Source organism: Providencia sp. PROV175, from assembly GCF_032707045.1.
GTDB classification, from domain to species: domain Bacteria; phylum Pseudomonadota; class Gammaproteobacteria; order Enterobacterales; family Enterobacteriaceae; genus Providencia; species Providencia hangzhouensis.
Map to the genome: position 1 here is coordinate 173014 of NZ_CP120533.1, position 115343 is coordinate 288356.

105 protein-coding genes and 4 pseudogenes (2 of these 109 only partly in view) are annotated in these 115343 nt (G+C 40.7%); 50 read left to right on the forward strand and 59 right to left on the reverse strand.

Translation table 11 applies throughout. The features are described from left to right. Positions 1 to 406, forward strand: partial view of an adenylosuccinate lyase family protein gene (locus P3L44_RS00750; RefSeq protein ID WP_136134151.1) — the 3' portion only. 965 nt of this gene lie to the left of the window's left edge; 406 of the gene's 1371 nt are visible here — the last part of the coding sequence; its start codon lies beyond the left edge, outside the window; its stop codon occupies positions 404 to 406. 71 nt (positions 407 to 477) lie between these two features. On the opposite strand, the gene ytfE is transcribed toward P3L44_RS00750, so the two are convergent. Then, positions 478 to 1140, reverse strand: a complete 663-nt coding sequence (gene ytfE, locus P3L44_RS00755) for an iron-sulfur cluster repair protein YtfE (RefSeq protein ID WP_004263084.1) — start codon at positions 1138 to 1140, stop codon at positions 478 to 480. Positions 1141 to 1202: 62 nt separating this feature from the next. After that, positions 1203 to 2396 (reverse strand): annotated as a pseudogene (norV, locus tag P3L44_RS00760) (anaerobic nitric oxide reductase flavorubredoxin); the annotation flags it as partial. A 181-nt stretch (positions 2397 to 2577) separates the two neighbouring features. Here norV and norR point away from each other — a divergent pair. Then, complete coding sequence (gene norR / locus P3L44_RS00765) at positions 2578 to 4092, forward strand: nitric oxide reductase transcriptional regulator NorR (protein WP_215954348.1); 1515 nt, start codon at positions 2578 to 2580, stop codon at positions 4090 to 4092. Positions 4093 to 4142: 50 nt separating this feature from the next. On the opposite strand, the gene P3L44_RS00770 is transcribed toward norR, so the two are convergent. Then, positions 4143 to 5963, reverse strand: a complete 1821-nt coding sequence (locus P3L44_RS00770) for an FUSC family protein (protein ID WP_215954349.1) — start codon at positions 5961 to 5963, stop codon at positions 4143 to 4145. A 108-nt stretch (positions 5964 to 6071) separates the two neighbouring features. Here P3L44_RS00770 and P3L44_RS00775 point away from each other — a divergent pair, with 108 nt between their 5' ends. After that, positions 6072 to 6533, forward strand: a complete 462-nt coding sequence (locus P3L44_RS00775; protein WP_140171922.1) for a MarR family winged helix-turn-helix transcriptional regulator — start codon at positions 6072 to 6074, stop codon at positions 6531 to 6533. A 117-nt stretch (positions 6534 to 6650) separates the two neighbouring features. Here the strand turns inward: P3L44_RS00775 and P3L44_RS00780 are convergent, their stop codons facing one another. The 9 genes from P3L44_RS00780 to P3L44_RS00820 form a co-directional block, all read right to left on the reverse strand. Continuing rightward, positions 6651 to 7097, reverse strand: a complete 447-nt coding sequence (locus tag P3L44_RS00780; RefSeq protein ID WP_004263072.1) for a YbaY family lipoprotein — start codon at positions 7095 to 7097, stop codon at positions 6651 to 6653. A gap of 26 nt (positions 7098 to 7123) precedes the next feature. Continuing rightward, positions 7124 to 7552 carry a transcriptional regulator gene (locus tag P3L44_RS00785; protein WP_215954416.1) on the reverse strand — a complete coding sequence of 143 codons (429 nt, stop codon included), beginning with the start codon at positions 7550 to 7552 and terminating at the stop codon, positions 7124 to 7126. Between the two features lie 316 nt (positions 7553 to 7868). Then, complete coding sequence (locus P3L44_RS00790) at positions 7869 to 8348, reverse strand: hypothetical protein (protein ID WP_140171923.1); 480 nt, start codon at positions 8346 to 8348, stop codon at positions 7869 to 7871. Continuing rightward, positions 8338 to 8988: a hypothetical protein gene (locus P3L44_RS00795; RefSeq protein ID WP_140171924.1), complete on the reverse strand. Its 651-nt coding sequence runs from the start codon at positions 8986 to 8988 to the stop codon at positions 8338 to 8340. The genes P3L44_RS00790 and P3L44_RS00795 overlap by 11 nt, the downstream gene beginning before the upstream one ends. Beyond that, complete coding sequence (locus P3L44_RS00800; protein WP_110592728.1) at positions 8960 to 9517, reverse strand: hypothetical protein; 558 nt, start codon at positions 9515 to 9517, stop codon at positions 8960 to 8962. Before P3L44_RS00800 ends, P3L44_RS00795 begins: the two co-directional genes overlap by 29 nt. Then, positions 9501 to 10250, reverse strand: a complete 750-nt coding sequence (gene sctJ / locus P3L44_RS00805; protein WP_215954351.1) for a type III secretion system inner membrane ring lipoprotein SctJ — start codon at positions 10248 to 10250, stop codon at positions 9501 to 9503. The genes P3L44_RS00800 and sctJ overlap by 17 nt, the downstream gene beginning before the upstream one ends. 3 nt (positions 10251 to 10253) lie before the next feature. After that, positions 10254 to 10550 (reverse strand): type III secretion system inner rod subunit SctI, encoded by a 297-nt coding sequence (gene sctI, locus P3L44_RS00810; protein WP_215954352.1) that lies wholly within the window; start codon positions 10548 to 10550, stop codon positions 10254 to 10256. Positions 10551 to 10603: 53 nt separating this feature from the next. After that, the gene (locus P3L44_RS00815) at positions 10604 to 10930 is read right to left on the reverse strand and encodes an EscF/YscF/HrpA family type III secretion system needle major subunit (RefSeq protein WP_215954353.1); all 327 of its coding nucleotides are present in this window, start codon (positions 10928 to 10930) and stop codon (positions 10604 to 10606) included. A 46-nt stretch (positions 10931 to 10976) separates the two neighbouring features. Beyond that, positions 10977 to 12185: a PrgH/EprH family type III secretion apparatus protein gene (locus tag P3L44_RS00820; protein ID WP_272661804.1), complete on the reverse strand. Its 1209-nt coding sequence runs from the start codon at positions 12183 to 12185 to the stop codon at positions 10977 to 10979. 227 nt (positions 12186 to 12412) lie between these two features. Here P3L44_RS00820 and P3L44_RS00825 point away from each other — a divergent pair, with 227 nt between their 5' ends. From P3L44_RS00825 to P3L44_RS00930, 22 genes and pseudogenes are all read left to right on the forward strand, one after another. Continuing rightward, positions 12413 to 13192 (forward strand): helix-turn-helix domain-containing protein, encoded by a 780-nt coding sequence (locus P3L44_RS00825; RefSeq protein ID WP_140171930.1) that lies wholly within the window; start codon positions 12413 to 12415, stop codon positions 13190 to 13192. Then, positions 13182 to 14885, forward strand: a complete 1704-nt coding sequence (sctC, locus tag P3L44_RS00830) for a type III secretion system outer membrane ring subunit SctC (protein WP_272661805.1) — start codon at positions 13182 to 13184, stop codon at positions 14883 to 14885. The genes P3L44_RS00825 and sctC overlap by 11 nt, the downstream gene beginning before the upstream one ends. Further along, positions 14876 to 15970, forward strand: a complete 1095-nt coding sequence (gene sctW, locus P3L44_RS00835) for a type III secretion system gatekeeper subunit SctW (RefSeq protein WP_272661806.1) — start codon at positions 14876 to 14878, stop codon at positions 15968 to 15970. Before sctC ends, sctW begins: the two co-directional genes overlap by 10 nt. Positions 15971 to 15990: 20 nt before the next feature. Then, positions 15991 to 18057 carry an EscV/YscV/HrcV family type III secretion system export apparatus protein gene (locus P3L44_RS00840; protein ID WP_272661807.1) on the forward strand — a complete coding sequence of 689 codons (2067 nt, stop codon included), beginning with the start codon at positions 15991 to 15993 and terminating at the stop codon, positions 18055 to 18057. A 97-nt stretch (positions 18058 to 18154) separates the two neighbouring features. Then, positions 18155 to 18559 (forward strand): type III secretion system protein, encoded by a 405-nt coding sequence (locus P3L44_RS00845; RefSeq protein WP_140171934.1) that lies wholly within the window; start codon positions 18155 to 18157, stop codon positions 18557 to 18559. Between the two features lie 6 nt (positions 18560 to 18565). Next, the gene (gene sctN / locus P3L44_RS00850) at positions 18566 to 19858 is read left to right on the forward strand and encodes a type III secretion system ATPase SctN (protein WP_272661808.1); all 1293 of its coding nucleotides are present in this window, start codon (positions 18566 to 18568) and stop codon (positions 19856 to 19858) included. Further along, on the forward strand, positions 19852 to 20313 hold the full coding sequence (locus P3L44_RS00855) for a hypothetical protein (protein ID WP_227528873.1): 462 nt from the start codon (positions 19852 to 19854) through the stop codon (positions 20311 to 20313). The genes sctN and P3L44_RS00855 overlap by 7 nt, the downstream gene beginning before the upstream one ends. Then, positions 20285 to 22024 carry a hypothetical protein gene (locus P3L44_RS00860; protein ID WP_272661809.1) on the forward strand — a complete coding sequence of 580 codons (1740 nt, stop codon included), beginning with the start codon at positions 20285 to 20287 and terminating at the stop codon, positions 22022 to 22024. Before P3L44_RS00855 ends, P3L44_RS00860 begins: the two co-directional genes overlap by 29 nt. A gap of 2 nt (positions 22025 to 22026) precedes the next feature. After that, complete coding sequence (locus P3L44_RS00865; protein ID WP_136134132.1) at positions 22027 to 22959, forward strand: FliM/FliN family flagellar motor switch protein; 933 nt, start codon at positions 22027 to 22029, stop codon at positions 22957 to 22959. A gap of 10 nt (positions 22960 to 22969) precedes the next feature. Further along, entirely contained in the window at positions 22970 to 23626 is a 657-nt protein-coding gene (locus P3L44_RS00870) for an EscR/YscR/HrcR family type III secretion system export apparatus protein (protein ID WP_180359511.1), read from the forward strand. A 13-nt stretch (positions 23627 to 23639) separates the two neighbouring features. Continuing rightward, positions 23640 to 23912 (forward strand): type III secretion system export apparatus subunit SctS, encoded by a 273-nt coding sequence (gene sctS / locus P3L44_RS00875; RefSeq protein WP_004262998.1) that lies wholly within the window; start codon positions 23640 to 23642, stop codon positions 23910 to 23912. Further along, positions 23909 to 24703, forward strand: a complete 795-nt coding sequence (sctT, locus tag P3L44_RS00880; RefSeq protein WP_140171939.1) for a type III secretion system export apparatus subunit SctT — start codon at positions 23909 to 23911, stop codon at positions 24701 to 24703. The genes sctS and sctT overlap by 4 nt, the downstream gene beginning before the upstream one ends. A gap of 20 nt (positions 24704 to 24723) precedes the next feature. Next, positions 24724 to 25829: pseudogene (locus tag P3L44_RS00885) on the forward strand (EscU/YscU/HrcU family type III secretion system export apparatus switch protein). Positions 25830 to 25949: 120 nt separating this feature from the next. After that, positions 25950 to 26462 carry a type III secretion system translocator chaperone SicA gene (gene sicA, locus P3L44_RS00890; RefSeq protein ID WP_272515802.1) on the forward strand — a complete coding sequence of 171 codons (513 nt, stop codon included), beginning with the start codon at positions 25950 to 25952 and terminating at the stop codon, positions 26460 to 26462. Between the two features lie 10 nt (positions 26463 to 26472). Beyond that, entirely contained in the window at positions 26473 to 28386 is a 1914-nt protein-coding gene (gene sctE / locus P3L44_RS00895) for a type III secretion system translocon subunit SctE (RefSeq protein WP_215954360.1), read from the forward strand. Between the two features lie 19 nt (positions 28387 to 28405). Next, positions 28406 to 29746: a type III secretion target, IpaC/SipC family protein gene (locus P3L44_RS00900; protein WP_215954361.1), complete on the forward strand. Its 1341-nt coding sequence runs from the start codon at positions 28406 to 28408 to the stop codon at positions 29744 to 29746. 6 nt (positions 29747 to 29752) lie between these two features. After that, the gene (locus tag P3L44_RS00905) at positions 29753 to 30904 is read left to right on the forward strand and encodes a hypothetical protein (protein WP_272661810.1); all 1152 of its coding nucleotides are present in this window, start codon (positions 29753 to 29755) and stop codon (positions 30902 to 30904) included. Positions 30905 to 30976: 72 nt separating this feature from the next. Further along, positions 30977 to 32602, forward strand: a complete 1626-nt coding sequence (locus P3L44_RS00910; protein WP_272661811.1) for a hypothetical protein — start codon at positions 30977 to 30979, stop codon at positions 32600 to 32602. Between the two features lie 100 nt (positions 32603 to 32702). Beyond that, on the forward strand, positions 32703 to 32954 hold the full coding sequence (locus P3L44_RS00915) for an acyl carrier protein (protein WP_140171946.1): 252 nt from the start codon (positions 32703 to 32705) through the stop codon (positions 32952 to 32954). 231 nt (positions 32955 to 33185) lie between these two features. After that, positions 33186 to 34575: pseudogene (locus P3L44_RS00920) on the forward strand (MFS transporter). Between the two features lie 76 nt (positions 34576 to 34651). Next, complete coding sequence (locus tag P3L44_RS00925; protein WP_215954363.1) at positions 34652 to 35653, forward strand: LacI family DNA-binding transcriptional regulator; 1002 nt, start codon at positions 34652 to 34654, stop codon at positions 35651 to 35653. A 24-nt stretch (positions 35654 to 35677) separates the two neighbouring features. Beyond that, positions 35678 to 36652: a nucleoside hydrolase gene (locus P3L44_RS00930; RefSeq protein WP_140171948.1), complete on the forward strand. Its 975-nt coding sequence runs from the start codon at positions 35678 to 35680 to the stop codon at positions 36650 to 36652. Positions 36653 to 36703: 51 nt separating this feature from the next. Here P3L44_RS00930 and P3L44_RS00935 read toward each other — a convergent pair whose 3' ends face one another. From P3L44_RS00935 to P3L44_RS00965, 7 genes are all read right to left on the reverse strand, one after another. Next, positions 36704 to 38092: an amidohydrolase family protein gene (locus P3L44_RS00935; RefSeq protein WP_272661813.1), complete on the reverse strand. Its 1389-nt coding sequence runs from the start codon at positions 38090 to 38092 to the stop codon at positions 36704 to 36706. 141 nt (positions 38093 to 38233) lie between these two features. Further along, positions 38234 to 39184 carry a carbamate kinase family protein gene (locus tag P3L44_RS00940; RefSeq protein WP_272661814.1) on the reverse strand — a complete coding sequence of 317 codons (951 nt, stop codon included), beginning with the start codon at positions 39182 to 39184 and terminating at the stop codon, positions 38234 to 38236. A 76-nt stretch (positions 39185 to 39260) separates the two neighbouring features. Further along, a complete protein-coding gene (locus tag P3L44_RS00945; protein ID WP_004262962.1) occupies positions 39261 to 40823 on the reverse strand; it encodes a hypothetical protein in 1563 nt (520 codons plus the stop codon). Between the two features lie 244 nt (positions 40824 to 41067). Next, positions 41068 to 42483, reverse strand: a complete 1416-nt coding sequence (locus P3L44_RS00950; RefSeq protein WP_272661815.1) for a DUF1116 domain-containing protein — start codon at positions 42481 to 42483, stop codon at positions 41068 to 41070. Further along, positions 42483 to 44033, reverse strand: a complete 1551-nt coding sequence (gene fdrA / locus P3L44_RS00955; RefSeq protein ID WP_140171953.1) for an acyl-CoA synthetase FdrA — start codon at positions 44031 to 44033, stop codon at positions 42483 to 42485. Before fdrA ends, P3L44_RS00950 begins: the two co-directional genes overlap by 1 nt. Beyond that, positions 44023 to 44946 (reverse strand): DUF2877 domain-containing protein, encoded by a 924-nt coding sequence (locus P3L44_RS00960; RefSeq protein ID WP_272661817.1) that lies wholly within the window; start codon positions 44944 to 44946, stop codon positions 44023 to 44025. The genes fdrA and P3L44_RS00960 overlap by 11 nt, the downstream gene beginning before the upstream one ends. Before the next feature lie 35 nt (positions 44947 to 44981). Next, positions 44982 to 45587, reverse strand: a complete 606-nt coding sequence (locus P3L44_RS00965; protein ID WP_272661894.1) for an ankyrin repeat domain-containing protein — start codon at positions 45585 to 45587, stop codon at positions 44982 to 44984. A 594-nt stretch (positions 45588 to 46181) separates the two neighbouring features. On the opposite strand from P3L44_RS00965, the gene P3L44_RS00970 reads away from it, so the two are divergent. After that, entirely contained in the window at positions 46182 to 47114 is a 933-nt protein-coding gene (locus P3L44_RS00970; protein WP_004262950.1) for a LysR substrate-binding domain-containing protein, read from the forward strand. Between the two features lie 2 nt (positions 47115 to 47116). Here P3L44_RS00970 and P3L44_RS00975 read toward each other — a convergent pair whose 3' ends face one another. After that, positions 47117 to 47974, reverse strand: a complete 858-nt coding sequence (locus P3L44_RS00975) for an alpha/beta hydrolase (protein ID WP_227528874.1) — start codon at positions 47972 to 47974, stop codon at positions 47117 to 47119. Positions 47975 to 48075: 101 nt separating this feature from the next. Beyond that, positions 48076 to 49527: pseudogene (locus P3L44_RS00980) on the reverse strand (TonB-dependent receptor domain-containing protein); the annotation flags it as partial. Between P3L44_RS00980 and P3L44_RS00985 the strand changes: the two are divergent. The 3 genes from P3L44_RS00985 to P3L44_RS00995 all read left to right on the forward strand — a co-directional run bounded on the left by P3L44_RS00985 (position 49528) and on the right by P3L44_RS00995 (position 55522). Then, entirely contained in the window at positions 49528 to 52320 is a 2793-nt protein-coding gene (locus P3L44_RS00985) for an efflux RND transporter permease subunit (RefSeq protein WP_272661819.1), read from the forward strand. Positions 52321 to 52809: 489 nt separating this feature from the next. Beyond that, positions 52810 to 53982, forward strand: coding sequence for a multidrug efflux MFS transporter periplasmic adaptor subunit EmrA (emrA, locus tag P3L44_RS00990; RefSeq protein WP_004262941.1), 1173 nt, complete (start codon positions 52810 to 52812; stop codon positions 53980 to 53982). Positions 53983 to 53998: 16 nt separating this feature from the next. After that, positions 53999 to 55522 carry a DHA2 family efflux MFS transporter permease subunit gene (locus P3L44_RS00995; RefSeq protein WP_112307990.1) on the forward strand — a complete coding sequence of 508 codons (1524 nt, stop codon included), beginning with the start codon at positions 53999 to 54001 and terminating at the stop codon, positions 55520 to 55522. Positions 55523 to 55559: 37 nt separating this feature from the next. Here P3L44_RS00995 and paaY read toward each other — a convergent pair whose 3' ends face one another. From paaY to paaA, 13 genes are all read right to left on the reverse strand, one after another. Then, a complete protein-coding gene (gene paaY / locus P3L44_RS01000) occupies positions 55560 to 56153 on the reverse strand; it encodes a phenylacetic acid degradation protein PaaY (protein ID WP_004262936.1) in 594 nt (197 codons plus the stop codon). A gap of 21 nt (positions 56154 to 56174) precedes the next feature. Further along, entirely contained in the window at positions 56175 to 57113 is a 939-nt protein-coding gene (paaX, locus tag P3L44_RS01005) for a phenylacetic acid degradation operon negative regulatory protein PaaX (RefSeq protein ID WP_004262932.1), read from the reverse strand. Between the two features lie 151 nt (positions 57114 to 57264). Beyond that, entirely contained in the window at positions 57265 to 58575 is a 1311-nt protein-coding gene (paaK, locus tag P3L44_RS01010; protein ID WP_094960845.1) for a phenylacetate--CoA ligase PaaK, read from the reverse strand. A 118-nt stretch (positions 58576 to 58693) separates the two neighbouring features. After that, positions 58694 to 59896, reverse strand: a complete 1203-nt coding sequence (gene pcaF, locus P3L44_RS01015) for a 3-oxoadipyl-CoA thiolase (protein ID WP_140171958.1) — start codon at positions 59894 to 59896, stop codon at positions 58694 to 58696. After that, positions 59893 to 60333: a hydroxyphenylacetyl-CoA thioesterase PaaI gene (paaI, locus tag P3L44_RS01020; RefSeq protein ID WP_272661820.1), complete on the reverse strand. Its 441-nt coding sequence runs from the start codon at positions 60331 to 60333 to the stop codon at positions 59893 to 59895. The genes pcaF and paaI overlap by 4 nt, the downstream gene beginning before the upstream one ends. Beyond that, positions 60330 to 61880, reverse strand: a complete 1551-nt coding sequence (locus tag P3L44_RS01025; RefSeq protein WP_272661821.1) for a 3-hydroxyacyl-CoA dehydrogenase — start codon at positions 61878 to 61880, stop codon at positions 60330 to 60332. Before P3L44_RS01025 ends, paaI begins: the two co-directional genes overlap by 4 nt. A gap of 2 nt (positions 61881 to 61882) precedes the next feature. Next, positions 61883 to 62677 carry a 2-(1,2-epoxy-1,2-dihydrophenyl)acetyl-CoA isomerase PaaG gene (paaG, locus tag P3L44_RS01030; RefSeq protein ID WP_272661822.1) on the reverse strand — a complete coding sequence of 265 codons (795 nt, stop codon included), beginning with the start codon at positions 62675 to 62677 and terminating at the stop codon, positions 61883 to 61885. A gap of 2 nt (positions 62678 to 62679) precedes the next feature. Beyond that, positions 62680 to 63453, reverse strand: coding sequence for a 2,3-dehydroadipyl-CoA hydratase PaaF (gene paaF / locus P3L44_RS01035; RefSeq protein ID WP_140171962.1), 774 nt, complete (start codon positions 63451 to 63453; stop codon positions 62680 to 62682). Positions 63454 to 63461: 8 nt separating this feature from the next. After that, complete coding sequence (paaE, locus tag P3L44_RS01040; RefSeq protein ID WP_272661823.1) at positions 63462 to 64520, reverse strand: 1,2-phenylacetyl-CoA epoxidase subunit PaaE; 1059 nt, start codon at positions 64518 to 64520, stop codon at positions 63462 to 63464. Positions 64521 to 64530: 10 nt separating this feature from the next. Further along, on the reverse strand, positions 64531 to 65040 hold the full coding sequence (gene paaD / locus P3L44_RS01045) for a 1,2-phenylacetyl-CoA epoxidase subunit PaaD (RefSeq protein WP_272661824.1): 510 nt from the start codon (positions 65038 to 65040) through the stop codon (positions 64531 to 64533). 4 nt (positions 65041 to 65044) lie between these two features. Then, positions 65045 to 65803 (reverse strand): 1,2-phenylacetyl-CoA epoxidase subunit PaaC, encoded by a 759-nt coding sequence (gene paaC / locus P3L44_RS01050; RefSeq protein ID WP_140171965.1) that lies wholly within the window; start codon positions 65801 to 65803, stop codon positions 65045 to 65047. A 10-nt stretch (positions 65804 to 65813) separates the two neighbouring features. Then, positions 65814 to 66101: a 1,2-phenylacetyl-CoA epoxidase subunit PaaB gene (paaB, locus tag P3L44_RS01055; protein WP_004262911.1), complete on the reverse strand. Its 288-nt coding sequence runs from the start codon at positions 66099 to 66101 to the stop codon at positions 65814 to 65816. 31 nt (positions 66102 to 66132) lie between these two features. After that, positions 66133 to 67071 (reverse strand): 1,2-phenylacetyl-CoA epoxidase subunit PaaA, encoded by a 939-nt coding sequence (gene paaA / locus P3L44_RS01060; protein ID WP_094960837.1) that lies wholly within the window; start codon positions 67069 to 67071, stop codon positions 66133 to 66135. Positions 67072 to 67394: 323 nt separating this feature from the next. Here paaA and paaZ point away from each other — a divergent pair, with 323 nt between their 5' ends. After that, entirely contained in the window at positions 67395 to 69458 is a 2064-nt protein-coding gene (paaZ, locus tag P3L44_RS01065) for a phenylacetic acid degradation bifunctional protein PaaZ (protein ID WP_272661825.1), read from the forward strand. Between the two features lie 148 nt (positions 69459 to 69606). Here the strand turns inward: paaZ and P3L44_RS01070 are convergent, their stop codons facing one another. The 3 genes from P3L44_RS01070 to proP form a co-directional block, all read right to left on the reverse strand. Then, a complete protein-coding gene (locus P3L44_RS01070) occupies positions 69607 to 69918 on the reverse strand; it encodes a monooxygenase (protein WP_140171967.1) in 312 nt (103 codons plus the stop codon). 79 nt (positions 69919 to 69997) lie between these two features. Further along, complete coding sequence (phrB, locus tag P3L44_RS01075; protein WP_140171968.1) at positions 69998 to 71440, reverse strand: deoxyribodipyrimidine photo-lyase; 1443 nt, start codon at positions 71438 to 71440, stop codon at positions 69998 to 70000. Positions 71441 to 71508: 68 nt separating this feature from the next. Beyond that, positions 71509 to 73011, reverse strand: a complete 1503-nt coding sequence (gene proP / locus P3L44_RS01080) for a glycine betaine/L-proline transporter ProP (protein WP_140171969.1) — start codon at positions 73009 to 73011, stop codon at positions 71509 to 71511. Between the two features lie 822 nt (positions 73012 to 73833). On the opposite strand from proP, the gene poxB reads away from it, so the two are divergent. Further along, the gene (poxB, locus tag P3L44_RS01085; protein ID WP_140171970.1) at positions 73834 to 75558 is read left to right on the forward strand and encodes a ubiquinone-dependent pyruvate dehydrogenase; all 1725 of its coding nucleotides are present in this window, start codon (positions 73834 to 73836) and stop codon (positions 75556 to 75558) included. A gap of 57 nt (positions 75559 to 75615) precedes the next feature. Here the strand turns inward: poxB and P3L44_RS01090 are convergent, their stop codons facing one another. After that, positions 75616 to 76515, reverse strand: a complete 900-nt coding sequence (locus tag P3L44_RS01090) for a DNA-3-methyladenine glycosylase family protein (RefSeq protein ID WP_109912384.1) — start codon at positions 76513 to 76515, stop codon at positions 75616 to 75618. A 151-nt stretch (positions 76516 to 76666) separates the two neighbouring features. Here P3L44_RS01090 and P3L44_RS01095 point away from each other — a divergent pair, with 151 nt between their 5' ends. Genes P3L44_RS01095 through P3L44_RS01105 form a run of 3 tightly spaced genes read left to right on the forward strand, consistent with a single transcriptional unit; the run spans position 76667 to position 78114 of the window. Further along, entirely contained in the window at positions 76667 to 77179 is a 513-nt protein-coding gene (locus tag P3L44_RS01095; protein ID WP_140171971.1) for a DUF2569 domain-containing protein, read from the forward strand. A 39-nt stretch (positions 77180 to 77218) separates the two neighbouring features. Next, positions 77219 to 77578: a DUF488 domain-containing protein gene (locus P3L44_RS01100; protein ID WP_272661896.1), complete on the forward strand. Its 360-nt coding sequence runs from the start codon at positions 77219 to 77221 to the stop codon at positions 77576 to 77578. An 11-nt stretch (positions 77579 to 77589) separates the two neighbouring features. Then, on the forward strand, positions 77590 to 78114 hold the full coding sequence (locus P3L44_RS01105; RefSeq protein WP_272661826.1) for a DUF2569 family protein: 525 nt from the start codon (positions 77590 to 77592) through the stop codon (positions 78112 to 78114). Positions 78115 to 78156: 42 nt separating this feature from the next. Here P3L44_RS01105 and P3L44_RS01110 read toward each other — a convergent pair whose 3' ends face one another. The 7 genes from P3L44_RS01110 to P3L44_RS01140 all read right to left on the reverse strand — a co-directional run bounded on the left by P3L44_RS01110 (position 78157) and on the right by P3L44_RS01140 (position 84317). Continuing rightward, entirely contained in the window at positions 78157 to 78795 is a 639-nt protein-coding gene (locus P3L44_RS01110) for an ATP-binding cassette domain-containing protein (RefSeq protein ID WP_410480043.1), read from the reverse strand. 336 nt (positions 78796 to 79131) lie between these two features. After that, positions 79132 to 80637 carry a glycerol-3-phosphate dehydrogenase gene (glpD, locus tag P3L44_RS01115; protein ID WP_272661827.1) on the reverse strand — a complete coding sequence of 502 codons (1506 nt, stop codon included), beginning with the start codon at positions 80635 to 80637 and terminating at the stop codon, positions 79132 to 79134. A 293-nt stretch (positions 80638 to 80930) separates the two neighbouring features. Further along, entirely contained in the window at positions 80931 to 81689 is a 759-nt protein-coding gene (locus tag P3L44_RS01120) for a DeoR/GlpR family transcriptional regulator (RefSeq protein WP_272661828.1), read from the reverse strand. 28 nt (positions 81690 to 81717) lie between these two features. Further along, positions 81718 to 82563 carry a rhomboid family intramembrane serine protease GlpG gene (gene glpG, locus P3L44_RS01125; protein ID WP_272661829.1) on the reverse strand — a complete coding sequence of 282 codons (846 nt, stop codon included), beginning with the start codon at positions 82561 to 82563 and terminating at the stop codon, positions 81718 to 81720. Positions 82564 to 82579: 16 nt separating this feature from the next. Beyond that, entirely contained in the window at positions 82580 to 82903 is a 324-nt protein-coding gene (gene glpE, locus P3L44_RS01130) for a thiosulfate sulfurtransferase GlpE (protein ID WP_004262879.1), read from the reverse strand. A gap of 88 nt (positions 82904 to 82991) precedes the next feature. Next, complete coding sequence (gene nfuA, locus P3L44_RS01135) at positions 82992 to 83570, reverse strand: Fe-S biogenesis protein NfuA (RefSeq protein ID WP_004266130.1); 579 nt, start codon at positions 83568 to 83570, stop codon at positions 82992 to 82994. A 63-nt stretch (positions 83571 to 83633) separates the two neighbouring features. Further along, positions 83634 to 84317, reverse strand: a complete 684-nt coding sequence (locus P3L44_RS01140) for a DNA utilization protein GntX (RefSeq protein ID WP_272661830.1) — start codon at positions 84315 to 84317, stop codon at positions 83634 to 83636. A 54-nt stretch (positions 84318 to 84371) separates the two neighbouring features. Between P3L44_RS01140 and bioH the strand changes: the two genes are divergently transcribed. Beyond that, the gene (gene bioH / locus P3L44_RS01145; protein ID WP_272661831.1) at positions 84372 to 85151 is read left to right on the forward strand and encodes a pimeloyl-ACP methyl ester esterase BioH; all 780 of its coding nucleotides are present in this window, start codon (positions 84372 to 84374) and stop codon (positions 85149 to 85151) included. Between the two features lie 48 nt (positions 85152 to 85199). Here the strand turns inward: bioH and P3L44_RS01150 are convergent, their stop codons facing one another. The 4 genes from P3L44_RS01150 to P3L44_RS01165 all read right to left on the reverse strand — a co-directional run bounded on the left by P3L44_RS01150 (position 85200) and on the right by P3L44_RS01165 (position 90693). Further along, the gene (locus P3L44_RS01150; protein WP_140171975.1) at positions 85200 to 85433 is read right to left on the reverse strand and encodes a FeoC-like transcriptional regulator; all 234 of its coding nucleotides are present in this window, start codon (positions 85431 to 85433) and stop codon (positions 85200 to 85202) included. A gap of 11 nt (positions 85434 to 85444) precedes the next feature. Continuing rightward, positions 85445 to 87763 (reverse strand): Fe(2+) transporter permease subunit FeoB, encoded by a 2319-nt coding sequence (gene feoB / locus P3L44_RS01155; protein ID WP_109912390.1) that lies wholly within the window; start codon positions 87761 to 87763, stop codon positions 85445 to 85447. A 29-nt stretch (positions 87764 to 87792) separates the two neighbouring features. Further along, the gene (gene feoA / locus P3L44_RS01160) at positions 87793 to 88023 is read right to left on the reverse strand and encodes a ferrous iron transporter A (RefSeq protein WP_004262866.1); all 231 of its coding nucleotides are present in this window, start codon (positions 88021 to 88023) and stop codon (positions 87793 to 87795) included. 339 nt (positions 88024 to 88362) lie between these two features. Continuing rightward, positions 88363 to 90693 carry a Tex family protein gene (locus P3L44_RS01165; RefSeq protein ID WP_272661832.1) on the reverse strand — a complete coding sequence of 777 codons (2331 nt, stop codon included), beginning with the start codon at positions 90691 to 90693 and terminating at the stop codon, positions 88363 to 88365. A 168-nt stretch (positions 90694 to 90861) separates the two neighbouring features. On the opposite strand from P3L44_RS01165, the gene greB reads away from it, so the two are divergent. The 14 genes from greB (at position 90862) to hemN (ending at position 105523) form a co-directional block, all read left to right on the forward strand. Then, positions 90862 to 91347 carry a transcription elongation factor GreB gene (greB, locus tag P3L44_RS01170; protein WP_004262861.1) on the forward strand — a complete coding sequence of 162 codons (486 nt, stop codon included), beginning with the start codon at positions 90862 to 90864 and terminating at the stop codon, positions 91345 to 91347. A 116-nt stretch (positions 91348 to 91463) separates the two neighbouring features. Then, positions 91464 to 92183: a two-component system response regulator OmpR gene (ompR, locus tag P3L44_RS01175; RefSeq protein ID WP_004266122.1), complete on the forward strand. Its 720-nt coding sequence runs from the start codon at positions 91464 to 91466 to the stop codon at positions 92181 to 92183. Next, the gene (envZ, locus tag P3L44_RS01180) at positions 92180 to 93511 is read left to right on the forward strand and encodes a two-component system sensor histidine kinase EnvZ (RefSeq protein ID WP_036958604.1); all 1332 of its coding nucleotides are present in this window, start codon (positions 92180 to 92182) and stop codon (positions 93509 to 93511) included. The genes ompR and envZ overlap by 4 nt, the downstream gene beginning before the upstream one ends. A gap of 410 nt (positions 93512 to 93921) precedes the next feature. Further along, positions 93922 to 94965: a phosphate ABC transporter substrate-binding protein PstS gene (pstS, locus tag P3L44_RS01185; RefSeq protein WP_272661833.1), complete on the forward strand. Its 1044-nt coding sequence runs from the start codon at positions 93922 to 93924 to the stop codon at positions 94963 to 94965. 130 nt (positions 94966 to 95095) lie between these two features. Further along, on the forward strand, positions 95096 to 96052 hold the full coding sequence (gene pstC, locus P3L44_RS01190; protein WP_004262847.1) for a phosphate ABC transporter permease PstC: 957 nt from the start codon (positions 95096 to 95098) through the stop codon (positions 96050 to 96052). Position 96053: 1 nt separating this feature from the next. After that, a complete protein-coding gene (gene pstA, locus P3L44_RS01195; RefSeq protein WP_004266119.1) occupies positions 96054 to 96935 on the forward strand; it encodes a phosphate ABC transporter permease PstA in 882 nt (293 codons plus the stop codon). A gap of 38 nt (positions 96936 to 96973) precedes the next feature. Then, positions 96974 to 97750: a phosphate ABC transporter ATP-binding protein PstB gene (gene pstB, locus P3L44_RS01200; protein WP_004262838.1), complete on the forward strand. Its 777-nt coding sequence runs from the start codon at positions 96974 to 96976 to the stop codon at positions 97748 to 97750. A 13-nt stretch (positions 97751 to 97763) separates the two neighbouring features. Beyond that, on the forward strand, positions 97764 to 98477 hold the full coding sequence (phoU, locus tag P3L44_RS01205) for a phosphate signaling complex protein PhoU (RefSeq protein WP_036958602.1): 714 nt from the start codon (positions 97764 to 97766) through the stop codon (positions 98475 to 98477). A gap of 480 nt (positions 98478 to 98957) precedes the next feature. Beyond that, a complete protein-coding gene (locus P3L44_RS01210) occupies positions 98958 to 99797 on the forward strand; it encodes an ABC transporter substrate-binding protein (RefSeq protein WP_272661834.1) in 840 nt (279 codons plus the stop codon). A gap of 110 nt (positions 99798 to 99907) precedes the next feature. Next, the gene (locus tag P3L44_RS01215) at positions 99908 to 100660 is read left to right on the forward strand and encodes an amino acid ABC transporter permease (protein ID WP_272661835.1); all 753 of its coding nucleotides are present in this window, start codon (positions 99908 to 99910) and stop codon (positions 100658 to 100660) included. 1 nt (position 100661) lies between these two features. Continuing rightward, a complete protein-coding gene (locus P3L44_RS01220) occupies positions 100662 to 101414 on the forward strand; it encodes an amino acid ABC transporter permease (RefSeq protein ID WP_272661836.1) in 753 nt (250 codons plus the stop codon). 186 nt (positions 101415 to 101600) lie between these two features. After that, a complete protein-coding gene (locus tag P3L44_RS01225; protein ID WP_272661837.1) occupies positions 101601 to 102935 on the forward strand; it encodes an NCS2 family permease in 1335 nt (444 codons plus the stop codon). 366 nt (positions 102936 to 103301) lie between these two features. Continuing rightward, entirely contained in the window at positions 103302 to 103817 is a 516-nt protein-coding gene (gene yihI / locus P3L44_RS01230) for a Der GTPase-activating protein YihI (RefSeq protein ID WP_140171981.1), read from the forward strand. A 332-nt stretch (positions 103818 to 104149) separates the two neighbouring features. Then, positions 104150 to 105523, forward strand: coding sequence for an oxygen-independent coproporphyrinogen III oxidase (gene hemN / locus P3L44_RS01235; protein ID WP_153673257.1), 1374 nt, complete (start codon positions 104150 to 104152; stop codon positions 105521 to 105523). Between the two features lie 213 nt (positions 105524 to 105736). On the opposite strand, the gene ampC is transcribed toward hemN, so the two are convergent. Then, on the reverse strand, positions 105737 to 106879 hold the full coding sequence (gene ampC / locus P3L44_RS01240; RefSeq protein WP_226616995.1) for a class C beta-lactamase: 1143 nt from the start codon (positions 106877 to 106879) through the stop codon (positions 105737 to 105739). 182 nt (positions 106880 to 107061) lie between these two features. Here ampC and P3L44_RS01245 point away from each other — a divergent pair, with 182 nt between their 5' ends. Then, complete coding sequence (locus P3L44_RS01245; protein ID WP_110592684.1) at positions 107062 to 107943, forward strand: LysR family transcriptional regulator; 882 nt, start codon at positions 107062 to 107064, stop codon at positions 107941 to 107943. 84 nt (positions 107944 to 108027) lie between these two features. On the opposite strand, the gene P3L44_RS01250 is transcribed toward P3L44_RS01245, so the two are convergent. From P3L44_RS01250 to P3L44_RS01290, 9 genes are all read right to left on the reverse strand, one after another. Next, positions 108028 to 108315 carry a helix-turn-helix domain-containing protein gene (locus P3L44_RS01250; RefSeq protein ID WP_140171983.1) on the reverse strand — a complete coding sequence of 96 codons (288 nt, stop codon included), beginning with the start codon at positions 108313 to 108315 and terminating at the stop codon, positions 108028 to 108030. Between the two features lie 98 nt (positions 108316 to 108413). Next, positions 108414 to 108635 (reverse strand): helix-turn-helix domain-containing protein, encoded by a 222-nt coding sequence (locus P3L44_RS01255; RefSeq protein ID WP_004266109.1) that lies wholly within the window; start codon positions 108633 to 108635, stop codon positions 108414 to 108416. Positions 108636 to 108824: 189 nt separating this feature from the next. Further along, the gene (locus P3L44_RS01260) at positions 108825 to 109802 is read right to left on the reverse strand and encodes a fimbrial protein (RefSeq protein ID WP_272661839.1); all 978 of its coding nucleotides are present in this window, start codon (positions 109800 to 109802) and stop codon (positions 108825 to 108827) included. 49 nt (positions 109803 to 109851) lie between these two features. Continuing rightward, positions 109852 to 110079: a helix-turn-helix domain-containing protein gene (locus tag P3L44_RS01265; protein WP_140171986.1), complete on the reverse strand. Its 228-nt coding sequence runs from the start codon at positions 110077 to 110079 to the stop codon at positions 109852 to 109854. Between the two features lie 52 nt (positions 110080 to 110131). Next, on the reverse strand, positions 110132 to 110629 hold the full coding sequence (locus P3L44_RS01270; RefSeq protein ID WP_272661840.1) for a fimbrial protein: 498 nt from the start codon (positions 110627 to 110629) through the stop codon (positions 110132 to 110134). A 13-nt stretch (positions 110630 to 110642) separates the two neighbouring features. Continuing rightward, positions 110643 to 111158, reverse strand: coding sequence for a fimbrial protein (locus P3L44_RS01275; protein WP_272661842.1), 516 nt, complete (start codon positions 111156 to 111158; stop codon positions 110643 to 110645). A 9-nt stretch (positions 111159 to 111167) separates the two neighbouring features. Next, positions 111168 to 112148, reverse strand: coding sequence for a fimbrial protein (locus tag P3L44_RS01280; RefSeq protein WP_272661843.1), 981 nt, complete (start codon positions 112146 to 112148; stop codon positions 111168 to 111170). 13 nt (positions 112149 to 112161) lie between these two features. Continuing rightward, the gene (locus P3L44_RS01285) at positions 112162 to 114672 is read right to left on the reverse strand and encodes a fimbria/pilus outer membrane usher protein (RefSeq protein WP_272661844.1); all 2511 of its coding nucleotides are present in this window, start codon (positions 114670 to 114672) and stop codon (positions 112162 to 112164) included. Between the two features lie 26 nt (positions 114673 to 114698). Next, on the reverse strand, positions 114699 to 115343 hold the 3' portion of the coding sequence (locus tag P3L44_RS01290; RefSeq protein WP_115166388.1) for a molecular chaperone. It continues 24 nt past the right edge of the window; only the last 645 of its 669 coding nucleotides appear in the window; its start codon lies beyond the right edge, outside the window; its stop codon occupies positions 114699 to 114701.

The window sequence follows — 115343 nt, forward strand, 5'->3', positions numbered from 1 at the left end:
TGATGGGTTAATTGAAGAAGCTTTGGAATTAACCACGGAAATTTTACTAAGAACTGAAGAGCTTTCTAGGACGATTGTGCCACATGAAGAGAGAATGCTTCATAATGTTTTGAGAAACAAAGGGCTGGATAATACTGAGTATGTCATGATGAAGATGGCGGAAAAATTAGGCAAAGATAAAGCTCACTCCCTTCTGTATGAAGAAGCAATTAAAACTGCGGCGGATGGGGAAGATTTTTATACTAATTTGACCAAAAATAGTGTGATATCAGCAGCATTCAGTAATGAAGAAATTAAAGCAATGCTTGACCCGAGATCTTATATCGGGTTATCCGTTGAAATTGCAGAAAAAGAAGCAAAACGTGGATTAGTCGTTTCGCAAGAAATTAAGCAACAGTACAAATAGGTATTTTTAGTATTTACTAAAAATTATTTTAAATAAGGGGCTGTCTATTATATAGATAGCCCCTTACTTATTTATTCGCCAGCGAGTGCTCTTGGGAATAATAAGTTATTTTCTAGGTTAATGTGATTCATTAAATCATCAATCAGTTCATTGATACCATTATACAACACACGCCAGGTAGTACAGGCTTCTGGCGGTGGTGTGACATTATTGGTAATATCTTTAATTGCTTCTAAGATATCACTAGCATCATCATGTTCTTGTTCCATGACACTAATTGGACCTGCTGCGTTTCTGCCCATTCCGTTTTTTATCATAGGGAATAAAACGCGTTCTTCTTTCATCATATGGCTCGCTAGTTCTTCCAGTAATGCTTCTAAGTATTTTGATAAACCTTTTGGCACGCTTGGCTTATTTATATGAACGCGTTCAACTTTTTGTGCCTGTAGTATTAGTTCAGGTAATTGTTCTCTGTGCCTATCATGATAGCGAACAATGATAAAATCGATAATCTCACTGAGTGGGGCTTTGCGCCAATCCTGTTCTAACGTTTCTGTGGCTAATTTAGCTAATTGGCTTTCTAATAGGTCAATATCTAACTTTAATTTTTCTGCGCTGCGACTCAGCGTCTGTTTGCCACCACAACAGTAATCCATATTATATTGGCGAAATAAAGAAGAAGCTCTAGGAATGGATAATGCGAGCTGTCCGAGTGTTTTATCTCTAAATTGCATATGAGGTATCCTTTAAAAAATCATAAAATTCTGATGCTACTTTGTTATTTAATTTATGCAGGTAATGCCCATTGGCGAGCAATATTACGCCCATACTCACGGCAGTCATCTAATGTTTTTGTGTCTGGTTTCCATTTTGCTTTTAAAGATAATGCGGTATCAAAACCGGCATCCATCAAACGTGTTTGAACACGGTCAACGGCGCCGCCATTCCAACCAAAACTACCGAAAGCAGCGGCTTTTTTATTTAAAAAACGTAAGCCTGTAATTTCTTCAAGCATACCTGCTATTTTAGGCATCATGACATTATTCATGGTTGAGGTACCGACCAGTGCCGCTTTGGAGCGAAAAACATGAGTAATAATGTCGTTTTTATCACTGCGTGCAACGTTAAATATTTTAACCGCGACATTAGGGTCGGCTTCATTGATGCCTTGAGCGATTGCATCCGCCATTAAACGAGTATTATTTGACATGGTATCGTAGAAAATAGTGATACGATCTTCTTGATAATCTGCTGCCCATTTCAAATACAATTCAATGATTTGATTTGGATTATCACGCCATACTACTCCGTGAGATGTCGCTATCATATCGACAGGTAGATTAAAGCCTAAAATTTCATTTATTTTTGGCGTCACTAAGCGGCTAAATGGGGTAAGAATATTGGCGTAGTAACGCTGGCACTGTTCGAATAATTCATTTTGGTCGACTTCATCATTAAATAATCGCTCATCACAATAGTGCTGCCCGAAAGCATCATTACTAAAAAGTACGGCATCTTCAGTAAAATAAGTCATCATGCTGTCAGGCCAATGTAGCATTGGAGTCTCAATGAAAATCAATTGTTTATTGTTACCTATATCGAGCGTGTCACCTGTTTTAACGATTTTGAAATTCCATTCAGGATGATGGTGATGACCATTTATTGAATCAATGGCATTGGCTGTGCAATAGATCGGGGTATTAGGAATAAAGCTCATTAATTCGGTTAATGCACCTGCGTGATCTTCTTCTGCATGGTTAATGACGATGTAGTCAATATCATTTAAATCAATTTGCGAGCGCAAATTTTGAACAAACTCACGGCTAAATTTATGATCGACAGTATCAATAAGAACATTTTTTTCTTCGCGGATTAAATAGCTATTATAACTACTTCCCTTTAATGTTTTGTATTCGGTTCCATGAAAATCACGTACTTCCCAATCACGCTGACCTACCCAATGGATGTTATTTTTTACATGAATCGCCATATTAATTTTGTCCTGTAGCTTTTAGAGTATAAGAAGACATAATCAATATTCATGCCAATATTTAACATTTTGATTTTTAACTAAATTAAAATAATTTGTTTTAGTTTATAGTCAAAATGACTATGCTAAGTGTTGTCATTATGACTATAATTGTTGTCAAATTGACAATGGGGAATGAATCATGGATTTTTCTGTCGAGGCACTGGCAAAGATTGCAATCGAATTACAAAGTGGTATGGAGCATTCAGATCGATTTCAGCGTTTGATTACCACGTTAAGGCAATCATTAAGGTGTGATGCATGTGCGTTATTACGTTATGAATCAGGCCAATTTATTCCTTTAGCAATCGATGGGTTAATGGCTGATGTTTTAGGTCGTCGATTCTTTTTGTCAGGGCACCCTCGGCTAGAAGCAATTGCAAGAGCCGGTGATGTAGTGCGTTTTCCTGCTGATAGCCAGCTCCCTGACCCATATGATGGGTTAATTCCTCATCATCAACACCTAAAAGTTCATGCTTGTGTCGGCTTACCCTTGTATGCGGGGCAAAATCTTATTGGTGCATTAACATTAGATGGTATGGAACCTGATCAATTCGATGCATTTAGCAATGAGTCACTGAGGTTAATTGCCGCGTTAGCTGCGGGAGCACTAAATAATGCATTACTTATTGAACAGCTTGAAAAGCAAAATATATTACCGAATAAACCCATACTATTTAAACCTTCTGGAGAAACCGAGATTATTGGTTTATCTCTTCGTATGCAACAATTAAAAAAGGAAATTGATATTGTTGCCGCGTCTGAATTAAATGTTCTGGTCGGCGGAGAAACGGGAACAGGAAAAGAGCTAGTCGTTAAATCTATCCATGAAAAATCCCTTCGAGCAGATCACCCTCTTATTTATTTAAACTGTGCTGCACTGCCTGAGAGTGTGGCGGAAAGTGAATTATTCGGTCATGTTAAAGGTGCCTTTACTGGGGCAATTAGCCACCGTAGTGGTAAATTCGAAATGGCGGATAATGGTACCTTATTTTTAGATGAAATAGGGGAGCTTTCATTAGCGTTACAGGCTAAATTACTGCGAGTATTGCAATATGGCGATATTCAACGTGTTGGTGATGACCGTAGTTTACGCGTTAATGTTCGTATATTGGCGGCAACTAACCGTGATCTACGCGAAGAAGTGTTAGAAGGTCGGTTTAGGGCCGATTTATTTCATCGTTTAAGTGTATTTCCGCTATTTGTTCCCCCATTAAAGGAACGTGGCGAAGATATTATTTTATTAGCGGGGTTCTTCTGTGAACAATATCGTCAGCGTTTTGGCTTATCCAGTGTGGTACTGAGTCCTTCATTACAACGGTATTTACTCAATTATTCATGGCCAGGTAATGTACGTGAATTGGAACATGCGATTCATCGTGCCGTTGTTCTTGCTCGAGCTTCAAGTGATACTGATGAAATTATCTTACAGCCTCAATATTTTACCTTTGATAATAATAAGTATGAGTTTACAGAAACATCACAGAAAGTCTTACCACTAACTAAAAATTTACGTGAGATAACGGATGATTTTCAGCGTAAAGTCATTTCACAAGTATTAGAACAAAGCCATTATAATTGGTCTGCATGTGCCAGAGAATTGTCTGTCGATATCGCTAATTTACATCGATTAGCTAAACGACTAGGTCTGAAATAAAGTATTAATGCCTGTTTTAGTCGGGGTACTTATAAGAACTTATTTTATTATTAGCAATATTCTTTTTCCATATAGTGTTTTACATATTTCTTAAGCTGTTCAAGTTCTTTATTATCATTTTCGTTACGCTGTAAATGCTGAAATAGTGTGGAAATTTTCTTTAAGTCAAAGCGATTTTGTTGAATGCGTTTTTCAAGCGCAATAAGGGCTCTTTTCTTTGATGCGTGGTGCGCAAATTGCTTATGCAAAATAAGTAGATACAACCAAATACTTTGTCGAGTTATAAAAAAATCAAATATAGGCGGGTGAGGAAGATTTGCTTTTTTTGCTAGCAATAATCCACTAAATAAACGGTGCATGTATTGGGATGTGGAAGGCTTATTGCCCTGAATTAGAGCCGTTACTCCTTGTTTAAATTGCTGCTCAGAGAGATAGATTAATTGCTGGTAACGCTTGGTCGGGTTGGTTGGATAAATCCATGCGAAAGCAGCCATTGCAACTAATGGGCCTGAAACTATCGCAATGGCATTACCGATACTTTGAGGGAGTGAAAGAGAAAAAGGATAGCTCGGTTGGAGCAAAATTAAAGAAACCATAATGTAATCAAAAGCAATTAAAATTAGGCGGTTATGGGAAAAAATGATAACGCCACTAATAATCACTGGAATAATGAAAAAGGTCATCTGCCATGATGAAGAGGCAAAAGGCCATAAGTACCATGTGCAGATTAACGCTGTAATAGCGCCAAACAATTGCCCAGTAAAAATATTTTTCATAAACCTAGCGGGGTAATCGAGGGATGCGAATAGAGCCAACATCACTGAAAGACCGAGAGTAAGATAAGCCAGTACTTGCCACTGTGTCCACAACCATAACAAACCAACTGCAGCGATAGTCATAAAAGAACGAGCAAAGGCGTGCCACGCTGAAATTTTATCTTGATGAAGCTTCTGTTTATCCACTTTTTCAAAGTGTTTCGCTGATTTACCAAAAATAGCATAGTAAAGTGGGATCAATAGTGTTTTCAGTACTCCAGCGGGGCATAATGATAAAATATGTTTCCATTGAGTCTCAGTTGGCTCTAGTGCAGGAAAATAAAAAGGTGCAATAGATTGATATTTATCTAAGTGTAATAATATTTGGCTTTGAAACATGAGTTTTTGACGCGCTTTAGCAACTTGTTTGCGGTGATAACGCCAGCCAATACGATGAGTCTCTAAAATTTCGTCATAGCTAGCCATGGTTTGCCAAAGATAGTCGATATCGTGTTGCTTAATTGGGTGCTTTTTCTCAAGTGAGTCATGTAGCATTTGGAAGAATAGTGTATCAATTTGATTTTTAAGGGTAATGATATTATCTTGTTCACGCTTAGGGGTAAAAAGGAAATTGAATACTACAGCTGAAAGCACGCCAACCAAAATGGTCCATAGCCGATCCCAAGCGACTATAAATAAGCTATCAGTAATATGAACGCTCAACATACTCACCATCACGGCGGAGTAACCTGCTAAAAATGTGCCATAAGCGACAAAGCCCTTTTGTAATTGGCCGATACCACTGCAAATGCCTAACCAACTCGCTAGCCCAATAATGAAAAGTAACGGGTGAATAAGGTGAAGCTGAATTAAGACGACACCGGCAAGCACACCACAAACTGTTCCAGCAAAACGCCACCAACTTTTTTCCAGTAAATTTTCGCGCCAAGGTTGCGCTGAAGCCCAGACGGTCATGGCTGCCCATTGGGGGTGAACTAACTCTAAATATTGAGCAATAAAGAGCGCAGCAATTGATGCACAAGCGGTAATGGCGGCAAAACGAAAGCGTGCTGGGTTGAATCCCAATGAATTCAGTAAAGTTATTATTTTTGACATAGAATATGAGTAAATTTGGGGTGTTAAAAAGGTATTTAGTTGATAATATCAACTAAATGCCGTGTGATTATCAACTAATTGGTTGATAAAATCAACTAAAGAGGGATTATGCGTACAGAACAGGCTCGAGTATTTGGAGTGATTAGCCGAGCAGCTCACCATTATATGAAATGGATGGGAGAGCCTTATGGTCTCAATGCAATTGAGTGTTTGATGATTTTACATATTCATCAATATGATGCATCAACCCTAGAGCAGATTACGAAAGCGATGGTTGTGGATAAATCAGTGACGACTCGAGGTGTGAGCAAATTTTTAGCTAAGGGCTGGGTTGCCAAAACGAATAGCTTCGTCGATAAACGGGTTTACCATGTTTCGTTGACAGCGCTCGGCAAAACGATTGTGAATGAGTTAAATTTTAAACTAGATAAATGGAATGATTATTTAGCGGCGGATTTGCCAGAACAAGAGGCTGATCAGCTATTTAGTGCACTAGAAAGCTTAGCGAAACGAGCTATTGAAAGCTCGGCGGCAGATTTTCCGAGTTTATTAGAAAAACCAAATGGGTGAGGCTCAATAACCAACCTAGCAATGTTATGTATTTAGGGCTGGTTTGAGAGCGGGTTATGTCATTCTTCATTAAGAGGAGGAGAATTCTTTAAATTTATTTTGGCGAAATGAACGTTGTTATTGCGAAATAGCGGTCATAGGAAGTAATACTACTTCAGACATATTCTCAGGTATTGGGCTTAGTTTATTACTCATCATGATTAGTTCTCCATCTTTTTCAATTCTTGCACTCATTCCTAAGGTATACCGTTTGGATTGAAATTCTTCAGGAAGAGCGACTGTAAATGCGATACTACGTCCTGCACTTTTTGTTTTTAAACTGTAATCCAGATTAGACTTTGCGTTGTTTTCATTTTGTTGTATTGAGGTCAATGACAGTGTAATTGTGGAATTTTCGGGAATATCATAAGAGTGGGAATAAATATTACCATTAATATTATAAGCGGGAGTATGAGTAAAATAACTCATTAAAGTACTATTACAAGCAGATAGCATGAAGGTTATAAAAAGTATAAATAATAAAAAAAAGTATTTCTTTGAAAAATTTGGGTTAATATTTAGCATTAAATTTTCTCTTTGATGAAATCTGGTTATATTGATGAACGAATAAACATTCTCTGCAGAAAATATCGTATATAGGTGTAAAGGCTTTTTTTTGTGTCATATTTTGAGAGTGTTGGCATTTCTGATTTCTCTCCTGTATATAAAATACCAATTCGAGGTAAGGTCATAATTAAATTTTCATCGAGATCGACTTTTTTAAAGGATTGTCGTAATTGCCTGACTAGCTTGTAATAACTACTTTCAGTTACGATAGTGCCTCTTTTTTCCCAAATTTCATACATAACTTCTCTTTTACTATTTGTTTTTATTAATAATAATTTAAGCAGACATGATTCATTTTCGGAAAGGTTAACGACATTTTTTTCATGGGAAAGTGTACGTTTTAGTGGGTCATACACGACGTCTCCAGATAAGAGGATCATTGATTCTTTTTCATTATAGTCAATGTTATCCATAAGGTTTTGTACTGTTGATAAATCGGTCATAATTTATATCTGTCCTGATCATTTATGAATATATTTCAATACAAAAAACGAGGGTAAATAAGATATTTAAAATATAAAACCGCTTTTTGATATTGAGCCAATGTGTTTTGATGAAGTGAATTTAAACGATATTCAGAGGTTGTATATATCAATTTTTATTTATATTTTTTATATTTTTTATATTTTGCTAAATAAATAGGCTTAGGATATTAAAAAAATACACTAAACCTATAAATATTAGTCGAGGGATTATAGATACAAGATGAGAGAGATAGAAAAATTAATGTTAGATTACTAGTTCCTCATCCTCATCGCCGTTACCCTCCAAATCAATATTAGTCATATTATGACGAAGTTGGTTGTTAAGAGGGGGGCTCATTAAACTGATCGACATATAATGGTTGAGTGAGCGATTAAATTTTTTATTTAGTGATACTAGCTCTGGGTCATTTGATGATTGTAATGCTTGGCTAACTCCGGCGATAAAGTTTTGTTTTTCATCTTTACCCAATGCGATCATAGTTTTAAATACATGAGAAAAGAATATTTTGTCATCTCCCTTTGATTTAAGCTCATCAATAAAGTTGTTAACTTTATTTTTTTCTATAGGGGATAAATCTATTTTTTCTCTGTATTGATACTTATTTGTGGTCTCCATATTTTTCTCCTGCCATATTGAGGTCATTTTACTTTGAATATTTTCTGTATGAATTTGAGAACCATTATATTGAGGATTGATAACCTTAGTTTGTAGATTAGTCTGCATATTTGTGTTCTTCCGGTATTGAATTTATTGTTGTTATCAAGTTTTGATAGGCATTTTTATACATTTTTAAAATTTGGCATTGTGTCGGAACAGAAAATACATGAGGAAAAATATTTTTAGAGGCAATGACAGGGGAAAAGTAGGTAATTTTATTATCGACCTCTAAGGCAATTGTATTATCAGCCATGGTTGAAAACTTCATATCAGAACCACCTATCGTAATACGAGTTTGCATTTTTTCAGGTAAGTGTAATGTTGTATTGGTTGTTTTTGCACATTGCCTCTCAAAATAGGTTGCAACCGTCTCTTGTAGATGGTTATCACCAAAAATGTCATTCAATATTTTCATCAGCTGTTCTTTGCTTTGACTGATATTTTCTTGGTATTGAATTTCACTGGTTTCTACCGCATGAATAAAATCAGTTAATAATTGTTTAATTCCATCGTTATAGCCTTGTTGATAAGCGGTTTGGTAGATAACTTCTTGCTGTTGTTTTGCTTGTTTGTATAGCTCACTCGCCTTTTTTTGAGCTTGTTGAGTGATAATTGTGTGGTATCTATCGGCACTCAATGCTTGGTATTTGATCAAAACTTTTTCAGACATCGTCTGTTTAACATTTGGGGGTGTTTTCTCTGACATATCGACATGTTTCTTCAATAGTATTCCAAGGTAGCATCGTTTTTACGGATGACGGTATAAGTTGCTGAGTTTCAAGACTGAACATATATTTTGCCCGAAGGGTGTAAGTGGTGCCAAAGGGAGCTAAACACATTAATAACTGTTGTGCTCCAAGGGCAGTTAGTACCTGTGGTGACGTCGTGGGTTGATTTTCCGACTGCCAAAGTGAGCGGCTTAAGCGTGTATGTAATACACGGTATTTGGAAAGTTCAACCCACCAAGGGAGTGGTTCGGCGTGTAGTAGAACCCCTAAGCCTAACGCTACCTCCGGTAGTAAAGCCCAGTGTTCAGATAATACTTTTGGCAATAAGGGAGTTTTCTCATTGGGTAAAGGCAATGAGTATTGATGAATCAATTGCTGATTGTGTTTACGTTGCAGTAAAGGTGGAAAGTCGTTATATCCGACCCCATTAAATTCACTATGGAAATAGCAACCTGGCGCGAGTAAAATATTTCCTTGTTCAATTAGTAGGTTAGTCAGCGTTGCCATCAACAGGTTTCTCCATCAGATGAGTTGCTGGTTTTTTGTTACTTAGCTGGCGCCATAGTAATAGTAAAATAGCAAATAGAATGATAATCGCAGCGATAATTGAGCTGATTATAATTGGATTAAATGTATATTCTGGTTCAGATTTAATTTGGTATTGTAATGGTGGCCGGTTGACGACGACGACTGAGACATTATCGTAATTTGCTTCAGCAAAACTGTTCGTTAGAAACAGTTTAATTTTATGCATCATCATCTGAGGATCTTCACTTCCGGAATAAGTAACTAAGCTAGACACATTTTGTATTTGCTTGGTCGGATTATTGCCATTTAATGGGTAGCTGACATGCACTCGAGCATTAATAATGTCGGGGATGGTGAGCAGTGATTGTTCAAGCCGTTGTTCGATTAAAGAAAGTAAACGGGTACGTTCTGCTTGTGGTGATGCCACCAAAGAATCTCCAGGGAATGCTTGAATAATTTCTATTGGCTCTTTTGATGGTAAGTTATATTGGCGCAATAAATCTACCGCGATAACAAAATCATTAGGTTGAACACGAATGGAATCTCCGTTTTTATTATCTTGTTTACGCGTAGCCTCAACACCGTGCTCTTGTAGTATGGCTAATACTTCATTACTTTGCCTTTGGCTTAGATGGCTGAGTAATAATTGATTATCACAGCCCACTAAGAAGCTAATAAATCCAATCAAGATAAATTTCTTTAAAATATTCATGGTTTATTGGGCTTTTAATACAGTATCAATCGCAGAAACACTCTTATGTGTCAATGTGCTAATCATATTCATTGTCAGGCTGTAATTGCCGACACGATTTTGAAATTGCAGTAGTTGGGTTGGGTTACTTGGGTCAATATTATTGACATTCTCAGTTAAGGCTTTTCGTTCTTGACTGACGGCTGCTGTGTATTCAGCAAATAGCTTTTTGACCTTGTCTTCAATCGGAATAGATGATGGGAGAACTGATGTGGTCTCTGTTGGGGCAGTGAGTAGTAAATGTGGTGTAATAGCTAACATAAATAATTATCCTAAATAAAATAGAGCATTATAATTAATAATGCTCTTTAAAATTAAACATTACGAATAATGGCTTGGTCAGTATCTTTGATAGATTTCATAAAGTTGCTTTGTAATTGGCGTGCCATATTATAATTACCGCTCATGGCGGTGATTTTTGCCAATACAAGTGGGTTATCGACTTCTAAATTTGATGAGGAAAGAATTGTATGTAACTCATCACCAAATTGTTTAGCTTTAGCACTAATACTCGCGGAGGTACGATAGATCATACCCAGATCATTTTTATCTACTCCCTCGGTTTCTAAACCAGAGCTGCCCCAACGACCATCAGTACCTAAGCCAGGAATAACAACTGGAGTTGCATTTTGATTTGCCATTTTTTTCCTCTTTATTTTAAACTATATATATTAAATATCTGTTAAGTTAAAAACTAATTGAATTAAAAAACCAATGATTATTACTTAATAGAATATAACCATTTGTATTGGTGACAAATGATTTTCCTTCGAGCTTGTTATTTGCAAGTGAAATAGAAAATTGAATGTGATTTTCTCCCCATTGCTTATAAAATGAATTTGTAAAATTAATCAGTGATGCCGTCTGGTCGTCATTTAAGCTATCTTTTATGATAAATATGACTTTATTATCTTTAGTGATTTTACGCCATTGAACATTGCTTTCTGTCAATCCTAACTCTGCTTTTTGTAATAATTCACTAAAGCTAATTTTTTTAATCTCACTGTTAATATAACATCTGAAGTAGCTGGCTAATATTTTATCTACCTTTCCCTCTACATCAATTAAATTATTGTTATCTATCACTGTTATTTTTGGATTACATGGAGTACTAAGGTCTACCTTTAATGTTCCTGAAAGCACGTCAATAATCTTATTTTCAATTTCCTTTTCGAGTTTATTTGTTATTTTAATTGAAAATTTTTCATTATATTTAGCTTTGACTAGCCGTTGCATACTCCAGTCGGCATCTCTTTGGGTTTTAACTAAAATGAGACTTTCGTTATTTGCACTTTGAGTTACAGTAATAGGATAGTGGTTACTTTGAAGTATATGCTCTAGTGTTTTTATTTTTTTCTCAGCACTTTGTTCTGGAATATATTGGAAAATAACGTAAGCAATAAATATTGAAAATAAAGTAAAGAAAAAGACTAGCATAGTTTGTTTATTAAATAGGCTGGGTTTTTCCTTGGTTGATTTTTTTACTTTAGACTTAATGGTAGGTGGTGGATTCTCCTCTTCCAAGTTAAATATATCCTCAGGCATTTGGGAGCTTTGCCAATCGGTATCTTGCATTTTTATTACAATAGGAAAAATATCAGCCAAAAGTAATTGCTGAAGAACAATAGGGATTTCGGTACTTAATCCACTATCATTTAGTCGAATTGCCAAACCACTTTCAGTAGATTGGCTTGCTGTAATAATTGAAAACTTGCAGGCAATGCCATCACTAGGGATCTGGTAAGTTGTAAATCCATCATCATTGATATCAGTTTTGTAATCTAGGCTGTTACCAATGATAATAAGATTGTTATCTGTATTAACCATTAATTCTTGGCCGGTCATAGGGCCACTAGCAATTTTTATTATACATGTTTGGCTATTTGCATTACTCATAAAAATAATCTCATGGAATTAGTTTCATTTTAGTTATGTATTTATTGGGTCTCATTATTGGCAGCAAGTAAAACAAGAAATATTTTTTTTGTCAGTTGAATTGTTCTTATTCATTTTTACTTTTAATTTGGAATGGAAAGTGTGAAGGATTCCAGAGTATTCCCTTGAGACTTTTTCATTTATCGCTCATTGTGTATACACAAAGTTACTTTAATAAGGCCTATATAATGTCAAACAAAGATATTGTTACATTATTAGAAAGTAGAGGCTGTCGATTTTCTTTACAGGATAAATTGGTCTTGGCTATACCTAATAAGAATGCGACGCCTTTTTTTTATAAATCTCTATATTCAAATTTGAATATTTCAATTGAAAATCAATCTATATTTATCTGCCAAGAGAATGAATGGGTGCCGATAGATAAATCAGATTGGCATTTATATTCAATGGATTTATCAGAATTAGTTGAAATTTTAGCAGTTATTGACACTGCGACAGGGCAAGCATTTCTCGCTAAAAAAGAGAAACCAAAAGTTGATGAAAATAGTCAAGAAGAATTTATTGAATTACCTGAAGAGTTTCTACCAACCGTTTCGATTAAAAATGTAGTGATTGATTTAATTATTAGAAATCATCCTATATTTGATAGCTGGTGTGAAATATTAAGGCGATATGAAGCCTACGGTATGATGCGATTTATTCTTACTTCCGCTCAAGATGATAAGAATGCCAACATTAATCAGTTATGTGCGCGTTATGGTATATCAGCTTCTTATTTTAGGCAGCTTTATCGAGAAAACTTTAATAAAACAGCAAAGCGAAAAATTATGAGCGTTCGTATGGCTAATGCCATTCTGCAACTAATTGAAAGTGACGATTCAATATTAGATGTCGGGTTGGAAGCAGGTTATTGCTCAGCCTCTCATTTTACGAATGATATTAAAAAAGAGTTAGGCCTAACACCATCAGAAATTAGGCACATTGGAGCGACATTATATGAGCAGTAAAAAAAATCGAGTGTTAGGGGTGACACTATTTTTACTGAGTATGAATTTCTATTCGGCACAAGCAGAATTTATTGTTGCGGAACCCGTTACGCAGTCAAAAAACCACGATACATTTGTCGCAAATAATATTGCGGTAGGTAAGGTGTTTGATGCGGTTGCTGAGCGCCTAAATAAACCGATTATTCTTAGTAAATTAGCCGCGCAAAAAAAGGTAACCGGTAATTTTAATTTGGCCAATGCAGATGAAATGTTTAAAGCATTAGCCCGACGAATTGCGCTAGTGTGGTATGACGATGGTGCAAGTATTTATGTTTATGATAACAGTGAAATGCGTAGCGCAATTATTCCAACGAATAATGTCAGTAGCAATCAACTGCTGAATTATATTCAACGAAATGGCATTTATGACTCACGCTTTCCTGTGCGTTCACAAGAGGGAGAAAGGCTATTATTTGTCTCTGGGCCACCTCTCTATATTGAATTAATTAAAGCAGCTTCTTTATATCTTGCAGAACAAATTAGAAAAGAGGAATTATCCAGCGGTGAAGTTGCGGTTATTCCGTTAAAGCACGCCTCAGTAACCGATAGAAGCTATTCATTACGCGGGCAAAATATTACGATCCCTGGCCTGCTGAATGTCATTAATAATTTATTCAAAAATGGCGCTGAAATGGATGAAATACTCACTATCCAGCCTCCATCGGTAGCAATTAATTCAACAGGTGACTCAATAGATGAATTAATGGATGCGCCAATTGGTGACTCATTGCCTACAGCGAATAACCTTCAGCAGGTAACAAAAAAGTCCTCTAACCGTTCTTTTTCTTTGGTGGCACATCCTGATAGTAATAGCTTGATTGTTAAAGGAAGCCAAGAGCAAATCCGTTATGTTCGCCAGCTAGTGAATACATTGGATATGCGTCGTCGCCAAGTGGAGTTGTCATTATGGATTATCGATATTACCCGTTCTGAGTTAGATAATTTAGGAGTGAATTGGGAGGTTGGCACATTTAATACGGGAAAGGGGTCAGTATCATTTAATCGAAGTACATTATCGAATAGTCAGCAATTCCTATTGCAGATTGATGCATTGAATAAGAAAGGGAACGGGCACATTGTTTCTCGTCCAGTGCTATTAACCCAAGAAAACATTCCTGCTTTATTTGATAACAACACCAGTTTTTACGCCAAATTACAAGGCGAGCGCATTGCAACTCTCGAACAAGTCACTTATGGCACCATGGTGAGTGTGATGCCACGTATTTCCGCGGGTAATAACGTTGAAATGGAAGTCAGTATTGAAGATGGTGCAGAAAATCGCGATAGCATGGGGAAAACATCCAGTGTAGAAGGCCTACCAGCCGTTAACCGAACCAGTATTAACACCGTTGCGCGTATTGCAAAAGACAGCAGTTTACTTATTGGTGGTTATACGCGTGAACAATATGTTGAAAATGAAAGCAAAATTCCTTTTTTAGGCGATCTTCCTTATGTGGGTGGGTTATTTAGCCACTCATCTACTAATCAACAAAAGATGGTGCGTTTATTTTTAATCCAACCGCGTTTATTAGATGAAAATGAAGGGTGGGATGGGCGACAATTTTCCGAAAAAACACGGATCACCAACCATGATAGTCAGTTGCACGGTACGGTTCAATTTCTTCAACAATACATGAGTGAATCATGGCAATAACACCACTGAGCTTTAATACACTCTTTTCCGTTAATACTCAAAATAAAAGCCGTGTACCTGTAAGTAGTGACGACTCTGATGAAGTGGCTCGTGGCGCAGGTGTTATTGATAGCTCTAGTGAATATGCATCGATGTCGATGTTGGCGGCAAGTCATGTACGCCGAGGAAGTTCTAAAAAGGGTGATGAAGAAGAATGGATGCAATTTTCTGAACGCATCTTAGATAAAGATGCGGATGATAAAGTGCTACATATAGAAGGATTACTAAACAAGCAGTTAATGACTCCGAAACAGTTACGAGCATTTTTATTACAATTTTTTACTGACCCTAGCGACTTATTAATGCTTCTTGCAGCATTAATTAATCGGAAAAAATTAAAAAAAGAGCAAATTGACAATCTTGAAGCTTTGGTGGAATTGCTGCAAGCAGAAGACACTAAACGGAGTGCTCAAGCGGGGATTAATGTTGCACTCATTGCAAAGGCATTTGCAAAAAAATTACATTCTAGTGCTGGAAACTTGCGTACATTGTATCGTGAATTTATCTGCTATGACGGGCCGGTTGTCTATTTATATGAACAATGGGTTGAGGCAATGGAAATCCAAGAACGTGAAAATATAATGCGTTATCTTGGTCGGGCGCTTGCTTGTGATTTACAAACGTTACCACTAGGTGACTTAAATATCAGTGCATTTGGCCGTTTTTTTAGCCGTGTAGGCCGGCTACGAGAATTGCAATCATTAGATTATGTATTTTGCCAGCAATTCTTTCAGTCTGGCTTTTTTCGACTTAATGAAAACTCAAATAAATCAAAAATTGCAAAAGAACTGAGTCAACTATTTACCCATGGTATTCGTAGCCAAGTTGGGTTTGAGACAGCAGTTATAACTTTTATTTCTGAAGAATTAAAAATTATGACTTCGGATATGCATGGCAGATTTTTACAGCTCTTATTGCTGGCTTTTACAGTTATTCCTACCGGGGTATTTAAGTCAGCCGAAATAAGAGAACAATGTATTGAACAACTAAAAATACTCATGGACCAAATAAAGGTACAAGAGCAAATACTACACCGTAAGCCATAGTGTGATAGGAAAATTATTCCATGAAAAATATAACCGGATTTTTGCTACAGATCCGTAATCGTCCAGAGCTAATGGTATTAATTATCATGGTGATGGTTATTGCTATGTTGATTATTCCATTACCCACAATATTAGTCGATTTATTGATCGGCTTAAATATTATGATCTCAGTACTCATTTTTATGAGCTCTTTTTATATCACTCGGGTGCTGAATTTTCAGTCATTTCCATCTATCTTGCTAATTAGTACGTTATTTCGGCTTGCTTTATCAATTAGTACCAGCCGCCTAATTTTATTAGAAGCAGATGCAGGGGATATTATCGCGACGTTTGGTGAATTTGTTATTCAAGATAACCTTGTCGTTGGTATGGTGGTATTTGCGATAGTCACTATTGTACAGTTTATTGTGATCACTAAAGGTTCTGAACGTATTGCTGAAGTGGCTGCACGCTTTTCTCTTGATGCGATGCCAGGTAAACAAATGAGTATCGATGCTGATTTACGTGCGGGTGTGATTGATGAAGCTGCAGTTAAAAAGAAACGTGGTGACCTTGAAAAAGAGAGCCAGTTATTTGGTTCTTTTGATGGTGCGATGAAATTCATTAAAGGGGATGCGATCGCGGGTATTATCATCATTTTTGTTAATTTAATTGGTGGGATATCTGTTGGTACTGCTCAGCAAGGAATGGATGTTTCAACTGCATTAAATACGTTTTCTTTATTAACTATTGGTGATGGTTTAGTTGCCCAAATACCAGCGCTACTCATTTCTATCAGTGCTGGTTTTATTGTCACTCGAGTAGGTGGTAATGATAAGAATTTAGGTGAAAATATTGTTTCGGAGTTATTTGCTAATGACTTTACGATTTTAATTACGGCATTTATTGTACTTTCGATGGGGTTTCTACCTGGTTTTCCAACTATTGTATTTTTACTGTTATCAGGGCTACTTATTGGATTATTTGCTATCAGATATTTCAAAAAGGAAAAGAATAAGCAAAAAACGGTTAAGGATGAAGCTGAAATCATTAATTCAGATGTGATGGAAGGCGAAACTCAAAGAGAAAATGGTGATATTGAAGATGAATACATTCCAGAAACATTGCCGATTATTCTATCTGTTAATCAAAAATATAAAAAACATTTAGAGAATAACAAATTTTTATCCAGAATGAAAAAAGATATTTTTATTCGTTATGGATACAGGATACCTGATATTGCTATTAACTACTCACCTATTATCCCTGAAAATAAAATAGTGGTATTAATTAATGAAATTAAAGCAGGGGAATATGATATCTATTTTAATGGGTATCGCTTACTGACTATGAATGACGAACCTGAATATCTTGGTATGACATTAACAAAGTTTACGGATGAATATGGTTCAGTAAGTACGTGGTTTGAACAACAGGATTTATCTAATATTGAGCAACTAGGTTTAATGGCTCGCGATGATGTGACAGAAGCAATTGATTGTGTCAGTACCTTATTACTGCGATTCATTAATGAATTTTTCGGTATTCAAGAAACAAAAAATTTACTTGATGACCTTGAAAGTAAATACCCTGAGTTATTAAAGGAGTGTTATCGACATACTACAGTACAAAAAGTGACCGAAGTTTTTCAACGTTTATTAATGGAAAAAATTTCAGTTCGTAATATGAAATTGATTATTGAAACTTTAGTGCAGTGGATACCAAAAGAGAAAGACAGTTTAATGTTAGTTGAGCATGTTAGGACCTCAATGGCACGCTATATCTCTTCGCGTTTTGCTGTCAATGGGCGCTTGAATGTCTTGATGATCAATTCAGAGATAGAGGACACAATACGCCAAGGGATCAGGCAATCATCTGGTGGAGTATATTTACATCTGGAGCCTGAAAAAACCAATGAGTTGATACAGGCAGCAGAACTTGCTTTAGAAAATAGTTACCTATCAGTTAGAGATGTAAATGTTTTAGTGCCTATTGATGTTCGTCGTTTTGTCAAAAAAATCTTGGAAGGCCGTTTCCCTGAACTTGAAGTTCTTTCTTTTAATGAGGTTTCAGAAATGGTCAAGGTCAATGTGGTTAAAACCATATAATCAAAAAATTGCCTTTATTAACAAATAAAGCGACTGAATTCAATATAACTAAATATGTTGAATAATTAAAATATGTTCAAAATATAAGGATTACTCGATGAAATATAGATTTATAGAAATACTTAATGAATTTTTAAAGACTATGGGACGTAGCGACCTAGTTAACTCTCAGCTAGATTGTCACTCTAATATTCAATTGGAAATGAATGAGTTTTCTGCGATTAATATCGATTTATCAACGGATGATATTATTATTTGGTGTCAATTAGCAGAGTGCAATTACAGTCATTTAGATTTAATTAGTGCACCTTTATTAAAAACATTATTAGAATACCCACCGAATAATTTTTATCCAGGGCAACCAGCATTGAATCTTGTGGATGATACTTATGTTCTTTCCGCCGTTTTAAAAGAATCAGCTTTAAATGATATGCAACTATTTGCAGATAGTTTTGAAGAATTCTTTGAGCGTGCAAATGAGCTTAGTGCTCAATTATCGTAATCCATTATGAAGTTATTCGATTTCTGCGCGCATCCTGCGCGCATTCATGGATGCCTAATTGAAGCACCTTTACACGGTGTTTTTATTGGTGAAATTTGTTTTATTGAACGTTCTCTTACACAGCCCGACATAATTGCGAAAGCGCAGGTTGTTGGATTTAAAGAAGGACTCACGGTATTGAGTTTAATAGGTCGCACACAAGGTTTAACCCGAGAAGTGGTTATTCGCCCAAGTGGCTACCCGTTTGTATTTGAAGTCGGTGAGCACTTAGCGGGTAAAATTTTTAATGCGGCAGGAGAACAGGTTGGTGAGTTGAGTGAAAACTTTGCTGAGCCAACTTTGCTCAATACAAAATTATTACGTATTGATAGCCCTCCAGTGAGCGTGACACAAAGGCGTCCTGTTTCTGAGCCGATGGTAACTGGGGTACGTGCGATTGATAGCTTACTGACATGTGGCTTAGGGCAGCGTATTGGTATTTTTGCCGCCGCAGGTAGTGGTAAAACTTCATTAATGAACATGATCATAAGCCACGCTCATGCGGATATTCATGTCGTTGCACTAATTGGTGAGCGAGGCCGAGAGGTTATTGAATTTATTGAGGAGTTGAAAGAGTCGCCTCATGCGGCACAGACGATATTAATTTATGCAACTTCAGACAGTCCACCGATTGAGCGGTGTAATGCCGCGTTGCTTGCAACTACGATTGCTGAATATTTTCGTGACTGTGGTCGTAATGTACTGCTGTACGTTGATTCTATGACTCGATATGCACGAGCGTTGCGAGATGTGGCTTTAGCCACAGGAGAATTACCGGCTAGGCGCGGTTATCCTGCTTCTGTTTTTGAACAGCTTCCAATGTTGCTAGAACGTCCAGGGCAACTTAAACATGGCTCCATTACCGCTTTTTATACGGTGTTATTAGAAAGCGAAGAGGAAGCAGACCCAATTGGTGATGAAATCCGCTCAATTCTGGATGGCCATATTTATTTAAGTCATAAATTAGCGGGACGTGGGCATTATCCAGCGATTGATATCTTACACAGTATTAGCCGCGTCTTCCAAAAGGTGACGACTCCAGTGCATCGCCAGTGTGCAATTGATTTGCGCGATATGCTTTCAAGGCTTGAACAAATTCAGCTTTACTTAGAGCTCGGTGAATATCAACGCGGTGAAAGTCATGAAAATGACCGAGCTTTAGATAAAAAAGAACAAATTGAAGCTTTCTTAAAACAAGCCATGGATGAGCCGATGAGTTTCGACAATATGTTAAGCATTCTTAACGAATTGACATGTTAATGATTTCTAATTTATTGGCATTAACGGAGCGACGCTTTGATCGGACATTACAAGAACAATCGCAATTAAGTTCAATCATAAAACAACAAAAACAGCAATGTATGGATATTCGCCAGCGTATTTCAGTTCTGGCAACACAAACCGCATCTTATGAAAAGTCAGAAGAATTAAGCAGAAATGCTTTTTGGGAAAGACAGCGCTTAAAAGCGGCAGTCCTTGCGGAAATAGCTCAATTTGAATTTCAAATAGAAACCTTAATAGTTGAAATATCAAAAAATAAAACACGGCAGTCTGAAGTTGCTAAACGAGTATTTGTATTACGTAATAAGTGCGAGAAATTCCGAAATTATCTCAAGCAGCAACGTATAGAAAGAAGATTAAAATCAGAGCTGCAGCAACAAAATGAAATTGAGGAGTTATTCGTACATGTTAGTAATAAAAGCGAATTCAAATGAAAAAGTAGCTCATGCAGTTATCGAGGGGGAGGCAATATCATCAGAATATAACACCGCTGAATTTAGCCAGAAATATATAACAAAAAAAATGGTGAAAATAGTAAACGATGAAAAAATGCTGAACCTATTCGGTTATAAAAAGCAAAGTCAGCCAAAGGATATATCTGCTTTTCTACCTACCGCTCCTTCTTTTATGCAACAAATATCGCAATTGAGCGACTTAGCGAAGGGGTTTATTACATGGAAAGAAAATGTATATATTGGTGAAGGTACCCAAATAGCCGGGGAAAATAAAGAATTAAAGGCCAAAGCGATTGAACCACTAATAAATAATTATATATTTACGGAAAGTTGTATACCTGTTGTTCATCATTTTCAGGATAACTTACCAAAGACTCATCAGGTTAATATTACGAATAAATTGATGGTGGATAATCAGCCAGATATGAATCTATTGGCTGATTTGACGACTACTGGGAAAGTCGAAACCGTCCCTGAATTAGTCGAGGATAATCACGAAAATATTAATCTTATTACTAGTCTACCTGTTGTTGACCTAGTCGATATATTAAATAAACCAGTTGTTGATAATAACCTGTCGGTGGCATCGAATATTCCAGTTGAACAAAATATTGCTGACGAAGATGAGATTCCTTTGTTTAACACTATGATGGTTGGCTATCCACTACCGAATATCCCACAGCGAGCAAGGGGGAAAGCTAACGATAATTTAGTCCCATACGGGGAAAATAAACCTCAATTAAGTGAGAAGAATCAGCTCAAGATGGGAAGTCCACTGGCAAATTTAGCGCTTAGGAGTACTTTAGAACCGACATCAAAAGAGTTAAAACCAGAGGTTAAAACGGGGAAACAGTACATTAGATCTTTAGTCAAAGCAGAGCTTGAGCCCGCTATCCAACGGAAAATAGTTGGAGAACAATCCAAGCCAGTTAATATTCGACAAATTGATTCACTCGATACCATTTTGTTAAATACATATCCCCGAAAAAATAACCTAGCAAAAGATGACTCACTAAGAAATTCCCCTTCTCTTTTGGGAATGCAGTTAGCTACCCATCATTTGCATGACCAACAGGGCACTAATCAAGGTATTAAAGAAAATACCCATCATCATGTTGTTGAGCAGCTTGAACTTGCTTTTACAAAAAATGAGCCACCTACACAGCCAGCTACCTCACTGAAAACTTCTTATCTATATGATAATAAAAGCATTTCATTATCTGAAAATGAGACGAATAATTTCCCTGATAAAGTACAAGAGATGACAATTTCTGCACAAATCTCACCTGCAGAAGATATGAGCCCACCTAGCAATATGATAGCAACGACTACTAATGAGGTTATGCGGCCGTCTGTGCCTCTACAAGCTACACAGCAAAAGCCAGAGATGCACAAAATGCCAGAGCTAGTGGAAAACAACCCACTTTTAGGTGAAAACCAACAGCTGAAAACTGCGGAACGTAGTTTCACTTATACTTTTAGCCAGTGGCAAAGTAGCCCATCAGTGACTTTTGAATTGGCCTCTAAAGGAGAGTTTGTTGCCTCAACAGCGAGCCCAGAAGTTCAATTGGCATTAAATGAGAATAAACATTTATTGAATCATGAAACGAGTGTGCATATTCGACGTGAAGGTGAGCGCCAACAGCATCGAAACCGACAGCAGCATGACCAGCAGCAAGAAGAAGATTAATTATGTTGAAGATTCGACGGATCAGCTCTCAAGAAAAACAACTGAAAATTTGGCAGCAATGTTATTCAGTTAATACACAAATAAAGCCAGCTAACCGCAGTATTGGTTATTTTCAGTTATCACTAGTGAGTGAAACACAGAAAATAAATGCATTAGTTGTTGTTGAAAGTTGGTGTCATTATCGTTGGCCTAAACTGGTTCATTATGCATGGAGTTCATTATCAAACAATCAGCTATGTGAATTGTTTGCTTCTGAATATATTGGAATTACATTTTTCTCCCAGAATTTCCGTTGTGAATCTGTAGAGATAGTTGATGATATGCGTATTAATTACCAGCCATGGCTAATTGTTAAAGAAGCTAGCCTCGGGGAAGTATTATTAGCAGAACCAATAGAAAGCCTCGAAAAAAAGCAGGGAACTAATCAGATATTCGACCATTTAAAACTGCGAGCGGATTGGATATTAGGGTATAGCTATATTAGTGCCAAACTTTTGCAAACTATAGAATTACGTGATGTGCTGAGTATCCAACAATTACAGTTAAATATGTCTGTGGCAGGACAGGTATTAGCTCGATTTCAAAAGCAAGATGAAGGACTACTTATGATTGAAGAATTAGTGGCGCCAGAGAGTGAAGAGGAATTCGTATTTCCTGAAGAAGATGAAATGCAAGAAATTGTACGCCCCTTTAATGTAAAAGAAATGAATATTAAATTAACCTTTGTTTTAGGTCATAGTGATATTACGGTCGATGAGCTTTCAAAAATGGAGCCCGGTTATATTTATTCTATTGGTGAAAATAAAGAACGTGAAGTTAAAGTCTATGCTAATAAGCAACTTATTGCAGAAGGGGAGCTTATTTATATTGGCAATAGTGATGAGTTAGGTTTGGAAATCACACATGTTGTCAGTTTGGGTGATAAAAGAGTTTAATATGCCAACGATACCTGATGGGATCCCATTATTAGCTATTATCGCATTCTCGACATTATTGCCATTCATTATTGCTGCGGGCACCTGCTATTTAAAAATATCAATTGTATTAATTATGGTACGTAACGCGATGGGCGTTCAACAAGTTCCTTCTACCATGGTATTAAATGGTATTGCATTGCTGCTTTCTATTTTCGTTATGATGCCAGTTTTACAGGATGTGAATAATCATATGCGACAAGAACAGGTTGATTTTAGTAATGTCGAATCAATCGATAATTTTGTTGAGAATGGGCTAGGGGGATATAAATCGTATTTGAAAAAATATTCAGATCCACAGTTAGTGACGTTCTTTGAATCAATACAACAAGGTCGAAGTGAAGAAGAAGTGACCGCTGATGAAGGCGAAGCTACATTATTTTCTTTATTACCTGCTTATGCATTAAGTGAAATAAAATCAGCTTTTGAAATTGGTTTTTATATCTATTTACCTTTTGTTGTAGTTGATTTAGTTATTTCCAGCATTTTATTGGCACTGGGTATGATGATGATGAGCCCAGTAACAATTTCGATTCCAGTTAAATTAATTCTATTTGTTGCAATTGATGGCTGGTCACTGATCTCTAAGGGGTTAGTGATGCAATACATTGAATTAGCACAGCATTAAAGCGAATGATACTATGGATCAAATCGTTTATTTAAGTAATAAAACGATGCTATTAATCGTTATATTATCTGCAATACCAGTAATAGTGGCTACTGCGGTAGGATTATTGGTAGGGTTACTACAAACTGTCACGCAACTTCAAGAGCAAACATTACCTTTTGGTATTAAATTATTAGCTGTTTTTGGCTCACTTTTTATGATCTCTGGTTGGTTATCCGATAAGGTAATGAATTTCGCATTAGAAACCTTAAGCGCTGCTATCCCTGCTATCGGGCTGTTTGGATGAATCAGGAAATACTATCGCTGATGTCCTCGCTCTATTTTATCTTTCAAGAAGGATTGATAAAAATAGCGTTAGCTTGGTTGAGAATTGCACCAGTAATGTTTTTATTACCTTTTTTAAGTAACAAGTTACTTAATGGCGCGATCATTAAAAACTGTGTGGTGGCTTATATTGCATTAGGTTTATGGCCTTTTTTTTCTTCCTATAAAATACAATGGGAGGAAATTAGCTTTGTTGATGTATTTATTTATGAAATCTCGATTGGGCTCGTATTAGCATTGATATTAGCGTTGCCCTTTATGATAGCCAATGTGATTGGCGAATTAATTGATGCGCAGCGTGGTGAGACGATTAGTAGCATTATTGACCCTGCGAGCGGAACTGAAGCTTCCGAACTCGCAGTATTATTAAGCCATATTATATGTATGGTTTTTTTAGCACAAAATGGTATGTATCAACTTGCTAATCTATTTGCACAGAGTTATCAGTTATTACCTTTTGCCCATGGATTTACTTCATTTAATAGCCTTCCCTTAGGGGAATGGTTAAATAAAATGGTTGTCAATGGGGTTGTTTTAACTGCACCAATATTAGTGACATTATTTATAACAGAGGTTGCTTTAGGGCTATATTCCCGATTTTGCCCTCAATTAAATGCATTTTCATTATCTTTAGCAATAAAGTCGATCATCGCGTTCTGTGTATTTTTACTTTATTTCCATAATGAAGTCCCAGAGATATTAGTTAACATGATTTCGAGTTCACCATTACGAGATATATTCCTTTTTTCTTGATTTTATAGATATAAATAAATATGGCTGAAAAAACAGAAAAACCTACCGATAAAAAAATTAGAGATTCAGCTAAAAAAGGGCAAAGTTTTAAGAGTAAAGATAGTGTTGCGGCAATCGTATTAGTCGTAAGTGCATTTGTTATTGAAGGCCTATCTAGTTTATATGAACTGGGCGGGTTAATGCGTAAAATATTGTTATCTCCGACAGATATAAGAACTGATGCTCTAATTTGGCAATTCTTTACGATATTTTTAAGTATTGTTTTACCTGTTCTATTTGCTTGTTTTTTATCTGGCATGGTTGTTTCTTTATTACAAAGTCGATTTAGATTAGCAAGTGAAGCAATAAAACTTGATTTTACTAAGTTAAACCCAATTGCGGGGTTTAAAAAATATTTTCATTGAACTCATTGAAAGAGTTAGTTAAGGCTATTTTGTATTTAATTGTTTTTATTGTATCAACAGTAGTCTTTTTTGTGGTTTGGCGCAAAGATATTTTTATGCTCTACCGAACAATGATTAATGGGTTGATTAGCCAATGGGTCAGCTTGTGCGTAACATTTATTGTCGTTTTTCTTGCGGTCGCTCTTATTATTATATTGATTGACGCAATAGCTGAATTCTTTTTGTATATTAAAAACCTAAAAATGGAAAAGCAAGAGGTCAAAAAGGAATATAAAGATAATGAAGGTGATCCTCATATTAAGAGTGCACGTCGAGGACTTTATCAGGAATTACTGTCGGAAGAAGTGAAGTCAAATGTTCGTAATTCAACATTTGTAATGGCAAACCCAACGCATATAGCACTACTTATTTATTATGACTCGGATATTGCGGCATTACCTTTTTTGTTCTCTAAAAATAAAGGTTCGCAAGCGAAAGCAATTGTCAAATATGCTGAACAACAAGGTGTTCCAGTTATTAGAGATATAGCCCTAGCGAGGCAAATATGGAGGTCATATAAAACGGATAGTTTTATTGATGAAAAAGGATTAGAAGATGTTATGCAAATAATATCATGGTTAGTTCGCATCGAATTAGTCAAAATGGGAATTGATGTTGATAAAGCATTAGAAAAAATAGCAGAGAAAGAGGCATATTTGAAAAATAATAGCGAATTTAATTAATAATTTATTTATTACTTAAATCGTTTTTTTAAAGAAAGAACTAAATCGGTTAATTATGATGCAAGCATAAAGTATATGTTATGCATTGCATATCAATAATAAGGTAAATATATGAATAATATGGAAACAGAGAGTTTTCAACAATCTGATATGGAAGAGTTACTTGAAAATATTACAACTGCACTAATGGATGGGGCAACTTATAAAGATATTCATGGTATTCCACAGGGTACAATGGATGGGATCTATTCTTATGCATACGAGTTTTATCAACAAGGTAAATTAAAAGAAGCAGAAACTTTTTTTCGGTTTCTAAGTATTTATGATTTCTATAATACAGATTATGTGATGGGACTGGCTGCTGTCTATCAATTAACGAAGCGATATGACAAAGCAACAGAACTATATGCTCTTGCATTTGTATTAGCGAAAAATGATTACCGTCCACTTTTCCATGCAGGTCAATGTAATTTAATGTTGAAAAAAAGTAGTGCCGCAATTCACTGTTTTGAAAGTGTAGTTAAAAGCAGTGCTGATGTTGAATTACGAAATAAATCTCAAGCTTATTTAACTGTATTGGAAAAAAACTTAAAGCAGACAGAATCAGAACATAAAGAAAATGATATAGAGTAGAGGAAATTATATGGCTCAACCTATCGATTTAAGTAGTGAACGAATAAAGAATATTCATACGTTTTTGCAAGGTAATAATCCAATTGGTTTAGGTGATGAATACATCAAGTCGGTATTAGCTTTAGAAACGGTGTGTGAAGATTTAACGTCATCCGAGCAGATGAAGCGCAGTCGTATTGAAAATGCGCCACAACTGCCCGCACCTAAAACTCTTCTATCAGTCATGTCTAAGGCAGCTGCAGCGAAAGAGGAAAAAATACAGCTACAGCAAGAGAGCTTTAACGCGACCTCAATACTCGTTGAGAGCCTTTCAACATTACGCCAATTATTACATGAAGGAAATATTAGCGAGCTGGCTAATCGTCTTAACATGTTGAGTATAGAATCAAATTCACTTCGAGAAAAAGGAGATAATTTATTAAGCTCTTTTGCAAATAATACAGATAAAGCTAATGCGCTTAATAACGAAGTGAATGTTTTAAAGCAAGAGCGTGCTGAAAGTAAAGAACGTTTGGTGGATCTTCAGTCTCAGCAAGGTGGAAACCAAACGGAAATTAACCAGCAAATAGCGGCAGAAAATAAAAAAATTACCAGCTTGGGAACCAAAATTGATGACTTGCTTGAGTCAGCGGGTAATTATGCGAAAAATGCGAGTGAAGATGCCAAAAAACTCAGCCAATTTGTAGAAACAGCGCCCCGCCGCATCGAAATTGATGGTGAAAAATGGGAAAACACTCTGGCGCTACTCACCATGTTAACTGCACAGCTTAAAAAATCGATGAATGAAGATTCGATTCGTAATATGAAAGAGCAAGAAGCGGTGATGGCAACAATAAATGAAGCGACGCGAAAAGACTCAGAGAAAAAAGCCAAAGAAGCGGAAGAAGCACAGCGTAAAGCTGAAGAAGCCAATAAAGCAGCCTCTTGTGCAAGTAAGGTTTTTAGCTACGTAATGCTTGCAGTCTCTCTTGTTGCCACAGTTGCGACTTTTGGTGCAGCTACACCATTAACCTTAGCGGTTGCTGCTATCGGTATTGCCATTTCTATAGCTGATATCGTTTTAGAAGAAACGGGGCAAAGTAGCTTGATGCAAATGTTGGCGACAAAAATCTCCAGTGCAGTAACAGATATGTTGATGACATTTGGTGTTCCAGAAGAACAAGCGAAACAAATTGGTAGCATTGTTGGAATGGTTGTCGCTGCAATTGCTTTTTTGGTGCTTTCATTAGCGTCTATGTCATCTTTTGTGAAAAACATCGCTAATGTTGCCTCTAATGCCGTAAAAACGCTGGCTAAAAACGTCGGAACTTTATTGAAAAGTGTTATTAAGTCGATGCCAAAAAGCTTGACTAATGCCTTAGGAAATATTGCGAGTGGTGCTGGGAAGGTAGGGAAATCAGCTGATGACGTGGTAATGCTTTCTAAGTTTAGCAAGTTAGCCGACGGCATAGATGACCTACAACAAGCCGTAAAAACGACCACTAAGGTGGCGCAAAAAGCCGATGATGTGAAAGACATTGTGAAAGCGGCAGATAAAGTCGCTGACCAAGCGGACAGTATGAGTAATATCACGGAAATTTCGGATAAGGCAGTCAACACGGTTAAGACTCAAAATGTTGTAGCAGCACGTCTCGAAGTTGGAATGAAGGGAACAGGAGCGATGTTGGCTGTTGCGAATACGGCAACAACGGGAGGGCTAAATTTGTATGGAGCGAGCCAAATTCGAGATATGAAAGAAATGCTCGCAGGCATGATGCTCAACAATGAAACTATTCAGGCTCTGGATGAATTATTAAAAGTTCTATTGAAATCCATGTCCCAGAATTATGAAAAAATTGAAGAAATGTTCAACGGAATCTTGGCGTCATTAAACCAATCAGGCCATACGAAAGCTAAAATGCTGAAAGCCGCTCGCTTTGCATAATTAATATAGGAGTTATCAAATGGGTCATCAACCTTTAAGTGGATTAGGATCATCAGTTTTATTTCAGAGGGTTATTAACTCTGATGGCGTTGCACCGGCTATTTCACCTGCCGTAAACAGTAGCAAAAATATGGCTGAATCTCATTCGCCACAAAATGTACAGCTAAATGATGTACATACAATAGCATCAAGGCCTGAGGTAATGACGGGTAAACCTGTATTAAATGCACCTCGATTTTCAACAGATAATGACCAGATGTTAGCGGAAATTTTAGCGTTAACGCACTCAGATAATTTAACCGTATTGGATGATTTACATGCTTTTCGAATTCTAACACCAGAGAAGACTCAGTTGGCAATCAGTAAGGTATTAACTGAGGAAAAAAATCATATTGAGCGGTTAATGGAAGATGCTCAGCTACCTGATGATGCTGATTTAAAACAGTTGTCTCAGGCCATTCAACTATTGGTTGCGAGTAGTTTCTTCAAGGGTTCGTCTGAGGAAAATATTGAAGGAAATGGCGTAAAAAAAGGCCAAGAATCAATTGATAACGTAAAAAACAAGGCTTTCGTTGGTATTGTTAGTAACGATTTGATGGTGGAACTCTCAAAAATTATTCGCAAAGTGATGGCGGAAATTAATATTTCAGATCGTCGTATTAGTGCCGAGTTTCTGCAATTAAATGCCAAAATGGTACAAGCTTCGGCAGACTCGACAATTCGTGAAGGAAAAGAAACATTTAAAGGGGCGCTGATGGGCTTCTTTACTTCCCTTGCGATTACGGCTGCCGGTAGCGCTTTTCAAGCAAGAGGACTGCGCCAACAACAAAAATCGATTAACAACAACTTGATACCAGGAAATCAAAATGTTAGTGGTGCTAGTAAGTTATCTGGCGTAAATGGAAAAGTAGAGAATGTCTCAACGAAACCGTTGCGTTTAGAGGGGAAAGAGGGGTCAACCGTAACGCTGAATAATCAAGCCACACAAAACCAAAAAAACATTGTAAACCAAAGGGTTGATGAGGCATCTAAACGTACGAAAGATCTCGGTTTGTCACAACACGAAAAGCATGAGCAAATCATGAATAAAACCCGTGTGCAAATGGGAGTCTCTGAGCAATTTTCTCGGATGTCAGATAATGCAGGTCAGTTAGCAACGACGTCAAATCAGGTCAATGTGAAATCAGCAGAGGCAGAAAAAATGATTGAGCAATCAATCGCGGATGTTGCCCGAACAATTTCCTCAGATAAAGACAAGCAAGTTGAGAATAGCCTAAATACTGCGAAAGAAATGCAACAGAGTTTACGGACAATCATGGACAATGCCTTAAAAACGAGGCAGGTCATGGTGGGGGGGTAAAGAATTATGGGCTATGAAAATAATATATCAGCCACAGATTGGTCTTGTGAGTCATTTCATTCGGTGTTGGCATCGGTTCAGACAACGCAAGAGCCGCTTCTAGAGGTGGAAACGGTATTTGATAAGTCACATCAGCTCTACCATAAGGCCCTTGATGTATTTGACCAAATGCAATACTCGGTACCAGAAGAAGTGCATAAGCAACAACAGAAAGATATTCTCCCTGCAAGTATTGAAGGTAGAAAGGAAACTCTATTAATTGAAAACAAATGTGCGAATGATGATTATGAGGAGGTTAAGGCATTAAGAGCCACGAGAAAAACGGAGAATATCGCAAATGGCCGTTCGCATATTAGAGGGTTATCTGGGACGATTGATAACATTTATACAAATTACCAAAAAAAGTATGGTGAATTAGTTAAAGCATCAACCCAATATATGCATGATATGAATACCATGGTAAGTAAGTTATCTCGTCATATGGAAGCTGGGTCTGATGGTAAGATCAAATTAGCCAAAGAATATGTATTGGGTGATATGGATAGCATTGTGTCGAAATACTCTGGTACCAGTATGAAGATTGAGGTTCTTGGTGAAACAGAAGAGGTAAAAAAATTACAAAAACAAATAAAGGAGATGGGAAACCTGTTTGTGATTGGAATGACAGGTAAATTAAGTGAGTATAATGAGCTACATGCTAAAGTAGCAAATATAAAAAAATCACTTAATTTAAAAGGTTATGGTGAATATTATGGTGGCTGGAGTCCTAATCTCGATAATGCCAAACCGTTAATGGAGGTCAAAGGCACGACGCAAGAATACGAATTCTGGGAAAAAAAATTGACAGACCAAGGGTTCGTGACAAAACGGGTTAATGGAAAGCTGTGTATTTACCCTGATTTAAAACCGGTCAAAGAGATATTTTACGCCATTAATCACTCATCTGGCGAATGGAATGATGGTAGTGATATTTCAGCTCAAGAATTCCAAAGTTTACAATCAGCGGTTGAAAACCAGAAAAACGCGATTAATAGCTCTGTGTCTCGTTTATTAGAAACCTTTAGACAAGATAATAGTCACTTTGAAACTTTAACTCAGTTACTTATCCAATTATATAAAGACTTACAACAATATAATAATGGTTATGTCAATATGTAATAGATGAATATCGGTTTTCTTCGTAGGATAAATAGTTTTAGAAATATTATTATATATTAATAAGGTGAAGGGATGGGTGGAATTAGCACGACATCAGCGGTAAATAATGCATTACCAGTATTCAAAAAAAATGATCGGCCAATATCATTTTCAAATGATATAAATTCAGTTAATAACGTAGGCTTGGAAGTTCATTTTCCTTTAAAAGAACAGGCCATTGATAAAACATTTAATCTGTCAGGTAATGGTGAGGATTTACACTCGAACAACCAAAAGTTACAGGCGAATATAATTGAATCGCTATTAATTGAAAATAAATCTAGTATCAGTTTGGAAATGATAACCAAAACCCTGAATTTGGGGCATGCTGGTAGTCTTCAAGGGCAAAAATTGCAGTATCAGCCTGAAAACGCACTCATTGTTTTAACGCTATTGACTCCGGATGAAATTAAAGAATCAAAGGTATTAGACTGCGCTGCAGAATTAATTAAGCAAGTTAATAAAAGTAATAGTGATAAAGATCTTAAGCAAGTGCTTAAATCATCGCAAAAAGCGCTTGAAGCGGAGCTTTTTGATAATATCTTGAGCGATCAAAATATTGATGAACTTAACCAACGCTTTATTGATAAATATGTTCATCCTGCAATTAAAGAAAAATTAAGACCCTTTTTATCTGAAAAAACCATCGAAGAGTTACCGATAGATAAATTATTCGATGCATCTCTTCAGAAAAAAATAAATGGGTTAATTACGGAAGCGAAAAATCAACTGGTAAAACATAAAACTGATAAATCAGTTGATAGGCTTTTGCAGCTCCATAATATATTTTCGGCAAGTGAACAATACATCGAAATTATGGGGTCATTAAGTATTTCTATTAATACAGACGGCAAAGCTGAAAATGTGGTCACTTCTAGCTCAAAAAAAGATAACAAACTAGAGGATACGGTGGATAGTGGCACAGACCCTATTATATTGCCTACGAGTTCAGAGGCAGGGCTTTCTAGGCTAATTGGGAATAACGTCACTATTCACAATGATTACTCTATGCCAAAAGAGTTGAGTACTGTGAGTAATGAAGAAGAAAAAGCGAGGCAGCAGGAGAATAAATCAGTAGATAACCGAACGCCCGAATCAGTACAAAAAAATAGTATCGAAGAGGGTGAAAATAAAGCTCGCATGCCTCGGTTTAAAAGCACGTTAGATATTCCTCAAGTTAGTAACGAGCTGCCAGCAGTATTAACCGGGGATGTGTCGGGAAGTGGGCTTTCTTCAGTTGATGAATTGCGCCAAAGCATTCTGGATAGCTCACGGGATCCATCTGCACAAGCCAGTCGTAAACTATTAGCACCTGCTGAGTCTAAGTTTAATCCCGATATAAACGCTTTACTCCCTAAATCAATGGTGTCAGCGAGACGCTTCGAAGCAGTTGAAGTCACTGACAAGATGACGGGTAAAACAAAGAAGATCTGGCAAGACAAAGCTCCTCCAGCAGATAAGGTCATACTCACGTGGGAAGGGGCATTAACCCCGAATTTAACCGAAAAAATACGTTATGGGGATGGCCAAATAGCATCAAGTACGAAAAAAATGGGGATCCCTGATAATACCAATACGTTCAGTAATCGTTTTGAACCGACAAAAATTGTTGATGAAGTAACAGGGAAAACGAAGGTAAAGTGGCAATTATCTGATTAGAAAACAAAGTAATCAGCCACAGAGCGTTAATCCGTAATCATAATTAAACAGATAAAGAGCGCTAGTATGATAATGCTATCTGTTCTGAAAAAGGTTAAAGATGACAGCACAGAGTTTAATTCAGCAACAATGGGTAGAAGATAAAATTAAGGAAATCCGGACTTATTCAGGAATAACAGAACCTTTTACCATGGACTCAGCGCTAATAAGAGATTTGCATATTGATTCTTTGGAAATGTTGGAGTTGATAGCAGCCATTGAGCAGTATACCGGGCAACCCATTAGCGATGAAGTCTGGATGAAATGGTATAATTTACAGGATATTGTCGAGTATCTATTGAGTGTCAAATAAAAGCAGAAAGCCACGGTCTTTATTCGAACGTGGCTTTTGTTGATTTATTTCCTATCGTGTCATTTCAGTCATCTAAAATTCATATTTTTGTCATCAAGTGATAACGCTCACAAAATAGCATACCCTCGTTTGCTTAATTCTACGCGCGTAGACTATCCTTTAAGTAAATAAAAAACGCCAGTTAGATTTTTTGATTAATAGGCTTTGCGCCAACACCAAGGGTTTATAACTATGGCTACACAATTAAATATCGAGGCGAATCAACAAGCCGCGCAAGAGCGGTTAAGTACGCCAGAAGGAAAAAAAGATTTCCGGCGGGCGATTTTTTCTTGTTGGTTAGGTACAACCATGGAATATGCAGACTTTGCTCTCTATGGTTTAGCGGCAGGTATTATTTTCGGTGATGTTTTCTTCCCTGATGCAACGCCTATTATGGCGCTGTTATCCAGTTTTGCAGCCTATTCAGTCGGGTTTATTGCACGTCCGATTGGCGCGTTATTTTTTGGTTGGCTAGGTGATAAACATGGCCGAAAAATGGTTATGGTCATCACGATTGCATTGATGGGGCGGGCTATCGACTACATTAATTGGTGCGATACCCAGCCATGCACAAATTGGTGTTTGGGCGCCTGTTTGTTTGGTGATCCTAAGGTTTTCTCAAGGCTTAGGGGCGGGAGCTGAGCTATCCGGTGGTACTGTGATGTTGGGAGAATATGCGCCAGTAAAACGCCGTGGTTTAGTTTCTTCGATTATTGCATTAGGCTCCAACAGTGGAACATTACTGGCCTCAATGATTTGGTTGATAGTGTTACAAATGGACAAAGAAAGTTTGATGTCATGGGGATGGCGGATTCCTTTCCTTGGCAGTATTTTGATCGCATTGGCGGCATTATTTATTCGTCAACATATGCGTGAGACGCCAGTTTTTGAGCGGCAAAAAGAACAGCTTGCTGAAGAACGCCGCCTCGCATTGGAATCTGATGCTGTCGCTCACCCTGTAGATAACCGTTCATTTTGGCAAAAAACGCGTGCGTTTTGGACCATGGTCGGGTTGCGTATTGGTGAAAATGGGCCATCTTATCTTGCTCAAGGCTTTATTATCGGTTATGTCACCAAAATATTGTTGGTTGATAAATCTGTGCCAACAACGGCGGTTTTGATAGCGTCAATTCTTGGTTTTGCCATCATTCCATTTGCCGGGTGGTTATCAGATAAATTTGGGCGTCGGATTGTTTATCGCTGGTTCTGTTTTTTACTGATGTTGTATGCCGTGCCCGCTTTCATGTTATTAGACTCCCGAGAGCCAATGATTGTTATTCCAACCATTGTTATCGGGATGGGGTTAGCATCACTAGGGATTTTTGGCGTACAAGCAGCTTGGGGGGTGGAGTTATTTGGTGTACGTAATCGTTATACTAAAATGGCTTTCGCTAAAGAGCTTGGTTCTATTTTATCTGGTGGCACTGCGCCGCTGGTGGCATCTGCATTACTATCATGGACAGGGCATTGGTGGCCGATAGCCGTTTATTTTATTGCGATGGCATGTATTGGTTTAGTAACCACATTCTTTGCACCGGAAACGCGAGGCCGTGACCTAAATCTGCCAGAAGATGCGATATAAGTAAGCATGGCTGTATATAAAAGTCAGAGTGGCTGCTATTCTTTGGCAAAGTCATGTTAGAAAAAGGAATTGCTGGGTGTCAGATACAAATGACCGTAAAGTGACGCGGGTAGATGTTGCCAGCGAAGCCGGAACCTCGGTTGCGGTAGTCAGTTATGTGATTAACAATGGCCCTCGTCCTGTTGCAGAGGCAACGCGGCAAAAGGTGTTAGCCGCAATCAAAAAAACGGGGTATCGCCCCAATGGTATTGCTAAAGCTCTTGCATCTGGCAGTACACAAACTTATGGGTTAGTGATCCCCGATATTTCTAACCCATTTTTAGCTTCTATTGCCCATGCCTTGCAGCGTGAAGCATTCAAACATGGACATGTCTTGTTGTTGGGGGATGCGGGGGATTCTCGGGTTCGTGAAAAAGAGCTGATTAATAACCTTTTGCTCAGGCAAGTTGAAGGGCTTATTTATACCAGTGTTGACCGGCATCCCTATGTTGATTTAATTCAGTCATCGGGCACGCCTTGTGTGATGCTTGATAGGATTGAAGCCACAGAAGGGATCAGTACCATTCAAGTGAATGAGAAGCTCGCAGCCTATAAAATTACTCGTCATCTCATTAAGCATGGCTATCAAAATATTGGCATTATTTGCGGCCCAAATGAGATGCTCAATACCCAAGACCGCTTGAATGGTTGGAAAGCTGCGCTGACAGAAGCTGAGTTATCCATACAACAAAAATGGATTTTATCGGGGGAATACACCCGTGATTGGGGTTACCAAGCTATCTATCAGATGCGGGAAGAGGGATTCCCCGAAGCTATTTTTGCCACGAATGAATTGCAAGCTTTTGGCTGTTTAAAAGCCTTAGCAGAATTAAAATTACGCGTACCAGAAGACATTGCACTGGTATGTTTTAACGGTACCGTGCAATCAGAATATACTGTTCCAACTCTCACAACTGTTCGCCAGCCTGTTGATAAAATAGCGCAAAAAGCGATACACATCTTACAAAATTGGCCGCAAAAAGAAGCCATTTGTGAAGTGGAATTTGAATTACAAATCGGGCACTCATGTGGGTGCTGATTATTTATTGTTTCAGGGAAATTTATGCGTGTGATTATAGATTGCGACCCCGGTAATGGGGTCGTTGGTGCTAATGTTGATGATGGCCTAGCACTTGCGCTGGCTATCGCTGCACCTGAAATCAAATTGGAAATGATCACCACAGTTTCGGGTAATACACCTAGCGAAATTGGCTTTGACGTTGCTAGTCATTTAGTTCATTCACTGGGTGAAAATATTCCTGTTTATCGTGGTGCGTCGTCAGCGTTGGTTGAAACTAGCGCACCATGGCGTGAACTACTCGATAACGGCGCTGAACGAGCGCAACTTACGCACCTATGGGATGGCCTTCCATCCATACCTAGCTTACCGAAGTCTATCCCAGAAGCCGCGTTACGTATTGGCGAGTTAGTTTGCCAGAACCCAAAACAAGTCACGATTATTGCCATTGGCCCATTAACCAATATCGCAATAGCAATGCAGTTGTTTCCTGACATGGCTAAAAACGTGGCAGAGATAGTAATCATGGGGGCGGTTTTTAACGTGCCGGGGTACTTGAAAGACACTAATTTTGGCATCGACCCTGAAGCGGCCTACGCGGTGCTTAATAGTGGAGCAAATCTGACTTTAGTGCCAATGGATGTCACCGTACAAACGCAAATGGTGCATGAGGATCTTGATAAGCTTGCTCAAATTGGTACACCACTGAGCCGTTTTCTTGTAGCAACAATGCGACCGTGGATGGACTATTCACGTGCGACACGCCATTTAGCAGGGTGTTGGATACATGATGTGTTAACCGTAGCATGGTTATTGGATAAGAGCCTGGTGACTTATGATAAAAAGCACGTAGGTATTGAGCTTCAGGGAGTGCTGCGCGGTAAAAGCTTTTGCTATGACGCACTGCGCTTACGGGTTGGGGTTCCTGAACCAAAAACAAAGCCAATTACTGTGCTGCAATCCGTAGATAACTCAGGTTTATTAGATTTAATCTTTAATACGCTTAAACTGAAAAAATAGTGTGGCATGAAAGAATAGCACCTAAAGGCGCTATTCTTATGTTAATTATCACTATGAAGCGGATTTTGGCATTATTCCGTGGGCTAAATGGCCTTTATGGAAAGTCGCGAATCTTGGGGAAATCCGTGCGACTGCCTCAGCAGAACAAGATGCATCAAGCAGCACAAAGCTGGCGTCATCCCCTTTAGCTGGCCACATTTGTTGGCCTTTTTCATCTAACGGCAGAATATTACCTGTTGCGATGGCCAGTGAACGGGACAGCGATAGCTCATCAGGGCGAGTATAAAGCTGCGCGTATAAATTGGCTTTTTCTAGCATATCGCCTAGGCCAAAGGGCGACCAATGGTCAATCACACTATCCGTTCCGGTCATCACAAACACCCCATTTTTATTTAGTATTTTCAGTGGCATATGCAGTGTGCCAATCGGGACGGTAGAGGCAATGGTGATTTGCTGCTCAGCCAACTGTTTTGCCGTTTTTTCCGCTTGTTCAGGGGTGAGTGTTGCCAGTGCAAAGGCATGGCTGATGGTCACTTTACCGCGTAAGCTGCGGTTTTCATCCACCGTTTTAATCATATAATTGATAGCAGCAATGCCTGCGGGACTGGTTTCATGTAGATGAATATCCACGCCTTTGTTGTAGTCCAGCGCAATTTGGAACATCGAATCGAGAGACTTTTCCATCGCGCTATCCACATTGGTTGGGTCTAAACCGCCAACGTAATGAGCACCTGCTTGCATGGCTTCACGCATTAACCCTTCTGACTTGGAATGTAGTAAACCATGTTGTGGAAAGGCGACGATTTCGCAAGTTAGGTCTTGTTGGTGTTCTCCAAGTACTTTTTGTAAGGCTTCTAAATTTTTCAGACCGGAAACGGGTTCGATATTACAATGGCTACGAGCAATGGTCGATCCTTGGGATTGGATCAACGCGATCAATGCATTTGCTCTTTCTTCAGTGAAAGGTTGTAATTCAGGTAGCAATTTTTGCTCTAACGCGATCATGTCCATAATCGTTTTACCTTCACGTGACTGTGGCGCTTGCCATGGCCCACCATAGAAGGTTTTATCGAGGTGGATATGCATGTCGCGAAAGGCCGGTAACATGAGTTTGCCTTGCGCACTATAGGCATTTAATATGCCATCTGCATGTTGTTTATTGGGTAAAACGGCCGCAATTTTACCATCACGGATTTCTACAGTATGTAAGGCGGTTTGGGTGCCGACGACCGTCGAATTATGGTAATTAAAACCCGTTTCGAGTAATACATCATCGAGGTAATAATGTTTATCCGTGATACTGGATTGGCCTGCTGTTTGGCTAGCTTGGCTTTGGGCGGAGGCAAAGCCCGATACCGCGCCGAATAAAGTGCAAGCGGCTGCGACTTTAGCGCTGGTGGAAAGGAACTCTCTTCTGCCTGATGATTTTTCTGCTTTCATAGAAACTCCTAGTGATATCCATTTACTGTCGAATTTCCTGTTTTTAAGCGACACTTACCCACTCAGATCGTCATCAAACGATCTGAGGAATATTGCGGTTTGCGACTAACAAAAAATTCGCATGATCCAGATTATAGAAACTTACCCTTGAACAATATGGGTTCCCGTTTCACCGCGTAAGGCTTCTGGTAGCTTTTCAGGGGTGGTGATGATCACACGTTTACCGCCATTGGCAATAAACGATAGGCTGGCTTCAATCTTCGGTAACATGCTACCCGCTGGGAAATGGCCTTCTTCCATGTAGCGTTGCATGTCGCTAGTGCTGGTTTCGCCAAGTGCTTTTTGTTCAGGTTTGCCGAAGTGAATACACACTTTTTCGACACCTGTGGTGATAATTAAAATATCGGCATTGAGCTCTTTTGCCAGTAAAGTTGTTGAGAGGTCTTTATCAATCACCGCGTCAACACTTTTGTAGCCACCATTGTCGTTATCAATGACTGGAATGCCGCCACCACCTGCGGCAACCACCACATAATTGTGTTCTGTTAAGGTGCGGATCGCTTGTGATTCAACGACACGTTTTGGTTCTGGAGATGCGACTACACGGCGGTAACCGCGGCCAGAGTCTTCAACAAAATGCCAGTTTGGGTTTTCTTGTTGTAAGTGCTGAGCCTGTTGCTCAGTGAAAAATGCCCCAATCGGTTTGGTTGGCGCGCTAAAGTTTGGGTCATTTTTATCGACTTCAACTTGTGTCACTACTGTAATTGCTTGGCGGTTATGGCGTTTTGCTAAGACGTTAGTCAAAGCTTGTTGAACTAAATAGCCAATTCCGCCTTGAGTATCTGCCACACAGTTAGCTAGCGGTGTTAAAGGTAAACCTTCGGTTTCGTGTGCAATTTCTGCACGGCGCAAATCTAATCCAACTTGAGGTCCATTTCCATGGGTCAAAACAATGTTGTAATTACCTTCAAGCATGCCATTAATATGATGTGCGACTTCTTGAACGGCTTTTTCTTGAGCTTCGATAGACTGGCTGTTGTTATCTTTGATAATACTGTTGCCCCCGATGGCAACAACCACGAGTTCTTTCATTGTTAATATTTCCTGAGACAGAGATTTAGCTGATAGTAGGTGTACAGCGCACACCTACTATAAAAGGTTGGCTTAGTTACACTGACTTACTGAGTTTCTCAGATTTTTCAGCTTGTTGTTCTTCCACCGATTTCCGGCTATCTAAAAAGTGTTTGAGTACAAATAAAGCTGCCATCATGAGGTATGCGTAAACAAACATCAAGGTTGAACCAGTAGCAATTCCGACCGCTGGGGAGTGAATAATTCCGAAGAATACTAATATTGCTCCCGCGGCAGCAGCAATGGCTCCACGCAGTGGTTGGTTGAGGATAGCAAAGATAGCAATACAGCCCCATAACATACTGGCTAACGGCGCACCGTTACCTAAATGAACTAGACCTTGGTAATAAACACCTTTGTGTAGCAAGGTTTCAACACCAATTGCACTCGCAGAGGTGCCCGCCGCGCCCATGACACTATTAACCATCGTCAATGCCCAGTTAGCAATCCACGGGAATAGACAGATAAAGATAACGGGAACTTCAATTTTTGGCGTTTCTCGCACAACTTGGTTGGCGGTGACAACACCGATAAACACCAGTATTGGCACGATAGCGGTCATTGGAATGATAGCTAACATAAAGGCACCGATACCGAATAATGGGACGATAAACATAGTGATACCGGATGCTAGGGTATAACCTACGCTAGCGCCCATGGCTTTCCAACCCGCATGGCCGACATAAACAGTGACAGGGAATGGGTTACCCATAAAACAGCCAACTGTAGACGATAAACCGTTAGCTAACATAACCTTACGAGTATTATATTCATCACCTGCAGCATGCGCACTTTCAATATTTTCAAGGTCGAAGATATAGTTTGCTAAGCCAAGTGGTACCGCAGACGCTAAGTAAGGCAGAGCGTGTGGCAGGCCTTGGAAGAAGCTATCAATATGTATGCCCGGCGGGTTGAAACCAAATGACGCCATTGAGTCTTTGATTGCTTCCGCACTTTGCAAGCCAGAAACCCATGCCAATACCGTACCGGCAATTAGCAGCAATAAGCCAGTTGGGATGCGAGCAAAAATCGGTTTTTTACCAAACCAGTTAATGAAAATTAATAACAGCACAATGAATGAAACCGTTGGTGCTTCAAACGCTTGCAGCATCGGGTTCATCGCTAGTAACAGTAATCCTAAACCTGACAAACAGGATAACAGTACGGTGCGAGGGATCATCTTACGGATGGTTTCACCTAAGAAAGAACCACCGACGAGGATCATTGATTCGACAAAACACCAAACCAGCGCAATTTGGATCGCAAATTCAGCATTCTGTGTTGTTTGGTAGACAGGCATGATGACTAAGAACGTCACCGTAAAGATAGAAGGCGCACTGGGCCCTGATGGTAAAGCGGTGACATCATTGCGTCCAGTTTGCTTTATCATTTGCTGGCCAAAGTAAGCATAGCTCACGCTGGCAAGTAAAACAGCGAAACCAAAGGCTGGTGCGATACGGCCGTAAACAATTTCTGATGGGATGCCGACAACGAAAATCAAGAGACCCATCATGGTGAGTAGGTTAGTTAGGTTATTGGTCATTAAGCCGAAGTAGGCGGCCAAATCCCCACGTTTCCATTTGATATTTAGTATATTCATAAAATACTCCCATACCCGTCATACTTTGAACCGCAGCGTTGTTGGCTGCGTTCATTCACCCTAGTCACATACTTGTGTATGCTCCTAGGGACTCATTTACTTGCCGCCTAGCTGCAATTCAAATTATTTAGGGTATACCCCTACATTTTGAGTTACAGCACTGTTTTTCAAATAAAATTAATCAGGGTTCACGTTTTATTTTTATTGCCCAACCGGAGTTGGGCGTCTTTTTTATGATTGAAAACTAAGCATATTTCTGTGCGTAGGCCAACATGGCTTTTTCAAAGCAATCAAACGGCGGGTGAACAATACCTGCCCCAATCATACCGATGCCCGCATCTTTATGGGCAATGGCTGTGTTGATAACAGGTAAAATACCACTGGCTGAAACCTTCGTAATATCAATAGCTGTAGGGATACCCATAAAGCCCAGTAATGGAATAGTCACGTTCGGGTTCTCACCTAAGGTGATTTCACGCATTTGGCGAGAGAAATCGACCGCTTCTTCTACCGTACCGCCAACGAGTGCCACAATAGCTGGCGCTGTTGCCATAGCAAAACCGCCAATACCGTAGGTTTCTGTGATTGCAGAGTCACCGATATCTAAACCAGAGTCTTCTGGTTTGTAACCTGCAAACATCGGACCGATAACTTGCTGAGAAGGCCCTGTGAACCATTGACCTGGTAGTCCACTAATGCGTAAACCAAATTCATAGCCATTACGCGCCATGGTCGTGACAACAGTGCTGTATTCGATACCGTGAGCCGCATCCATTGATGCTTTACACATCGCCATCCACGTTGGGCCGGAGAAGTAATCGCTGCTTGCAACAAAATCAAAGACTTCTTTTTGTTGTGCGACAGAGAAATCAGTTTGAATGATCCCAGTCGTGAGCGCTTGGATAAGTAAGGTTGTTCCTGCATTGTTACGGTTATGGCACTCATCGCCCATATGTAGTGCTTGCGCAAGCATCAAACGTAGGTCGATTTCACCGATGATTTTCATTGCGTCACGCAGCATTGGGCCTAATACATCACGCATCCAATTTAAACGGTCTATTACACTTTGGTCGTTGGCACCCATGCGCAGAATTTTTGCCATTTGCTCACTGAGGTTAGTAAACGCGCGGTTACCATAGGTTTTATTTTCAACGATATGCATAAACATCGATGCAGAAGTGACACCTGCCATCGAACCTACACAATCGTGTTCATGGCAAGGGGAGAAAATGATTTCCCCCGAGGCCGCAACGCGTTCTGCATCAGCTAAGTCTTTCGCTAATCCTTCGAAAACCAGCGCTCCCGTCACCGCACCTTTCATCGCGCCACACATATCTTTCCAAGCAACCGGTGGACCTGCGTGTAGGATAGTATTTTTAGTCATGCCCGGAACCACATTAATCGCTTGGTCGTAACCGATTAACACAGGTTGAGATTGAATAATGCGCTCAAACGCTTGGGCATTGGCGGCTGCAATTTTTTCTTGTAGTGCGGCATTACCTTCAATTTGGTCGAGGGCGCGGATAACCGCAACGTTGCCTTGTCCGGGAGGAGTCCAGTTTAAATGCGTAACTGGAACATGTTGTTTTTTTAGGTCATCACTGAACATTTCGATGCCAACATTGATGACATTTAATGGCTGCTTAAATAATGAAGTCATTATGCTTTCTCCCCTTTCCATACAAACTCACGCCCTAATAAACCGGTATTGGTGCTGCTACTTGCCCAGATGACTCCAGCATCTGTTAGCATTTTGACTTGCGCATCCATCGATGGGGTGTCTTGGTCAGTGCCCAGCACATAGCCTAAAATTTCTAATTCACGCCCATCTTGTTTAGCAATATTCTTCGCTTCTTTAATTGCGTCGATCATCACGCCTACTGGGTCTTCGTGAGAACCAAAGCCCAAAACGAAGTCCATCATAATGACGCCAACTTCAGGGTCGCGAGCCTCTTGTAATAAGCGTTCAATGCGGTTGGTAGGGTCGATCATTGGGTGCGGTTTACCGTTGGTAAAGTCGTCATCACCAAAGTCGAGGAAAGTGTGTGCAATACTTTTGTTGAGGTCTTTTAAGCGATAATCAGGGTTTGGCTGAATATTGCTGTAAACATCATCGTATTTCTCCAATGCGGCAAACATGGCTTCATCGCATAGCGTTCCACCACAGAATAAGCCACGAATATATTTCTGCTCAGGTTTCAGTTTTGCTCTGACTTCGTCAATAAGTGGTAAATTAAGCGGGTGTAAATCTAAATCTTCTTTGCGAATACCGGTTAATAGAACGGCTTTCAGTGCGGCTTCTTTGGTGCCCTGAGCAAAGGTTAGACCCGGTTTGTCTTCTGGTAGTGGTTGGCTACCTAAGAAACACACAACAACCGGTTTGTGGCATTTTTCCGCTTGTTCTAACACTTTTTTCGCAACGTTAGGAGCTGGTGGCTTAGAGATCAATGCGATAACTTGGGTTTCATCATCGGCATCAAGCATTTTCAGGGCATCAATCATCATGATACCGCCAATTTTCTCGCTTAAATCGCGACCACCGGTACCAATTAATTGGGAAACGCCTGCGCCAAATTCGTGAATACGGACGCTGAGTTCTTGGCTACCCGTACCGGATGCACCGATGATGCCAATGCTGCCACGGCGAACGCTATTACCAAAGCACAGCGCGGTTCCGTTGATAATGGCAGTTCCGCAGTCAGGGCCCATCATCAGCAAACCTTTCTTGCTAGCCAATTGTTTAAGGGCAAGTTCATCTTCAATGGAAACGTTATCGGAAAACAGCATGACGTTGAGGTCATTTTCTAACGCAATGCGCGCTTCACGAGCAGCAAACTGACCATTGACTGAAATGACGGCGAGGTTGGCATCTGGGATATGCGTCTTCGCTGAATTAATGGTGGCGTATTTGGCTTCATGTTGCCCACCACCCTGATTTTTCTTATTAAATAAGTCTTCGATAGCAATTAATGTGGCATCGTTTGCTTCATCGCTTGGGCCTTTAATGACAATCATTAAATCGCCATTTTTGGCCTCTTCTAATTCAGGTGTTAGTAAACCTAAATTACGTAAAACACCTTTATTCATCTCTGTTGCCATCGCGACAAACGCTTGTTCAACATTGTCGAGCTGATTGGCTTTCGTCGAAATAGACATCAGTGATACGGAATCAAAATAAGTATTCTTTTTTATGACAACTTTAGTCGACATAGTTTTCTCCGAAATAATGGGTGATATACAGGGCATCTCGCAAGCCAAATAGCATGTCGCTGCCAGAACTCGACCCGATATTTAAAATCTCTAAAATTTGTGGATAAATATATGTTTCTTTCGCATCAACTAATGATTGAATTAATTGCTGCATATTTTCTCGATATTCTTGGTTTAACGCTTTTTCCAATGTGATGGCACTAATTGGTGTCGTCTGGCTGAGGCTTTGGGTTATTCCTTGATAAAACTCAGGGTAAAAAGTGGCAGCCGGATGACCGGTTAATAATAAAAATGCCATTAACCCAACTAAGTAATCATCTCCTGATGGTGTTAGCCCGATACCTAATCCAACAAGCTGGCGGATCACATCGATAACATTTTCTTTGTTTTTCTTAATTATTGATTCAATCAATTCAGAACGTAATTGAACCAATTGCGCTGTCATAGTGAGATAAAAAAAATTATCTCCCTGATATTTAAATAGAGAATTTTTATTTTCAGTTAAGATTAGATCCAAATTACTTATTTGTTCTTCGATATATAATAAATAATTTATTTTTTTCAGTTTGTTATCTCTAAAGTTGATAACAGGTTGCCGCCATTCTTTACATAAAGAAAATGATATTAAATAATGACTACCAATCAATATTTCTTTATTTGATAAATTAATGTTCTCTCCTTCTTTAATATCGAAAAGAGAAAAGTCTTTATTGATTAGTCGGCAACTATTTGGTGCATTATCTAACTGAGAACAAAGCAAAGTATAAAGTTCATTATCAATAGAAAAGTTAATGGCTTTATTAAAAACTTGTTCTACTGTTCCTTGGGGTTGTGGCTGATGAAACAAATTGAGAAAATGTGTATCAGCCGTTAGCCCGTATAATCTTTGCCGATGAGATATGGATGCGTTCACATGCCTCCTTATCCTATTTAAAGTCTATGATTTCGCTAGGCTCCAGCTGCAATCAGTAACTCAGCAATCTCGTTATAGCCTTTTTCACGAGCTAGCTCTAATGGTTTTTTACCATATTTATCAGTCATATGTGGGTTTGCACCATGGTCTAATAGCAATTTAACGATTTGCTGTTGTTTTTCGCCACCGTCATTGAGCACGATAGCTTCTAATAGTGGTGTCCAGCCCACGAAGTTTGTGTGGTTAACATTAATCTCGGTTTTTTCAAGTAATTCGCGAACAATTTCCACGTGGCCTTTTTCACTTGCAGGTGTAATGCCCACGCCACCAAAACGGGTCAATAAATCTAAATTTGGTTTTGCAGGTAAAACAATGCGTAACAATGTGAGGTCATCATTAAGGCAGCTTAATAAAAAAGGGTTAAAACAGGTTTGGTCTTGTTTATTAATATCCGCCCCTGCATTAATTAGAAAAGAAACACATTCATAATGTTTATTCAGGCTTGCATTAACAATTGCCGTGCGGCCTTGGCGGTTGGTGGTATTAATATCCACACCTTTTTCAAGACAACTTTTTAATATTTCTAATTGTCCTTTTTCAGCTGCAGTTAAAAAGTCGTGAGCGAGAGTACTAGCGGTCATCATTTTCCCCTTAGGTTGGTTTTTATTACCAACATAGATAAAGACAATTTGAAGATTATTTATGATGTTTAAAGCATAGCAATTGTCATTAATAAAAAGAATCCATTTAAATTTAATTCATCAATGAGGCGTTTAATTGTTGAATTCAATTCAATAATCCGGCTTTTTTGTGCGTGTGAGCATCCTTTTTTATCGTTTTTTGATGGTTTGTGACTGTTTTATGAACAAAATTGTATGATTTATTTTGTTAATTAAAATCGAAAATCATGATTTGCTCAGTTCTGTGATAGACATCAAATTGAAAGTTTTTAATTTGTTAAATTTGTAATTTTATTGATCTCGACTGTGTCGAATGTTAATGCTTGGTTTGGCTATTAAATTCAATAATATTAAGTATTTCGAATATTAATAGTTACTTTAAAGGTGTGGTTTTTACTTGGCGAAAATGCATATCAAATTTAATCTATTCCAGTTGTTAATAATTCTGTTAAGCTATAAAAATGTGCTCGAAAAATAATCTGATTTTTACGTTATTGAATTTTATTCACATAAAAATATGATTTGTCTAAATTTTAAACATTTTTGGCGGTGGGTATGAACTCAATTTTTACGGAAGAAAACTTACTGACTTACACAACAGCGGCGAAGTTTGCGAGTTTTAGTAAAGCAGCGGAAGAATTAGGCGTGACCACCTCCGCGGTGAGTTATACCATCAAACGTATCGAAACCTATTTAGATGTGGCGTTATTTATTCGTAATACCCGTAATATTGAACTCACCGAAGCCGGTTATTATTTTTATCGCAAAGCAACCGACTTGCTTAATAATTTCCATTCCATTCAAAAAAGTATTTATTCTATTGAGCAAGGTATTGAAGCGCGGGTACGTATTTGTATTAATCAGTTATTATATACGCCCTATCATACCGCTAGGTTATTGCAAATATTAAAAAAACAGTTTGCTACCTGCCACATTACAGTGACAACAGAAGTGTACAATGGGGTTTGGGATGCCATTATTAATAACCATGCGGATATTGCGATTGGCGCTCCAGGCACTTTGATGGATGGCGGTGGAATTGACTACACTGAAATTGGTGCGATTCACTGGCAATTTGCTATAGCGGCAACTCACCCTTTGGCGTTGATGCCAGAGCCCATCGCTGAGAGCCAGTTGCGTCTTTATCCAAATATTATGGTAGAGGATACCGCGCATACCATTAATAAGCGGGTGGGCTGGCTACTACATGGGCAAGAGGCAATTCAAGTTCCTGATTTTAATACTAAATGCCAGTGTCAGATACTCGGTGAAGGGATTGGCTTTTTACCCGATTATATGATCAAAGACCATGTTAAACATGGTTTGTTGGTAACAAAACAAATTCAGAACCCACGACAAGATTCCCATATGCTATTAGCCACACAACATTCGGCTACTGGGCTTGTGACGCAGTGGATCCGTAAAGAATTTGGTGAAAAGGGGGTTTTAGCAGACCTCTACAGCGACCTCCTAAAACCCATAAATTAGTATTATTGGCTAGCGACATCAAGGGCTTTATCGATGGCATCAGGGATCACTGAACCGTGGTTTTTGCCATCGAATAAGGTAAATTCACAGTGCCTTTGGTGGTTTGCAATTTCAGTGCAAACTTGGCGTGTGCTAATCCAACTTTTGCGCGCTTGGTAATTTTGTACTTGTTCGGCGCTCAATTTGGATAAATCAGGGCTCTCTTCTAAACCGCCTAAAGTCACAAATAAGGGGGAAGCCGTTTGTTTCGCCGTCAGTTTCGCTAAATCCACCATACTTCCTTTACCCCACCATAATGACGGGCTGGCAGAAACATAAAACTGAAAATCATCCGGTTGTTGTTGGTATGCCATCAAGGTAAATAATCCACCAAATGAATGGCCAAATAGGGTTTGCTTGCTTTTATCAATAGGAAACTGTTGTTCTGCCCATGGGCGAATAGTGTCAGTTAAAAACTGGTATAGCGCAGGGGAGCCGCCCCCTTGTTTAAAATCGTCACCTGCAACAGGTGGGGTATAGTCGTAAGTTCGCCATGCTTTTGGAAAGGCTTCATCGATTGGATAACCAATTCCAATAATAATCGGTAGTTTATCTACGTGGAGCTTTTCAACAGCGCGATTAACGGCTTTAGGATATAAGCCATTGCCATCAAGCATATACAGGACAGGGCGTTGTGCGGTGACATTATAGGGTACTGCACTGTAAATGCGCAGCGCACGGTCACCGTAGGCCATATCCGTTTGTTGGATATCGTAAAATTGGCTGACTTGCTCGTCCATACTCGGGATAGTCTGGCTAGGGCGTGCGAATGCACTGCTTGCCATACATAATAATAAGCTGGAAATTAATAATTTATTCAATACTCGTCATCCTTCAAGCTGCAGGGGTGTTGACTACGCTCAGCAACCCGAATTACATACTTTTGAGGGTATACCTGAAACAGGCACACCCTCAGAGCTAATTAGAAACTAACGTTAACGTTCGCCCAATAGCGGCGTCCGTCTTCAATATCCCAGTTGCCACCACCTTGTGCATCAATTTTATCGCCTTTTTCATTACCAATATTTAATACCGCAAAGTTGAGTTTGGTATTTTTCAATAATTGATAGGTCGCACCGACATCCATAGTGGTATAGCCATTACGGTAACGAGGGACTGATGTACCATTACGCTGTGCTGCCCAAACTTGTTTTCCCACATATTGCGCACGGGTATACAAGTTGAGGTCTTCGCTAAACTGCCAATCTAATTTCGCATTGGCTAAGTGTTTTGGTGTCTTATCCAAAGGATAGCCCTTTAAAGATTGTCCACTAGTTAGCTTTTCATCATCACTTTTACGTTCTGAGTCGGTATAGGTATAGTTCAAACTCAGCTTCCAATCTTCTATAATTGGAATACCTGTTGCGACTTCAACCCCTTTAATGTTTGCTTTACCGACATTGTCATAGGTATACAATTTTAGGCCTGTAAGAGGGTCAGTTCCACCAGTGTAATAACTGGTTAATTTATTTTTAAAATCAGTATTAAAGAAGGTTAAGCTTGCATCAAAGCCTGATTCATGGTTATAGGCAATGCTGATTTCTTCACTAACACTTTTTTCGGGTTTCAGGTCAGGGTTACCATGAATGATACCTAAGCCTTTTTCAGTAGACGTTCCATAACTCGGGCTAATTTCGCGTAATGTTGGCGCGCGGAATGCAGATGAAACGCCCCCTTTAATGGTAATCTCATCGGTGAGGTAATAGACGGCATAACCTCTTGGGTTCCAGTGGTCGCCATAAAATTCATGGTGATCTAAACGTAACCCACCCGTCAATATCAGATTCTCTGTTGCCGTGAACTCATTTTCTAAGAAGAAAGCGTGTTGTTCCGCGGTCATTTTCGCATTTTCAGTTGTTGATGAGCCTGTTGCAGAGGTGTCTTTTAGTTTCGCATACTGGAATTGACCACCAACGGTTAGGATATTGTCTGGTAAAAACGCAACCACTTTTCCATCAACGACTGTATTGGTAATTTCGGGTACTCGTGCGTCATAACGGTATTCTGTAATTTTAGTCGCAGGGTCTGTTATGTCTGTTTTAGTTCTTTTTTTCGTATTCTCTTGATAAACACTCAACTCAGTATTGAATGAATCCCAGTCCCCTTTATAGGTTAAAGCAAAATGGTTACGGTCATTATGGATTTCAGAGTGTTTATTTGCTCTTGGCTTACCATTAAACTCACTGGTTGGTGCAAGGGAGTAACCCGGTTTTTCTTCCCTTTCCTGCGTGGTTCTACCCGCTTCTAATAAGAAAGTCTGGTTATCCATTGGGGTAAACGTCAGTTTTGCGGTTAGGCTCTTATTATCTTTCTTGTGATGGCCATCAGCGATTTTATCTTCTTGGCGGTAATCCCCACCACCATTGAGTTCGATTTGAGTATTGATGCGCATGTAGCGACCAATGATGTCAGAGAGCAAATAGGGCAAATTCGTGGAGAACTACCACAAACCATTGATGAACCTCTTATCAACCGTATAGATGTTGAGGGCGGAGCTATTTTGCGCTATTCCGTTTCATCAGAAACGGAGTCCATTGCAGATTTATCATGGTTTGTCGATGATACCGTCAGCAAGCAGCTGATTACCGTTCCCGGCGTGCAAAAAGTGAGCCGACTGGGGGACACGGAGCGGGTGATCCGCATTGAGCCAGATGCCAACAAACTGGCGGCCATGCAGATATCCATTGCCAGTATCAATGAGTTGCTCAAAAATAATCATCAAAATTCTGCTGGGGGAAATGCGAAATACAACGCATTGCAACACACCATTCGTGTGTTAGGGGAAAAGCAGGCAGTAGATGATATTAAAAACCTCATGCTACCCATTGATAACCAAAAATCTGTCAGGTTGGGTGAAATCGCTAATATTTATGATGGCCATAAAAATGTGAAATCTATTTCGCAACTTGATGGTAAAGAGGTTGTCGGGTTTGCGGTGTACCGTACGAAAGGCTCGAGTGACACCAAAGTGGCACAAGGGGTCGCAGAGGTACTGGAAAAACTGCAAAAAAACAACCCCAATGTGGAAATAAGCCTGATTTCATCAACCGTTAAATATACAGAATCGAGTTTTACCATAACCATCCAAACCTTGTTGGAAGGGGCTTTTTTAACCGTTATTATCGTGTTTTTCTTTTTGAAAAGCTGGCGAGCCACTTTGGTGGCAGCAGTGGCATTGCCTCTGTCGATATTACCGACCTTTTTTATTTTGATGTTATTTGATTACAGCTTAAATAGCATCACATTACTGGCTCTGACGTTGGTGATCGGTATTTTAGTGGATGATGCGATTGTTGAAATTGAAAATATCCAAAAATATATTGAACGCGGTGAACGGCCGTATCTTGCTGCATTGAAAGCCTCTGATGCAATAGGTTTTGCGATTGTTGCCATTACGCTAACTATTGTCGCAGTATTTTTACCCGTTAGCTTTATTGGCGGCTTTGTGGGGCAATATTTTGTACCATTCGGTATTACCGTTTCTGCCGCCGTGTTGTCTTCCTTGTTGGTGGCAAGGTTAGTCACGCCATTAATGGCTGCCTATGTATTATTGCCACAAAAAGGTGTCCATGAAAGCGTCGAAACACCAACTTGGATAGCGCGTTATACCCATTTTTTATCGATGACACTGAAACACCGTAAGTTGGTATCGACGTTAGCGGGGGGGTTTTTGATAGGCTCAGTGGCATTTACGAGTTTTTTACCCGTCGGTTTTATGCCTGATGGGGACATCAGTGTTAGTCAAATCAATATTGAGTTACCACCGGGAACACCTGTTGAACAAACACAGCAAAAAATTAATGAAATCGCCAAGCAGCTAAAAGATAGGCCTGAAATCTTATCGACCTATACGATTGCAGGGATCGCTGATGACTCTGAAGGTATTGCTCAGCACAAAGGGCAGATGGTTTTAACCTTAACAGAACCAAGCGAGCGTGAACTTTCCCAAAAGGAGTTTGAGCTGGCTATCTCTGAATGGTTAAGCCAAAAAATCGATGCACGTTATACCTTCAGTAACAGCAATGGCGGCAAGGAATTTTCCTTAATGTTTACGGGCAGTGACCCCGAGCAACTGGAAAAATCGATGCAAAAGTTACGTGATGCCATTGCTAAAGTGGACGGATTTAAAAATGTGCAGGTGATGAAGCCTCTATTGCGTAAAGAACTGATTGTTAAACCTAATGTTGTTGATATTGGCCGTGCGAATGTCAATGTGGAAGAAATTGCCAATACCTTGCGTATCGCCACCATGGGGGAGGCAAACTCACGTAGCGCTAAGTTTAATTTGCCTGATAGGCAATTAGCGGTACAAGTGATTTTACCGGAGTCCCAGCAAAATAATATTGATGCGCTGAATAATTTGTATGTAAGAAGTCAAAATGGGCAAAGTGTCCCGATTAAATCTGTCGCTAATATTGACTCCAGTGATGGGCCTTCTCAAATTGAGCGAATTAACCGCCAAAGACAGATGTCGATAGAAGCCAATTTGGAAGGGATCACACTAGGGGAAGCATTAGATATTGTGGCGCTACTTCCTGAGTATCAACAACTGCCACACAGTATTTCCCAAGTGGAATACGGTGATATGGAATATATGATTGATATGTTTGAACGCTTTGGTACCACGATGGTATTCAGTGTGTTACTGGTTTTTGCCATTTTAATTGTGTTGTTTAAAGATTTCATTCAACCGATTACCATACTGGTTGCTTTACCCTTTTCGATTGGTGGTGCAATTATAGCCTTAGTGTTATACGGTGCGATGATCGATTTACCTGTCATTATTGGTATTTTAATGCTGATGGGGATTGTGACGAAAAACTCGATTTTGCTGGTGGAATTCATTCTTGAAAAACAACGTTCGGGTATGGCGCGAGAAAAAGCAATTATTGAGGCAGGACAAGAACGTATTCGGCCCATTATTATGACGACCTTTGCCATGATTGCAGGGATGATCCCATTAGTGCTAACCAGCGGGGCAGACGCCGGGTTTCGAGCCCCTATGGCTATTGCTGTGATTGGCGGCTTACTAAGTTCTACTATCCTTAGCTTGTTATTCGTCCCTGTGATTTATAGCTTGATGGATGATTTAAAACATAAATTATTACCTCAGCTCGCTAAATTAACTTCAGTGACACAAGAAGACCGCAATATTAAGCATTGGTAAAGAGATAACAGCTGGCCGAAAGGCCAGCAGAGATTGTTGACAAAGCAGGATAAAAGCGTGATTTTGCCACTTTGTGTTAAGCCCATATTTAATTGATTAATCGAGAGCTAACTTTACTCGCATGGCTTCAAATTAAAATTGAGAATTACAAATTAATGAATCATAAATATGGACTAATAAATAGAAGTATTTAATCAAAAAAAGAATATCAATAATTGAGTGACGGAATTTTTATCATAATAAATATCATTTGAACTATTTCATTAATTTTTATCGTTAATCTAATTAAGAATGAATTTCATTGTTTTGATAATAAGCATTAATCTAATGTTGAACTCTAATTCTCTTTAATTACTTGTTTCATATCAATGAATTAATGGTTTTTTGTTGGGATTAATTTGATTGTAAATTATTAGCTATTGCTTTATTACATATAGTTCGTAAATATATAGGAAGAATTAATATTGATTTCAGAACTTGAGGGTTATTATGAGTCAAGATACCCATTCAGAAACACATAATCAAAAAACGACGAATGAAAAACGCAGAACAATATGGATGGTGATAGCCACAATAATTATCATTCTATTATTTGTAGCCTACGGTGCTTATTGGTTTTTAGTTTTACGCTTTCAAGAATATACCGATGATGCCTATGTATCTGGCTTGCAAATCCCGATAGTTGCGCAAACAACGGGTAATGTTACTCAAGTTAACTTTGAAAACACCGACTTGGTAAAGGCGGGTGATGTACTCGTTGTATTAGATAAAACTAACGCCCGCTTAGCATTCGAACAAGCCAAACATGATTTAGCAACAACCGTGCGCAAAACCAAAGAGCTCTATATCAATGGTGATGAATATCAAGCACAAATTCAAAAAAACCGGGTGACACTTGCGCAAGCTCAAAAAGATTATCAACGTCGTGTGGCTTTAGGCCGCAGTGGTACCATTTCGAAGGAAGACTTACAGCACTCCCAAGAAGCGGTGCAACTTGCTCAGGCAGCTCTGGATATTTCTATTCAACAATATAATGCCAACCGTGCGTTGTTGCGTAATACGGAGCTTAAAAAACAACCAGCAATTCAGCAAGCGGCTGATAGTGTACGCAGTGCGTGGATAAACTTACAACGTACTGAAATTAAAAGCCCGATGACGGGGTATGTTTCACGGCGGAATGTTCAAGTCGGTTCTCAAGTCAGCCCACAAAGCTCTTTAATGGCCATTGTGCCTGTCCAGCCTGTTTGGGTAGATGCAAACTTCAAAGAAACCCAACTGGAAAAAGTCCGTATTGGGCAACCCGTGACGATTAACAGTGATTTTTACGGAGATGATATCGTTTATAACGGTACCGTTGTCGGGCTTGATATGGGAACCGGCAGTGCTTTCTCATTATTACCCGCCCAAAACGCGACAGGGAACTGGATTAAAGTCGTACAGCGCTTGCCTGTACGCGTTGAATTAGACCCTGAGCAGGTGGCGAAGCACCCATTACGCATTGGGTTATCCATGAATGTCACCATCGATATTAAAGACCAGAATGGCCCTGTTTTAGCGGAAGTTCAGCGTACAGCACCTGCATTTGAAAGTGATGTGTTGGTCTTAAACTTAAGTGATGTCGACCACATCATCGACACTATTATCAGCGATAACGCAGACTAGCTTGAAAGGAGCCGTTGTGGCAGATATTCAACCACTTAAGGGTGCAAAACTGGTATGGGCAACCATTGCGTTGTCCCTTGCGACCTTCATGCAGGTGCTTGATTCCACGATTGCTAACGTGGCTATCCCGACGATTGCGGGAAACCTCGGGGTTTCCATGTCACAAGGAACATGGGTAATTACCTCGTTTGGCGTATCGAATGCAATTTCAATTGCGATTTCAGGTTACTTAGCGAAGCGCTTCGGTGAAATCCGTGTTTTCTTATGGGCAACAGCGCTTTTCACCTTATTTTCATTGCTTTGTGGCTTTTCCGATAGCCTGGGTATGCTAATTTTATACCGCGTATTGCAAGGCGCCGTTGCAGGGCCGGTGATCCCGCTTTCACAAAGCCTTATCATGCGCTGCTATCCGCCAAAAATGCAAAATATGGCGTTAGCATTTTGGTCGATGACGATTATTTTAGCCCCAGTATTCGGTCCTATTTTTGGTGGTTATATTAGTGATAACTTCCATTGGGGCTGGATATTCTTTATGAATGTGCCTTTAGGCATTTTCGTCATTATTGTCGGCTCTATTATCCTAAAAGGGATGGAGTCGACGGTTGTGAAAGTGCCATTCAATGTGATTGGTTTGGCACTACTTTCTGTGGGAGTTGGTTGCTTACAAGTTCTGCTCGACAAAGGTAAGGAACTGGGATGGTTGGCGTCTAATGAAATTGTTATCTTAGCCGTTGTTTCAGCGATTGCGTTGGTATTCCTCGTTATTTGGGAACTCACAGATAAAAACCCAATTGTCGAATTATCGTTATTTAAATCGCGCAATTTTACCATCGGAACGATTTCTGTCAGCTTGGCATATATGGCCTATTTCGGTGCTATTGTCTTGTTGCCGCAACTTTTACAGGAAGTTTATGGCTATACGGCAACATGGGCAGGGCTCGCATTGGCACCCATTGGCTTATTGCCTGTGTTGTTCTCGGCTCCAGTGGCAAAACTATCCGATTTTCTCGATATTCGCTGGATAGTGACCTTTAGCTTTGTATTCTATGCAATTTGCTTCTTCTGGCGTGCATATACTTTTGAACCGAGTATGGGCTTTTCTGCTGTGGTTTGGCCACAATTGGTACAAGGGATGGCTGTGGCTTGTTTCTTTATGCCACTGACTACATTGACACTTTCAGGTTTACCGCCGGAAAAACTCGCTTCCGCGTCGAGTTTAGCTAACTTCTTCCGTACCTTAGCGGGTTCAATAGGGACTTCCATTACCACAACTCTGTGGAGTGATAGAGAAGCCGTGCATCATAGCCAATTAACGGAATTTATTACCGATTACAATCCTGAATCTTTAGGGATGTATCAAGAAATGGCCGCTCATGGGCTGAGTACCGAACAGACTTCCGGTTTCATTGCCCAGCAAATTACTAGCCAAGGGTTAATTATTGCTGCAAATGAGATTTTCTGGTTATGCGGTTGGGTATTTATTGCGCTGATTATTACCGTTTGGTTTGCTAAGCCACCATTTGGCAGTAATGCGAAATAATTAATGGATGGGGCTACGTATTTTAGCCCCATCTAGCTTATAACTGGGATTTAGGGATAACATTCTCGAAACTTAGAGTGGGTCGGTTCGTTTCGATTTCTTTGAGTGGTTCGACTTCTTTAAAGGTGTTTAAGCAGCGTGTGACTAAGTTTTGATAATCTTTAGTTCCGCTGGTTTTCCACGCAATTTCTTTGTCTGATAAAGCGCGCAAGACTTTGGCTGGAGTGCCGACAATTAAACTATTTTCTGGAAAGATAGCTTCAGCTTTGACGAATGCGCATGCGCCCACTATGGAATTTTCGCCAATTACGGCTCCATCCATAATTACACTATTCATCCCGACTAGCGCATTACGTTTGATATGGCAGCCATGCAAAATTGCCCCATGACCAATGTGCCCATTTTCCTCGACGATCGTTTCATATTGCGGGAAACCGTGCATGACACAATTATCTTGCACATTGGCACCATCTTTAATGATCAAGCGACCAAAGTCCCCACGTAAGCTGGCGTTTGGGCCAATATAGACATTTTTGCCAATAATAACATCACCAATCACCACAGCAGTAGGGTGCACAAAACTTTCAGGGCTTACGACGGGCGTAATACCATCGATTTGATAAAAAGGCATACAGGCTCCTGTAATGTGTATTTAGGCGGCTATATCTCTGAGTACTCCACCAAAGCGGCGATAATAAGCGCTGGATGGCTGAGGTAGTTCGCCAACCGTCGTTTCGCACTGTTCAGAAACATATTGGGTTGCCGCTTGATCAATGCGTTGATAAATATTGGTGCAAAGATGGCGAGCAATATGGCCTTCCCATTGTGTAGGAAGGAGTTCATCAGGTAATAACGGGTCTTTAAGCGTGACACGGCGGTAGAAGTGGATCAGTAACAAACGTAGCTGAAAGCAGTGTTCAGGGGAAATTTGTGCGTCAGTATTTTCTTTAAGAAGTAATGCAAGTGGCCTAAATAAGGAAATGAACTGATGATAATGCTCTGAAATTTCTTGCAAAGACCAAGCGTGTGAAACCAGTTCTTTGAGGTTTTTTTCTGAGCGGCTATAGGGGTAATCGGCATGAAAATAAATGGCATTTTCCGTAGCATTGAGTTCATTAAGTAGTGTTGGTACATCACTTTGCGCACAGCTTGGTGCCGCCATGAGTGACGTGTTAAATTGCCCGAAACCGAGCCAACTCAGTTCCTTTTTTAGCCTAATTTTTTCGTCTTTATCAGCCGCTTCGAGGAGTAGTAAGTCCCACTTTCCATCCCAATCAGGCTGCCCTGCGAGGTAAATTTTATTTTCTGCACGGCGAAATCGACTTTGTCCGCGCTCAGAAATGCGGTAATAGCTGCGACGGCCGATTTTTTCTACATCGAGCCAACCTTCTTTTTGTAAACGGAAAACGGAGGTTCGAACAAAGCGGTCAGTAAAGCCCATCGGTTCTAACAGCTTAGTTAAGCTTCCTAGCCACACTTCACCACCACGATGGTGCAAAGCATCACCATAGAGTGAGCTAATGAGAGACGTACCACTAATGGGCTGGCTTGCTATTGCATGTTGTATGAATTGGCTAAGTTTATTTTCCATTTATATTTCATCTATAAAATTTATGTATCAGAAGGCTTACTGAATAGTAGACATAAATTTAAAGGTTGTCTTCCATTACCTGTTTTGAACACTTTCTCAGAGATTAAGGCATATCAGAGTAGTTCATCTCAATATGCCTTAATAATTTGAATTAAATCGCAATTCTAGTATCAATTACCCGTTCGGCTTTGCCTTGAGAACGTGGGATATCGCCGCAATTTACAATACTAATACGGGTGCTAATACCCACCATCGATTTGATTCGGTGCTTTAAATGGTGGCAGATATTACAGCGTTCATCATAAGTGAGTTGTTCAGGGTGCTTGAGCTCAACACGGACAGATAAGTTGTCCATATTGCCTTGGCGACCAATCTCTAATTGATAGTGGGGAGAAAGCTCCTTAAATTGCATAATTTGTTCTTCAATCTGAGAAGGGAACACATTCACGCCACGAATAATCATCATGTCATCTGAACGACCGGTGATTTTACCAATTCGACGCATATTACGATTTACCCCCTGCATAAGGTGGGTGAGGTCGCGAGTTCGGTAACGAATCACAGGCATAGCTTCTTTTGTCAGGGTAGTAAACACTAACTCACCATGTTCACCCGCTCCCAAGGTTTTTAAGGTATTGGGGGAAATAATTTCGGGATAAAAATGGTCTTCCCAGATAGTTGGGCCACTCTCTCCTGAGTCTGCACACTCCATAGCGACACCAGGCCCCATGACTTCAGATAAACCGTAAATGTCCAATGCCTTAATACCAAGGCGGGTTTCAATTTCTGTTCTGAGGGATTCTGTCCAAGGTTCAGCGCCAAAGACACCCAATCTAAGTGAGCACTTACTAGCGTCTCCACCCATGATTTTTTCAAGCTCATCAATAATACTCAGGCAGTAAGATGGCGTCACCATGATCACATCGGGTTTGAAATCAGCGATCAGTTGCGCTTGTTTTTCAGTTTGCCCACCAGACATAGGGATCACTGCAGCCCCTAGGCGTTCCGCGCCATAATGAGCGCCTAGGCCTCCGGTGAATAAACCATAGCCGTAAGCAACATGGACTTTATCGCCTCGGACAGTGCCCGCAGAACGTAAACTACGTGCGATCAGGTCAGCCCAGTTATCGATATCTCGTTGGGTGTAACCCACCACTGTTGGGCGCCCAGTCGTTCCCGAAGAGGCGTGAATGCGGATGATTTGGTCCATTGGCACGGCAAAGGTGCTAAATGGGTAGTTTTCACGTAAATCTTGTTTAGTCGTGTAAGGGAATTTTTCGATATCACTCAGTTGTTTGAAATCATCAGGGTGTACCCCTGCGTCATCGAATTTTTTTCGATACATGGGGACGTTTTCATAGGCGTGAGTGAGTGTCCACTTCATTCTAGAGTACTGTAAAGACTCGATCTCATCCCGCGATGCAAATTCAATTGGGTCGATGCTATCTTGTATATTGCTCATAATTGCCTGTCCTCATAATTATTATGTTCACCAGTTCACGTGAATAAATGACGTTTCTGGTATTTGCCTGAGCAGGTGTCGGGTTTTCAGGCTGTTTTTATTTGTATTAAGACGTTGTTCAGACTCGTTCAATAATCATTGCTATGCCTTGCCCAACACCAATACACATAGTGCAGAGCGCATAACGACCTTGTTTCCGATGAAGTTCATTAATCGCAGCAATAGCCAGTCTTGCACCACTCATACCTAGAGGGTGTCCTAAGGAAATAGCACCGCCATTGGGGTTAACATGCGGGGCATCATCAGGTAAACCAAGCCCCCTTAAAACGGCGAGTGCTTGTGCGGCAAAGGCTTCGTTTAGTTCAATAACATCCATTTGTTCGATGGTGAGCCCTGCCATTTTTAATACTTTTTGCGAGGCAGGAAGTGGGCCGATCCCCATCAATCTGGGTTCGACTCCACAAGTGGCTGTAGCGATGATACGAGCCCGTGGTGTTAGCCCTTGCTGCTTGGCAATAGTGCCGGATGCGATAATCAGTGCGGCTGCTCCATCATTAACACCGGAAGCATTACCTGCCGTTACAGTCCCGTTATCGCGAAACGGGGTTTTTAGTTTTTGTAATTGCTCAAATGTCGTTTCTGCTCTTGGATGCTCATCTTCACTAACGACGTATGTATTTTTACGTTGTTTAACCGTGACAGGGATGATTTCTTGCGCAAAAATACCGTTAACTTTTGCAGTTTCAGTGCGCTGTTGGCTACGTAATGCAAAAGCATCTTGGTCTTCACGGCTAATTTGGTAGGCTTCAGCCACATTCTCAGCTGTTTCTGGCATAGAATCTGTAGAAAATTGTTGTTCCATTAACGGGTTGATAAAGCGCCAACCAATAGTGGTATCAAATACTTGCGCTTGGCGTGAGAATGCAGATTCTTGTTTGCCCATGACAAACGGCGCTCGGCTCATGGATTCGACGCCTCCGGCAATCATGAGCCCAGATTCCCCTGCTTTGATGCTTCTTGCCGCTAATGCGATAGCATCCAAACCGGAACCACATAGACGGTTAATGGTGGTACCAGAAACTGAAACAGGGAGCCCGGATAACAGCCCCGCCATGCGAGCCACATTACGGTTGTCTTCTCCTGCTTGGTTTGCGCAACCTAAAATGATGTCGTCAGTTAATGACCAATCGAGTTGTGGGTGCCTTTCCATTAAGGCTTTTAATGGTACTGTGGCAAGGTCGTCAGGACGTAATGGTGATAAAGCGCCACCGTAGCGGCCAATTGGGGTGCGGACACCATCACAAATAAATGCATCTATCATGATTGTTCTCCTGTTAAACGATGGCCTAACCGATGAGAACGACCGTGGAATAGAGCGAGTGTTTTGCCATCTTGGTTAGTTATCTTGACTTCATATAAGCCATTACGTTTGCCTTGGTGTTTCATCGTGGCAGTGGCAGTCAGTAAGTCACCTTCAAAACCGGGGCGAATAAAATCAATGGAACACATTGAGGCAACAGCGGCATGCCCTTGGCTATTACAGGCGTAGGCAAATGCAGTGTCGGCAAGGCTAAATAATTGTCCGCCGTGGCAGGTTTTATGGCCATTAAGCATTTGTGCTGTGATAGGCATCTTCAATTGCGCAAAGCCTTCTTCGACTTTTTCAATGGACATACCCATAGCTTTTGCACATGCATCATCACGGTACATAATGTGAGCTGATTGCTGGGCCAGCGTATCGTTTGGCAGTGAAATCATGGTTGCTCCTTGAAAGATAAAGATTGATAACCGGCTGCTAATTGCCTTAAAAGTGGGTTTGGCCGATAACGGCTGTCACCATAAAACTCTGCTAAATTTTCAAGTACGGACAGCACGCGTTGCCAGCCAAGTTGCATCCCCCAAGCGAGTGGGCCTTTGGGGTAATTCACACCAAAACACATGGCATTATCGGTATCTAACGCAGTTGCTATTCCCTTATTGACGATATCTAATGCCTCATTGCACAACATCGCGACCGTTCTCATGGTTAACAGCGCAGGGTAGTCTGGTAATACAATCACGTGTTTGCCTAATGATTGAAAAAATGCGATTGCTTGTTGGTTTTGCTGCGTATTATTTTGTGCTGCACAGCTTATCGTGATGGCTTTTGCTGTAAGGTAATTTGCTGACAAATCAAAATGTACGACCGCTTGTTTTTGTATTTGCGCATGTGATGACGCCAATTCACCATTCGTTAACATAATAATAACGTCATTAACAATAAGTGTTGGGAATTGTTCGGAATGTTGTGTTAATCCTTCGAGAGAGATCCCATTTTCAGTTAAAAGCTGCGCAAACTCAGGAAATATCTGCCAATCGCCATGAGCTTTTATGTTTAGAGGCTGGTCAAGGTGAATTTTTTCTGCGACTAAAGGTAAAGGCTGGGGTTTATTATCATCATAATGATAAAATCCTTGCTTCGATTTACGGCCTAAATGACCCGCTTGGACTAATTCCAATTGCATTAATGAGGTTTGAAAGCGTGGGTCATACCCAAAGGCCTGAAATACCGATTCAGTCACCGCATAGTTCACATCATGACCAATTAAATCTGTTAGTTGTAATGGCCCCATAGCGAAACCACCGGCGTCACGTATGGCGCTGTCTAATGTGGCAGGGGACGCAATTTGTTCTTCAAGGGCACGCATTGTTTCTGCGTAGAAAGGCCGAGCCACACGGTTGACAATAAAACCAGGGGTGGAACGGCAAATCACTGGCACTTTTCCAAATGATAGCGTCAATTCTTTTAGCTGTTTTATCACCGTATCTGATGTTTCTAGCCCGCGGATCACTTCAACCAATTTCATCACGGGAGCGGGATTAAAAAAGTGTAATCCTGCAAGACGTTCTGGATGAGTTAATTGTCTACCGATTGCGGTAATTGATAACGATGAAGTATTACTAGCAAAAATGGTTTTTTCGTTACAAATGCCTTCAAGTTCACTGAAAATGGTTTGCTTTACCTCAAGTTTTTCAGCAACAGCTTCTATTACCAATTGTGCTTCTGAGAGCTCAGGTAAACTTTGCGCAACGCTAATGCAGTTAAGCAATTCTTTCGTTGCTACAGCTTGGGCTTTTCCTTGCTCCACGCGCTTATTGAGCCGTTGAGTCATTTCGGTAAGGGAGCGACGTAAAACCTCTTGGTTAACATCAAACAATAAGACACGTAAACCCGCGCTCGCGGCAACTTGCGCAATACCAATACCCATAGTGCCTGCGCCAATAACGGCGACGGTATTGATGGCTAAATTCAAAGGTAATGTCATGATTATCTTCCTTTAAACTGTGGTTCACGTTTATTTAAAAAAGCACTAACTCCTTCGCGATAATCTTCACTTCTCCCGCCAAGGCGCTGTAAGTCGCGCTCAAGGTTGAGTTGCTCATCAAGAGTGTTAGTTGCCGAGGCATAAATGGCTTTTTTGATAAGCCCTAAGCCATAAGTGGGTTGGGTCGCAAGGTGTTGCGCAAGCTGTTGAGTGGTATTAGTGAGTTCTTCATTTTCAGTGACTTGCCAAATCATTCCCCACTGTAATGCTTGCTCCGCACTTATTTTATCGCCTAATAATGCCATCCCCATTGCCCGTGCATGGCCTGCTAATTGAGGTAAAAACCAACTCCCCCCTGAGTCAGGAACCAAGCCAAGGCGGCAAAAAGATTGAATAAAACTGGCATTTTTTGCGGCAATGACAATATCACCAGCGAGTGCAATGGCGGCTCCTGCACCCGCTGCAACACCATTGACCGCGCAAATGATTGGTTTTGGTAATGCGGTTAGGCGACGGATCAAGGGGTTATAATAAGTTTCAACAGAGAAACCGAGATCAGGAGCTTCACTACCCACGCTCACATTGCGATCATTCAGATCTTGTCCGGCACAAAATCCACGGCCTGCGCCAGTGATCACTAAACAGCGTACGGTTTCATCGCGTTCTGCTATTTTGATTGCTTCACTGAGCTGACGATGCATTTCATCGTTAAAACTATTCAGCCTATCGGGGCGGTTGAGAGTGACGGTGAGAACCCCATTTTCTAAAGTAGTGAGGATCATTGCTTCATTGGTCATGATTATTGTCCTGTAAACTGGGGTTTTCGTTTTTCGAAGAATGCCTCGATCCCTTCACGTCGATCGTTGGTACCCGCTAAAGTCACAAAATATTGGCGCTCAAGCTGTAACCCCTCAGTAAGGTGGTTTTCTTGAGAATGCACCAGTGATGCTTTCGCGGCTTGTACCGCTAAAGGCGCATGCATCGCGATGCGCTCTGCCAGTTTTTGGGCGCGTTCTACCACCAATTCATCCACACAAATCTCACTGATTAACCCTGCTTGCAACGCGTGTTTTGCACTGATTGGTTCACCCGTTAGTACCATTTGCATGGCAAGGGATTTGCCCACCGCGCGGATTAAACGCTGCGTTCCTCCCGCACCTGGCATTAAACCCAGAGTAATTTCGGGTAAGCCGAAGCGAGCGGACTCACCGGCAATGATGATGTCGCTGGCGAGTAATAATTCAAAACCTGCCCCTAGTGCATAACCATTTGCAGCAGTAATAATAGGTTTTGATATCATGGATAACCTGCGCCAAACTTGTGGGCGTTTATCGGTGATCGCATTCGCAACGGTTTGTTGCTGTAGTTCTTTAAGGTCGGCACCGGCTGCGAAAAAACGTGGATTTCCGGTGATTACAATCGCACCGACCTCATCATTTATTTGTGCTTGTTCGAGGTGCTGAACGAGCAACTCTAAGCAGGCGGTGCTCAGGGCATTACGCACTTCAGGTCGGTTTAACGTGAGTGTCAAAACGCGGTTATGTTGTTGTGACAAAATCCAGTGGTTTTCCATTACAGCTCCTACACGTCAAAGTCTAAAACAACACCATCGCCTTTTGGCCACGCTTGGCAGCTAAGAATGTACCCCGCAGCGATTTGGTCGGGCTCGAGGCTGTAATTGACCCCCATTTCCACTTCACCAGAGCGCAATTTACATTTGCAGGTTGCGCAAACGCCCCCTTTACAGGCGTAGGGCAAATCCGCACCTTGGCGCAGTGCGGCATCCAAAATACTGTCGTCTTGGCTATCCATGGCGATATCCATCGTTCTGCCATCAAGGTGAATACTGACTTGACGTGTTTCGCTAGTTATAGCTGTTGCGGGTTTGAATTTAGCGCCTGAAGTATTGAAACGCTCGGTGTGAACATATTCCTTTGGCATGCCATAGCCGACTAAAGTGTCATGCACCTCATCCATCATGCTGTCGGGCCCACAAATAAACGCTCGGTTAAATTGTTTAAAATTTAATAAGGTGTTATTTAAGGCGCTGAGCTGTTGTTGGCTAATCCTGCCGCTGAGTAGTTCGCTATCTTGCTGTTCTTGGCTGAATAGGTAGAGAACTTGGAAACGTGTTGCAAAACGGTTTTTTAGGTCTGCAATGCTTTCTTTAAACATCACTGAGCGGCTATTTCGATTACCATAAATCAACACAAAACTGCTTTTGGGTTCAGTTTGTAATGTGGCTTTAATAATGGAGAGCAATGGTGTGATCCCAGAGCCAGCAGCGACGGCAAGGTAGTGTGCGTGGTTATCTGCATCTGGCTGGTAGCCAAATTGCCCTTGCGGAACCATCACATCAAGGCTATCGCCAACTTGTAGCTCTTGGTTAACGAAATTAGAGAAACGCCCCTCGTAAATGGCTTTCACCCCAATTTTTAGCGTGTTTTCATCCGGTGAGCTGCAAATGGAATAACAGCGACGTAGGTTTTCACCATTAATAGAGGCTTTTAATGTGAGGTGTTGCCCCGGGCGGTAATGATATTGCTCTCGTAATGCATCGGGTACGTTAAAAGTAATGGCGACAGCATCAGGGGTGTCACGCTCAATGGCAGCAATACTTAAACGATGAAATACAGTCATATAGGTGCCCCTAAATACATTTAAAGTAATCAAACGGTTCTAAGCATTCAGTGCATCGATACAATGCCTTGCATGCAGTGGAACCAAATTCACTAATTTTTTCGGTCTGCTCGCTGTCACAACGTGGGCAATGAACCGCACCTTTGTGTTCTGGGTGCTCGCAGGACGTACCTTGTGGTGGTGCGATACCGAATTCACGCAAGCGTCTTTTTGCATCTTGGTTCATCCAATCTGTTGTCCACGCTGGGGTTAACAGAATTTCGATATCGATATTTGGAAAACCCGCATTACCGAGAACAGTTTTAATTTCATTGAGTAAAAATTCAGTTGCTGGGCAACCTGAATAGGTAGGTGTAAAAATAACTTTCCAACCCTGAGCCGCAGGTAGCACATTGCGGATCATGCCAAGATCAGTAATAGAGAGTGCGGGTAGTTCAGGATCGGGTATTTGGTGGAGCTGTTGCCAGATCTGGTGAACCTGGGGCGATTGAAGTTCGCAATGTTGCAGTCTCTGTTCCATAGCATCACCACTGGCAGTTCGGGTAAGCGCGTTGCACAAACTGCAATTGTGTTAATAACAAGCCCAAATGTTCAGTATGGCTGCCTTGCTTGCCGCCTAAGCGATACGCTTTTTTCTCCGGCACAGTGAGGGTCGCTTCAGTGAATGTTTCGTTAATGGTGTTTAACCATGCGGCTTGTAAAGAACGTGGGTCAATGGCGATGCCTAATTCGCTAAGTGCGATTTCAACGTCATCAGCATGGAAAAGTTCGCCAGTAAAACGCCATAACTCATTGACTGAACGTTGGATTCGTTGATGACTTTCTTCACTGCCATCCCCTAAACGGATCATCCAACCACGGCTAAAACGCAAGTGATAAACGGCTTCTTTGAGGGATTTCTCAGCAATGGCAGACAGTTGTTCATCACGGCTATGAATTAGCGCTTCATATAATGGAACATGATAAGCATCCATAAAAAATTGGCGCACTAAAGTGTCATCAAAGCCATTGTTGGGTTGCTCAACCAGTAATAAATTGCTGAATTCTCGTTCATCGCGCAAAAAAGCAAGGGTGTCTTCATCGCACTCAGTTCCTTTTAATTGCGCGGCATAGTTCAAAAAGTTACGCGCTTGCCCTAGCAAATCTAAGCCGATATTGGATAACGCAAGGTCAATTTCGAGCTCAGGGGCATGGCCGCACCATTCGCACAGGCGCTGCGCTAAAATTAAGGGGGTATCGCCAAGTCGTAATGTGTAATGGTGGAGCTGTTCTTGTTGGTTCATGGCAAGCTCCTTACATGTTTTTGATACCATCAGGGATGGTATAGAAGGTTGGGTGACGATAGACTTTGGTATCCGCAGGGTCGAAGAAGGTGCTTTTATCTTCGGGCTGTGAGGCAATTAAATGTGCGGCCTTCACCACCCAAATTGAGCAGCCTTCGCTACGCCTTGTATATGCATCGCGGGCATTCTCCAGTGCCATTTGGTCATCAGCCGCATGTAAACTGCCGACATGACGATGCGCAAGCCCTTGCTTACTACGGACAAAAACTTCATATAAAGGCCAATCTTGATTGCTCATGGTGTTTTCCTTTTTGTAAAATGGTCAGTGATTAAGCCGCCGTTTTAACGGATTTTTGTTTGCGGCTATGTGCCATTGCACCTTCACGTACCCATGCGCCGTCTTCCCACCCTTTGCGCTTAGCGCTAAGGCGCTCGTGATTACAAATGCCATTGCCTTTAATAACTTGATAAAACTCTTCCCAGTCGATTTCACCAAAGCGGTAATGACCAAGTTCTTCATCCCAAACTAGATCAGGGTCAGGGATCGTCATACCTAACGCTTCCACTTGCGGAACGGTGTTATCAACAAACTTTTGCCGTAGCTCATCATTACTGAAGCGTTTGATTTTCCAAGCCATGCTTTGAGCGCTGTGCGGGGAGTCCGAATCATTGGGGCCGAACATCGTGAGAACGGGCCACCAAAAGCGGTTTATCGCATCTTGCAGCATCGCTTTTTGCTCATCGGTGCCTTCTGCAAGTGCCATAACAGCTTCATAACCTTGGCGTTGGTGAAAACTTTCTTCTTTACAGATTTTCACCATTGCTCGTGCATAAGGGCCATAAGAGGCACGGCACAATGCAACTTGGTTCACAATTGCCGCTCCATCGACAAGCCATCCAATCACTCCTACGTCTGCCCAACTTAATGTCGGGTAGTTAAAAATGGAGGAATATTTCATTTTTTCATCAAGTAGCTTTTGGTAGATATCTTGACGAGAGCAACCAAGGGTTTCGGCAGCGCTATAGAGGTATAAACCATGGCCTGCTTCATCTTGAATTTTGGCCAGTAAAATCGCTTTACGGCGGAGTGTCGGTGCTCGTGTCAGCCAATTCGCTTCTGGTAGCATGCCGACGACTTCTGAATGGGCATGCTGACCAATTTGGCGGATAAGGTTTTGCCGATACGCATCGGGCATCCAGTCCTTGGGCTCGATGGAAATATCTGCTTCGATTTTGGCTTCGAAGTTAGCCTGATTATGCTCGCTCATTGATCTTTCCATTAAGTGATTCGTTAATGTAATTTTTTATTAAAATAATGAATCATGTTTATTTAACATAAATGCTAGTAATTGTTAACATAAAGATCAATATTCATTAACCTTGTTTTGCGATGCACTTCACAATCAATAAATTAAATTCAAATAAAAACAATGAATTGGTGTTGATTATTTTTGTGTGGTTTTTATGGGAGTGGGTATTTAAGACAAAGTTGTTCTTAATTTGTTAAATTTAAATTGGCGTCTATGCTTATTTTTATGATACATATTTGTTATCTGATTTTAATTGATGTTTTTTATTTCTGGAGAGGAATATGCAGCATTTAACAAGTTATATTATGGGGAAATGGGTGCAAGGTGAGGGCGAAGGGCGAAAAATTCATCATGCACTAACGAATGAAACCTTATATACGGTGACGACTGAAGGGTTGCCGTTAGCTGAAAGTTTGCAATATGGTCGCCAAGTGGGGGGCGAAATATTGTCAGCGATGACATTCCAGCAACGCGGGCAAATGCTTAAGGCCCTAGCAAAATATCTACTGGAACATAAAGCGCAGTTATATGCGATTTCGGCACAAACTGGCGCAACCAAAGCGGATAGCTGGGTGGATATTGAAGGGGGAATTGCCACATTGTTTTCTTATTCGGGGCTCGCTAACCGTGAGCTACCAGATGACACGATTTGGCCTGAAGATGAAATGATCCCATTATCGAAACAAGGGCAATTTATTGGGCATCACATTTTAACATCTCGCCGTGGCGTTGCCTTGCACATTAATGCATTTAACTTCCCGTGCTGGGGTATGTTAGAAAAATTGGCACCAACGTGGCTTGCTGGCATGCCTGCTATTATCAAACCAGCAACCGCCTCAGCACAGTTAACACAGGCGATGGTGAAGTTAATGGTGGATAGCGGCCTGGTACCTGATGGCGCAATTCAACTGGTTTGCGGTGGTGTTGGCGATATGTTTGAACACCTCGATTTTGAAGATGTGGTGACTTTTACAGGGTCGGCTAGTACAGGGCAAAAACTAAAATCGCATCCACGTATCATTGCCAAATCAGTGCCTTTTACAATGGAAGCGGATTCACTGAATTGTGCAATTTTAGGTGATGACGTCCAGCCAGAACAGCCTGAATTTGCTTTATTCATTAAAGAAGTCGTTCGTGAAATGACAGCGAAAGCGGGACAGAAGTGTACCGCGATTCGTCGCATTATTGTGCCGAAAAACCAGCTCGAAAATGTGAAGCAGGCGTTATTGAAACGTTTATCTGCCACAACAGTGGGCGACCCTGCGGTTGAAGGGGTCAGAATGGGGGCACTGATTAACTTAGAACAGCGCCAAGACGTACAAGAGAAAGTAAATTATTTATGTGATCATGGCTGTGATGTCTTATGTGGTGGGCAATTCGAGAAGCTGGATGTGATTGGTGCAGATAGCCAACATGGGGCTTTTTATCCACCAACGTTGTTGTATTGTGCTGAGCCTTTTAAATCTACAGCAGTACATGAAATCGAGGCTTTTGGTCCAGTCGCCACGTTAATGAGCTATGAGAATATCGAACAGGCGGTGCAGTTGGCGATTTTAGGTGGAGGTAGTCTTGCGGGGACTTTAGTCACTGCTGATGCACAAGTCGCGCAAACGGTCATTCGTGCGAGTGCGCGGGCACATGGGCGGATGCTAATTTTAAACGAAGCATCCGCCGCGGAGTCTACAGGCCACGGTTCTCCGCTTCCGTTACTAGTACACGGCGGCCCAGGTCGTGCAGGTGGTGGTGAGGAGCTCGGTGGGTTGAGAGCTGTCAAACACTATATGCAGCGTACTGCCATCCAAGGTAGCCCTTCGATGCTAACAGCCATTACCAAGCAATGGATTCGCGGGGCAGACACTATCGCTGATGTGGTTCATCCATTCCGTAAGCATTTTGAAGACTTAGCGATTGGCGACACATTACTGACTGCAAGGCGTACCGTTACAGAGGCCGATATTGCTAATTTTGCTTGTCTCAGCGGTGATAATTTTTATGTTCACGTCGATAAAATTGGCGCAGCACAGTCGTTATTTGGTGAACGAATTGCGCACGGCTATTTTGTCGTTTCAGCAGCCGCAGGGTTATTTGTTGATGCAGGTGTTGGGCCCGTAATCGCCAATTATGGCATGGAAAGTTTGCGTTTTATTGAACCGGTGAAAATCGGAGACACCATACAAGTTCGCCTAACGTGCAAGAAAAAGATCAAAAAAACACAAAAACTTGCTGAAGATAAACCTAACGGTGTTGTTGAATGGGATGTGCAAGTGTTTAATCAGGATGATACCGTTGTGGCGTTGTACAGTATTTTAACGCTGGTGGAGCGTCGTGTAGGTGATTTTCATTAGCCATTATACGGTGTGAATTAATTATTGAGCTAATAGGTGATTTTTCAATCATTTCCTGTTGTGATGAGGTAAAAAGTCATTTTGCTTTACAAGCCAATGGCTTATTTACCTCAGATGTGGTTATGTGAATTTCAACGTCAGTAAGCGGTTAGTTGGCAATAAACTGCGCTTGGTTTAATTGGCTAAGCGCCTTATTGACTGCAAAAATTTCACCACGTACTTCAGGGATACCGAAAGATTTCAGGCGTGCGCTGTGTTTTTGTAGATATGCTTTGGCATAGGCTTCAGAGGTAAACAGATAAACGCCCCCGGCTTTTTGAGTTTGTTGGTTTTCTGTCCAAATTTTCCACACAAAACCAGGTTCTTGGTTGATTGAATTGGCTAATTCATCCATTGCCACGGTCATTTCTGCGCCCCATGGCCCCTGATACGGAAAATCAACTTGTAAAATAACGCTCATATCTGCTCCTTATGATTGAAGCGCTATAGTAATTATTAAAGCAAATAATAACTTTGCTATTTATCGTATTTTAAACGATTTATTGCTTCAAACTATTACGCTTACCCGCTTCAAATGCCGCTAGAGTGGCGAGACGGGCTTGTTTATGGTCAACAATCGGCTCTGGATAATTAATCGGTGTGCTGCTGAGCACCGCCCATTCATGGGGTGTATGAATATACTTATCGGGAACTTGCTGTAATTCGGGTAACCAATGGCGAATAAAAGTCCCTTGCGCATCAAACTTTTTCCCTTGAGTGGTTGGGTTAAAGATACGAAACCAAGGGGAGGCGTCAACGCCAGTAGAGGCTGACCACTGCCAACCGCCGTTATTTGCGGCTAAACTGCCATCAAGGAGTTGGCTCATAAAGTATTTTTCACCTTTGCGCCAATCAATCAGTAAGTCTTTGACTAAAAAGCTAGCCACAATCATACGTAGACGGTTATGCATCCAACCTGTTGTATTCAGTTGGCGCATAGCGGCATCCACTATTGGGTAACCCGTTTGTCCCGTTTTCCATGCTGCAAAATCGGTTGAAGAATCATTCCAGTGAATGTGTTGTGTCCATTGAATAAATGGCTGATGGCGACATAGGCGTGGGAACGCCACTAAAAGATGCGAATAAAATTCACGCCAAATTAACTCATTTAACCAAGTGAATGCCCCGCTATCTGGGTAATCCAACACTTGGGGATTTTCTGCTTGTAATCGGTTGAAGCATTGGCGAGGGGACAGCACCCCCATCGCGAGGTAAGGTGATAATTGGCTGGTACCAACAATAGAAGGAATATCTCTATCGTTTTTATAACCGGCGACTTTCTGGGAACAAAACTGCCTGAGTCGCGTTAAAGCAGATTTTTCACCAGCAGGAAATTGTGGTGAGTCTTCAATGGGTTGATGCGGAAATAACGGTAAAGTCTTATCAATGTTGATGGCGACCGCTCGTTTTTCTGGGGCACGCAGTGAACGACAATCTGTCACGGTAAGTTGGGTGATGAAAGCTCGGCGAAAAGGGGTATAGACTTGATACATCTCCCCTTTTTGATTCGTGACGGAACCCGGGGGAAGTAATAAGTAATCGTCAAAAGCATGGATATGCAACCCATGAGGTTGATTGATTAACCATTCATCCCGTTGTTTTTCGTTCCACTCGTATTGCCGATTAAAAAACAAGGCATCAGCCTGCTGCGTCTTTGCGTAATCGAGTACCCATTGTGCCGCATCAGCAAAATTCGCCTCAGTTTGACAAACCAGTGGAATACCAAGCTCAGCAAGTGAATTCTGTAGTTCAACAAGATTCTGGTGAATGAATGAAATTTGCCGCTCAGCCATATCATGTTGTTGCCATTGCTCAGAGGTGGCAGTAAATAGGGCGATAACTTGCGCATCTGGGTCTGCGCAGGCGGAGGAAAGTGCTTTGTTATCAGTGACCCGTAGGTCATTGCGAAACCAGATAAGATGACAAACTTGTTTGGCTGCCATCGCCTCCCTCCTCGGTTAACATTTTCGTTGAAGTCAAAACAAAGGGCCGGTAAACGGCCCTATTATATTTAATCTAATTTAGGATGCTGATTGATTAAGGATTGGCGTTTTTTCTCAAGTTCAGCAATTTGTTCGTCAATATCTTCAACTTTTTGTTCAATATTGTCAAAGTGCTCGCTAAGAATTTCTTTTGCCTCGGCTTTATCTGATGCAGCAGGTGTTGCCCCGCGTAATGGTTTATTCGCCGTTTCTGGCATTCTGATACCCGTATATAAACCAATTAAAGCAATCACGATTAAGTAATACGCTGGCATGTATAAGTCAGTAGTTGATTCGACCAACCATGCCGCAACAGTCGGTGTCGCACCGGCAATTAATACTGAAATATTAAAGGCAATAGCTAACGCACTGTAACGAATATGAGTTGGGAAAATCGCGGGTAAAATAGACGCCATAACCCCTGTAAAACAGTTCAACAGCACCGCTAAAATCAATAAACCCAGGAAAATTAAGCCAACAGAACCACTGTTGATTAACATAAACGCAGGGTATGCCAATAAAATCAGCCCTACGCTACCGGTAATGACAAATGGGCGACGACCAATTTTATCACTGGTTAAACCGATAATCGGTTGAACAAATAACATACCAATCATAATTGCAATAATAATTAGCACACCATGGTCAGTAGAATAATTCAGGTTGTGTGATAAGTAACTTGGCATGTAGGTCAGCAACATATAGTAAGTCACATTGGTTGCGATAACCAAGCCAACACAAATCATCAAGCTTTTCCAATACTTAGTCGCCACTTCACGTACTGAGATTTTTGGTGGATTTTGAATATTGGCTTTATCTTGTTTTTCTAACGATTCAACATGTTGTTGGAACGCAGGAGTTTCTTCCAGTGAATGACGTAGATATAACCCGATGATCCCTAACGGTAACGCTAAGAAGAACGGAATTCTCCAGCCCCAATCATGGAAGTTAGCTTCCCCAACGATACTGGAAATTAGTACTACGACACCCGCACCTAAGACAAAACCGGCGATAGAGCCAAAGTCTAACCAACTTCCCATAAAGCCACGTTTACGGTCTGGTGAGTATTCAGCAACAAAGATTGCTGCACCAGAATATTCACCACCTACCGAGAAACCTTGAGCTAACTTAGCAATTAATAACAGAATGGGGGCCCAGATACCGATGCTCTCATAGGATGGAATCAAACCAATACAGAAGGTACTGACTGCCATGATGATAATTGTCATCGAAAGGACTTTTTGACGGCCGTATTTGTCACCTAAGATACCAAAAACGACCCCCCCTAATGGCCTAACTAAGAAAGGCACGGAGAAAGTGGCTAATGCGGCAATCATCTGTACGCTCGGTGATGCGTCCGGAAAGAAAACCTGACCGAGAACATAGGCTAAGAAACCATATACCCCAAAATCAAACCATTCCATCGCATTACCCAGCGAAGCCGCGGTAATTGCTTTTTTGAGTTTACCGTCATCAATAATAGTAATATCACTAATATTTAACGGTTTTTCTTTTTTCTTCTTGAATCTCATGAAACCATCCTCTTATTTTAATTTCAATAACCGAAACAACAGCATTTAAGATGTGGGTTTTCATACATCGGTAAAATATCAAACCTTATTATTTAGAATAGACGTTGTTTACGTAATAGATAAGTTTTTAGTGTTTTTATGTCGCGCTGAAATACCAGGCTAAAATAGGTACGTCGTGGGTAGAATAATGAGAGTGTTTGTGTTGTAAATACAGCAAAAAAGCCACCTTGAGTTAAAAAATACAGTACTAACACTACATTAATATCGAACAAATGTAAAATATAGGTGTTTTATACTAATACATATGCTTTGATAGGATTTTGTGTTAGTAATATAACGATTGAACTGAATAATTGAAAAAATAGATACTCAGTAAAGGAGTAGGTAAAAATAAATTGTTTAAAATCAATTTAATACATTTTTATAGGTGAGTTTTAGCCTGTCATAAATATATAAGGTTAGCAATTTAATATGGTCGAAATAATGGTATTGTTGCGATGAAGAATATATGAAGATAACCCCATCCTTTTACGATGCTCTTGTTTTGCTTAAGCTATTAATAACTCGTCTATTTATTTATCTTGTTGCTATCCTCTTCTTTTGATAATAACGGTGGATTATGCTGTTCTATTTTATATTTAATTTGATGAGTAGGAATGAGGAATTTACTTAGTTACAATCAATCTATTGTCGATATTGGGTTTGATATAAGCGAGTATGACAAAATTCTACTTTGAATGTTGTTATGCATCTAAAAATACCCTTCATATTTTGTACTGCAAGATATCAAGGGTATCACATCCGACTTAAAAGAGTGCCATTATGAAAAAACAGAGTGTTGCATCCTATATTGCAAAAGTACTTGATAATGCAGGTGTTAAACGTATTTGGGGCGTTACAGGAGACTCGTTAAATGGCTTAACCGACAGCTTACGTCGTCAAGGCGCTATTGAGTGGCTAGGAACTCGTCATGAGGAAGTGGCTGCCTTTGCTGCGGGTTCAGAAGCTCAGCTAACCGGTAATTTAGCCGTATGTGCAGGCTCTTGCGGGCCAGGAAATATGCATCTTATTAATGGGTTGTATGATTGCCACCGTAATCGCGTACCCGTATTGGCGATTGCTGCTCATATCCCATCCAGCGAAATTGGTAGTAATTATTTCCAAGAAACTCACCCAACTGAATTATTCCGTGAATGCAGCCATTACTGTGAAATGGTCTCTAATCCAGAGCAAATTCCACAAGTTCTTGGTATCGCTATGCGTAAAGCGATTCTGAATAAAGGGGTATCAGTCGTTGTGATACCGGGTGATATTGCACTAAAAGATGCGCCAGAGTCAGCGAAAGAGACATGGTATCAGCCGCAAGCGCCACTGATTATGCCTCAGCGAAGTGAAATCGAAAAACTCGCCGAACTGCTGAATCAGTCTAAGAATATCACGCTATTCTGTGGTAATGGCTGCGCAGGTGCCCATGATGAAGTGGTTAAGCTAGCAGAAACCCTAAAAGCGCCGGTAGTACACGCGTTACGTGGTAAAGAACATATTGAATGGGATAACCCATACAGCGTCGGAATGACAGGTTTAATCGGTTTTTCATCAGGTTACCACGCAATGATGAACGCAGATACAGTTGTTTTGTTAGGGACACAATTTCCATACCGCCCTTTCTACCCAAGTGAAGCTAAAATCATTCAGGTTGATATTAATGCAGGCAGCCTGGGCTCCCACTGCCATATTGATATGGGGCTGATTGGTGATATTAAAGCGACATTGGATGCATTACAGCCACATTTACAGGCTAAGCAGGATACAAAACACCTTGATGGCGCTTTAAAACATTATGAAGAGGCTCGAAAAGGGTTAGATGATCTCGCTAAACCGGGTCATGAAGGGTTAATACATCCTCAGTATCTTGCAACAAAAATTAGTGAATTAGCTGCGGATGATGCGATTTTCACTTGTGACGTTGGAACCCCGACAGTATGGGCTGCACGCTACTTGAAAATGAACGGTAAACGCCGTTTAATTGGCTCTTTTAACCACGGGTCAATGGCGAATGCGATGCCACAAGCTATTGGTGCGCAGGCCGTTGATAAAAAACGCCAAGTGGTTGCCATGTGCGGTGATGGTGGTTTCAGTATGTTAATGGGAGATTTTATCTCTCTTTCCCAAATGCAATTACCAGTAAAAATCATCATTCATAACAATGGCGTACTTGGTTTTGTGGCCATGGAAATGAAAGTGGCAGGTTTCTTGACAGCGGGAACGGATTTACAGAACCCTAACTTTGCAGCGATTGCGAATGCCGCGGGTATCAAAGGCATCCGGGTTGAAAAAAGTGAAGATCTAGACGGTGCATTAAAAGAAGCTTTTGCCCATGATGGGCCAGTGGTGGTTGATGTCTTGACTGCTAAACAAGAGCTGTCTATGCCGCCAGAAATCGCAGCACAAGAAGCAAAAGGCTTTAGCCTATATATGTTAAAAGCGATTATGAGTGGTCGCGGTGATGAAGTCGTTCAATTAGTGAAAACAAACTGGCTACGTTAAGTCATTATTGTGAATAGCGGGAAAGCCCAATTCAGATGGATTGGGTTTTTTTATTTATCAATATCCTGCGGCTGACTGACTACGCCACAAATGGGCGGCAACCAGTGCGCGCCATGGGGAGAATTGCTCCAACCATTTTTCCGTTTCTTTGGCGGTAGGCTGTTCTGATTTCGCGAGCAATGTTTGTAGATTACGTCTTACCGCTACATCCCCATGTAATGAGCCATCTAAGTAATTGAATCCTCGTAGTAAAGCATAGCTTACAGTCCAAGGGCCAATACCTTTGATTTGTAATAATTGCTCAGTTATTTGATTCGCATTGGAGTGAGTAACCTGCTGTGATAAATCAATTTGTTGATTTTCGATGGCTTCACAAAGGGCTCTGAGGGCGATAATTTTACCGTTTGAAAAGCCCGTTTGTCGCAGGGTCTCGTCATCAACTAACTTGATTTGTGGAGTGTCGGGGAAACACCAAATACCTGAAGTGTGCTGAATTCCTACCGCTTGGATAAAGCGCCGACGAATGGCGATAGCCGCATGAACACTAATTTGTTGGCCTATAATAGCCCAAACTAACGCTTCAAATGCGCTGGCAGATTGATAAATCCTTAATCCTCTTTGCTTTCCAATGAGCTGACCAAGTACTGGAGTTTCAAGGTAGTGTTTTTCGAACTCATCAATATTCTGTTTTAAGCCGAGTACATGCTGTGCCAGCGTTAATAGGTCTGGTTCATTGATAATGATAGATGGGGAGTCAATTGCTAATGAAATCGTTGCGTGTTGCTTTTGAAGCTCCAATGTCATTTTTGTTGCATGTTGTTGCCATATTATGCCCTTGTGTAATGTGTTTTCTTCCACTATTTCCGCGACATTGTGTTGATCTCTCAGATGAAAGGCAAAAAAATCACCATAAAGGTAATTGGTAGGGAGAGTTAGCTGTGCGGTAAATATTTGCATAATGATGGCCTTGTCAGATTTTTCTTTATTCACAATATTATTGTGAATTAGCGCATTTAGTTACTCATTTTTTACAGAGCAGATATGTTATCTTGTACAGAGCTATTTATTTTGTACTGATATTATTTGTCTGTTTAATAAGGAAGTGTAAATGAAAACTGAAGGTCACAGTTCATCTCATGGCACTTCGGTACCATCACCACAACCAAGGCGGGAATTAACAGGCATTGGTGGATGGCTTATTTTTCCTATGTTAGGGATAATATTGTCCTTGATTATTTTGCCTTTTTCTATTTATGAGCAAAATACTCAAGTGATTGAATATTGGGTTGAATTAACAGACCCACAATCAAGTTCATTTATTCCATTATTTAAAGAGCTCATCTACTTTGAGGTTTTAGGTAACGTTATTTTATACGCGACCTTGCTTTTTCTAAGTTATGTCTTTTTTACAAAGAAAAAACTCACAATTAAAATTTATATTTTTTTCCAGATCTTTTCTTTAGTTTTGACGGTTACGGATATCATACTCGCAAGTATTTTATTGGATTTAGAAGTTGAATCCTCGGATATCAAAGATATTTTTCGGGCACTAATTGCTTGTGCAATTTGGATACCGTATTTTTTAGTTTCAAGGCGAGTTAAAAATACCTTTGTAAATTAACAAATAAAATTTTGTGATTTTTTATTGGGTAGGTAAATGATGATTAAATGCAAACGAGTTTATGACCCTGTTGACGATAACGATGGCTACCGTGTGCTTATTGATAGACTGTGGCCAAGAGGAATAAAAAAAACAGATTTACAACACGACTCTTGGAATAAAGACGTTGCACCTTCTAATGAACTGCGTAAATGGTTTCATCAGAACACAGATCAGTTTGCACAGTTTATCGAACGATATCAGCAGGAACTTAATAACACAACGGCTTGGCAGGCGTTGGTTTCTCAGGCAAAACAAGGTGATTTAACACTGTTAGACAGTGCTAAAAATACAGAACATAATCAAGCAATTGTACTCAAAGCATTTCTTGAAGATAAAATGCAAAGTAAAAGTAAATAAAGGTTATCGGAATGGATATTCAGCAATCAACCACACAAACAGAGCCAGCAATAATATCATCGGTGGCTCAACCAGCGGTTAAAAAGCCGTTACAGGGGATTAGTGGCTGGTTAATTTTACCAATTATCGGACTGTTTTATATGTTGTACAAAACGGTCACGATGCTATTGCAAGAAATCTCGCAAGTACAAACTGCATGGCCATTGGCAACTGAAGCGGATTCTGATTTTTATATTTCAGGCTTTGCGACAGGTTTTTACCTCTTGCAACTCGGTTATGGTGTTTTAATTGCTCTATTCTTTTGGACGTTTATCGCTGCGGTTAAATGGAAAAAACAGGCGAAGTGGCTGTTTATCGCCACCATGGTACTGTTTACTTTAATGGTATTAGTTGCTCGTTTTGTGTTCCCATATATATTTGGTTTGGAAATTAACTACTCAAATATTATTACGGCTATAAATGGCAGTTTCTATTGTGTGTTATGGATCCCCTACTTTTTAGCTTCTCATCGCGTTAAAAATACGTTTATCCATTAAAGCTGATGGCCACACCTAATTTGGCAGTGGCCTAGTAGACAGTTATTTATCAGAAAGATTTAGCGTATGGGTTATATTGCAGTTTGCAATAAAGGCGTCATCGTGAGAAACCAGTAAGAGTGTTCCTTGGTAGTCCTGCAATAGCGCTTCAAGTAGTTGTTTTGAATCCAAGTCTAAATGGTTATCCGGTTCATCGAGTAGCAAAAAGTGATCTTGATGAAGAAATGCACGACAAAGCGCGAGGCGGGTACGTTCACCACCACTTAAATGGGAGATAGGTGCTTCCATTGAGATAGCGAGCCCCGCAGAGTCCAATAGACTTTGCCATTGGGAAGGTAAATGCCATTTATCTTCTGTGAGCTCAAAATCTGCCAAAGAACCATTTCCTGCCTCAATGCGTAAGAATGCATGATAAAGCTCATTGATGCCTAAGGCATCGATAAGAGTGTCTCCTGTGAGTCGGGTTAATTGACCGACATAGATAAAGGGGAGATCCCAATGTACATTCCCTTTCGTAGGGGCTAATTGGCCAGCAAGAATACGCATCAAAACGGATTTTCCTTTGCCATTATAACCAATTAAGGCATTTTTTTGGCATGATAGCGTCCCGTTTAGCGGTGGAAAAAGGGCGGTTTGGTTAAATTCAATATTGAGCTGTGAAAAGTGACAAGCAATCGTCATATGCACCTCCAAAATAATGAGGACAGACAACGTCGTTGACTTATCAAGAAGTGTCGATGAAAGCGTTTGCCTGCCAGGAACAGAAAAATGAATACCAAAAGGGTATTGGAAAATATTTTCTGGCAGTGCTTAGTTCATCGTGAGGCGTACCTGTGAAGTTGGGTGAGAGGTAAATTCGCATACATTATAAACAGGCGTAATTGATTTGTACAACTTATCGTGATTGGGTCTTTTCTGAAATTCTTGGCAACGATTTAAAATAAAAAAAGCCAGTCAAACAGTGATGACTGGCTTTTTCCATTAACAACGAGATTTTATAACAACGAGATTTTACGATTATACAGAGGTATTTTCTGACAACCCATTTTTTGCTAACCATTGAGCAATGCGCTGCTTTTCTTCTTCATTCAGCCACATACCCAATTTAGTGCGACGCCAAATAGCATCATCCAACTCTGTTACCCACTCATGTTTGACTAAGTAACGTAATTCCGCTTCGTAGACATTCGCAGAGAATGCTTCACCAAGGTCGCTGAGTGAATTCGCGCCTTCAAGGATCAGTTTACTGTTGCTACCGTAAGTTCTGGCAAAACGTAGCGCTAAGCCTTCAGGAAGCCATTGATAATGTTGACGTAATACACGTGCATAACCATCACGGTCACAACCTTCGATATCACCACCTGGTAACTGACCATTTTTAGTCCATGGGCTACCTGCATTTGGATAGTAAGTCGCTAACTTATTCACAGCAGCTTCCGCTAATTTACGGTAAGTGGTTAATTTACCGCCAAATACAGATAACAATGGCGCTTGGCCTTGTTCATCGTGAATATCCAATGTGTAATCACGAGTAATGGCTTGTGGTGAGTCTGATTCATCGTCGCACAGTGGGCGAACACCTGAATAGTCCCAAACAATATCACTCACGGTTAACTGTTTTTTGAAGTGGTCGTTATACACTTTCAGTAAATAGTTAACTTCGTTTTCATCAATTTTGACGTCTTTCGGGTCGCCTTTGTATTCTACATCAGTGGTGCCGATAATAGAAAATTCATCCATCCACGGGATAACAAATACAATACGGTTATCTTCATTTTGTAAGATGTACGCTTGTGGTTCATCATGAGCACGCGGAACGACAATATGGCTCCCTTTGATTAGGCGAATACCATAAGGTGATTTTAATTTCAGCCCATCATCAAAGAACTCTTTTACCCAAGGTCCTGTGGCGTTAACTAGCCCTTTTGCTTTCCATGTATGGGTTTCGCCTGTACGTAAGTCCTGAGCCTCAACAACCCATAAGCCGTTTTCACGGTAAGCGCGAGTCACTTTTGTGCGAGTACGAACCTCACCACTCTTACGTACCACTTCTTGAGCGTTTAACACAACTAAACGCGCATCATCAACCCAACAATCGGAATATTCAAAACCTTTTGTTAGTTCAGGTTTTAGTACAGAGTTTTGGTTGAATTTCAGCCCCTTACTACTTGGTAAGCTGACACGTTTGCCTAAATGGTCATATAAGAATAGGCCAATACGGATCATCCAAGCTGGACGTAAATGAGGCTGATGAGGTAAGCGGAAGCGCATTGGGAAGGCGATATGCGGTGCTAATCGTAATAGCACTTCACGTTCTGCCAAAGCTTCGCTGACTAATCTAAATTCATAATGCTCTAAATAACGTAAGCCACCATGAATGAGTTTAGAACTCGCAGATGAAGTCGCACTTGCCAAGTCTTGAGCTTCGAGCAGTAATACCGATAATCCACGACCTGCAGCATCTGCTGCAATTCCAGCGCCGTTGATCCCGCCGCCGATGACAATCAAGTCTTTAGTTTCCATGCATCCCCCTGAGATGTTCGAAACACTTTCAATAATGTTCGTTTTCGCTCATTTGATTGTAGTCAAAATAGATAGTGATGCCAACTATTATTAATGAAAAAAATAACAACTGCGTGATATTGGTAACAATTTTTTTTCAATACCCACATATAAAGTATTGTTATTTACAAGAGGGAAAAGAGGGTTTCGCGCGAAAAAGAAAAAAATACCTGTAAGGTGGGGGATTATGGTGGGGAAGGGGACTAATGAACATGATGGTAGCTGGGACTACCATCATGAAGGTAACTATTTGATTAACAAAGCTCTAATTGAACATTATGTTGCTCAATCACTTTGATAATGCTGTCTGGTGGCTGTTTATCAGTAAATAAATAGTCAATTAGATTCATATTACCCAAATTAACCATCGCGTTACGACCAAATTTAGAATGGTCGGTGACGAGCATGACACAGCGTGAGTTTTCAATAATCGCGCGTTTGGTACGAACTTCATGGTAATCGAACTCAAGTAATGAGCCATCCATATCAATACCACTGATACCCAAAATACCGTAATCTAACCTAAATTGAGAAATAAAATCGAGGGTCGCTTCACCGACAATACCGCCATCTCTTGAGCGAACTTCACCTCCCGCTAAAATTAGGCGGAAGTCTTCTTTTGGCATCAGCAAGGTGGCGACGTTAAGATTATTGGTCACCACACGTAGGTTTTTATGGTTAACCAGCGCATGAGCAACCGCTTCAGGGGTTGTACCAATATCAATAAATAGTGTCGCACCATCAGGGATCTGGCTCGCAACATGTTGTGCGATACGCGCTTTTTCATCTGACCACATGATTTTACGGTCATTATAAGCTGCATTCACAGAACTTGAAGGCAGTGCTGCGCCACCGTGGTGCCGCTGAATTTTATTTTGTTCAGCGAGGTCATTGAGGTCTCGACGGATCGTTTGAGGGCTTACCTCAAAGTGTTCGACGAGTTCTTCAGTACTGACATATCCCTGAAGACGCACAAGCTCAACTATTGCATCATGTCTCTGGGTTTGTTTCACAGCGTTAGCCTCTAATTATTAAAATGTTTTATCTGGAGCTCTGGTGTTTAAAACTGTGCCTATTATCCCATACTCCCATCAATAAGCCGATAATTAACCCTGAAGTATGTGCGGCATTGGCAATATGCATACCTAAAACATCGAAGTAACCGAAAAAAAGCCAGATAATCGAGAATATCATTAACCCTCGAGGAACACTGATGCCACTTTCGGGACGACGTTCACCCGTTAACCACACATAGCTGACAAGGGCATAGACGACACCAGATAAGCCGCCAAAGTTGTTTTCACTAAACAGCGACTGCCCCCAGTTACTAAACAGCGCTGAGACCAGTAAGATAGTAAATAATTTACCCGTTCCGAGCTTTCGTTCTACTTGCCCAGCTAAAAACCACCAGAGCGCAAGGTTGAAACCAATATGTGATAGCGAAAAGTGCACCAATGCAGGACTAAACCAACGCCAAAGTTCCGTTTGTTGGTTGCCAATAGGCCATGCCAAATAACGTAGAACCTCTCGTGCATCAGTCATTTCTACCCAAAGATATACAACAATCGACAACAAAATAACAGCGATAGTTAAAGGGCCAGATTGTTCTTTAAGGTAACCCCAAGTTAGGTAATTGCGATATTGAAACTGGGTATCTGCGCTTCCCGTGTGCCAACTGGCTTCTAGGTAGCGAGGGTGATTTGGGTCTTGTAGAAAAATATCTAATTCTTTTTGGACTTGAGGTTGAAGTTGCTCATCTTCTAGCCAAAGCTCAAAGACAGCTTGTTCCTGTGATGGCTTTATTTTTAAGTGAATATTTTTGCTAGCCATATAGTCAACAAAGGCTTGCGCCATTCTGGGATTAGCAAAGGAGGTGATGTGGATCATGAATGCGTTTTCTCATCTAGAGAGCCGTAACGGCTTGTGGATATTCCCTTAACCATGCTTCAAATCCACCATTGATGCTATATACAGATTCAAAGCCAATGTTGATCAGATATTGTGCAGCACCTTGGCTACTGTGCCCATGGTAGCACATCACCATAACAGGTTGTTCGTAATCCGTTTGTTCTAAAAATTGGCTCAGTGACTCATTGGTGAGGTGATAGGCTCCACTAGCATGGCCTGCACGGAAACTTTGTGGGTCTCGTACATCTACCAGTATGGCCGTGCCGTCTAACCAATGTTGATAGGCTTGTTCTGGTGTTAGTGTTTCAAAATGGTCCATAAAATACCGAATACAGTAGGTAACAACCCATTAAAGGTTAAATGATAGGCACTCGTAAAAACAGAGTGCCAAATATTCGTGGTATTGATTAGTAGAAAGAGTGCTCGCCACGTTGGTGTTCAGTCAGGTCTTTAACGCCTTTTAGCTCACCTTCAAACATTTTGAGAAGTTCTTTTTCGATACCTTCTTTAAGCGTGACATCGACCATTGAACAACCGTTACAGCCGCCACCAAATTGCAGAATTGCAAAGCCTTCATCGGTGATTTCCATCAGGGAAACACGGCCACCGTGGCTGGCAAGTTGTGGGTTAATTTGTGACTGTAAAACATACTCAACACGCTCAATTAATGGTGCGTCATCAGAAACTTTACGCATTTTGGCGTTTGGTGCTTTTAACGTCAGTTGTGAGCCCAGTTGGTCGGTAACGAAGTCAATCTCGGCATCATCTAAGAATGGCGCGCTAATTTCATCAACATAAGCAGATAATTTCTCGAACTTTAGTTCTTTATCTGTTGCTTCAACGGCACCCGGAGGGCAGTATGACACACCGCACTCTGCGGTTGGTGTGCCTGGGTTGATAACAAAAACACGGATTTGAGTTCCTGGCTCTTGATTTTCCAACAATTTGGCAAAATGAGCCTGTGCTGCTTCAGTAATATTAATCATAATCATTTGCTCAATAATAGTTGACTGCTTTAGTTGGTTATAATACGCCCATTTACCCCTTTCCTACAAGGTGCGACACAGTGACCATGCATCAACAGTATGTACACCCGCACAAATCAACAATTGTGCTGCGGTATTCATGGTGGAACCTGTTGTAATAACATCATCAAGAACAGCAACATGTAGGTTTGAAACCGAGTTGTTTAAGGTAAATGCTCCCTTTAGGTTATTTCGGCGATACTCACGTTTTAGTGTAATCTGTGCCAGTGTAGCACGACTACGTGATAATGAATTTTGCGAATAGGGGATATTTAACCATCTGGATAAATTTTCGCCTATTAATGCCATATGGTCAAATCCTCTCCACCACAGACGGCGGCGATGCAGTGGAATGGTGATGATTAAGTCCGGTTTTTGCCATTTTTGTTGGCGGTAACCCGTGAGCCAAAATAACGCAAAAATTCGTGCTAGAGTAAAAGCAAGTTGAGATTGTTTTTGAAATTTAAAACGATGGATTAACAAGCGTAAAGCGCCTTGGTACGGGGTTACTGTGATAATTCTCTGCCATGCGGGAGGGTTTTTTAGGCAACGTCCGCACTCCATGGTAGACTGCTCACAGGGTAAAGCGCAGCGTAAACAGCAGGTTGGCATTTTAGGTAGTCCTTTGAGGCAAAAATGACAAACACCCTGATGAGTTAATTTTAGTGATTGGTGACATAGCCAGCAGCCCCCCTCCATTGTTAGCATAGTAGCGTCCCGTTAAAACGAATTGACAAATAAATGAATGAAGAGAGTGTAACGATGGCAAAGTTATATTGGCAGACTGTTGGTGAAGGTAAACAAGATCTTGTGTTGCTGCACGGATGGGGACTGAACGCACAAGTCTGGCAAACAATTATTCCGCGAATCGCTTCGCACTTTCGGGTTCATTTGGTTGACTTGCCGGGGTACGGACGTAGCCAAGGGTTCTCCCCCATGAATATTCAATCGATGGCGAATATTTTGTGGGAGCAAGCCCCTAAAAACGCGATTTGGCTCGGTTGGTCACTTGGTGGGCTAGTTGCAAGTCGTGTTGCGCTTGACCATCCTTATGAAGTCAAAGGGTTAATTACCGTTGCTTCTTCTCCATGCTTTAAAGCAGAAGAAAACGGTTGGGCGGGGATCCGACCGGAAGTTTTATTAGGTTTCGAACAGCAACTTTCGGCTGATTTTCATCGCACCGTCGAGCGTTTTTTAGCATTGCAAACTTTAGGCACTGAAAGTGCAAGAAATGATGCAAAAACTTTGAAATCTGTGGTACTTGAGCAGCCTATTCCAACGGTTGAAACACTAAATGCAGGGCTTGAATCATTACGTACCGAAGATTTGCGGGATGAATTAAAACAGTTACCTATTCCTTTCTTGCGCATTTATGGTTATCTCGATGGCTTGGTACCGCGCAAAATAGTGCCTATTTTAGATGAGCTGTATCCGAATTCGCCATCCGTGATTATGCGCAATAGCGCTCACGCGCCATTTATTTCTCATCCTGATGAGTTCTGCGAATACTTGTTGGATTTTCAAAGTCGTACCGAGGAATAAATAAAAAAAATCAGCCTAACTTGGGGCTGATTTTTTGTGGTGTCTCTATTATTTGATTTTATACACAAAATGAGTGCAATCAGTGCTTTCAGGGCAACCTTTACAGCTACTGCCTGTTAAACAAGCACTGATATCGACTTGTTCAATTTTTTCTAAGCTGACGAGTTTCTCAACCATCGCTTGAATTAATGGAACCGGTGTATTTAGCTGCTCACTGAGTAGCGCGATGTCAGCTTGCCCATATAAGGCGATTAAATCTCTTATTTGCAGCAAGCTAGTCATCGTTTTATTCCTTAGTGGCAAGCATCACTTGAACAGCCAGAACATTGCTCTGCAGTTTTGCTCTTGATGTTCAGGGTTACGCGGCTACGCATGCGGCGTAAGAATATGAACAAGGCAAGGTTGAACAGGACAACCGCAGCAATGGTAATCAAACTGCGTTGTGGGTGCTCGCTGAATGTGGCAACTTGGTAAAACAGAGCCGCGAGGCTATAAGCCACATTCAAGCCCCACAGAATGGAGAAACTCATCCAACTTTTATTGGTTTCACGTGCGATAGCACCCATCACCGAGACGCAAGGCACATACAGTAAGACGAAGATTAGGTAGCTATAGGCAGCAATGCCTGAACCAAATTTCGCTGCCATAGTGCCCATTGAACCGGACTCCATCTCTCCATCACCTTTACTGGCTTCGATAGGGTTTGATAGCGCACTTAAGGTGAAAGTTTCTTTTAAGCTGTCCCAAGTTTCAGAAACCGCATCTCCTAGTTCTTCCCATAAATTGAATGATTCTGCATCGAATGGCTCAGAAGTAATGGCTTCAGCGGTATACAGAGTATTTAAAGTCCCCACGACGACTTCTTTAGCCATCGCCCCGGTAATTAACCCCACGGTCGCTTGCCAGTTATCTGCATGCACACCAATCGGCTGTAACGCAGGGGTAATGACTTTACTGACAGAAGCGAGTGCAGAGTCATTAATATTATCAACAGGCTTACCAGAGAAAGAGAAACTATTTAATGCACCAATAAAGATACTGGCAACGACGATAACTTTACCCGCTCGTACCACAAAGCCTTTTAGGCGTTGCCATGTTTGAATCAGCAATGTTTTGATGTGCGGTACATGGTAAACCGGAAGCTCCATAATAAACGGAGAGGCCTCGCCACGCATAAGGGTATGTTTTAGTAATAACCCTGTCAAAATGGCGACAACAATCCCTAAAATATAGAGAGAAAAGACCACACTAGCCCCATTTTTGCCAAAGAAAGCGGCAGCAAAAACGGCGAAAATGGCCAGTCTTGCCCCACAAGACATAAACGGAGCCATTAATACAGTAATTAGTCTTTCACGTGGTGCATCTAGCGTGCGTGCACCCATAATTGATGGTACGTTACAGCCAAAGCCGACAATCAACGGTACGAAGGATTTACCTGGTAAACCTAGCGCCTGCATGAGGCGGTCCATCACGAAAGCGGCTCGTGCCATATAACCCGAGTCTTCCAGTATTGAAAGAAACAGGTACATCATCCCGATTTGTGGTACTAACGGTAATACTGTATTAATACCACCGCCGACACCTTGGGCAAGGAAAATAGTGAGCCAATCAGGGAAGCTGAAATAGGCACCAACCCACTGAATACCATGAATAAATATCGCCTCAGAAGCACCTTCAAAGAAAGGCTGCAATGCCCCACCAATGTTAATGGCTAAGACAAACATCAGGTACATCACAAATAAGAAAATAGGTACACCGAGCCAACGGCTCAGAATAAATCTATCCAGTGATTGTGTTAGTCGATTTGGTTCAGCGGCGCTATTGTTAATCGCGGCATGACAAATTGTGGCAATAGATTGATAACGTGCGTCAGCGATGAGTAGTTCAGGCTCTTCGTTTAAGCCTTCTTTCAGTGTTTGGCGTATCGCCAGTAATTGCCCTTCAGATATTTCTGCACGTTGGCGGCTATAAATATCTCCTTCGAGAATTTGTAATGCTAACCAGCGGCGTTGCTGATGGCTAAATTGTTGTGTTGAAATTTGTTCAGATAACGAATCCACTGCCTGCAATAACTGGGGTGGATATTCCACAAGGGCTTGTTGGCTATTTTGTGGATGTGTATCAATGGCTTTTTTCAGTTTATCGATACCAGTTGCTCGAGTTGAAACCATTGGGATCACAGGGCAACCGAGCTGTTTTTCTAATTCAGCAATATTAATATCAATATGTTGGCTTTGAGCGATATCCAACATATTCAAGGCAACAATACATGGAACGCCTAACTCAACTAATTGTAATGTCAGATAGAGGTTACGCTCTAAATTGGATGCATCGACAACATTAATGAGCATGTCGGCCTCACCACTTAAAATAAAGTAGCAGGCGATTTGTTCGTCGAGAGAGGTTTGTTCAGAAATGGTGGTCAAAGAGTAAGTGCCGGGTAGGTCAACAAGCTCGATTTTATGGTCATCGGTATGGAAGCGACCCACTTTTCGTTCAACAGTGACCCCTGCCCAGTTACCGACCCGCTGTCTTGACCCTGTAAGTTGGTTAAATAGGGTCGTTTTGCCTGCATTGGGGTTACCAATTAAGCCGATAGTTAATCGTTTCATAGTGTTTGCCAATAATAAAAAAGAAATACTTAAGCGGTGGTCGCTTCATCTAGGTTGAGTAGGGCGAGATCCTTTTTGCGTAGCACTAAGCTGACACGATGAGTTTCTATTTGTACAGGATCGCCAAAAGGCGCTAAACGCACCACTTTAAAGACAGAACCCGGAAGTAAACCGAGTGAAAGCAGTTTTTGTCGGTATGCAGGACTGATTTCTGGGGAGAAACCAAGTATTTTGTAGCTGCATTGAGGAAGTATTGCCATAGTGTCTTCCTAATCATTTAATTCATAATGATATCGATGACAATTGTTAATGATTACAATTGCTCAGGTAACGAGACCACCAAACAACAATAAATCTAATTAACAATGAGAATCATAATCATCCACCTTTTATTATATTTAGCCTCTTTTTTCGTCAATTTGACTTGATATGGATCAATGAAGCATTGAGTTTGCGGTGTTTCGTTAGCAAAAATAATGGTGGGGTAAACGGGGGAGAGGGTTTAATTATGCCTAATATATTGGCTGGGATAATTAATTACAGCATTATTTATTGAAATAGGCACCACAACAGGTACATTGCGATGCCTATTAACAGAGTTAACGTTTTTTGCCAAATGCAGCAGCAAGGGCATCACTCATGGCACTATTACCCGAAGATGCGTTGTTTTGGCGTGAACTTCCTCTTGATTGAGGTGTTTTACGCGTATTTTTTTCCTGTTCAGGGGCGGCACGGCGAGGAGAACTATTAGAATCCCCCGCTTGCTCATCTAAACGCATCGTTAAAGCGATACGTTTACGTGCAATATCAACATCTAACACTTTTACTTTAACAATGTCGCCCGCTTTTACCACCTTGTGTGGGTCTTCGACATAACTATTTGAAAGTGAAGAAATATGAACTAAACCGTCTTGGTGAACACCAATATCCACAAAAGCACCGAAGTTGGTCACATTAGTGACTGCGCCTTCTAATATCATGCCAGAAGTCAGGTCATTCATCGTTTCTACACCTTCTGCGAAGGTGGCAGTTTTAAACTCAGGACGTGGGTCACGACCCGGTTTTTCCAGTTCTTTAATGATATCAGTGACAGTTGGAACCCCGAATTGCTCAGTAGTAAAGTCACGTGGGCTCAAGGCATTAAGCACCTGTGAGTTACCCATAATTTCTTTGAGCGGCTGGCGGACAGACTCAAGAATTTTTTCAACAATCGGGTAAGCTTCAGGGTGAACAGTAGAAGCATCTAACGGGTTTTCACCATTGGTGATACGTAAGAAGCCCGCACATTGTTCAAAGGCTTTTGGCCCAAGGCGTGCAACTTTCAGTAACTGTTTTCTATCACTAAACTGGCCATTCTGGTCGCGCCAGTCCACCACGTTTTGCGCAATCATTTTGCTTAAACCGGCAACGCGAGTCAGTAAGGCAACAGAAGCGGTATTCAAATCAACACCAACGGAGTTTACACAGTCCTCGACGACCGCATCGAGTTTACGCGCTAACTGAGTTTGGCTAACATCATGCTGATATTGGCCAACCCCAATGGATTTAGGGTCAATTTTCACTAATTCAGCAAGCGGGTCTTGTAGGCGACGAGCAATAGATACGGCACCACGTAAAGACACATCTAAGCTAGGAAACTCCAAAGCCGCAAGTTCAGAAGCGGAATAAACAGAAGCGCCAGCTTCGCTGACAATGACTTTCTGTGCAGTGACTTCAGGGTACTGTTTTTGTACTTCAGCAAAGAAACGTTCCGTTTCACGAGAAGCGGTGCCGTTACCAATCGCCACTAATTCGACGTTATGTTTTTGGCAAAGTGCCGCAACGATGGTTGCCGCTTTTGCAGCTTGTCCGGTGTGCGGATAAATCGTATCCGTCGCAATTAATTTACCTGTCGCATCCACAACTGCGACTTTCACCCCAGTACGTAAACCTGGATCTAAGCCCATGGTGGCACGCATTCCCGCTGGCGCCGCCATCAGTAAGTCACTAAGGTTACGAGCAAACACGTTAATAGCTTCCTCTTCAGCTTTTTCGCGCAGTGAGCTCATGACCTCTGTTTCTAAGTGCAGTAATACTTTGACACGCCATGTCCAGCTGATCACGGCTTTACGCCATTGGTCAGCCGGAGCATTATTTAAACGAATATCTAAATGGCGGGTGATAATTTCTTCGCAGTAACTTTCTTTTGGCGGTTCATCGAACTGTGGATCACAGTTTAATGAAAGTTGTAAAATTCCTTCGTTACGACCACGGAACATCGCAAGAGCTCGGTGAGAAGGGACTTGAGCAACAGGCTCGTGATGTTCAAAATAGTCACTAAATTTTACCCCTTCTTCTTGCTTACCCTCTGCAACAACAGAAACAAGATGGGCATTTTTCCAAATATAGTCGCGAACTTTCGCTAAAAGAGCCGCATCTTCGGCGAAGCGTTCCATAAGGATATAGCGAGCACCATCTAAAGCGGCTTTGACATCAGCAACACCTTTGTCTGCATCGATATAGGTTTTTGCGAGTTCATCAGGTGACTGGTTAGGGTCATTCCACAGGGTGTCAGCTAAAGGCTCAAGTCCTGCTTCGATGGCAATTTGCCCACGGGTGCGACGTTTCGGTTTATACGGAAGATACAGGTCTTCAAGTTCGGTTTTATTGAGCGTAGTGTCAATAGCGGAGGCAAGCTCTGGAGTCAATTTACCTTGCTCTTCTATCGATTTGAGAATGGTTTGTTTACGGTCATTTAATTCGCGCAAGTACCCTAAACGGCTTTCTAGCTGGCGAAGCTGAGTATCGTCCAACCCACCGGTAACCTCTTTACGGTAACGTGCAATAAACGGGACAGTATTCCCTTCATCTAACAGTGTGATGGCAGAAAAAACCTGTTTCGGCTGGGCTTGCAGTTCCGCTGCAATAATTTGGCTTAGAGTTTCATTCATGTCGAATTTAAATACCTACTGAAAGAACAGTTAAAAAATTTACTGCACTGTTATACTTGGTGAGAAAGAGAATTTCCAGACTGAATTTGAGCCTATTGGTAGGAAAGTCTCAGATTATGTTCTATAAAATATTATAATTATGGCTCCACTGGCTAAAATCTGAAGGTTATGACTAAAAGTCTTTTAATTACACGTGAAGGTTGGGATGCATTAGATAAAGAGCTGAAGTACCTGTGGAAGGAAGAACGCCCTCGGGTTACTCAATCTGTTTCAGAGGCCGCTGCTCAAGGGGATCGCTCAGAAAATGCAGAATATATTTATGGTAAAAAAAGGTTGCGTGAGATTGATAGGCGCATCCGTTTTTTATCCAAAAGATTGGATCAATTAAGGATTATCGAGCCTGATCCTCGCCAAGAAGGCCGTGTGTTTTTTGGAGCATGGGTTAAACTAGAAGATGAAAATGAAAATATCAGAATATTCCGTATCGTCGGTGCTGATGAATTCAACCCTACAAAACAATGGATTTCAATTGATTCTCCCGTAGCACGAGCCTTGATAGGTAAACAGGTTGATGATGAAATAACAGTAAATACGCCAGGAGGGCAGGTGACTTATTTTGTGTTAGAAATAAGCTACCAGCCACTAACCACCTGAAGTGTAAAATGATTCATTAAATCCTACGTTAGTGGTAAATTAGTGAGCATTAATATTGTTTTACTTACATTCATTAAAAAAATAATTTGAAAGATGCACATCTTGAGGGCTACAAAATGCAGGAAAGTTATAAGGTTCTTGTCGTCGATGATGATATGCGTTTACGTGCACTGCTGGAACGTTACCTCACTGAGCAGGGTTTTCAGGTAAGGAGTGCCGCGAACGCAGAACAGATGGACAGAATCCTGACAAGAGAATCTATTCATCTGATCGTCTTAGATCTAATGCTACCGGGTGAAGATGGCTTATCAATTTGCCGTCGCTTACGTAGTCAAAATAACCCAATTCCTATTATTATGGTAACAGCGAAAGGCGAAGAAGTTGATCGCATCGTTGGCTTAGAAATCGGTGCGGACGACTATATTCCAAAACCTTTTAATCCACGGGAATTGCTAGCTCGTATTCGTGCGGTTTTACGTCGCCAAGCTAATGAATTACCGGGTGCGCCATCTCAAGATGATGCGATAATTACTTTTGGTAAATTTAAATTAAATCTTGGGACACGAGAAATGTTCCAAGGTGATGAGAATATGCCATTAACCAGCGGTGAATTCGCGGTGTTAAAAGTGTTGGTTTCTTACCCAAGGGAACCGTTATCTCGTGACAAGTTAATGAGCTTAGCGCGAGGTCGTGAATACAGTGCGATGGAACGTTCAATCGATGTTCAAATTTCACGTTTACGCCGCATGGTTGAAGAAGACCCAGCACACCCTCGTTATATCCAGACGGTTTGGGGTTTGGGCTATGTGTTTGTTCCTGATGGAAGTAAAGCATGAAGCGACTGAGGTTCTCAAGGCGTAGTACATTTTCTCGCTCGTTATTTTTATTTGTAGCCTTACTGTTTGCGAGTCTCGTAACCAGTTATATGGTCGTGTTGAATTTTGTTGTAATGCCTAGCTTACAGCAATTCAACAAGGTACTGGCATACGAAGTAAGAACATTAATGACAGAGAAAATGGTTCTACAAGATGGAACCTCAGTGCGGGTATCTCCCGCGTTGCGTAAGAAAATCTACAATGAATTAGGAATTACCTTTTATGCACATTCAGCGGCGATGGAAGAAGGGCTGAATTGGGCAAAAGAGTATGATTTTCTAAGCGAACACATGTCGGAATATATTGGTGGTAAGGCGAGTGTTCACCTTGAATTAGGCCGAGAATATCCCATTCTATGGCTAACGTCTTATCTCGCACCTGATATTTGGGTGCGAGTTCCACTGACTGAAATCGGCCAAAACCAGTTCTCCCTTGTTTTTCGCTATACATTAACAATTTTTCTCACCATTTTTGCAGGGGTATGGTTGTATATACGCTACCAGAACAAGCCGTTGCTTGAATTGGAATACCACGCAGGTGAAGTCGGCAAAGGGGTCATTTTACCCCCAATGCAGGAAAAAGGCGCCACTGAGGTTAGAGCTGCTATTCGTTCTTTTAACCACATGGCTGCAGGGATTAAAACCTTAGAAAATGACCGAACTGTCTTAATGGCAGGGGTAAGTCATGACCTAAGAACTCCCTTAACCCGTATTCGTTTAGCGACAGAAATGATGAGCCCAGAAGATAGCTATCTGGCTGAATCTATTAATAAAGATATAGAAGAGTGTGATGCGATCATCGGCCAATTCATGTCTTATCTGAAAACAGGTCAAGAAATGGATATGGAATTCTGTGACCTTAACGCTATTTTAATGGAAGCGGTGAACTCAGAAAGTAATGTCATCGGTGAAATTGAAACCGCACTTGAGCCTGGCTCAATGATTGTTAATGGTAACCCATTAGCAATTAAACGCGCGATTACCAATATGATAGTTAACGCTTACCGCTATGGTAATGGCTGGATCAAAGTCAGTAGTGGAAAAACGGAAGACTCCGTTTGGTTCCAAGTCGAAGATGATGGTGCAGGTATCAAAGAAGAAGACATTCATCGCCTGTTCCAGCCATTTGTACAGGGTGAAAAAGCTCGTAGCAACAAAGGCACAGGGCTAGGGCTAGCGATTATTCGCCGAATTGTCGATGCTCATGAAGGGAGCATTGAGATTCATAAAAGTGAGCGTGGCGGGTTTGCTATTAGGGCTTTGCTTCCTCTTAAAGAGAAAGAAGACTAAATACTCTTCACACTTTGCGCCGCAGCGTTGTTGGCTGCGTTCGGCTACTCGGGTCACATACTTGTGTATGCTCTCCGAGATATCCTCACTTGCCGCCTAGCTGCAACGCAAATTGTTTTGAGTATTATTTTATGGTTGCAGGATAAAAATATTTTTCGCTTTTATGACAGTCTGTCATTTTTCTTTTTGACGTCAGCTTTGAAATAATAGTTTTTTAACTATTTGAATTTTATAATATAAAATCTAATCCATCTTTGTTTTTGTTTCCTCGCCAGTGAAAAAATCAACAATTGTCATAAAACTGTCATAAAAACGACATGTTGTCGTAACTAAATTGTCCTATTTTTCCTACCGTGACATACACCCAACAATTTCATACTTGATTGTTTCTATACATCCCCGGAGGGATTATGAAAATGACGCGTACCACCTTAGCAAGCGTAATGGCAGCAACTTTATCTCTGACTGCAATGTCTTCTTTTGCTGCTACCAGCCTGACCGGAGCTGGCGCGACCTTTCCTGCTCCTGTTTATGCGAAGTGGGCAGATTCTTATCAGAAAGAAACAGGTAATAAAGTAAACTATCAGGGGATTGGTTCTTCTGGTGGTGTCAAACAAATTAATGCAAAAACAGTTGATTTCGGAGCTTCTGACGCCCCATTAACTGATGAAAAACTCAAAGAAGATGGCTTATTCCAGTTCCCTACGGTTATCGGTGGTGTGGTACTGGCTGTAAATGTAAAAGGCATTGAGTCTGGGCAATTGACTTTAGATGGCAACACATTAGGTGATATCTATTTAGGTAAAATCACTAAATGGAATGACCCAGCAATCGCTAAATTGAATCCAAATGTGAGTTTACCAGACCAAGCTATCGCAGTCGTTAGACGTTCTGACGGTTCGGGTACTACGTTCGTATTCACGAGCTACCTTGCTAAAGTAAGCGCAAGCTGGAAATCAGACGTTGGTGCGGGCTCTACCGTTAACTGGCCGAAAAATAGCGTAGGTGGTAAAGGGAATGATGGCGTTGCAGCTTTCGTACAGCGTCTACCAGGTTCTATCGGTTATGTTGAATATGCATACGCAAAACAGAACAACCTTGCGTATACTAAATTAATCTCCGCTGATGGCGAAGCGGTTTCACCAACGGGTGATAGCTTCAGCGCAGCAGCGAAGAAAGTGGACTGGTCTAAATCTTTTGCTCAAGATTTAACAAACCGTGATGGTGCGAATGCATGGCCGATAACCTCAACCACATTCATCTTAGTTCACAAGCAGCAAGAGAATGCGGAAAAAGGCAAAGCGGTTCTTGATTTCTTCAACTGGGCTTATGATAAAGGTGGTAAACAAGCGGAAGCACTAGATTACGCAATTTTACCTCAAGAAGTCGTGACCGCAGTACGTGCAGCATGGAAAACAGAAGTTAAAGATAGCCAAGGTAAAGCATTATTCTAGGTGAACTTAGGTTTTCTAAGTGCACTTAGGGTTGGAAATGGCGGGTAAGTGCTGAGGAACAGAGCTTACCCGCTCATCGTTGTAACGCAATCCTGTAGAAAAGAGCAGGAATGAAATGAGAACAAAGCGCATGGCCGAGAAAACAACGGCATTTAGAGCTCCCAGCAAATCAGGTGATGTGATTTTTAGTGCACTGGTAAAGATTGCCGCGCTCATCACTTTGTTAATGCTCGGAGGCATTATTATTTCCCTTATTTTTGCATCTTGGCCAAGTATGCAGAAGTTTGGGTTTTCGTTTTTGTGGACCAAAGAGTGGGATGCTCCGGCGGAAGAATTCGGTGCTCTTGTGCCTATTTATGGCACTATCGTTACATCGTTAATTGCTCTGATTATCGCAGTACCCGTTAGTTTTGGTATAGCACTATTCCTAACCGAGCTGGCTCCCAATTGGCTAAAACGTCCTCTTGGTATCGCGATTGAACTCCTTGCTGCTATCCCAAGTATCGTTTATGGGATGTGGGGGTTATTTGTCTTTGCACCTTTGTTTGCAGAGTATTTCCAAGAACCAGTTGGTAATGTGATGTCGAGTGTGCCGATTGTCGGTGAACTATTTTCAGGGCCTGCATTCGGAATCGGTATTTTAGCAGCGGGGATTATCCTCGCGATTATGATTATTCCCTATATTGCGTCAGTGATGCGCGATGTATTTGAACAAACTCCTGTGATGATGAAAGAGTCAGCCTACGGGATTGGCTGTACGACATGGGAAGTGATTTGGAATATCGTGCTGCCGTATACCCGCAATGGGGTAATCGGTGGAGTGATGTTAGGTCTTGGCCGTGCACTGGGTGAAACCATGGCGGTTACTTTCGTGATTGGTAATACTTACCAACTTGATAGCGCATCACTGTTTATGCCTGGAAACAGTATTACCTCAGCACTGGCAAATGAATTTGCGGAAGCTGAGAGCGGCTTACATACTTCGGCCTTGATGGAACTTGGACTGATCCTGTTTGTTATCACTTTTATTGTGTTAGCGATTTCCAAGTTAATGGTCATGCGTCTTGCGAAAAATGAGGGCCGTTAAAATGTCGATATCTCAACCTATCGCAGTGAATGAAAAAGAACGAGCTCGTCGTCAAGCGTGGCGTCGCCAAGTTAACAGAATGGCGCTACTTGTCTCGATGTTAACTATGGCTTTCGGCTTGTTCTGGTTAGTGTGGATTTTATTTTCTACAGTCACTAAAGGGATTGATGGCATGTCCCTCAATCTGTTTACTGAAATGACTCCACCACCTAATACGGAAGGTGGCGGGTTGGCAAATGCCATCGTAGGTAGTGGCTTATTAATCTTATGGGCGACAGTTATCGGTACGCCTTTAGGGATTTTAGCGGGAATTTATTTAGCTGAATATGGGCGTAAGTCATGGTTAGCTTCAGTCACCCGCTTTATTAATGACATTTTATTATCAGCTCCATCTATCGTTGTAGGGTTGTTTGTGTACACCATTGTGGTTGCTCAAATGCAGCACTTCTCGGGTTGGGCTGGGGTCGTGGCGCTTGCATTGCTGCAAATTCCAATTGTTATCCGAACTACTGAAAATATGTTGAAATTAGTTCCGGATAGCTTGCGTGAAGCCGCTTATGCACTTGGCACACCAAAATGGAAAATGATTTTATCTATTACGCTAAAAGCGTCTGTGTCAGGGATTATCACTGGGATCTTGCTTGCAATTGCACGTATTGCTGGGGAAACCGCACCGCTTCTGTTTACTTCACTGTCAAATCAGTTCTGGAGTACAGATATGAGCGAGCCAATTGCCAACTTACCAGTGACAATCTTCAAATTTGCAATGAGCCCATTCTCTGAATGGCAAGAGCTTGCATGGGCTGGGGTTCTGTTAATTACCTTATGTGTCCTGCTGATTAACATCATTGCACGTGTTGTTTTCGCACAGAAAAAACACTAAGCGCCAGATAAATAAAGATTTAGAGAGAAAAGCAAACCATGATTAATGCAAACGATATTGCAAATAGTAAAATTAAAGTACGTGACCTCAACTTCTATTATGGCAAGTTTCACGCACTGAAAAATATCTCTTTAGACATTGAAAAAAATAAAGTGACTGCATTTATCGGCCCATCAGGCTGTGGTAAATCGACGTTATTACGCACCTTCAATAAAATGTATGAATTGTATGGCGAGCAGCGCGCAGAAGGTGAAATTTTACTGGATGGCCAAAACATCCTGACTGATAAACAAGATATTGCGTTATTGCGCGCGAAAGTCGGAATGGTTTTCCAAAAACCAACACCATTCCCGATGTCTATTTATGACAACATTGCATTTGGTGTGCGTTTATTTGAGAAGTTATCCCGTGTGGAAATGGATGAGCGCGTGCAGTGGGCGTTAACAAAGGCGGCATTATGGAATGAAACCAAAGATAAGTTACACCAAAGTGGTTATAGCTTGTCGGGTGGCCAGCAACAGCGTCTCTGTATTGCTCGTGGTATTGCTATTCGCCCTGAGGTTTTATTGCTAGATGAACCTTGTTCCGCTCTAGACCCTATTTCAACTGGTCGAATTGAAGAACTGATTAGTGAATTAAAATCAGAATACACCGTGGTGATTGTTACCCACAATATGCAACAAGCAGCACGCTGTTCTGACTATACGGCTTTCATGTATTTAGGGGAGTTAGTCGAGTTTAACCATACTGACAAAATGTTTACTACCCCAGAAATGAAGCAAACTGAAGATTATATTACTGGCCGCTACGGTTGATATGGAGCCGACGATGGATACGCTGAATCACAACAAACATATATCGGGGCAGTTCAATGCTGAACTGGAACATATCCATACTGAATTAATGACGATGGGAGGACTGGTCGAAGAGCAGCTTACCAAAGCCATTACGGCCATGCATAATCAGGATGAAGCCCTAGCACGTGAAGTTATCGAAAATGACCATAAAGTCAATATGATGGAAGTGGCCATTGATGAAGAATGCGTTAAAATTATCGCGAAACGCCAACCAACGGCGAGTGATTTGCGCCTGATTATGGCGATTTCAAAAACGATTGCTGAGCTGGAAAGAATCGGTGATGTTGCGGACAAAATCTGTCAAACCGCATTGGAAAAATTTTCTCATCAACACCAGCCCTTGTTAGTGAGTTTGGAATCATTAGGTCGTCATACAGTACAAATGCTACATGATGTATTAGATGCGTTCGCTCGAATGGATCTTGAAGAAGCGATTCGTATCTACCGTGAAGATGAGAAAGTTGACCAAGAGTATGAGGGCATCGTACGTCAATTGATGACCTACATGATGGAAGACCCACGAACGATCCCAAGTGTATTAACAGCACTATTCTGTGCTCGTTCAATTGAGCGCATCGGTGACCGTTGCCAAAACATCTGTGAGTTTATTTTCTACTATGTGAAGGGGCAGGATTTCCGTCATGTGGGTGGGGATAGTCTTGAAAAGATGCTAACGAACAAATAAATGCTCGTCATATTTCGTACTGTGGCGGTGTTGGCTTCGCTCGGCTACTCGGGTCACATACTGGTGTATGCTCCCCGAGATATCCTTGCTTGCCGCCTAGCCACAATACGAACTATTTAGAGCATAAACGCTGGTCATATTTCGTGCTGTGGCGGTGTTGGCTTCGCTCGGTGATTCGGGGCACATACTGATGTATGCTCCCCGAAATATCCTAGCTTGGTGCCTAGCCGCAACACGAACATGGGGTTACTTCAAATTGTGGTGATACTTCATCACAAACTACCGACTTTCTTCTTGCTCAATAAGAGTCTATTGATGGTTTAACCATGTTGGGGCCTTTGTACAAAGCTTGCCCCTTTTTTGTGTGGTTTTATATTCTATTTTGTTATAAATATATTATTTAATATTATTTCAAGTGCTAAGCAATAGTTGATAGCTTGTGATGGTCGATTTACAAAAATTTACCGTCAGGGGTGTTCAATGAAAGCTCGTATTCTAACGACTGTTTTACTTACAGGTTTAGCGCTGACAGCGAATGTCGCTAGCGCAGATAAATTAGATGATATCAAACAAGCGGGTGTAATCCGCATTTCTGTGTTTGATAGCAATCCACCATTTGGCTTTGTTGACCTACAAACTAAAAAATTAGCGGGCTATGATGTGGATATCGCACAAGAAATTGCAGATAGCTTAGGGGTAAAACTTGAGCTTCGTCCCACTAACCCAGCAAACCGTATCCCACTTCTGACTTCGGGCAAAGTTGATCTGATTGGCGCTAACTTCACCATTACAGATGAACGCGCAAAACAAGTTGATTTCTCAATTCCTGATTTTGCGACAGGCCAAAAATTTATTGCCCGTAAAGGCGTATTAAAAACACCTGACGACATCAAACCACTGCGTATTGGCGCAGACAAAGGTACTGTGCAGGAAGTGACTCTGCGTGAGCGGTTCCCTGAGACTAAAGTGATTTCTTATGACGATACCCCACAAGCTTTCGCTGCACTGCGTAATGGTAACGTCCAAGCTATCACACAAGATGATGCAAAACTGGTGGGCTTATTAGGTAATTTACCTGAAAAAGTGAAAGCAGATTTTGAGATTTCCCCATTTAGCCTGACGAAAGAATACCAAGCATTGGCAGCAAGCAAAGGTGAAACGCGTTTGGTTGAAAACGTCAACGAAACACTGTTGAAACTGGAGAAAGAAGGTAAAGCCGAGGTGATCTATAACCGCTGGTTTGGGCCAGATACCAAAGCTGCACAGCCACGCGGAGACTTTAAATTCGCACCACTGAGTGAGCAACAGCCACAGTCTTAATGGGTAACGGTAAGTACTCAGTGATTTGAAGCCCCGCACTCTGTGTGGGGTTCTTGGTTATAAAGGATGAGTTTTTAATCACAAGCTGTGAAGGCAATAGGTCGTGAACAATGTTTGAAAAATTTTTAAATGGTGATTTTTGGTCTGCCCATTTCTTGGCACCGCAGTATTTAGAATGGTTTGGCTACGGCTTTTTGATCACTATTTGGATCTCGATTTGTACCATTGTTGCAGCCACTGTATTGGGTTTTATAGTTGCATCAGCAAAGGATAGCCAAATTACTCTTGTGCGTTGGGCTGTGAGTATCTACATCTCTATTTTCAGAAATACGCCTTTGTTGGTGCAGTTATTCTTTTGGTATTTCGCTTCTGGTGAAATTTTACCCTCTGCTGCAATGGAATGGCTCAATACTCCCCATGAAGTTCATTTACTTGGAATCACAGTGGGTTGGCCGTCATTTGAATTTTTAGCCGGTTTTATCGGTTTGACCCTTTATACCGTGCCGTTTATCGCTGAAGAAATTCGTGCTGGGATCCGTGGCGTTCGTCAGGGACAGAAATATGCTGCGTTTGCTTTAGGGCTAACCTCATGGCAGGCCATGAAACTGGTGGTATTACCGCAAGCCGTTAAAATCGCGATGACTCCACTACTGGGCCAATATATGAATGTGGTAAAAAATTCATCATTAACGATGGCGATAGGCGTCGCAGAATTGTCTTATGTCTCCCGCCAGGTTGATAGCCAGACACTGCAAACCTTTGCTGCATTTGGTGTGGCAACCGTTTTGTATATTGCCATTATTGCGGTAATGGAAGGTTGGGGCCAGTGGCGTCAACAGCGTAATTTGGCTCAAGGGGTATAAGATGGATTTTTCGATTATTGAGCAGAATTGGCAATATTTATTGTTTGGTACTTTTCCGGATGGGCCACTTGAAGGCGCTGCACTGACGTTAGTCATTAGTTTACTTGCCGGTGCGGTTTCTATTGTATTAGGAACATTGGGTGGAATAGCTTTAGCCATGCTGCGGGGCTTCTGGGTTAACCTATTTGCTGCGATTTTAGGTTTTTTCCGTGCAATTCCGGTCATTATGTTAATTTTTTGGACCTATTTTCTGTTGCCAATCTTATTGGGTATGGAAATTCCGGGTATTGCAACAGTCGTCTGTGCATTGGCATTAATTACTTCTGCATATTTGGCTCATGCCGTGAAAGCTGGCATTTTAGCGATAGGAGCAGGGCAGTGGCAGGCAGGGTTATCCTTGGGGTTTAGCCGCTGGCAGGTATTGTGGAATGTCGTATTGCCACAGGCCTTACGTATGATGGTTCCTTCATTTATTAACCAGTGGGTAGCATTAATTAAAGATACCTCGTTGGCTTATGTTGTTGGTGTTGCGGAGCTTTCTTTCTTAGCAACCCAAGTGAATAACCGTGAAATGGTTTATCCTCTCGAAGTTTTCTTATTCGTAGCATTTATTTATTTCGTTATGTGTTTTGCGGTAGAAATTATTGCGAATAGGGTGGCGACAAAGCTGAGTGCGCAACATCAACCTCAAAAAATGGCTGCGAAACATCGTTTATTGTTTTGGCGCCGACAAAAACTGTTAGCACTTTCCTAAATTAAAAGTGGTGGTGAAATATCCACCATTTCCTCACTCCACTATTTTGGTTTATTTTTATTATTTCATCTTGGCGTATCAGTTAGTTAGGACATTTTTGCCTCTTATAGTTTACGCAATCGTTTTCTTTTGTGATTTTTAATTGTAGTATAGGGCGAAAAAAACTTTTTTTGGGCGCAATATCTAATGAGTAATCAATCTTCTAGCTCGGCACAACCGCAGGGCTTGTTTCAGCGTGTTTTTAAATTGCAAGAGCACGGCACGACAGCACGGACAGAAGTTGTTGCAGGCTTCACCACCTTCCTAACGATGGTATATATCGTTTTTGTTAACCCTCAAATTCTCTCAGTTGCAGGCATGGATATCAAAGCTGTGTTTGTCACCACCTGTTTGATTGCGGCTATTGGTAGTATTTTGATGGGGCTGTTGGCAAATTTACCGATTGCAGTAGCACCTGCTATGGGGCTGAATGCTTTTTTTGCTTTCGTTGTAGTTGGCGCGATGGGCTATTCATGGCAAGTTGCAATGGGGGCCGTATTTTGGGGGGCAGTCGGGTTATTTATTCTGACATTATTCCGTATCCGTTATTGGATTATCGCCAATATCCCGCTTAGTCTTCGCGTCGGGATCACCAGTGGTATCGGCCTATTTATTGCGATGATGGGGCTGAAAAACTCCGGTATCATTGTCGCTAACCCAGACACGTTAGTCTCTATCGGTAATTTGACTCACCATAATGTTTGGCTGGGAGCCCTCGGGTTCTTTATTATTGCAATCTTAGCGGCTCGTAATATTCATGCCGCGGTATTAGTTTCTATCGCAGTGACCACCTTGATTGGTTTGGCTTTGGGGGATGTGAAATATTCTGGGATATTCTCAATGCCGCCAAGTATCACGAGTGTCGTGGGGCAGGTTGATTTCTCTGGTTCTTTAGATTTAGCGTTATCTGGTGTGATTTTTGCCTTTATGCTAGTCAACTTGTTTGACTCATCAGGTACCATGATTGGGGTGACTGACAAAGCGGGTATCACCAATGAACGCGGGACTTTCCCTCGAATGAAACAAGCTTTATATGTAGACAGCTTGAGTTCTGTCGCAGGTTCAGCGATGGGAACATCTTCAGTCACTGCATATATTGAAAGTTCTTCAGGTGTTTCTGTTGGTGGGCGTACAGGTTTAACCGCGATCGTCGTTGGTGTTTTATTCCTATTGACTATGTTTATCTCACCTCTTGCAGGTATGGTACCTGCTTATGCAACTGCGGGAGCCTTGATTTACGTGGGCGTGCTGATGACATCAAGCCTAACTCGCGTGAAATGGGATGACTTAACTGAGTCTGTACCCGCATTTATTACCGCAGTGATGATGCCATTTAGCTTCTCAATCACAGAAGGTATCGCACTAGGCTTTATTGCGTACTGTGCAATGAAAATTGGTACAGGCCGCTGGCGTGATTTGGGGCTGTGTGTGATTTTAGTGGCGGCGATGTTCCTACTAAAAATGGTGCTCGTCGACGCCTAATATTCGTCATACTTCAAGCTGTGGCGTTGTTGTCTTCACTCGGCTACTCGGGTCACATACTTATGTATGCTCCCCGAGGTAACCTCGATTGACGCCTAGCCACAACTTGAATTATTTAGAATATTTCTCAAGATGGCTCTCTATTTTTTTAGGTAAAACCACTTGGAAGATTAATCCCCCTTCAGATGGCTTTCCCGTCTTGTTACTTGCATGCAACTCAAATTATTTAAGGTATAATCATTAAAGTACTATTGCGAAGGCAGGGTGGAGTAAAAAATCCGCTGAAATTGCAAACTAGTGCTTTCCCCCTTTATGGGATCCTGCTAGATTTCGCAGCAGAAACTGACTTTATCAAGGTATCAGACCATGAATGCACCAAAAAAACCGGCTGCTAAGCCAAAGAAAAAATACCGTAAAACTAAAGAAGAGATAAATGCGGAAGGCCGTGAGCGTAAGCGCGAGAAAAAACATCGTGGTCATAAATCTGGTAGCCGTAACCAAGAATCTGCTTCTAACAATGCTAAAGGTGGGCAATCTACCATCACAGACCCGCGTATTGGTAGCAAAAAACCGATTCCATTAGTTGTGGATGATAACAAACCTGTAGCGCGTCCAGCGACGAAAGAAAAGCCAGTAGCTAAAGAAAAACTGACGCCAGAAAAAGAGTTGGAAATGCTAGAAAGCGATGACCGTCTAGATAGCATTTTGGCGCGTCTGGAGGATGGCGAAACTATCACGGCGCAAGAACAGCAGTATGTTGATACCTGTTTAGACCGTATTGATGAACTGATGAATATTCTCGGTATTGAATATAGCGAAGAAGAAGAGGAAGAAGACGAAGAAAAACTTGATGACATTATGCGCATCTTAAAAAGTAAATAATTTCGTTTAAAAGATCCCTCGCGCTAGCGGGGGATTTGGCTATTTTTTCTGCTAACTCACTTTTCTTTGATGTTGAATCAAGTCTCTTTTCTCTAACATATTTATACTCGTCATATTCAAAGCTGCAGCGTTGTTGACTATGTTCATTCGCACGAGTCTCATACTTATGTATACTCCTAGGGACTCATTCACTTGTCGCCTAGCTGCAACTCGAAATATTTAGAGTCTATAATGCTTATGCAGGTTATAAAATTTTCACTCTCATCGAATAACAAATTAAATAGAGTGAAGTCATCGTTATAGTTTGAGCTTTTGGTCAATTGAGGAATGTTATGTCAGAGCAAAATATTGTTTGGGATCTTTCTCTCATTCAAAAATACAATTATTCAGGGCCTCGTTATACCTCGTATCCCACAGCCTTGGAATTCAATCAAGATTATGATGAGAATGCGTTTGTTCAAGCAACACAACGTTATCCTGATCGACCTTTATCGCTCTATGTCCATATCCCTTTTTGCCATAAGCTTTGTTATTTCTGTGGCTGTAATAAATTAGTGACACGCCAAAAACATAAAGCCGATGAATATCTTAAAGTAATTGAACAGGAAATTATTCAGCGCGCAGCTTTATTAAAAGGTCGTATTGTGACCCAGATGCATTGGGGCGGTGGTACTCCGACTTACCTCGATAAAGCTCAAGTCAGCCATTTGGTTGGTTTATTGAAAAAGCATTTTCATTTTGCGGATGATGTTGAAATGTCCATCGAAGTCGACCCGCGTGAAATTGAACTGGATATGATAGATCATCTGCGCCATGAAGGGTTTAACCGCTTAAGCATGGGAGTTCAGGATTTTAATAAAGAAGTTCAGGTGCTGGTTAACCGTGAACAGGACGAAGAATTTATTTTTGCCCTAATTAAACGAGCCAAAGAAACGGGTTTTACCTCAACGAGTATTGATTTGATTTATGGTTTACCTAAACAAACTCCTGAAAGCTTTGCATTTACCTTAAAGAAAGTGGCTGAATTATCACCAGATCGCTTAAGTGTGTTTAATTACGCGCATTTGCCTAATTTATTTGCGGCGCAGCGTAAAATTAAAGATGCTGATTTACCAAGTGCAGAGCAAAAACTCGATATTCTGCAAGACACAATCGCAACCCTCACCAGAGATGGCTATCAATTTATTGGTATGGACCACTTTGCTCGCCCTGAAGATGAGCTCGCTGTGGCCCAACGAGAAGGGGTTTTACACCGTAATTTCCAAGGTTATACGACTCAAGGCGACTGTGATTTATTAGGATTAGGCGTTTCTGCGATCAGTATGTTAGGCGATAACTACGCGCAAAATCAGAAAGATTTGAAAACCTATTATGCGCAAGTTGAAGAGCAAGGCCAAGCGCTGTGGCGAGGTCTCGTCTTAACCGATGATGATTGCTTGCGCCGTGATGTTATTAAAACCTTAATCTGTAACTTCCAATTGGATTTTGCACAAATTGAAGCAATCTATCCAATTGACTTTAAATCTTATTTTAAAGAGGATTTAGAGCTATTGAAGCCAATGGCAGAAGATGGATTAGTCGAAATGACAGACAAAGGAATTAAAGTTACGCCGCAAGGGCGTTTACTTATTCGTAATATTTGTATGTGTTTTGATGTTTATTTACGTAGTCAGATGAGGCAGCGGCAGTTTTCCCGCGTTATCTAAATGCTCTTCATAATTCGTGCTGTCGCGTTGTTGTCTTTAATACTCTTCATATTTCGCGCAATAGCTGCGTTGGCCTTACTCGGCTATTCGGGTCATATACTTTTGTATACTCCCCGAGATAGCCGAATTTTGCCGCCTTGCTCTAGCACGAACTATTTTGAGTATTACTGGTTCGTTATCTGATTATTTAGAACATTGGATGTTCTGCGTGGGCTAGTGTTTCGCTTTTTCGATTAGCTGGTAGGCCGCAGTGATGCGGTCAGGGATTGGATACCATTTGTTGGATAAAATAATAATACCCACTTGGTTTTCCGGAATAAATGCCGCATAGGCGGCGAAACCATTGGTTGAACCTGTTTTATTGTAAAAAGCCTGTGTTTCAGGTGGCATTACAGGATGGATAGCTTCAACTTTTTGCGGTGTGAGCGCCATTTCATCTCGGTTACCTTGCTGTAATTGAGCAAGAGATACTGGCCACGAATAGCTTTCCCACATCATATCTTGCATAAATGAGTCGGTCATATAGAACCCAGTATGGGTGTTTTCTACGGCTTCTTGCCACGGCTTAGCGACTTTCTTCGTTTGCATATTAATATCTAAGAAGCGAATTAGATCTTTAGCATTAGATTTCAAACCATAAGATTCAGCATCTAAAATTTGTGGTGCTACACGAATGGGCTGATCGTGCTTATTATAACCTTGAGCATAATTTTTCTGTTGGTTTTTAGGAACATGAATATAGGTATGTTTTAGTCCAAGTGCAGGCAACATCAATTTTTCCATCGCTTGTTCAAATGGCATTTTGAGTTGTTTAGCGGTAACGATACCGAGTAACCCCACGCCAAGATTTGAATAAGAGCGATATTGCCCAATGGCTTTGGTCGGTTTCCAATGTTGGTAATAACAGATTAATTCCGCTGAATTAGTAATGCTATCAGGCACAAATAACGATAAACCGGAAGTGTGAGTAGCCAAGTTCATTACTGTGACTTGGTCAAAAGCAGACCCTTTTAATTCAGGAAGATAGTGGCTTACCTTTTGCGAAAAATCGAGTTTTCCTTGGTCTTGTGCATAGGCTGCGAGTGTGGCAGTAAACGTTTTAGACAAAGAACCAATCTCAAATAAAGTCTCATCACTGACAGGTACTAAGCTTTGCTTAGACTGCACACCATAGTGATAAATATAGTGTTTCCCTTCAACGGAAATTGCGACAGACATCCCTGGGATCTGTTTTTGTTCCATCAGAGGTTTAATAATGTCATCCACATCTTTTTGAGTGAACGCATTAGCGGATAGCGTGGTTAACGCCAAACTCAGTGCGACAAAAATTCGCCCCTGACGAAAAAGAGTTTTCATAGAGTTATTCCAATAAGTACAAGTTTAAGTTATTGCTAACAGGAACTGAAAGCACTTCATTGTAAATTTAAAGTGCTTTAATATAGGCTATTAGGCGGTTAAACCGCGATTGCCAAGCAGTATGCATGCTTTCGGCCATTATTTAAAACGATATAAAATTCGATGAGGTAAAAGAAAATCTTATGGCAGAAAATTATCGTCATCGGCTTCCACTCAATGCGCTTAGGGCATTCGAAGCTTCAGCGCGGCATTTAAGTTTTACACGAGCAGGAATAGAGTTGAATGTCACTCAGGCCGCTGTTAGTCAACAAGTTAGGTTGTTAGAGGAGCAGCTGGGACTAGAACTCTTTATTCGCTTACCTCGAGGGCTTGCATTAACTGATGAAGGGCTTGCATTGCTACCCGTATTGAGCCGCTCTTTTGACCAGATTGAGTCATTACTATTGCAATTTGAAGATGGCCATTATCGAGAAGCTTTAAGTATTTCAGTGGTCGGTACATTTGCTGTGGGCTGGTTATTGCCAAGATTAACCCAATTCTCGGAACTATACCCTTATATTGATTTACGCATTATGACTCATAACAATGTGGTGAATCTCGCTGCCGAAGGCGTTGATTTTGCTATTCGCTTTGGGGAGGGTTTATGGCCACTGGTTGAAAATATTCCTCTGTTTTCAACAGCTCATACTGTACTTTGTTCAGAGAAAGTCGCGAGCCAGCTCAAACATCCATTAGATTTAAAATCCCACCAGTTAATGCGTTCATATCGTAAAGATGAATGGGAAAAATGGTTTTTAGCTGCGGAGATTGAACCTTGGCGTGTCAAAGGTCCTGTATTTGATTCATCACGTTTAATGGTTGAGGCTGCGTTATTAACCGACAGTATAGCATTGGTGCCAAGTTGCATGTTTAGTCATGAATTAAGTGCTGGGGCGTTAGTTCAACCTTTTGATATATCTGTAACACTGGGTGGATATTGGTTAAGCCGTTTAAAGTCAAGAGTCATGACACCAGCGATGGCGATATTTCGTCATTGGTTGGTGGAGGAGTCTAAAAAAGAATAATAAGTCGGTGCTATACTATAAATAGAAATAGAAATAGCACCGATATTTAATTTATTGGCATATTATAATGCTCATATTTAGAGGTTAGAATACCAAAGCTTCAGCAGAGAAATAATTCTTTTTATTAACAGAGAGCTCTGTACTATTAATATCCGTAATGGTTTCAGTAAAGAAATAGGTCGGCGAAACATTAAATATTTGTGCCAATTGGTAAATGGTATCGACATGAATATTAACCTCACCATTTTCATAGCGTGATTGATGTTGTTGGCTAATACCTAATAACATGCTTAATTCTTTACCACTCATTCCGTGACTTTCTCTTAATGACCTTATTTTTAAACCGACAGATTTAGATATTTTTCGTTTCATAATGTTCTCTCTAACTTATTTAATATTGTAATGTGAATATAATTAAATATTATTAATGTAATTTGTTTTTCTAGTGTTATGTATTATTACTTAATTTATTAAATATCAATAGATTGAAAAAATGATTGAATATCAATCTCAAAATACGTTGCATACTGGAACAGTCTATCTAACGTTATTCTATTTATACCTCTTTCATATCGTGATTGCTGTTGTGGGCTGATGCCAATAACCTCTGATAGTTCATTAATTGAAAGCCCATTCGTTTTTCGATAAAAAAGTATTTTTTTACCAATTAGGTGAGATGTTGAATAAGACATATATACTCCTATAATTATATTTTTTATTTCTAACTAAACACGATGAAAGATTACCTCTCTATCTTAACCATTTTAATAAAATAGTAAATTTGCTATTTATCAATTGTTCGATGATATTTTTCGATGTTAGCAATAAAAATCAAATTGTAGGTAAATTAACCTCTTTTTATGATTGATGTTGAGTGTTATTTATTCATATCTTATATTAACTGACGCTGTTGAATTTGCGGCTCCTGCGGTTATGTTATTAGCAGTTTTAATATATCGAGCTTTCCAGTTAAAAATATAATCGCCACCTGCCACATTATTTTGCAACGTGAACTTTGAATTAAGCTTTATCGGGTTATTGTTTCTATCTAATAATTGAATGGCGACTCCGCTCGCTTGCCCTTGTCCAGACAATTTAATCTTCCCTGTATTAGTATCAACATATCCAGCACTACTTGTCACTGTCACTTTTAGATTAGTGCCTGCAGCACAGCTTAATGTAATGGGTATATTGACACTATCGCTAGTAGAGCCAATAGCTTTAAACTGAGTATCATACCAAGTCCCTAAGTTAACGTTGTAACTTGTCGCTTTTGTTGAGCACTTTAATACATTAATTTTGATAGCACCTGCTGGAATATTCAGCGATGTTAAATTCCACGTACTGTTATGTGGTGCAGGGTTACGCTGTGTTAGTCTTCCCACATGCCCTGCCTTTAAATTTCCGCCCTGTGTGACTTGCCCTGTTTTTTTTATGGTAATCGTCCAATATGGGTTAGCAATAGTCCAAGCGGCTGGGTTAGCTGCTGTTGGTGGTCCATAACGTGTATTTAAAAAACCGATATTGGTTGCTTTCACTTGAATGCTGATGCCCGGTATATTACTGGCTGCAATTTTATTGCCGTTTGGTACCCAACCATTGACATAGTCAGCGTGTAAGTAGGCATCACCACATTGACCATTACTTTTTGGGCCTGAATATGTATTGACTTGTGAGCCTTTAAAATTGACCTGAATAGTGGCTAAATCGCGAGCTCCTGTATCATCATATTGCAATGAATATGTTCTTGTTGGTACATTAACCACAACATTTCGTAAGTTCGGGTTTTGAATACAGGCCGCTTGTATATATCCAGGAAACGTAACGATAGCACTAAATATTAAGAGTATGTTTTTCATTTTCATTCTTGATCAAATAGTTAGTGTTTTATTTTTAAATTTAGTTTAATTATCTATTGTTAAATACAAAGAAATCAATAATGTTAATGTCAAATATTTTTGCATATTGATAGAGCCTATCAACATTAATTCGATTAATACCTCGCTCATATCGTGATTGCTGTTGTTCACTTACTCCTACTACTTTAGATAAATTCTCTAATGTCATTCCTTTCATTTTTCGGTAATAAGTAATTTTATTTCCAATTATTTTTGAAATAGGGTAGTGGCTAGGCATATAATTATCTCCTATTAAGATTTGTGTGATTATAATAAGAAATTATATTTAATTATTGATAAGTAAATGTAAATTCTAAATGGCTTTTAAATGAGCCTGCAATCATACCATTTCCATATCCCGAAACTCTTGCAGACAGAGGAATTTCAACATTTCGTGTTTGTGTATTAACATTCGCAGTAATTGTATCACCATTTTTAATGGTTGTTTTATTCACTGTGTTGGCTAAATTCAGCGCCACATTTTTTGCTGTACCATTATTAATAAAATGTTCCGTTACTGTTGAGTCTGGTGTACCGGATATTTTCATTACAGCTATGGTGGTACCGACAGGGCAATTTTTCAACTTAACTGAAAAATCAACCCACGGAGATTTTTGCGTATCTTTGATATTCCAAATATTAATTTTTTTCAAATCGATTAAATAATTATTTTTTTCAACCTCACAAGGAGCAGCAATAACGATGCCATGCACTTTAATATTTGCTGTTAGCCCAAAAGCGGTTAAAGAGCAGCTCATGATTGATAGTAATAGAATTAACTGTCTCATATTATTCTCTCTTTTATAAATAGGTAATTGTTGCCGTAATATTGGCGGAAATAGTTCCCGGAGTGGCATTACCTAATGAGCTAAAGGCACGTGTGCGTAATGGAATATTAATATTCGCTTGCCCATTTGTCGGAACTTGTAATACTTTTTGGTTACCTAATGCAGTTGTTCCATTACCATTTTGTAGTTGTACGGCTAGGTTTTTAGCTGTGCCTTGGTTTTTGTATAAACTTGCTACATCTGCGGTATCCGCTGTTCCTGTAAACGTCAGTTTTACTTGATTAATAAAAGATGAACAATTATTTAGGCTAATATTAAATGTGTTCCAGTTAGAACCTGAACTCGCATTACGAAATACATCAGCAGAAATATTTTTCAGGTCAATATCAATATTATTCCCACCGGTAATATTGCAAGTTGCGGCTCGAATATTTCCGGTAAAGTTCAATGTCACTGTGCTAGCAGCAAATAAATTTCCGCTGAATATTAAGCTACTAAGTAAAAGTAAATTTTTAGATATATTTTTCATTTTTTATTCCTACTCATAGCGAATATTTACAGTCGCGGAGGCATTCGCTGTACCCGGCGTGATGTTATTTGCCGTTTTGATATAGCGAGCTTTCCAATTAAACATATAATCACCAGCTGGGACATTATTTTGCAGGCTGTTCTTGGTATTCAGCTTGATTGGATTATTATTTTTATCCAATAATTGTATTGCGACACCAGTAGCACTATTAGCTCCTGTTAGCCCTAATTTTCCGGTTGCGGTATCTTCATATTTAGAACTTGTCACTGTCGCTTTAATATTGGTGCCAGCTGCACAAGTTAATGTAATTGGAATATCAACCGGTGTGCTGGTTGAGCCTATATTGGGAAATTGCGTATCATACCAATCCCTCATATTAATATTGTAAGTTGACTGATTATTCTTTAATGAACAGCTAAGCACATTAATACGAATCGCATTAGCTGGCATATTTAGTGTTGTTAAATTCCATGTACTACCAGGTGTATTGTTTGTTTGAGTTAAGCGAGCTACCAAACCAGAGCGAATTGAATTTGAAGTGGTCACTTGGCCTGTTTTTTTGATAGTGACAATCCAAAACACATTATGTATTTCCCATGGATTTCTTGTTGGGTCTGGGATTGAGGGCCCCCAGACTGCATTAAAATCACCAATCGAAGCAGCTTGTACGCTGAGACCGATACCGGGTATGTTACTTGGCGCAATCTGATTAGTAGGAACCCAGTTATTAATAAAGTTACCGGGAAGATATGAAGTACCGCAGGTTGTGCCATCTAAATAAGTTTTTGTAGATCCTGATAAATAACGAATACTAAACTGACCGAGATTTCTCGAGGTCAAATCATCATACTGAATATTATACGTTGCTGATGGAATATTGACCTGAATATTATTAAAGTTAGGGTTTTGTGTACAAGCTGCATTAGCATATCCTGAGTATAAATATATACAACTCACTGCAAATATTGATTTATAAATTAAATTTTTCATTATTTACTCCTTATTATCGGCAAACAGCGGTTGTTTTATATAACCCCATATAATTCGATATACCTGCTAAGTTATAATTTACTTGGCATTGTTGTTTATCGTTATATTGAATAATAAAATTGCCATTTTCAGCTAAGCCAGATAAATAAATTTCACCATCATTGCCCACTATATTATTTAGCTGTGGGTTATCTTTAAATATCGCCTGAGCACCAAAAGGTACGGGGTTACCATCAGCAAAAGTTAATATCATGATGGCACGATACCCGACATTCGCCGCAAAACTAGCTTTCACCAGAGCACCGCGACTTGGAGCAACACTTTGGCTGGTTAACTCCATTTCTGTATTTTCAGGTAGTTCAGAGGTGTCAATATCAATCACATTTTTACGATAAGCAGTGACATAAGGTACGAGCGCATAACCTTGGTTATTAGTAACAACCCCAGCTTGGTTTAAAATGGGAACATCAGCTGCATCTGGGACTTCAACAATCGCCGCGGTTTCGCCTAATTGCTGGCCAAGAACTAGGCCGCCAGAGTGAGCCACTAAGCTACCATTCACCCCGTAATAAAGGTTATAGTTGTCTTTGCTATAGCCAGTGCCGCCTGAAACTTCACCATATTGGCCTTTATAAGAGGCGTTCATATTGCCGCTCGTACCTTGTTCTTGAGTGGTGAAACCCTGCTGCATACTCCAATTTAAGCGGTTATTGAGTTGTGAAGCGGAAAGCCCAATGCTGCCTGTGCTTGGGCCGTTGCTGCTACTATTACTGTTAAAGTTGTAATAGAAGGTGTTATCAAACACGGTAAATGGCACACTGACCGAAAACGCTAATTGATGGTCATCTTCACTTTTCGTGCGGCTACCGGAAGTGTATGAGTAGCTATTGGTATTTTTGTTATAGGTATAATTCAAACTATAACTGATGCCTTGCCAGCTGTTGTTGTAACCCACGGTAGCAGATTGTGTTTTACGGTCACTATTCCAGTAGTCTTCATTGATGTAGCCGACAGAGATTGAACCAAAGTTATCCCCTAAGTTTTGGCTGAGGGTGATCTCACCGCGATTACGGCGGCGTTCAATTTCAGGGATATAGTTTGTATTTCTATAACCATCAAAGACTTCCGCTAAACTATAAAAACCTTTAGTGGAATAGCGGTAACCCGCTAATGCGATATTCGTACCAATATCGTTGATATTTTTGTTATAGCGGAAGCGGTATGATTGACCTTTCTCCTTAACATCATTACTTAGCGTTGAATTTGCATGAGTAACGTCAATGGATAATGCACCAAATCGCCCAAGGTTTTGGCCTGCACCGATTGAGTAAGATTGGTAATGCTCACTCACTTGGCTACCACCATAAGCGGTAATACCATATGGTAGACCATAGATTAAGGTAAATTGGCCAAATTTTGTTTTATCAATGCTACTGTCATAAGCGCGGTATTCCCCGCCCGTTACGCTATAAGAAAAATATCCTTCACGTTGCAATACAGGTAATGAAGCAAAAGGAACAATTTGATATTGCTCGCTACCGTTGGATTCTTTGATGGTGACATGCAAATCTCCGCTTCCCCCTGTTGGATATAAGTCATTGATTTCAAAAGGGCCCGCAGCCACCTCGGTTTGGTAGATAATGTAACCATTTTGGCGGATCGTCACCTGTGCGTTGCTACGAGCAATCCCACGTACAACGGGTGCATATCCGCGCAAACTTTCAGGGGACATATCATCATCTGTCGCAAGCTGAGCACCCCGAAATGGCACGCTATCAAAAACCATCGAAGGTGAGACACTATCCCCCAAGGTCAACTGACTTTTGATGCTATTAATACCGCGTGATGCGTAGGTATAGATGGTATCCCATTTACCGGATTGGTCGGTACTACTTGACCATGTTGTGTAATTGCGTAGCCGCCATGCTCCAATATTTAAGCCAGGTCTTAAATTTACATAATGGGATGTGTTATCCGAACCACTACTTTTACGATCGTAATTTTTAGAGCCGTTATAGCTATAATTTAATAGCAGTGCGTTGATGCCATTATCGATATTGGCTAAGTCAACGTAACCCCTTGGGTTTCTATCCAATGCGATTTGGGGGATGCTTAAATATAAACGTTGAGAATCAAACTCAAAATTACTTGTGGCATCAGGAATCGCTGCAAGGTTTACACAGTGACTTCCTGCGGTTTGTAACTCAGGGTATTCCGCTGTTTTGATACCAAACTCTTTAATATCAGCAAGTGATAAACATGGAACTAATTGGTTACGGCTATTTTTTTCAAATTTAAGATTTTTAGCACCAATTAAGTTGGTGTTGACATAAATATCAACATAGTAGTCACCGGCTAATTGCTCATTATTCTCGAACTGTGACAAATCAACCGAATCTTTATTCGGTAGCTCTAAAAAGTCAGGATCAAAGTAGACATTATTTTCTGTTTTTTCTTCAGCATATAGCGATGCGGTATAGCCTAAATATAATAGTAGGCCTAGAGATATTTTATTTATTTTCATGATAAAGCCCAACTTATTTTATAGTTTTATATTTTCTTTTCGAGTGCTTCTGGTGCTGCACCATAATCATTAATAACTTCCCATTTAATTGTTCCATTAGTATTTGAGTTATTAACCTCGAAAGTCGCACTTGAGAAAGGTGCAGCATAAGAAACATCATTAGCCTTTGTTCCGTTAAAGCTGATGCTCTGGAAATTCATAAAATAAGGTGTTGGGTTTTTAACCGTAATTTTATTTCCAGATTTAGACCACACTAATTTTTTTTGCTCTTCAATAAAATTAACATCTTTTAATGCTTTAGGGCGATAAATTAATTTCATTTGTGTTTTAAAGGCAATTTGTAATGAGTTTTCTGTTCTTTCTGTTGCTGGAATAGTTTTTATATTTAACCAGAACAATGATTCTCTATCATTAGGTAATTTATTTTCTGTTAAAAATATTCTAAGCGCATTAGTTCTATCTGCATTTAGCCTAAATAATGGTGGTGTGATAGAAAAATCAGACTGTTTTTTTTCATCTATATTATCTATCCAAGATTGAATCAAATAAGGGATTTTATCTGGATTTTCTACGCTGATGCTGACATCTTTGTTTCCCTCATTATAAATAACACGGGTTCCACCAATAATAACACCAGCATTCGCAGTATTTATTAGTGCAAGTAAGGAAAT

Excerpts from the sequence above, each read along its gene's own strand:
- ytfE (WP_004263084.1), bottom strand. The coding sequence starts at position 1,140 with ATGCAATTTAGAGATAAAACACTCGGACAGCTCGCATTATCCATTCCT.
- norR (WP_215954348.1), top strand. The coding sequence starts at position 2,578 with ATGGATTTTTCTGTCGAGGCACTGGCAAAGATTGCAATCGAATTACAA.
- P3L44_RS00770 (WP_215954349.1), bottom strand. The coding sequence starts at position 5,963 with ATGTCAAAAATAATAACTTTACTGAATTCATTGGGATTCAACCCAGCA.
- P3L44_RS00775 (WP_140171922.1), top strand. The coding sequence starts at position 6,072 with ATGCGTACAGAACAGGCTCGAGTATTTGGAGTGATTAGCCGAGCAGCT.
- P3L44_RS00780 (WP_004263072.1), bottom strand. The coding sequence starts at position 7,097 with ATGCTAAATATTAACCCAAATTTTTCAAAGAAATACTTTTTTTTATTA.
- P3L44_RS00785 (WP_215954416.1), bottom strand. The coding sequence starts at position 7,552 with ATGGATAACATTGACTATAATGAAAAAGAATCAATGATCCTCTTATCT.
- P3L44_RS00790 (WP_140171923.1), bottom strand. The coding sequence starts at position 8,348 with ATGCAGACTAATCTACAAACTAAGGTTATCAATCCTCAATATAATGGT.
- P3L44_RS00795 (WP_140171924.1), bottom strand. The coding sequence starts at position 8,988 with ATGTCAGAGAAAACACCCCCAAATGTTAAACAGACGATGTCTGAAAAA.
- P3L44_RS00800 (WP_110592728.1), bottom strand. The coding sequence starts at position 9,517 with ATGGCAACGCTGACTAACCTACTAATTGAACAAGGAAATATTTTACTC.
- sctJ (WP_215954351.1), bottom strand. The coding sequence starts at position 10,250 with ATGAATATTTTAAAGAAATTTATCTTGATTGGATTTATTAGCTTCTTA.
- sctI (WP_215954352.1), bottom strand. The coding sequence starts at position 10,550 with ATGTTAGCTATTACACCACATTTACTACTCACTGCCCCAACAGAGACC.
- P3L44_RS00815 (WP_215954353.1), bottom strand. The coding sequence starts at position 10,930 with ATGGCAAATCAAAATGCAACTCCAGTTGTTATTCCTGGCTTAGGTACT.
- P3L44_RS00820 (WP_272661804.1), bottom strand. The coding sequence starts at position 12,185 with ATGAGTAATGCAAATAGCCAAACATGTATAATAAAAATTGCTAGTGGC.
- P3L44_RS00825 (WP_140171930.1), top strand. The coding sequence starts at position 12,413 with ATGTCAAACAAAGATATTGTTACATTATTAGAAAGTAGAGGCTGTCGA.
- sctC (WP_272661805.1), top strand. The coding sequence starts at position 13,182 with ATGAGCAGTAAAAAAAATCGAGTGTTAGGGGTGACACTATTTTTACTG.
- sctW (WP_272661806.1), top strand. The coding sequence starts at position 14,876 with ATGGCAATAACACCACTGAGCTTTAATACACTCTTTTCCGTTAATACT.
- P3L44_RS00840 (WP_272661807.1), top strand. The coding sequence starts at position 15,991 with ATGAAAAATATAACCGGATTTTTGCTACAGATCCGTAATCGTCCAGAG.
- P3L44_RS00845 (WP_140171934.1), top strand. The coding sequence starts at position 18,155 with ATGAAATATAGATTTATAGAAATACTTAATGAATTTTTAAAGACTATG.
- sctN (WP_272661808.1), top strand. The coding sequence starts at position 18,566 with ATGAAGTTATTCGATTTCTGCGCGCATCCTGCGCGCATTCATGGATGC.
- P3L44_RS00855 (WP_227528873.1), top strand. The coding sequence starts at position 19,852 with ATGTTAATGATTTCTAATTTATTGGCATTAACGGAGCGACGCTTTGAT.
- P3L44_RS00860 (WP_272661809.1), top strand. The coding sequence starts at position 20,285 with ATGTTAGTAATAAAAGCGAATTCAAATGAAAAAGTAGCTCATGCAGTT.
- P3L44_RS00865 (WP_136134132.1), top strand. The coding sequence starts at position 22,027 with ATGTTGAAGATTCGACGGATCAGCTCTCAAGAAAAACAACTGAAAATT.
- sctS (WP_004262998.1), top strand. The coding sequence starts at position 23,640 with ATGGATCAAATCGTTTATTTAAGTAATAAAACGATGCTATTAATCGTT.
- sctT (WP_140171939.1), top strand. The coding sequence starts at position 23,909 with ATGAATCAGGAAATACTATCGCTGATGTCCTCGCTCTATTTTATCTTT.
- sicA (WP_272515802.1), top strand. The coding sequence starts at position 25,950 with ATGGAAACAGAGAGTTTTCAACAATCTGATATGGAAGAGTTACTTGAA.
- sctE (WP_215954360.1), top strand. The coding sequence starts at position 26,473 with ATGGCTCAACCTATCGATTTAAGTAGTGAACGAATAAAGAATATTCAT.
- P3L44_RS00900 (WP_215954361.1), top strand. The coding sequence starts at position 28,406 with ATGGGTCATCAACCTTTAAGTGGATTAGGATCATCAGTTTTATTTCAG.
- P3L44_RS00905 (WP_272661810.1), top strand. The coding sequence starts at position 29,753 with ATGGGCTATGAAAATAATATATCAGCCACAGATTGGTCTTGTGAGTCA.
- P3L44_RS00910 (WP_272661811.1), top strand. The coding sequence starts at position 30,977 with ATGGGTGGAATTAGCACGACATCAGCGGTAAATAATGCATTACCAGTA.
- P3L44_RS00915 (WP_140171946.1), top strand. The coding sequence starts at position 32,703 with ATGACAGCACAGAGTTTAATTCAGCAACAATGGGTAGAAGATAAAATT.
- P3L44_RS00930 (WP_140171948.1), top strand. The coding sequence starts at position 35,678 with ATGCGTGTGATTATAGATTGCGACCCCGGTAATGGGGTCGTTGGTGCT.
- P3L44_RS00935 (WP_272661813.1), bottom strand. The coding sequence starts at position 38,092 with ATGAAAGCAGAAAAATCATCAGGCAGAAGAGAGTTCCTTTCCACCAGC.
- P3L44_RS00940 (WP_272661814.1), bottom strand. The coding sequence starts at position 39,184 with ATGAAAGAACTCGTGGTTGTTGCCATCGGGGGCAACAGTATTATCAAA.
- P3L44_RS00945 (WP_004262962.1), bottom strand. The coding sequence starts at position 40,823 with ATGAATATACTAAATATCAAATGGAAACGTGGGGATTTGGCCGCCTAC.
- P3L44_RS00950 (WP_272661815.1), bottom strand. The coding sequence starts at position 42,483 with ATGACTTCATTATTTAAGCAGCCATTAAATGTCATCAATGTTGGCATC.
- fdrA (WP_140171953.1), bottom strand. The coding sequence starts at position 44,033 with ATGTCGACTAAAGTTGTCATAAAAAAGAATACTTATTTTGATTCCGTA.
- P3L44_RS00965 (WP_272661894.1), bottom strand. The coding sequence starts at position 45,587 with ATGACCGCTAGTACTCTCGCTCACGACTTTTTAACTGCAGCTGAAAAA.
- P3L44_RS00970 (WP_004262950.1), top strand. The coding sequence starts at position 46,182 with ATGAACTCAATTTTTACGGAAGAAAACTTACTGACTTACACAACAGCG.
- emrA (WP_004262941.1), top strand. The coding sequence starts at position 52,810 with ATGAGTCAAGATACCCATTCAGAAACACATAATCAAAAAACGACGAAT.
- paaY (WP_004262936.1), bottom strand. The coding sequence starts at position 56,153 with ATGCCTTTTTATCAAATCGATGGTATTACGCCCGTCGTAAGCCCTGAA.
- paaX (WP_004262932.1), bottom strand. The coding sequence starts at position 57,113 with ATGGAAAATAAACTTAGCCAATTCATACAACATGCAATAGCAAGCCAG.
- paaK (WP_094960845.1), bottom strand. The coding sequence starts at position 58,575 with ATGAGCAATATACAAGATAGCATCGACCCAATTGAATTTGCATCGCGG.
- pcaF (WP_140171958.1), bottom strand. The coding sequence starts at position 59,896 with ATGATAGATGCATTTATTTGTGATGGTGTCCGCACCCCAATTGGCCGC.
- paaI (WP_272661820.1), bottom strand. The coding sequence starts at position 60,333 with ATGATTTCACTGCCAAACGATACGCTGGCCCAGCAATCAGCTCACATT.
- P3L44_RS01025 (WP_272661821.1), bottom strand. The coding sequence starts at position 61,880 with ATGACATTACCTTTGAATTTAGCCATCAATACCGTCGCCGTTATTGGC.
- paaG (WP_272661822.1), bottom strand. The coding sequence starts at position 62,677 with ATGACCAATGAAGCAATGATCCTCACTACTTTAGAAAATGGGGTTCTC.
- paaF (WP_140171962.1), bottom strand. The coding sequence starts at position 63,453 with ATGGAAAACCACTGGATTTTGTCACAACAACATAACCGCGTTTTGACA.
- paaE (WP_272661823.1), bottom strand. The coding sequence starts at position 64,520 with ATGACTGTATTTCATCGTTTAAGTATTGCTGCCATTGAGCGTGACACC.
- paaD (WP_272661824.1), bottom strand. The coding sequence starts at position 65,040 with ATGGAACAGAGACTGCAACATTGCGAACTTCAATCGCCCCAGGTTCAC.
- paaC (WP_140171965.1), bottom strand. The coding sequence starts at position 65,803 with ATGAACCAACAAGAACAGCTCCACCATTACACATTACGACTTGGCGAT.
- paaB (WP_004262911.1), bottom strand. The coding sequence starts at position 66,101 with ATGAGCAATCAAGATTGGCCTTTATATGAAGTTTTTGTCCGTAGTAAG.
- paaA (WP_094960837.1), bottom strand. The coding sequence starts at position 67,071 with ATGAGCGAGCATAATCAGGCTAACTTCGAAGCCAAAATCGAAGCAGAT.
- paaZ (WP_272661825.1), top strand. The coding sequence starts at position 67,395 with ATGCAGCATTTAACAAGTTATATTATGGGGAAATGGGTGCAAGGTGAG.
- P3L44_RS01070 (WP_140171967.1), bottom strand. The coding sequence starts at position 69,918 with ATGAGCGTTATTTTACAAGTTGATTTTCCGTATCAGGGGCCATGGGGC.
- phrB (WP_140171968.1), bottom strand. The coding sequence starts at position 71,440 with ATGGCAGCCAAACAAGTTTGTCATCTTATCTGGTTTCGCAATGACCTA.
- proP (WP_140171969.1), bottom strand. The coding sequence starts at position 73,011 with ATGAGATTCAAGAAGAAAAAAGAAAAACCGTTAAATATTAGTGATATT.
- poxB (WP_140171970.1), top strand. The coding sequence starts at position 73,834 with ATGAAAAAACAGAGTGTTGCATCCTATATTGCAAAAGTACTTGATAAT.
- P3L44_RS01090 (WP_109912384.1), bottom strand. The coding sequence starts at position 76,515 with ATGCAAATATTTACCGCACAGCTAACTCTCCCTACCAATTACCTTTAT.
- P3L44_RS01095 (WP_140171971.1), top strand. The coding sequence starts at position 76,667 with ATGAAAACTGAAGGTCACAGTTCATCTCATGGCACTTCGGTACCATCA.
- P3L44_RS01100 (WP_272661896.1), top strand. The coding sequence starts at position 77,219 with ATGATTAAATGCAAACGAGTTTATGACCCTGTTGACGATAACGATGGC.
- P3L44_RS01105 (WP_272661826.1), top strand. The coding sequence starts at position 77,590 with ATGGATATTCAGCAATCAACCACACAAACAGAGCCAGCAATAATATCA.
- P3L44_RS01110 (WP_410480043.1), bottom strand. The coding sequence starts at position 78,795 with ATGACGATTGCTTGTCACTTTTCACAGCTCAATATTGAATTTAACCAA.
- glpD (WP_272661827.1), bottom strand. The coding sequence starts at position 80,637 with ATGGAAACTAAAGACTTGATTGTCATCGGCGGCGGGATCAACGGCGCT.
- glpG (WP_272661829.1), bottom strand. The coding sequence starts at position 82,563 with ATGATCCACATCACCTCCTTTGCTAATCCCAGAATGGCGCAAGCCTTT.
- glpE (WP_004262879.1), bottom strand. The coding sequence starts at position 82,903 with ATGGACCATTTTGAAACACTAACACCAGAACAAGCCTATCAACATTGG.
- nfuA (WP_004266130.1), bottom strand. The coding sequence starts at position 83,570 with ATGATTAATATTACTGAAGCAGCACAGGCTCATTTTGCCAAATTGTTG.
- P3L44_RS01140 (WP_272661830.1), bottom strand. The coding sequence starts at position 84,317 with ATGCTAACAATGGAGGGGGGCTGCTGGCTATGTCACCAATCACTAAAA.
- bioH (WP_272661831.1), top strand. The coding sequence starts at position 84,372 with ATGGCAAAGTTATATTGGCAGACTGTTGGTGAAGGTAAACAAGATCTT.
- P3L44_RS01150 (WP_140171975.1), bottom strand. The coding sequence starts at position 85,433 with ATGACTAGCTTGCTGCAAATAAGAGATTTAATCGCCTTATATGGGCAA.
- feoB (WP_109912390.1), bottom strand. The coding sequence starts at position 87,763 with ATGAAACGATTAACTATCGGCTTAATTGGTAACCCCAATGCAGGCAAA.
- feoA (WP_004262866.1), bottom strand. The coding sequence starts at position 88,023 with ATGGCAATACTTCCTCAATGCAGCTACAAAATACTTGGTTTCTCCCCA.
- P3L44_RS01165 (WP_272661832.1), bottom strand. The coding sequence starts at position 90,693 with ATGAATGAAACTCTAAGCCAAATTATTGCAGCGGAACTGCAAGCCCAG.
- greB (WP_004262861.1), top strand. The coding sequence starts at position 90,862 with ATGACTAAAAGTCTTTTAATTACACGTGAAGGTTGGGATGCATTAGAT.
- ompR (WP_004266122.1), top strand. The coding sequence starts at position 91,464 with ATGCAGGAAAGTTATAAGGTTCTTGTCGTCGATGATGATATGCGTTTA.
- envZ (WP_036958604.1), top strand. The coding sequence starts at position 92,180 with ATGAAGCGACTGAGGTTCTCAAGGCGTAGTACATTTTCTCGCTCGTTA.
- pstS (WP_272661833.1), top strand. The coding sequence starts at position 93,922 with ATGAAAATGACGCGTACCACCTTAGCAAGCGTAATGGCAGCAACTTTA.
- pstC (WP_004262847.1), top strand. The coding sequence starts at position 95,096 with ATGGCCGAGAAAACAACGGCATTTAGAGCTCCCAGCAAATCAGGTGAT.
- pstA (WP_004266119.1), top strand. The coding sequence starts at position 96,054 with ATGTCGATATCTCAACCTATCGCAGTGAATGAAAAAGAACGAGCTCGT.
- pstB (WP_004262838.1), top strand. The coding sequence starts at position 96,974 with ATGATTAATGCAAACGATATTGCAAATAGTAAAATTAAAGTACGTGAC.
- phoU (WP_036958602.1), top strand. The coding sequence starts at position 97,764 with ATGGATACGCTGAATCACAACAAACATATATCGGGGCAGTTCAATGCT.
- P3L44_RS01210 (WP_272661834.1), top strand. The coding sequence starts at position 98,958 with ATGAAAGCTCGTATTCTAACGACTGTTTTACTTACAGGTTTAGCGCTG.
- P3L44_RS01215 (WP_272661835.1), top strand. The coding sequence starts at position 99,908 with ATGTTTGAAAAATTTTTAAATGGTGATTTTTGGTCTGCCCATTTCTTG.
- P3L44_RS01220 (WP_272661836.1), top strand. The coding sequence starts at position 100,662 with ATGGATTTTTCGATTATTGAGCAGAATTGGCAATATTTATTGTTTGGT.
- P3L44_RS01225 (WP_272661837.1), top strand. The coding sequence starts at position 101,601 with ATGAGTAATCAATCTTCTAGCTCGGCACAACCGCAGGGCTTGTTTCAG.
- yihI (WP_140171981.1), top strand. The coding sequence starts at position 103,302 with ATGAATGCACCAAAAAAACCGGCTGCTAAGCCAAAGAAAAAATACCGT.
- hemN (WP_153673257.1), top strand. The coding sequence starts at position 104,150 with ATGTCAGAGCAAAATATTGTTTGGGATCTTTCTCTCATTCAAAAATAC.
- ampC (WP_226616995.1), bottom strand. The coding sequence starts at position 106,879 with ATGAAAACTCTTTTTCGTCAGGGGCGAATTTTTGTCGCACTGAGTTTG.
- P3L44_RS01245 (WP_110592684.1), top strand. The coding sequence starts at position 107,062 with ATGGCAGAAAATTATCGTCATCGGCTTCCACTCAATGCGCTTAGGGCA.
- P3L44_RS01250 (WP_140171983.1), bottom strand. The coding sequence starts at position 108,315 with ATGAAACGAAAAATATCTAAATCTGTCGGTTTAAAAATAAGGTCATTA.
- P3L44_RS01255 (WP_004266109.1), bottom strand. The coding sequence starts at position 108,635 with ATGTCTTATTCAACATCTCACCTAATTGGTAAAAAAATACTTTTTTAT.
- P3L44_RS01260 (WP_272661839.1), bottom strand. The coding sequence starts at position 109,802 with ATGAAAAACATACTCTTAATATTTAGTGCTATCGTTACGTTTCCTGGA.
- P3L44_RS01265 (WP_140171986.1), bottom strand. The coding sequence starts at position 110,079 with ATGCCTAGCCACTACCCTATTTCAAAAATAATTGGAAATAAAATTACT.
- P3L44_RS01270 (WP_272661840.1), bottom strand. The coding sequence starts at position 110,629 with ATGAGACAGTTAATTCTATTACTATCAATCATGAGCTGCTCTTTAACC.
- P3L44_RS01275 (WP_272661842.1), bottom strand. The coding sequence starts at position 111,158 with ATGAAAAATATATCTAAAAATTTACTTTTACTTAGTAGCTTAATATTC.
- P3L44_RS01280 (WP_272661843.1), bottom strand. The coding sequence starts at position 112,148 with ATGAAAAATTTAATTTATAAATCAATATTTGCAGTGAGTTGTATATAT.
- P3L44_RS01285 (WP_272661844.1), bottom strand. The coding sequence starts at position 114,672 with ATGAAAATAAATAAAATATCTCTAGGCCTACTATTATATTTAGGCTAT.